This is a genomic window from Flavobacterium hungaricum (genome assembly GCF_015182285.1).
Lineage (GTDB): Bacteria > Bacteroidota > Bacteroidia > Flavobacteriales > Flavobacteriaceae > Flavobacterium > Flavobacterium hungaricum.
Map to the genome: position 1 here is coordinate 346,030 of NZ_PRDM01000001.1, position 115,343 is coordinate 461,372.

103 protein-coding genes and 1 pseudogene (2 of these 104 only partly in view) are annotated in these 115,343 nt (G+C 34.0%); 41 read left to right on the forward strand and 63 right to left on the reverse strand.

The features are described from left to right. Nucleotides 1–183 carry the 3' portion of a cytochrome c gene (locus C4F50_RS01400; RefSeq protein ID WP_193844648.1) on the forward strand. 123 nt of this gene lie to the left of the window's left edge, so the window shows 183 of its 306 coding nt (coding positions 124–306); its start codon lies beyond the left edge, outside the window; it ends in the stop codon at nucleotides 181–183. 116 nt (nucleotides 184–299) lie between these two features. Here C4F50_RS01400 and C4F50_RS01405 read toward each other — a convergent pair whose 3' ends face one another. The 3 genes from C4F50_RS01405 to C4F50_RS01415 all read right to left on the reverse strand — a co-directional run bounded on the left by C4F50_RS01405 (nucleotide 300) and on the right by C4F50_RS01415 (nucleotide 2,626). Beyond that, nucleotides 300–692, reverse strand: coding sequence for a GreA/GreB family elongation factor (locus tag C4F50_RS01405; protein WP_228011937.1), 393 nt, complete (start codon nucleotides 690–692; stop codon nucleotides 300–302). 355 nt (nucleotides 693–1,047) lie between these two features. Next, complete coding sequence (locus C4F50_RS01410) at nucleotides 1,048–1,605, reverse strand: thioredoxin family protein (RefSeq protein ID WP_193844649.1); 558 nt, start codon at nucleotides 1,603–1,605, stop codon at nucleotides 1,048–1,050. Nucleotides 1,606–1,732: 127 nt separating this feature from the next. Further along, complete coding sequence (locus tag C4F50_RS01415; protein ID WP_193844650.1) at nucleotides 1,733–2,626, reverse strand: alpha/beta fold hydrolase; 894 nt, start codon at nucleotides 2,624–2,626, stop codon at nucleotides 1,733–1,735. A 131-nt stretch (nucleotides 2,627–2,757) separates the two neighbouring features. Between C4F50_RS01415 and C4F50_RS01420 the strand changes: the two genes are divergently transcribed. Further along, entirely contained in the window at nucleotides 2,758–3,093 is a 336-nt protein-coding gene (locus C4F50_RS01420; protein WP_193844651.1) for a tRNA-binding protein, read from the forward strand. A 78-nt stretch (nucleotides 3,094–3,171) separates the two neighbouring features. Here the strand turns inward: C4F50_RS01420 and C4F50_RS01425 are convergent, their stop codons facing one another. From C4F50_RS01425 to C4F50_RS01440, 4 genes are all read right to left on the reverse strand, one after another. Next, nucleotides 3,172–3,717 carry an RBBP9/YdeN family alpha/beta hydrolase gene (locus C4F50_RS01425; protein ID WP_193844652.1) on the reverse strand — a complete coding sequence of 182 codons (546 nt, stop codon included), beginning with the start codon at nucleotides 3,715–3,717 and terminating at the stop codon, nucleotides 3,172–3,174. Between the two features lie 25 nt (nucleotides 3,718–3,742). Continuing rightward, entirely contained in the window at nucleotides 3,743–4,564 is an 822-nt protein-coding gene (locus C4F50_RS01430; RefSeq protein WP_193844653.1) for an alpha/beta hydrolase, read from the reverse strand. Between the two features lie 142 nt (nucleotides 4,565–4,706). After that, nucleotides 4,707–5,075, reverse strand: a complete 369-nt coding sequence (locus C4F50_RS01435; protein ID WP_193845821.1) for a PUR family DNA/RNA-binding protein — start codon at nucleotides 5,073–5,075, stop codon at nucleotides 4,707–4,709. Between the two features lie 68 nt (nucleotides 5,076–5,143). Continuing rightward, a complete protein-coding gene (locus C4F50_RS01440; protein ID WP_193844654.1) occupies nucleotides 5,144–6,922 on the reverse strand; it encodes an ABC transporter ATP-binding protein in 1,779 nt (592 codons plus the stop codon). 204 nt (nucleotides 6,923–7,126) lie between these two features. Here C4F50_RS01440 and C4F50_RS01445 point away from each other — a divergent pair, with 204 nt between their 5' ends. The 3 genes from C4F50_RS01445 (at nucleotide 7,127) to yajC (ending at nucleotide 10,128) form a co-directional block, all read left to right on the forward strand. Further along, on the forward strand, nucleotides 7,127–8,233 hold the full coding sequence (locus C4F50_RS01445) for a Glu/Leu/Phe/Val family dehydrogenase (protein WP_284438365.1): 1,107 nt from the start codon (nucleotides 7,127–7,129) through the stop codon (nucleotides 8,231–8,233). Nucleotides 8,234–8,833: 600 nt separating this feature from the next. Next, a complete protein-coding gene (gene nusB, locus C4F50_RS01450; protein WP_193845823.1) occupies nucleotides 8,834–9,745 on the forward strand; it encodes a transcription antitermination factor NusB in 912 nt (303 codons plus the stop codon). A gap of 107 nt (nucleotides 9,746–9,852) precedes the next feature. Continuing rightward, the gene (yajC, locus tag C4F50_RS01455; protein WP_193844655.1) at nucleotides 9,853–10,128 is read left to right on the forward strand and encodes a preprotein translocase subunit YajC; all 276 of its coding nucleotides are present in this window, start codon (nucleotides 9,853–9,855) and stop codon (nucleotides 10,126–10,128) included. A gap of 148 nt (nucleotides 10,129–10,276) precedes the next feature. On the opposite strand, the gene C4F50_RS01460 is transcribed toward yajC, so the two are convergent. The 6 genes from C4F50_RS01460 to C4F50_RS01485 form a co-directional block, all read right to left on the reverse strand. After that, nucleotides 10,277–10,864, reverse strand: coding sequence for a YdeI/OmpD-associated family protein (locus tag C4F50_RS01460; protein ID WP_193844656.1), 588 nt, complete (start codon nucleotides 10,862–10,864; stop codon nucleotides 10,277–10,279). A 1-nt stretch (nucleotide 10,865) separates the two neighbouring features. Then, entirely contained in the window at nucleotides 10,866–12,143 is a 1,278-nt protein-coding gene (pepT, locus tag C4F50_RS01465) for a peptidase T (RefSeq protein ID WP_193844657.1), read from the reverse strand. Between the two features lie 113 nt (nucleotides 12,144–12,256). After that, nucleotides 12,257–13,393, reverse strand: a complete 1,137-nt coding sequence (locus C4F50_RS01470; protein WP_193844658.1) for a formylglycine-generating enzyme family protein — start codon at nucleotides 13,391–13,393, stop codon at nucleotides 12,257–12,259. A gap of 107 nt (nucleotides 13,394–13,500) precedes the next feature. Then, on the reverse strand, nucleotides 13,501–14,439 hold the full coding sequence (locus tag C4F50_RS01475; protein WP_193844659.1) for a DUF6515 family protein: 939 nt from the start codon (nucleotides 14,437–14,439) through the stop codon (nucleotides 13,501–13,503). Nucleotides 14,440–14,534: 95 nt separating this feature from the next. Continuing rightward, complete coding sequence (locus C4F50_RS01480) at nucleotides 14,535–15,758, reverse strand: OprO/OprP family phosphate-selective porin (RefSeq protein ID WP_228011938.1); 1,224 nt, start codon at nucleotides 15,756–15,758, stop codon at nucleotides 14,535–14,537. 24 nt (nucleotides 15,759–15,782) lie between these two features. Then, nucleotides 15,783–16,355, reverse strand: coding sequence for a hypothetical protein (locus C4F50_RS01485; protein WP_193844660.1), 573 nt, complete (start codon nucleotides 16,353–16,355; stop codon nucleotides 15,783–15,785). Nucleotides 16,356–16,611: 256 nt separating this feature from the next. On the opposite strand from C4F50_RS01485, the gene C4F50_RS01490 reads away from it, so the two are divergent. Further along, nucleotides 16,612–17,649: a quinone-dependent dihydroorotate dehydrogenase gene (locus C4F50_RS01490; protein WP_193844661.1), complete on the forward strand. Its 1,038-nt coding sequence runs from the start codon at nucleotides 16,612–16,614 to the stop codon at nucleotides 17,647–17,649. A gap of 3 nt (nucleotides 17,650–17,652) precedes the next feature. Here the strand turns inward: C4F50_RS01490 and C4F50_RS01495 are convergent, their stop codons facing one another. Both C4F50_RS01495 and C4F50_RS01500 read right to left on the reverse strand, forming a co-directional pair. Continuing rightward, entirely contained in the window at nucleotides 17,653–18,369 is a 717-nt protein-coding gene (locus C4F50_RS01495) for a DUF3307 domain-containing protein (RefSeq protein WP_193844662.1), read from the reverse strand. Then, a complete protein-coding gene (locus C4F50_RS01500; RefSeq protein ID WP_193844663.1) occupies nucleotides 18,366–18,980 on the reverse strand; it encodes a hypothetical protein in 615 nt (204 codons plus the stop codon). Before C4F50_RS01500 ends, C4F50_RS01495 begins: the two co-directional genes overlap by 4 nt. A 246-nt stretch (nucleotides 18,981–19,226) precedes the next feature. On the opposite strand from C4F50_RS01500, the gene C4F50_RS01505 reads away from it, so the two are divergent. The 4 genes from C4F50_RS01505 (at nucleotide 19,227) to guaB (ending at nucleotide 24,102) form a co-directional block, all read left to right on the forward strand. Further along, on the forward strand, nucleotides 19,227–20,093 hold the full coding sequence (locus tag C4F50_RS01505) for a hydroxymethylglutaryl-CoA lyase (RefSeq protein ID WP_193844664.1): 867 nt from the start codon (nucleotides 19,227–19,229) through the stop codon (nucleotides 20,091–20,093). A 150-nt stretch (nucleotides 20,094–20,243) separates the two neighbouring features. Further along, nucleotides 20,244–20,792, forward strand: coding sequence for a hypothetical protein (locus C4F50_RS01510; protein ID WP_193844665.1), 549 nt, complete (start codon nucleotides 20,244–20,246; stop codon nucleotides 20,790–20,792). 68 nt (nucleotides 20,793–20,860) lie between these two features. Then, complete coding sequence (locus C4F50_RS01515; RefSeq protein WP_348536969.1) at nucleotides 20,861–22,192, forward strand: DUF5723 family protein; 1,332 nt, start codon at nucleotides 20,861–20,863, stop codon at nucleotides 22,190–22,192. A 437-nt stretch (nucleotides 22,193–22,629) separates the two neighbouring features. Continuing rightward, entirely contained in the window at nucleotides 22,630–24,102 is a 1,473-nt protein-coding gene (gene guaB, locus C4F50_RS01520) for an IMP dehydrogenase (RefSeq protein WP_193844667.1), read from the forward strand. Nucleotides 24,103–24,196: 94 nt separating this feature from the next. On the opposite strand, the gene C4F50_RS01525 is transcribed toward guaB, so the two are convergent. The 22 genes and pseudogenes from C4F50_RS01525 to C4F50_RS01630 form a co-directional block, all read right to left on the reverse strand. Beyond that, nucleotides 24,197–25,336 (reverse strand): FAD-dependent oxidoreductase, encoded by a 1,140-nt coding sequence (locus tag C4F50_RS01525; RefSeq protein WP_193844668.1) that lies wholly within the window; start codon nucleotides 25,334–25,336, stop codon nucleotides 24,197–24,199. A 144-nt stretch (nucleotides 25,337–25,480) separates the two neighbouring features. Next, nucleotides 25,481–26,071 carry a TetR/AcrR family transcriptional regulator gene (locus tag C4F50_RS01530; protein WP_193844669.1) on the reverse strand — a complete coding sequence of 197 codons (591 nt, stop codon included), beginning with the start codon at nucleotides 26,069–26,071 and terminating at the stop codon, nucleotides 25,481–25,483. 176 nt (nucleotides 26,072–26,247) lie between these two features. Then, nucleotides 26,248–27,144, reverse strand: a complete 897-nt coding sequence (locus tag C4F50_RS01535) for a L,D-transpeptidase (RefSeq protein ID WP_193844670.1) — start codon at nucleotides 27,142–27,144, stop codon at nucleotides 26,248–26,250. Nucleotides 27,145–27,215: 71 nt separating this feature from the next. Continuing rightward, entirely contained in the window at nucleotides 27,216–28,157 is a 942-nt protein-coding gene (locus tag C4F50_RS01540) for an alpha/beta hydrolase (protein WP_193844671.1), read from the reverse strand. A gap of 1 nt (nucleotide 28,158) precedes the next feature. After that, nucleotides 28,159–28,416, reverse strand: a complete 258-nt coding sequence (locus C4F50_RS01545; RefSeq protein ID WP_193844672.1) for a hypothetical protein — start codon at nucleotides 28,414–28,416, stop codon at nucleotides 28,159–28,161. Continuing rightward, entirely contained in the window at nucleotides 28,400–28,879 is a 480-nt protein-coding gene (locus tag C4F50_RS01550) for a DUF4348 domain-containing protein (protein ID WP_193844673.1), read from the reverse strand. Before C4F50_RS01550 ends, C4F50_RS01545 begins: the two co-directional genes overlap by 17 nt. Before the next feature lie 138 nt (nucleotides 28,880–29,017). Next, on the reverse strand, nucleotides 29,018–30,481 hold the full coding sequence (locus tag C4F50_RS01555; protein WP_193844674.1) for a tetratricopeptide repeat protein: 1,464 nt from the start codon (nucleotides 30,479–30,481) through the stop codon (nucleotides 29,018–29,020). An 85-nt stretch (nucleotides 30,482–30,566) separates the two neighbouring features. Further along, nucleotides 30,567–31,151: pseudogene (locus C4F50_RS01560) on the reverse strand (NUDIX domain-containing protein). A 49-nt stretch (nucleotides 31,152–31,200) separates the two neighbouring features. After that, on the reverse strand, nucleotides 31,201–32,472 hold the full coding sequence (locus C4F50_RS01565; RefSeq protein ID WP_193844675.1) for an adenylosuccinate synthase: 1,272 nt from the start codon (nucleotides 32,470–32,472) through the stop codon (nucleotides 31,201–31,203). A 93-nt stretch (nucleotides 32,473–32,565) separates the two neighbouring features. Continuing rightward, on the reverse strand, nucleotides 32,566–33,024 hold the full coding sequence (locus tag C4F50_RS01570) for a Fur family transcriptional regulator (protein ID WP_035684359.1): 459 nt from the start codon (nucleotides 33,022–33,024) through the stop codon (nucleotides 32,566–32,568). A gap of 88 nt (nucleotides 33,025–33,112) precedes the next feature. Next, nucleotides 33,113–35,335: a RelA/SpoT family protein gene (locus C4F50_RS01575; RefSeq protein WP_193844676.1), complete on the reverse strand. Its 2,223-nt coding sequence runs from the start codon at nucleotides 35,333–35,335 to the stop codon at nucleotides 33,113–33,115. An 89-nt stretch (nucleotides 35,336–35,424) separates the two neighbouring features. Beyond that, a complete protein-coding gene (locus C4F50_RS01580) occupies nucleotides 35,425–36,090 on the reverse strand; it encodes a hypothetical protein (protein ID WP_193844677.1) in 666 nt (221 codons plus the stop codon). A 22-nt stretch (nucleotides 36,091–36,112) separates the two neighbouring features. Continuing rightward, the gene (locus tag C4F50_RS01585; RefSeq protein ID WP_193844678.1) at nucleotides 36,113–36,904 is read right to left on the reverse strand and encodes a TrmH family RNA methyltransferase; all 792 of its coding nucleotides are present in this window, start codon (nucleotides 36,902–36,904) and stop codon (nucleotides 36,113–36,115) included. 157 nt (nucleotides 36,905–37,061) lie between these two features. Next, nucleotides 37,062–37,277, reverse strand: coding sequence for a hypothetical protein (locus tag C4F50_RS01590; protein ID WP_193844679.1), 216 nt, complete (start codon nucleotides 37,275–37,277; stop codon nucleotides 37,062–37,064). A 393-nt stretch (nucleotides 37,278–37,670) separates the two neighbouring features. After that, on the reverse strand, nucleotides 37,671–38,756 hold the full coding sequence (locus tag C4F50_RS01595; RefSeq protein ID WP_193844680.1) for an alkaline phosphatase family protein: 1,086 nt from the start codon (nucleotides 38,754–38,756) through the stop codon (nucleotides 37,671–37,673). Between the two features lie 139 nt (nucleotides 38,757–38,895). Next, nucleotides 38,896–39,525, reverse strand: a complete 630-nt coding sequence (locus C4F50_RS01600; RefSeq protein WP_193844681.1) for a hypothetical protein — start codon at nucleotides 39,523–39,525, stop codon at nucleotides 38,896–38,898. 56 nt (nucleotides 39,526–39,581) lie between these two features. Further along, a complete protein-coding gene (locus tag C4F50_RS01605; protein WP_193845825.1) occupies nucleotides 39,582–40,862 on the reverse strand; it encodes a DUF58 domain-containing protein in 1,281 nt (426 codons plus the stop codon). A gap of 70 nt (nucleotides 40,863–40,932) precedes the next feature. Beyond that, nucleotides 40,933–41,544, reverse strand: coding sequence for a hypothetical protein (locus C4F50_RS01610; protein ID WP_193844682.1), 612 nt, complete (start codon nucleotides 41,542–41,544; stop codon nucleotides 40,933–40,935). A gap of 11 nt (nucleotides 41,545–41,555) precedes the next feature. Continuing rightward, nucleotides 41,556–42,569: an AAA family ATPase gene (locus tag C4F50_RS01615; protein ID WP_193844683.1), complete on the reverse strand. Its 1,014-nt coding sequence runs from the start codon at nucleotides 42,567–42,569 to the stop codon at nucleotides 41,556–41,558. 38 nt (nucleotides 42,570–42,607) lie between these two features. Then, nucleotides 42,608–43,834 (reverse strand): DUF4350 domain-containing protein, encoded by a 1,227-nt coding sequence (locus C4F50_RS01620; protein WP_193844684.1) that lies wholly within the window; start codon nucleotides 43,832–43,834, stop codon nucleotides 42,608–42,610. Then, on the reverse strand, nucleotides 43,827–44,603 hold the full coding sequence (locus tag C4F50_RS01625; protein ID WP_193844685.1) for a DUF4129 domain-containing protein: 777 nt from the start codon (nucleotides 44,601–44,603) through the stop codon (nucleotides 43,827–43,829). Before C4F50_RS01625 ends, C4F50_RS01620 begins: the two co-directional genes overlap by 8 nt. Before the next feature lie 15 nt (nucleotides 44,604–44,618). Then, entirely contained in the window at nucleotides 44,619–45,596 is a 978-nt protein-coding gene (locus tag C4F50_RS01630) for a stage II sporulation protein M (protein ID WP_193844686.1), read from the reverse strand. A gap of 20 nt (nucleotides 45,597–45,616) precedes the next feature. On the opposite strand from C4F50_RS01630, the gene C4F50_RS01635 reads away from it, so the two are divergent. The 6 genes from C4F50_RS01635 (at nucleotide 45,617) to C4F50_RS01660 (ending at nucleotide 51,382) form a co-directional block, all read left to right on the forward strand. Further along, nucleotides 45,617–46,360, forward strand: coding sequence for an RDD family protein (locus C4F50_RS01635; protein ID WP_193844687.1), 744 nt, complete (start codon nucleotides 45,617–45,619; stop codon nucleotides 46,358–46,360). 116 nt (nucleotides 46,361–46,476) lie between these two features. Beyond that, a complete protein-coding gene (locus tag C4F50_RS01640; RefSeq protein ID WP_193844688.1) occupies nucleotides 46,477–47,319 on the forward strand; it encodes a hypothetical protein in 843 nt (280 codons plus the stop codon). 124 nt (nucleotides 47,320–47,443) lie between these two features. After that, nucleotides 47,444–48,046 (forward strand): trimeric intracellular cation channel family protein, encoded by a 603-nt coding sequence (locus tag C4F50_RS01645; protein ID WP_193844689.1) that lies wholly within the window; start codon nucleotides 47,444–47,446, stop codon nucleotides 48,044–48,046. 9 nt (nucleotides 48,047–48,055) lie between these two features. After that, nucleotides 48,056–49,003, forward strand: a complete 948-nt coding sequence (locus C4F50_RS01650; RefSeq protein WP_193844690.1) for a FemAB family protein — start codon at nucleotides 48,056–48,058, stop codon at nucleotides 49,001–49,003. After that, nucleotides 49,003–50,106 (forward strand): DegT/DnrJ/EryC1/StrS family aminotransferase, encoded by a 1,104-nt coding sequence (locus tag C4F50_RS01655; protein ID WP_193844691.1) that lies wholly within the window; start codon nucleotides 49,003–49,005, stop codon nucleotides 50,104–50,106. Before C4F50_RS01650 ends, C4F50_RS01655 begins: the two co-directional genes overlap by 1 nt. A gap of 1 nt (nucleotide 50,107) precedes the next feature. Next, nucleotides 50,108–51,382, forward strand: a complete 1,275-nt coding sequence (locus tag C4F50_RS01660) for an O-antigen translocase (protein WP_228011939.1) — start codon at nucleotides 50,108–50,110, stop codon at nucleotides 51,380–51,382. Between the two features lie 50 nt (nucleotides 51,383–51,432). Here C4F50_RS01660 and C4F50_RS01665 read toward each other — a convergent pair whose 3' ends face one another. Continuing rightward, on the reverse strand, nucleotides 51,433–52,329 hold the full coding sequence (locus C4F50_RS01665) for a glycosyltransferase (RefSeq protein WP_193844692.1): 897 nt from the start codon (nucleotides 52,327–52,329) through the stop codon (nucleotides 51,433–51,435). A gap of 53 nt (nucleotides 52,330–52,382) precedes the next feature. Between C4F50_RS01665 and C4F50_RS01670 the strand changes: the two genes are divergently transcribed. Genes C4F50_RS01670 through C4F50_RS01680 form a run of 3 tightly spaced genes read left to right on the forward strand, consistent with a single transcriptional unit; the run spans nucleotide 52,383 to nucleotide 54,978 of the window. Then, the gene (locus tag C4F50_RS01670; RefSeq protein ID WP_193844693.1) at nucleotides 52,383–53,495 is read left to right on the forward strand and encodes a glycosyltransferase; all 1,113 of its coding nucleotides are present in this window, start codon (nucleotides 52,383–52,385) and stop codon (nucleotides 53,493–53,495) included. After that, nucleotides 53,492–53,884, forward strand: a complete 393-nt coding sequence (locus C4F50_RS01675; protein WP_193844694.1) for a sugar 3,4-ketoisomerase — start codon at nucleotides 53,492–53,494, stop codon at nucleotides 53,882–53,884. The genes C4F50_RS01670 and C4F50_RS01675 overlap by 4 nt, the downstream gene beginning before the upstream one ends. Next, the gene (locus tag C4F50_RS01680) at nucleotides 53,881–54,978 is read left to right on the forward strand and encodes a glycosyltransferase family 4 protein (protein ID WP_193844695.1); all 1,098 of its coding nucleotides are present in this window, start codon (nucleotides 53,881–53,883) and stop codon (nucleotides 54,976–54,978) included. Before C4F50_RS01675 ends, C4F50_RS01680 begins: the two co-directional genes overlap by 4 nt. A gap of 401 nt (nucleotides 54,979–55,379) precedes the next feature. Here the strand turns inward: C4F50_RS01680 and C4F50_RS01685 are convergent, their stop codons facing one another. Further along, nucleotides 55,380–56,234: a glycosyltransferase family 2 protein gene (locus C4F50_RS01685; RefSeq protein WP_193844696.1), complete on the reverse strand. Its 855-nt coding sequence runs from the start codon at nucleotides 56,232–56,234 to the stop codon at nucleotides 55,380–55,382. Next, entirely contained in the window at nucleotides 56,234–56,917 is a 684-nt protein-coding gene (locus tag C4F50_RS01690; protein WP_193845827.1) for a cell division ATP-binding protein FtsE, read from the reverse strand. Before C4F50_RS01690 ends, C4F50_RS01685 begins: the two co-directional genes overlap by 1 nt. Nucleotides 56,918–57,321: 404 nt before the next feature. On the opposite strand from C4F50_RS01690, the gene C4F50_RS01695 reads away from it, so the two are divergent. From C4F50_RS01695 to C4F50_RS01740, 10 genes are all read left to right on the forward strand, one after another. Beyond that, entirely contained in the window at nucleotides 57,322–60,345 is a 3,024-nt protein-coding gene (locus tag C4F50_RS01695; protein WP_193844697.1) for a tetratricopeptide repeat protein, read from the forward strand. A 69-nt stretch (nucleotides 60,346–60,414) separates the two neighbouring features. Then, entirely contained in the window at nucleotides 60,415–61,278 is an 864-nt protein-coding gene (locus tag C4F50_RS01700; protein WP_193844698.1) for a PhzF family phenazine biosynthesis protein, read from the forward strand. A gap of 133 nt (nucleotides 61,279–61,411) precedes the next feature. After that, nucleotides 61,412–63,163, forward strand: coding sequence for a TonB-dependent receptor (locus tag C4F50_RS01705; protein WP_193844699.1), 1,752 nt, complete (start codon nucleotides 61,412–61,414; stop codon nucleotides 63,161–63,163). Nucleotides 63,164–63,339: 176 nt separating this feature from the next. Beyond that, a complete protein-coding gene (locus C4F50_RS01710; protein WP_193844700.1) occupies nucleotides 63,340–63,789 on the forward strand; it encodes a hypothetical protein in 450 nt (149 codons plus the stop codon). A gap of 542 nt (nucleotides 63,790–64,331) precedes the next feature. Next, nucleotides 64,332–66,008 carry an asparagine synthase B gene (gene asnB, locus C4F50_RS01715; RefSeq protein ID WP_193844701.1) on the forward strand — a complete coding sequence of 559 codons (1,677 nt, stop codon included), beginning with the start codon at nucleotides 64,332–64,334 and terminating at the stop codon, nucleotides 66,006–66,008. 305 nt (nucleotides 66,009–66,313) lie between these two features. Further along, on the forward strand, nucleotides 66,314–67,930 hold the full coding sequence (gene asnB, locus C4F50_RS01720; protein ID WP_193844702.1) for an asparagine synthase B: 1,617 nt from the start codon (nucleotides 66,314–66,316) through the stop codon (nucleotides 67,928–67,930). Nucleotides 67,931–68,285: 355 nt separating this feature from the next. After that, the gene (gene gyrB, locus C4F50_RS01725) at nucleotides 68,286–70,226 is read left to right on the forward strand and encodes a DNA topoisomerase (ATP-hydrolyzing) subunit B (RefSeq protein WP_193844703.1); all 1,941 of its coding nucleotides are present in this window, start codon (nucleotides 68,286–68,288) and stop codon (nucleotides 70,224–70,226) included. A 109-nt stretch (nucleotides 70,227–70,335) separates the two neighbouring features. After that, on the forward strand, nucleotides 70,336–71,271 hold the full coding sequence (mdh, locus tag C4F50_RS01730; protein WP_193844704.1) for a malate dehydrogenase: 936 nt from the start codon (nucleotides 70,336–70,338) through the stop codon (nucleotides 71,269–71,271). A gap of 225 nt (nucleotides 71,272–71,496) precedes the next feature. Continuing rightward, nucleotides 71,497–74,487 (forward strand): protein translocase subunit SecDF, encoded by a 2,991-nt coding sequence (gene secDF, locus C4F50_RS01735; protein WP_193844705.1) that lies wholly within the window; start codon nucleotides 71,497–71,499, stop codon nucleotides 74,485–74,487. Nucleotides 74,488–74,570: 83 nt separating this feature from the next. Next, the gene (locus C4F50_RS01740; RefSeq protein WP_193844706.1) at nucleotides 74,571–75,185 is read left to right on the forward strand and encodes an acyloxyacyl hydrolase; all 615 of its coding nucleotides are present in this window, start codon (nucleotides 74,571–74,573) and stop codon (nucleotides 75,183–75,185) included. 58 nt (nucleotides 75,186–75,243) lie between these two features. Here C4F50_RS01740 and lgt read toward each other — a convergent pair whose 3' ends face one another. From lgt to C4F50_RS01770, 6 genes are all read right to left on the reverse strand, one after another. Beyond that, nucleotides 75,244–76,176: a prolipoprotein diacylglyceryl transferase gene (gene lgt, locus C4F50_RS01745; RefSeq protein ID WP_193844707.1), complete on the reverse strand. Its 933-nt coding sequence runs from the start codon at nucleotides 76,174–76,176 to the stop codon at nucleotides 75,244–75,246. Between the two features lie 66 nt (nucleotides 76,177–76,242). Then, nucleotides 76,243–76,491, reverse strand: a complete 249-nt coding sequence (yidD, locus tag C4F50_RS01750) for a membrane protein insertion efficiency factor YidD (protein ID WP_193844708.1) — start codon at nucleotides 76,489–76,491, stop codon at nucleotides 76,243–76,245. Nucleotides 76,492–76,567: 76 nt separating this feature from the next. Further along, nucleotides 76,568–78,046, reverse strand: coding sequence for a cysteine--tRNA ligase (gene cysS, locus C4F50_RS01755; protein ID WP_193844709.1), 1,479 nt, complete (start codon nucleotides 78,044–78,046; stop codon nucleotides 76,568–76,570). Between the two features lie 193 nt (nucleotides 78,047–78,239). Then, entirely contained in the window at nucleotides 78,240–78,911 is a 672-nt protein-coding gene (folE, locus tag C4F50_RS01760) for a GTP cyclohydrolase I FolE (RefSeq protein WP_193844710.1), read from the reverse strand. 146 nt (nucleotides 78,912–79,057) lie between these two features. Continuing rightward, nucleotides 79,058–79,810, reverse strand: coding sequence for a hypothetical protein (locus tag C4F50_RS01765; protein WP_193844711.1), 753 nt, complete (start codon nucleotides 79,808–79,810; stop codon nucleotides 79,058–79,060). Between the two features lie 136 nt (nucleotides 79,811–79,946). Continuing rightward, on the reverse strand, nucleotides 79,947–81,143 hold the full coding sequence (locus C4F50_RS01770; RefSeq protein ID WP_193844712.1) for a pyridoxal phosphate-dependent aminotransferase: 1,197 nt from the start codon (nucleotides 81,141–81,143) through the stop codon (nucleotides 79,947–79,949). A gap of 123 nt (nucleotides 81,144–81,266) precedes the next feature. Here C4F50_RS01770 and C4F50_RS01775 point away from each other — a divergent pair, with 123 nt between their 5' ends. The 5 genes from C4F50_RS01775 (at nucleotide 81,267) to C4F50_RS01795 (ending at nucleotide 89,083) form a co-directional block, all read left to right on the forward strand. Next, nucleotides 81,267–82,592 carry a PDZ domain-containing protein gene (locus C4F50_RS01775; protein WP_193844713.1) on the forward strand — a complete coding sequence of 442 codons (1,326 nt, stop codon included), beginning with the start codon at nucleotides 81,267–81,269 and terminating at the stop codon, nucleotides 82,590–82,592. Nucleotides 82,593–82,751: 159 nt separating this feature from the next. Beyond that, the gene (locus C4F50_RS01780) at nucleotides 82,752–85,385 is read left to right on the forward strand and encodes a T9SS type B sorting domain-containing protein (protein ID WP_193844714.1); all 2,634 of its coding nucleotides are present in this window, start codon (nucleotides 82,752–82,754) and stop codon (nucleotides 85,383–85,385) included. 33 nt (nucleotides 85,386–85,418) lie between these two features. After that, on the forward strand, nucleotides 85,419–86,354 hold the full coding sequence (locus tag C4F50_RS01785) for a PorP/SprF family type IX secretion system membrane protein (RefSeq protein ID WP_193844715.1): 936 nt from the start codon (nucleotides 85,419–85,421) through the stop codon (nucleotides 86,352–86,354). A gap of 10 nt (nucleotides 86,355–86,364) precedes the next feature. Beyond that, nucleotides 86,365–88,494: an OmpA family protein gene (locus C4F50_RS01790; protein ID WP_228011940.1), complete on the forward strand. Its 2,130-nt coding sequence runs from the start codon at nucleotides 86,365–86,367 to the stop codon at nucleotides 88,492–88,494. Nucleotides 88,495–88,600: 106 nt separating this feature from the next. Then, nucleotides 88,601–89,083 carry a hypothetical protein gene (locus tag C4F50_RS01795; protein ID WP_193844717.1) on the forward strand — a complete coding sequence of 161 codons (483 nt, stop codon included), beginning with the start codon at nucleotides 88,601–88,603 and terminating at the stop codon, nucleotides 89,081–89,083. A 131-nt stretch (nucleotides 89,084–89,214) separates the two neighbouring features. On the opposite strand, the gene C4F50_RS01800 is transcribed toward C4F50_RS01795, so the two are convergent. Next, nucleotides 89,215–89,595 carry a DUF1573 domain-containing protein gene (locus C4F50_RS01800; protein ID WP_193844718.1) on the reverse strand — a complete coding sequence of 127 codons (381 nt, stop codon included), beginning with the start codon at nucleotides 89,593–89,595 and terminating at the stop codon, nucleotides 89,215–89,217. A gap of 277 nt (nucleotides 89,596–89,872) precedes the next feature. Here C4F50_RS01800 and C4F50_RS01805 point away from each other — a divergent pair, with 277 nt between their 5' ends. From C4F50_RS01805 to C4F50_RS01820, 4 genes are all read left to right on the forward strand, one after another. Beyond that, complete coding sequence (locus C4F50_RS01805) at nucleotides 89,873–92,509, forward strand: valine--tRNA ligase (protein WP_193844719.1); 2,637 nt, start codon at nucleotides 89,873–89,875, stop codon at nucleotides 92,507–92,509. A gap of 476 nt (nucleotides 92,510–92,985) precedes the next feature. Further along, complete coding sequence (locus C4F50_RS01810; protein ID WP_193844720.1) at nucleotides 92,986–93,354, forward strand: hypothetical protein; 369 nt, start codon at nucleotides 92,986–92,988, stop codon at nucleotides 93,352–93,354. A 341-nt stretch (nucleotides 93,355–93,695) separates the two neighbouring features. Continuing rightward, nucleotides 93,696–94,766 carry a hypothetical protein gene (locus C4F50_RS01815; protein WP_193844721.1) on the forward strand — a complete coding sequence of 357 codons (1,071 nt, stop codon included), beginning with the start codon at nucleotides 93,696–93,698 and terminating at the stop codon, nucleotides 94,764–94,766. Then, entirely contained in the window at nucleotides 94,726–96,996 is a 2,271-nt protein-coding gene (locus C4F50_RS01820; protein ID WP_193844722.1) for a hypothetical protein, read from the forward strand. Before C4F50_RS01815 ends, C4F50_RS01820 begins: the two co-directional genes overlap by 41 nt. Nucleotides 96,997–97,052: 56 nt before the next feature. Here the strand turns inward: C4F50_RS01820 and C4F50_RS01825 are convergent, their stop codons facing one another. From C4F50_RS01825 to C4F50_RS01835, 3 genes are all read right to left on the reverse strand, one after another. After that, on the reverse strand, nucleotides 97,053–98,363 hold the full coding sequence (locus C4F50_RS01825; RefSeq protein ID WP_193844723.1) for an APC family permease: 1,311 nt from the start codon (nucleotides 98,361–98,363) through the stop codon (nucleotides 97,053–97,055). A 149-nt stretch (nucleotides 98,364–98,512) separates the two neighbouring features. Continuing rightward, nucleotides 98,513–100,810 carry a TonB-dependent siderophore receptor gene (locus C4F50_RS01830; protein ID WP_193844724.1) on the reverse strand — a complete coding sequence of 766 codons (2,298 nt, stop codon included), beginning with the start codon at nucleotides 100,808–100,810 and terminating at the stop codon, nucleotides 98,513–98,515. Nucleotides 100,811–101,099: 289 nt separating this feature from the next. After that, nucleotides 101,100–101,822: a DUF4198 domain-containing protein gene (locus C4F50_RS01835; RefSeq protein WP_193844725.1), complete on the reverse strand. Its 723-nt coding sequence runs from the start codon at nucleotides 101,820–101,822 to the stop codon at nucleotides 101,100–101,102. Nucleotides 101,823–102,107: 285 nt separating this feature from the next. Between C4F50_RS01835 and C4F50_RS01840 the strand changes: the two genes are divergently transcribed. Then, nucleotides 102,108–103,268, forward strand: a complete 1,161-nt coding sequence (locus tag C4F50_RS01840) for an MFS transporter (protein ID WP_193844726.1) — start codon at nucleotides 102,108–102,110, stop codon at nucleotides 103,266–103,268. Between the two features lie 104 nt (nucleotides 103,269–103,372). Here the strand turns inward: C4F50_RS01840 and C4F50_RS01845 are convergent, their stop codons facing one another. The 9 genes from C4F50_RS01845 to C4F50_RS01885 form a co-directional block, all read right to left on the reverse strand. Next, nucleotides 103,373–103,924: a hypothetical protein gene (locus tag C4F50_RS01845; protein WP_193844727.1), complete on the reverse strand. Its 552-nt coding sequence runs from the start codon at nucleotides 103,922–103,924 to the stop codon at nucleotides 103,373–103,375. Nucleotides 103,925–104,168: 244 nt separating this feature from the next. Further along, complete coding sequence (locus C4F50_RS01850) at nucleotides 104,169–104,612, reverse strand: hypothetical protein (RefSeq protein ID WP_193844728.1); 444 nt, start codon at nucleotides 104,610–104,612, stop codon at nucleotides 104,169–104,171. 98 nt (nucleotides 104,613–104,710) lie between these two features. Continuing rightward, nucleotides 104,711–105,187 carry a DUF6265 family protein gene (locus C4F50_RS01855; protein ID WP_193844729.1) on the reverse strand — a complete coding sequence of 159 codons (477 nt, stop codon included), beginning with the start codon at nucleotides 105,185–105,187 and terminating at the stop codon, nucleotides 104,711–104,713. Between the two features lie 159 nt (nucleotides 105,188–105,346). Next, nucleotides 105,347–107,650: a type IA DNA topoisomerase gene (locus C4F50_RS01860; protein ID WP_193844730.1), complete on the reverse strand. Its 2,304-nt coding sequence runs from the start codon at nucleotides 107,648–107,650 to the stop codon at nucleotides 105,347–105,349. A gap of 111 nt (nucleotides 107,651–107,761) precedes the next feature. After that, nucleotides 107,762–108,142, reverse strand: a complete 381-nt coding sequence (locus C4F50_RS01865; protein ID WP_193844731.1) for a hypothetical protein — start codon at nucleotides 108,140–108,142, stop codon at nucleotides 107,762–107,764. A gap of 45 nt (nucleotides 108,143–108,187) precedes the next feature. Next, nucleotides 108,188–109,651, reverse strand: coding sequence for a hypothetical protein (locus C4F50_RS01870; RefSeq protein ID WP_193844732.1), 1,464 nt, complete (start codon nucleotides 109,649–109,651; stop codon nucleotides 108,188–108,190). 36 nt (nucleotides 109,652–109,687) lie between these two features. Continuing rightward, nucleotides 109,688–110,290 carry a hypothetical protein gene (locus tag C4F50_RS01875; protein WP_193844733.1) on the reverse strand — a complete coding sequence of 201 codons (603 nt, stop codon included), beginning with the start codon at nucleotides 110,288–110,290 and terminating at the stop codon, nucleotides 109,688–109,690. Between the two features lie 34 nt (nucleotides 110,291–110,324). Then, nucleotides 110,325–110,819 (reverse strand): SRPBCC family protein, encoded by a 495-nt coding sequence (locus C4F50_RS01880; RefSeq protein WP_193844734.1) that lies wholly within the window; start codon nucleotides 110,817–110,819, stop codon nucleotides 110,325–110,327. Nucleotides 110,820–110,851: 32 nt separating this feature from the next. After that, nucleotides 110,852–111,214, reverse strand: coding sequence for a hypothetical protein (locus tag C4F50_RS01885; protein ID WP_193844735.1), 363 nt, complete (start codon nucleotides 111,212–111,214; stop codon nucleotides 110,852–110,854). Nucleotides 111,215–111,674: 460 nt separating this feature from the next. Between C4F50_RS01885 and C4F50_RS01890 the strand changes: the two genes are divergently transcribed. Beyond that, nucleotides 111,675–112,052, forward strand: a complete 378-nt coding sequence (locus C4F50_RS01890; protein WP_193844736.1) for a GreA/GreB family elongation factor — start codon at nucleotides 111,675–111,677, stop codon at nucleotides 112,050–112,052. Between the two features lie 93 nt (nucleotides 112,053–112,145). On the opposite strand, the gene C4F50_RS01895 is transcribed toward C4F50_RS01890, so the two are convergent. The 3 genes from C4F50_RS01895 to C4F50_RS01905 form a co-directional block, all read right to left on the reverse strand. Next, nucleotides 112,146–112,646 (reverse strand): DUF3859 domain-containing protein, encoded by a 501-nt coding sequence (locus C4F50_RS01895; protein ID WP_193844737.1) that lies wholly within the window; start codon nucleotides 112,644–112,646, stop codon nucleotides 112,146–112,148. 147 nt (nucleotides 112,647–112,793) lie between these two features. Then, nucleotides 112,794–113,159, reverse strand: a complete 366-nt coding sequence (locus C4F50_RS01900) for a hypothetical protein (RefSeq protein ID WP_193844738.1) — start codon at nucleotides 113,157–113,159, stop codon at nucleotides 112,794–112,796. Between the two features lie 879 nt (nucleotides 113,160–114,038). After that, nucleotides 114,039–114,275 carry a helix-turn-helix domain-containing protein gene (locus C4F50_RS01905; protein ID WP_193844739.1) on the reverse strand — a complete coding sequence of 79 codons (237 nt, stop codon included), beginning with the start codon at nucleotides 114,273–114,275 and terminating at the stop codon, nucleotides 114,039–114,041. 113 nt (nucleotides 114,276–114,388) lie between these two features. Between C4F50_RS01905 and C4F50_RS01910 the strand changes: the two genes are divergently transcribed. Beyond that, nucleotides 114,389–114,718 carry a hypothetical protein gene (locus tag C4F50_RS01910; protein WP_193844740.1) on the forward strand — a complete coding sequence of 110 codons (330 nt, stop codon included), beginning with the start codon at nucleotides 114,389–114,391 and terminating at the stop codon, nucleotides 114,716–114,718. A gap of 376 nt (nucleotides 114,719–115,094) precedes the next feature. Here C4F50_RS01910 and C4F50_RS01915 read toward each other — a convergent pair whose 3' ends face one another. Beyond that, nucleotides 115,095–115,343: the 3' end of a hypothetical protein gene (locus tag C4F50_RS01915; RefSeq protein ID WP_193844741.1), read on the reverse strand. It continues 297 nt past the right edge of the window; the window shows 249 of its 546 coding nt (coding positions 298–546); its start codon lies beyond the right edge, outside the window — the gene reads right to left on this strand; the stop codon is at nucleotides 115,095–115,097.

Below are 115,343 nucleotides of genomic sequence, written 5' to 3' on the forward strand. Positions count from 1 at the left end.
CCAGAATTGGCAGAAGGCAAAAACTTGTACGAAAACAGTTGTGCAAAATGCCACAAATTGTATGAACCGGTAAAATTCTCAAAAGAAGAATGGGCTCCAATTTTGGTTAGAATGCAGAAAAAAGCAAAGTTGGATGATGTGAAAATGGCTTCGATTACCAATTATATTCACTCGCAGTTATAATTAAGCTGCGTTGCAGAAGAGTTTTAAACTATTCAGTATTATTAAATATTGGATAGTTTTTTTGTTCTAAAGAAGTACAAAAAAAACACCGTCACGAATGAGGTGTTTCAAAAAAATTAAGAGTTACTTACAGCAACAATTTTTAAAGTTTTAATTCCGGCAGGAAGTTCCCAGTCTACTTGGTCGTTTTCTTTAAAACCAATAATAGCAACACTAAGAGGAGCTAAGATAGAAATTTTAGATTGCTTAACATCTGCAGAAGAAGGAAGAACAATCTGAATTTTCATTTGTTTGTTTGCTTTTACATCTTCAATAGTAACTACAGAATTAATCCTGATAACCGATTCGTCAATACTATTTCCTTTGTTTATTACTGCGCGGTCTAATTCTTGCGAAAGCTGATTGGCTTCTTTTGCATTTGTATCGTTTTTACTTTGTAAAATGAGCTCTCTCAGTAATTTATAATCTGCTGAGGTGAATGTGGGTGTTGGTTTCATAATTGTTTCCATTTATAATGTTGTTAAAAAATTTATTTAAATGACTTAAAGATTTATTTATCTCCTAACAGAGATAAAAGGCATTGTAAAAATGAGTTTTTGGAAAAATAAAAATTACTTGAAAGAGAAATTTCTCTCAAATAGTAAATGAATTAAAAATTCTAATGAAAATCCTCCGCCGAAAGAAGAAAACTGAAATAGACGGAGGCCTAAAAAATAAAGGCCTTATTATGTGAAATAATTACAGCAGGAGCCGGGTTCCCTGAAAAAGAAAACGACTTTCTAGAAACTGTAAATGGTATTATATTTCCCATAAGGATTGTTAAATTGATCGGCAAAGATAAGCAACTTTTTGAATAGTAACAAATTACTGTCGCCATTTAATGCTGCAGCCCATACTTGGCTTTTGCAATTCTTTTAAACTTCTGTTGTAAATTAAGGCATCAATTGCGCCTCGTAAATCGCTTCCGCTCAATGGAATTCCGTTTCCAGGTCTGGAGTCATCTAATTGTCCGCGGTAAAATAATTTGTCTTGGCTGTCAAATAAATAAAAATCGGGAGTGCATGCTGCTTGATACGCTTTTGCAGTTTCTTGGCTTTCGTCGTATAAATACGGAAAATCAATTTTGTGTTCCAGAGCAAAGTCTGCCATTAATTCGGGGGAATCCTGCGGGTATTTTTCAACATCATTACTCGAAATAGCAATAACCCCAATTCCCTGAACACGATAATCGTTGGCAATCATCACAATTTCTCTGATAACGTGGTGTACAAACGGACAATGATTGCAGATAAACATCACCAGTGTACCGTGAGTTCCTTTTAAATCTTCAAACGATGAAGTGTCATTTGAATTGGTATCTTTCAAATAAAATTCAGGTGCGGTAGTTCCTAACGGAAGCATGTTTGAAGCTGTTTGTGCCATTTTCAGAATGAAATTAGATTTTCAAAAATAGAACTAATATTCTGTAAATAAAAGCGCACAAGTGTAAAAAAAAATCCAGAGAACCATCAGTTAATCAAAACGCAGTCCCCTGGATAATTGTTTATTTTTATGAATTTAAAAAATGAAGTAAATCATCATTTAATTTGTCTCTATCTGTGTAAAATAATCCGTGTGGTGCACCTTCATAAACAATGTACGTGTTATCTGCAATTGCTTCAGAAGCCTTTTTAGAAGTCAAATCAATCGGTACAATTTTGTCATCATTTCCGTGAATAATTAAAGTAGGCACTTTTATAGTATGAAGTTCATCTCTAAAATCGGTATAAGAAAAAGATTCGGCACATTTTAATGTTGCGTGCGGCGATGCAAAAGAGCAAAGCATTCTATAATATTCTAATAAGGGCGTACTGATAGGCTTGTTTATGATGTTAATACCAAAAAAGGTTTTGCCAAAGTTGTCTACAAACCCGATACGATCTTCTTTGATAGAAGCTGCGGTATTTTCACTTTTTTCTCTAGGATGACCGTCTGGATTGTCTTCTGTTTTTAAAAGAAACGGAATAATAGAAGAAATTAGTCCTGCTTTTGTAACACCTTTTCCGCCGTGTCGGCTGAAATAACGTACGACTTCACCGCCTCCCATTGAGAAACCGATTAAGGCGGCATCTTCTAATTGAAGCTGCGTTATAATTTCGCTCAAATCGTCTGTAAGCGTATCGTAATCGTATCCACTCCAAGGCTGAGAAGATTTTCCGAAACCTCTTCTGTCATAGGCAATAACTCTAAAATTGTTCTGAACTAGAAATTCAATTTGATATTCCCACATTTCGTTTGACAAAGGCCAGCCATGAATCAAAATTACAGGTTTTCCTTTTCCATAATCTTTAACGTAAAGTTTTACATTTTTGGCTGTTTCTATATATTTGTCAGTATTATGTTGTTTGATATCAAAATCAGAATCTCTAAGAGATACGCTGGTGTTTACTAAACTATTTTCCATTTTTATTTTTTTAATGTTAGTTTTACTTACAAGTCTTGTAAAATTAGAAGTAACGTCCAAAGAAAAGGTTATAGAATTAGTGGGGATCCTTACAAAATTAATAGGTGTGTAATATTTTAAATAAAATAATAATGGATTTAAGCTGGAACGAATTTGAAAGAACCGATATGCGTGTCGGTACAATTATAGAAGTGAATGATTTTCCTGAAGCCAGAAAACCTGCTTTTCAGCTTACAATTGATTTTGGAACGGAGATAGGGATTCGCAAATCATCGGCGCAAATTACCAAAAGATATCAAAAAGAAGATTTATTAAATCGTCAGATTGTAGCTGTTGTCAACTTTCCAAAAAAACAGATTGGAAAATTTATGAGTGAATGTCTGGTTCTTGGCGCTGTAGGAGAAGAGGGAGATGTGATATTGCTGGCTCCCGATTTTAAAATAGAAAACGGACTGCGTATCGGGTAGGTTTTAGTGTTAAGTATTTAGTTTTTTAGTGTCCAGACTGATTGTTAAAAATACTGAACACTAAAATACTCAATACTTTTATCTTGTCTTAGAAAGAAAATCACTTAGAATTTCCTGTCCTTCTTCCCAATACTTCAAATCAGAATCAGAGTTGATGTGACCTTGTTTTCCAACGTTTACAAAATCGCTTCCCCATTGTTGTGCAAAATATTTTTTTCTTTCAAATAGAGAATAAGGATCGTTTTCGCTGGCTACTACAACCGACGGAAAAGGTAATTTATAAAGAGGCATTGGAGAAAAATTTCTGATCGATTCTGGTGTATGTTCAGGTGAATCGACATCTGCGGGAGCCACTAAAAATGCACCAATAATGTTGGGATTATTGTATTTTTCTGCCCAGTGTAAAACCAGCGAAACTGCCAGACTGTGCGCTACTAGAACGGTTGGTTTGTCCAATTTTAAAATGTTCTCGTTTAATCTGGCAAGCCATTCTTCGCGAACGGGTTCGTCCCAATTGTCTTGTACAACTCGAATTGAATTTTTGAATTTCTGGTGCCAAAAAGTCTGCCAGTGTTTTTCTCCAGAATCTCCAAGTCCTGGTATAATTAAAAGTGGTGTCTCCATTGCCGTGGATTTTTTTAGTGACTTATTATTGTTTCTTTTCCTTTATAATTCGATTGACCTCATTTACCAAAAGCGGAAAAGCAGGTTCTGTCATTCCGTGGCCATAACCGTCCAATTCGTAAAGTTTTGTTTGTTTGTGCCCGGCCAATTTCATCATTCTGGCCATATAAGCATTCTCTTCATAACGTCCCAGCATTTCCAGTTCGCGGTCTCCGGTAATTAATAAAAGAGGCGGAGCATCTCCACGAACGTGATATAGTGGGGCAAAAGCATCAATTGTGGGCTGTTTTTCTGGAATTCCGTTTTCTCGTCTTATTTCAAAGTGAGTAATACACTGTCCGCTAAACGGAATAAGTCCCGCTATTTGATTAGCATCAATATTTTCTTTTGCAAGATATTTTTTATCCAGACCGATCATAGAGGCAAGATAACCTCCAGCAGAATGTCCAGAAACAAAGATCAGCGATTTGTCGCCGCCGTAATTGGTAATGTTATTAAAAACCCATGCAACAGCAGCGGCAGCATCGTCAATACTTTTTGCGGCTTTTGCTTTGGGAGACAATCTGTAGTTAACACCAATGATGGCAAAACCTTTGTTTTTTAATGCTTCGGGAATTTCTTTGCTTCCGCCTGTTAAGCCGCCGCCGTGAAACCAAACGATGGTAGCAAATCCGGTTTTGTTTTTGGGATAATAAATATCCAAAACACATCTTTCGTTTATGTAGCTGTCCGATTTGTTTACGGCTGTATTGTAATATGAAATGTTCGATTTAGTATCATAATCGGTTTTTTGGGCAGATAAAGAAATGCTGAGAAAGAGAACGAGTAAGAGAAGTAATTTTTTCATTTTAAAAATGTTTGAATTGCTGTTACTGAAGAAATCTAAAGTCTACAGTGTAAAATCTAAAATTAGAAAAATAAATATATAAAAAAAGTCCAAAATGCAGGACAAATTGGACTCGTACTTTATAGAAAGTTTGTTTTTTATATTAAATATCATCAAAATCAATATCGGTAAAGCTAGATCTTTGGATTTCAGATTTTTCAGAACCGTATTCTTTTTTAAAATCTTTTTGATGTCTCTCAGAAATTACTTCTTCGCCTTTGTGGTTTAAAACATAAGAAGTCATTTCTTCTAATATTTCGGCAAAAGCACCAAAATCTTCTTTGTATAAATAAATTTTGTGTTTTTTGAAATGGAATGAACCATCTTCTTCTGTAAATTTTTTGCTTTCAGTAATAGTGATATAATAATCATCAGCTTTAGTAGCTCTCACATCAAAGAAATAAGTTCTTCTTCCTGCTCGTAATACTTTAGAAAAAATCTCTTCTTTTTCTAACATGTCATTTTCTCTCATAATACGTTCTATCATTTTTGGAATTAATAGTAATCAAAAATCATAAAAAATTATCTATTACGCAACAATTAAAGTAATTCTTTTTCCGAAAGTTGTTTTAAATATAACGATGCATAATAGCCCTCCTGATTTATTAATTGATTATGAGAGCCTTGTTGAATAATTCTTCCATCTTCTAAAATAATGATTTTATCTGCGTTCTTTGCAGACGATACACGATGGCTTACAATGATGGTAGTTTTGTCTTTGCAGATTTCAAATAGATTATTCAAAATAGTTTCTTCGGTTTCTGTGTCAACCGCAGACAGACAATCATCAAAGAGTAAGATTGCCGGGTTTTTTATAATCGCTCTGGCAATCGAAACACGCTGTTTCTGACCGCCCGAAAGCGTGATTCCTCTTTCTCCTAAAATGGTATCATACTGTTTGTTAAAAGCAATGATATTATCATGCACAACAGCATTTTTAGCAGCTTCAAAAACTTCTTCGTCTGTTGCGTTTTGATTACCGAATTTGATGTTGTTTTTTATAGTATCCGAGAATAAGAAAGCATCCTGAGGTACAATTCCGATATTGTTACGAAGGTCATTAAGGTTCAACGTGCTGATTTCATTACCGTCAATTGTAATCTGTCCGTCTGTAACATCATAAAGCCTCGAGATCAAAGAAAGTATAGTGGATTTCCCCGAACCTGTTTTTCCTAAAATAGCCAGAGTTTCTCCCTTTTTAACCGTAAACGAAACATTTTTCAATGCTTCGATATTTGTATCCTGGTAAGTGAAATTTACGTTATCGAAAGCAATTTCTCCTGAAATTAGAGAGGGACTTTCGTTATTATTTTTGATTTCAGGTTCAATTTTTAAAAATTCATTTAAACGTTTTTGAGAAGCCTCTGCTTCCTGAACCATCGAGGATACCCATCCTAAAGAAGCAACCGGCCACGTCAGCATGTTTACATATAAAATAAATTCGGCGATTGTTCCTATATTCGGAATACGGCCATCAATGTACATGACGCCTCCAAAATAAATTACAACCAAATTACTGATACCAATAAGCGCAATCATCAAGGGACCAAATAAAGACTGTACTCTTGCCAGGCTTAAACTTTTACTTTTACTTTCATCCGCAAGAGCAACCATATTATTTTGATGCTGATTTTCTAATGAATAGGCTTTAATGACGCGGATTCCAGAAAAAATTTCCTGCGTAAAACTAGATACTTTAGATAAATACTGCTGAAAAGTGGTGCTTCTTTTGTTAATTTCAGAACTTAACTTAAAAATGCAGTACGATAATATCGGCAGCGGCAAAATTGTATACAACGTAAGAAGAGGCGAAACATTGTACATATATAGGATTACGATTGCAAAACGAATAAATGTATTAATGGTATACATAACAGCCGGCCCAACGTACATGCGGACTTTTGAAACGTCTTCGCTGATGCGGTTCATTAAATCTCCTGTTCGGTTTTGCTTGTAAAAATTTTGTGAAAGATTTTCATATTGTTTAAAGACTTCATTTTTTAAATCAAACTCAATATGACGCGACATTACGATCAAAGTCTGGCGCATTAAAAAAGTTAGAAATCCCGCAACAATTGTAGTTCCTATGATTAGTAGGACGTTATGAATTAAACCTTCTCGATATTCTCCAATAATTACCGCAGACTTTTGAGCAGCTGGTGTTAGTTTGTCAAAGTTTTCGATCGCATTTAAAGATTTGCTAATGAGCTTTGGGGTAAACAAAGAAAATATTTGTGCGATTATGGTGATTAAAATACCTAACGAAAAACTGTATTTATATTTAATGAAATATTTGTTTAAATAGCTTAATTCTTTCATTTTTTTAAGAAATCTTGTATTGAAAGTAATTGTGTTTTATTAAAAACTTTAAATTAAAATTAATATTAAACATAATTTAATCAAAACAAATCGATTGTTATATTGTTATTTTAAAGATAAAAAATTAGCACAAGTATATTTTTTAATTATGTTTGAGTAGTCTTTTTGACGAATTCATAATTTTAACAAATAAATAGTAGCGCTATGGATGCAACTTTCGCAACTGCAAAGGAACTTCAAAAAATGGATCCCGTTTTTGGTCAATTGTCTTTTGACAATCACGAACAAATTGTATTTTGTAATGACAAAGATACAGGTTTAAAAGCAATTATTGGTATTCATAATTCAGTTATGGGGCCAGCTTTGGGCGGCACTAGAATGTGGAATTACAATACTGAATGGGAAGCGTTAAACGATGTTTTGCGTCTTTCTAGAGGAATGACTTATAAATCTGCTATTACCGGATTGAATATCGGCGGCGGAAAAGCAGTAATTATTGGTGATGCTAAAACACAGAAAACACCAGAATTGATGCGTAAGTTTGGTGAATTTGTACATTCGCTGAGCGGAAGATATATCACAGCAGAAGATGTTGGAATGGAAACAAAAGACATGGACACTGTGAGAGATGTAACGCCTTATGTTACGGGAATCTCTGAAGAAAGAGGCGGTTCAGGAAACCCATCGCCTGTAACGGCTTACGGAGTTTATTTAGGAATGAAAGCTGCTGCAAAAAGTCAGTTTGGTTCTGATGTTTTAGACGGTAAAAAAGTTTTGGTACAAGGAATTGGACACGTAGGAGAAACTTTGGTTGAATATTTAACTAAAGAAGGAGCACAGGTTACGATTACAGATATCAATGAAGAAAAATTATATCAGGTTGCTTCAAAATACAATGCTGCAATTTATACAGGCGAAGATTTGTATACCGCAGACGTAGATATCTATGCACCTTGTGCTATGGGAGCAACAATTAATGACGATACAGTAAATAAAATTAACGCTAAAGTTATTGCCGGTGCAGCAAACAACCAATTGGCAGACGAGAACGTACACGGTGCAAGATTACAGGAAAGAGGAATTTTATACGCTCCTGATTTCTTGATAAACGCTGGTGGAATCATTAATGTTTATGCTGAATTGGAGCATTATGGTAAGGCTGAAATCATGAGTAAAACGGAAAATATCTATAACACTACTTTAGAAATTATAGATTTTGCAGCTAAAAATGGAATGACAACGCATAAAGCAGCGCTTACAATTGCTCAAAACCGTATCGATCAAAGAAGAATTGAGAACGCTAAAAAGTAATTTTTTTTAGTATTCAGTGTTTCAGTATTGGAGTGTTCAGTTAGAAGCTTTTTTAGTATTCAGTATTCAATATTGGAGTGTTCAGTTAGAAGCTTTTTTGGTATTTAGTGCTCAGTATTGGAGTGTTCATTTAGAAGCTTTTTTAGTATTCAGTGCTCAATATTGGAGTGTTCATTTAGAAGCTTTTTTTAGTATTCAGTGTTCAATATTGGAGTGTTCAGTTAGAAGCTTTTTTTTAGTATTCAGTATTCAATATTGGAGTGTTCAGTTAGAAGCTCAATACTTAGAATCCAAGATTTCAATAAATAGTAAAAAGTCTCAGTTTAGAAAGCTGAGACTTTTTTATTATACACACGAAGTATTTCCCAATATTAACTGCCTACTAAAACCACTGATCACTGCCCACTTAAAAAAAACTGCCCACTAAAAAACTGCGCCCTGATCACTAAACAACTATCCTCTTTTACATAAGTTTTTCTCAAAATAAACGTTTTTTTAATGTAGAAATTTTAAAATGCGCAACAAAATTTATACTTTTGCAGACTAATTTTAAAATGTTCTTACAAGGTGGTAAATAGAAGACATATACGCATTAAAGTAATGCAGTCCATTTATGCAATGCATCAAAGCGGTTCTGATAATCTGGAAAAAGAAGAAAAATTTCTTTTTTACAGCATAGATAATATTCAGGACTTATATCTTATAATGCTTTCTTCATTGATAGAAATTTGTAAAAAAGAATCTGTTTTTTTACACCTTTCAAGTAAAAAACATCTTGCTACTGCTGCAGAACGCAATCCGAATGAAAAGTTTGTAAAAAACAAAATTTTTCAACTTCTTGCCGAAAGCAATTCTCTTAGTATTGCTCTAGAAAACCGTAAAATCAATAATTGGTCATTAAACGATGATTATATTATTTTGCTTTTAAATGATGTTAAAGCAAGTGATATTTACAAAAAATACATGAACAATAATATCAATACTTTTGAAGAAGACAGACAATTTATAATTGATTTGTTTGAAAATGTTATTGTTCCTAATGAAAAACTATACGAATATTTAGAAGACGATAAATTGACTTGGGTTGATGATATTCCTGTTGTAAACACACACATCATTAAACAGTTGAAAGCAATCAAAACAGAAGATCCAGACGACTTTAGAGTTCCTAAATTGTATAAGGATGTTGAGGATAAAGATTTTGCTAAAGACTTATTCAGAAGAACAGTTCTTAATGAAACTGCTTTTGCAAAAGAATACGAGGACAAAACTCCAAACTGGGACAGCGATCGTATTGCAGAAATTGATACAATCATACTGAAAATGGCGATCTGCGAATTTGTAAAATTCCCTTCGATTCCTGTAAAAGTAACACTTAACGAATATTTAGAAATTGCTAAAGAGTATTCTACTCCAAAAAGCAGTATTTTTATCAACGGAATTTTAGATAATCTGGTGAAAGAACTTACAGCGAACAAAAAGATGATCAAAGTAGGCAGAGGATTGATGTAGGATTCTAAACTTCAAATTTCACCCTGATAGCTGTCCGGATTTAGTGAAGTTGAAGAGAAGCTAGCAAAAACATTAAAATAAATATAAAACAATAAAAAATAGAGATTATGTCAGAAATAATGAAATTCGCTCCTTACTTATTAATGTTCGTGGTATTGTATTTCTTTATGATTATGCCTGCACAAAAAAAGGCTAAAAGAGAAAAAGAATTCGCTCAAGCTTTAAAAGTAGGAGACAAGATAATTACAATTGGTGGAATTCACGGAAAAGTTTCTGAACTTTCAGAGACTTCTTTAGTGATCGAAACAATGTCAGGAAAATTAAAAATCGAAAGATCTGCTATATCTTTAGATAAAACTGCAGCTTTGAATAAAAAGGCTTAATTTTTTAAGTTCCAAAAAAATTAAATCCCAAATTCCAATTTAATAATTGGAGTTTGGGATTTTTTTTAAGTTTACTATAAATTAAGTCCAGTTTATTTATTAATTGGAATTTGGAATTTTCACCGAGATTTCGGGATTGAAACTTAATTCACCTGTATTTATCATTCAATCCCACATTTGCTAAAATCATTGGAACTACTTTTTCGATTCTCGTAAGTTTCGTTTTTTCCTGTTTCGCACTTTCAATATATTCCAAAAACTCATATTGTTTGTAAGGAGAAAACTTCTCAAAAGCCTCTTTTAAAGCTGGGTTTTTACTCATTTCATTTTCCAAAAGCTCAGAAATAATTGCTTCCTTTTTAGAGGGTTTAATGATTTTTCCCTGCTTTTCGTTTTCAATAGCTTCAGCGATATATTCTAGAACTTCTTTTTCATTTACTTGATCTTTAGAAGTAAAACGCCATTGCCGAAGCGATTTTGTTACGTCTTCCTGAGCGTTAATGAGTTTCTTTTTTTCGTCTTTTAGAAATACACCGTTAAAAAACCAAATGGTAAAATAGTCTTTAAAACCGCCAATCCCGATAACATTTTTTTTATTGTAAACGTAAACAGGACCGCCCCATTTTGTCGTTTCAATCAGCTCGGTTTTGTCAATAATAGACTTCAGAAAAAGCAATTCTTCTTCCCATTTTTCACTGTATTTCCAAATGCCTTTATTTTCTGAATTTGAATCCAATTTACCTTTTTGTTTTAGGTTTTTCAGTGCTGCTAAAAATTCCTGGAACAGCAGTAAGTTCTGCAATTTTTACAATAACTTCAGTAGCTTTTTGAATGCTTTCTGCTGGTACATATTCGTATTTTCCGTGGAAGTTGTGGCCGCCCGCAAAAATATTCGGACAAGGCAGTCCCATAAAGGATAATTGAGAACCGTCAGTTCCGCCGCGAATTGGTTTTATAATCGGTTTAATGTTGAGTTCTCGCATTGCTTTTTCGGCAATATCCACAATATGTTTTACAGGAAGCACCTTTTCTTTCATATTGTAATATTGATCTTTTACTTCGGCAGTTACAATATCTTCGCCAAATTTCTTCGCGAATTTTTTATTAAACTGTTTTGTAATTTTATGAATAAGCTCTTTTCGTTTTTCGAATTTCTTTTTATTATGATCACGGATAATCAATTCTAAAACTGTTTCTTCAATAGTTCCTTTAATGTGATGAACGTGAAAGAAACCTTCGTAACCTTTCGTTTCCTGAGGTGTTTCTCCTTTTGGAAGTTCGTTGATAAAATCGTTTGCCAAAAGCATAGAATTGATCATTTTTCCTTTTGCATAACCAGGGTGGACGCTTTTTCCTTTAAAAGTAATTTTAGCTCCGGCAGCATTAAAATTTTCATATTCTAATTCGCCAATCTGGCTTCCGTCCATAGTATAAGCCCATTGTGCCCCAAATTTTTCGACATCAAAATGATGCGCACCGCGGCCGATTTCTTCATCTGGAGTAAAACCAATTCTGATTTTCCCGTGTTTAATTTCAGGATGCTGGATCAGGTATTCCATTGCAGAAACAATTTCGGTAATTCCGGCTTTGTCATCGGCACCTAAAAGTGTTGTTCCGTCAGTTGTTATAATAGTCTGACCTTTATATTGTAATAAATCTTTAAAGTAATCCGGTGATAAGATGATGTTTTTCTCTGCATTCAAAACAATGTCTTTTCCGTCATAGTTTTCAACGATCTGAGGTTTTACATTTGCACCGCTAAAATCTGGAGAAGTATCAAAATGAGAAACAAAACCAATGGTCGGCACTTCGTGATCAACATTGCTCGGAAGCGTTGCCATAATGTATGCTTTATCATCGATCGTTACATCTTCTAAGCCAATTGTTTTTAGTTCTTCGACTAGTTTGTTGGCAAGATTCCATTGTTTTTCTGTACTTGGCGTAGTTTGTGAATTTGGATCCGATTCGGTATCAATTGTTATATAACTAATAAAGCGATCAATAATATGCTGCATTTTTTTGAATTTTTAGCAAATATAAAAAAATCTACTGTATGATAAACTTCCAGTGTATGATCAAAAAAAGGATTCTACTAATTGTAGAATCCCTCAGATATTTTTAGTCGGCTTTATTTACTTTTAACACATCTAAAACCTAAGTGATTGGCTGCAGATCGGATTTCACCTTTTCCTCTCGTTCCTACCATGTAGCGGGTGCAGTATTGGTCTGTACATAAAAATGAGCCGCCTCGATGTACCCGTTTAATTTGTGTGGGATCATTAGGATCATTGTAACCAGCTGGTCCCTGCGGATTTTTGATTGTTTTACCGCTTTCTGCTAATGATTTATAATAATCTACGCTGTACCAATCGTTTACCCATTCCCAGACATTTCCGGCCATATCGTATAATCCGTATGCGTTTGGAGTATATTGAGCAGTAGGAGCAATGCCTTTAAAGCCATCTTCTCCCGTATCGCCATCTTTTATGGGAAAATGACCTTGATAAATATTGGCCTGAAATTTTCCATTTGGTTTTAAATTATTCCCCCAAGCATATAAATTTCCTGTTTTACCGCCTCTTGCTGCAAATTCCCATTCGGCTTCAGTCGGAAGTCTTTTTCCTGCCCATTTTGCATAAGCCGCGGCATCTTCATAAACGACATGTACTACAGGATATTTCTCTTTTCCCTTAATAGAACTTTGAGGTCCATCAGGATGTTTCCAGTCGGCACCAGGTTCATAGCGCCACCATTGTAGAAAATTATTAAGATTAACCGCCGATGAGGTTGGGCTAAAAATTACCGAACCTGTAATTAAATCTTCTTCATTTGCAGTAGGAAATTCTTCTTTCGTGGGTTTTTGTTCAGCAACAGTTATATATCCTGTTGCTTTTACAAATTTTTCAAATTCTTCGTTAGTAACTTCTGTCTGATCCATATAATAACCGTCAACATAAACACGGTGAATAGGAGCCGCATCTTTTGTAACTCCTTTTATGCTGCATAAACTCTCATCTTCTACATTAGAACCCATCGAAAATTCACCGCCCGGAATCCAAACCATCCCTTTTGGAGCTTTTTCTGCCGGCTTAAATTTGTTTTCGACAGTAGGTTTAAAATCCGAACCGGACGACAGAGAAGGTTGTTCGGTACAATCCATTGCTGCAGTTTCTTTTTTAGGAGCATCTTTCTTTGTAAAACTGTAGGCAATTGAAATTATGAAGATGGTAAGCAGACCAAAAATCCATAAGGTTTTATTTTTCATGATGATAGTTTTTTTTTACTGGTAATGGTTGTCAATAGAACGGGTTAAAATTATAAAAAATAATTTTCAATTATACTTATTTTATAGAGTTAATAAAGTATTATTTGTTATTTATCTTCTTCTACTGAAACGACTTCGTATTTGTCTTTGCCGTCAACTTGTACAGGCTGGTAATACGTTTCTCCAAACTTGATGTATTTTACATCGCCAATGGTTACTTCTTCGCCGCCTTCAGGCAGACTTTCGACTATAGTTCCAGCAGTTGGAGCGACTACTTTATAAGTAGAGCCGTCTTTTTCATAATAAGTTCCTCCGTAATAATAATTATTGACGGTACCAGTATTGACGGTCTGGGCGCCGCTCGGAATATTATTGACAGTCCCGCCGACAGGGGCAGGAACAGCAGTGTAACCGCCGCTTGATGAGGTATACCAGACTCCTTGATCGTAATGATACTGCGTACTTTCAACACTTACAACAATTGCGGTAACGGCCAAAGTGGCTACAAAAAATCCCCACGGATGCCAAACAGGCCCCCAGTAATAAGGACGGTAAGGATGATAGTAATAGGGGTGAAAAGTGTTGTAACGGTAACCTCCATACACATAAGGCGGACGTACGTAAGGTCTGGGAGCAGGTCTTACATAGGTATTGCGATTGTTGCGTACATGGACGCTGTTGTTTACGTTAATGTTTACATTGTTTCGATTTCTATTAACCGTATTACCGCTTATATTGGTGTTTCTGTTTCCAGATCGGTTTGTATTGTTGTTCACACTAGTTCTATTGCCTGTAGAAGGGCGGGTGGCTTTATTGGTAGAGTTTGCAGGTCTGGTTACTTTATTTCCAGAATTAGCTGCAGGACGTCTGATACCGCCTCCATTAGCACCCGGCCTCGGTTGTACTGCGGGTCTGGTATGAGTTGCACCGCCGCCGCGATTACCGCCTCCGTGCCGCTGTGCAAAACTATCAATCGAAATAAAGAAAAATGTACCAATCAGGCACAGGAGTGCTGATTTACTTAATGATTTGGATATGTTTTTCATTTTCAGTGATTTATATTGAATAAAGTTATGGAAAAAAAAGCCTTCTTAGTTGAAATTGATTTGAAATTTTAAAGCTATGTTTTTGAAATATAGGCTTATAGCGAAATATCCCATTGAATTCTAAAACGCCAGCCTTGTTCTAGTGGCAGTGTTTTGTCCTCAAAACTAAAATAACTGAATTCAGAAGTGAGTTTGTTTTTATGTCCTTTAAAAAACCAGTTAAAAGCCAGAGTAGACTCGTCTTGTCTATTTTGCCTGATAGAATTGTCAGGTTTATAAGAAGCATGTCTTGCTGCCATTTCGAGTTTCTTGGGCCACCAGTCAAAAACATTGTGAAAGAAATAGCCTGCCTGAACGTAATATCCTTTCATAACCGTCATATCGTTATTATTGTATTTATCGATAATTTCTTTAGTATGCCATTCGCTCTGCCAGGAAAAGCCGCGATACATAAACGCCGTTTCCATGTTCCATTGATTGACTCTGTATTGACCGGGTAAACCATCTTCAAATCCGTCAAGCGAACCTCCTCCAGCTTGTGAAAACCGTGTATACGGACTTCGGTTTGTGATTGCAGAAAAGGCAATTATGGGCGTTGGTTTTTCGTGAAATTCAAGATCACAACCTTCAAAATCTAGAAATCTTCCTAAGAAATTCCATTGAGCTCTTCCAAAATACATCAAATTATTGTCATCGTTTGCAGTATTTCCTCTTCCTGTCCCGGTAAGTGCTGCAGCCCAATAATTAAAATCGGCGATTCCTTTTCCTTTTAAATGGCCGTAAACTTCAACACCCATCTGCCGATCGACGGTAAATGGCCTGTTGATTAAGGATCTTTCTGCCATTTGCTGCTCACCGCTGCTAATAAAGCGCTCTCGGGTAAACTCGGTTTTCCATTGTCCTACTTTAAAACTCATCCATTCCCATTTTTCAACCATAATCCTGAAATCTAATAAATTGGACTGACTCAATTCGTATTCCCAATAATAGTTGAGCCAGGGTTCAAAAGCATGACCTCCAATTTTTAATCGGGCTCTGTTTATTTTAAAAACAGTCTGCGTGTCCTGACTGTAATCATCATACGTTACGGGATCTGCATCATAAGGTGTCGAAAACCGAAACTGCAAACGGCTCTGCAGTTGAAATAGAAATTTATTGTCTTTGGTGCGAAGTTCGATTCCTTTGTTACCATATCGAACATTTATCAACTTCGTAGTGTCTTTTTCTGCCTGTGCAAAAACACCATTAGCGAAATAGAACCCTGCAAAAAGCAAAAGATAATCTGGTAAAAAGAATTTTTTCGATTTTCGGTTGAGCATATCTAAATGTGTTTGTTATTAGTTTTATTTACCTCCAAAGTTTTTGGCAATTCCGAGCCCAATTCCCCAGCTGTCATAAGCATTCCATTTAAAATCATAACTAAAAGTCCCAAAAACTTCCCAGCCCTTCGGAAGTTCATAACCATATTCTAACCCTGCGCGGGTTAGAAAAAAATCTTCTTCCTTTGCAAATTCGCCTCCAAAACCCAGCAAAATGCTCCAATGCTCATTTGGTTTGTAAATACCCATTAGGGCAGGAGCTATAGGATAACTTCTTTCTACGGTTTCTTTATCTTCTCCGTTGGCCAGATTTTTTTCGACCTTAAATTTTTCAATGATAAAATCGGTATGGAGCCCAATTGCCCAATTCGAATGAAATTGAAAAGTGTAATCGACTCCCCAAGCCGGAAGAGTTAATACTTCTCGGTTTCCTTCATCATCTCGTCCTTCAAAAACGTGAACATGATTGATTGAAATTCCTATTTGATGATGCGGAGTGAATTTTTTTTCTTCGCTTTCCTGAGCCTGAATACTGATTAAATAAAAAAGGGCGACCAAGCAGTTTATTTTTCTAAAACTATTATTAGTACAAAGCATTTTGATTCTGTATTAATGAATATTTTAAACCTTACTACTCAAAATTACTTAATAAAAAGTCCAAACAATTGACTGAGAGCATGTCAAGTTGTTTCATTTTATAATTTGCAACGTAAAAAGCAGGTTTTTACTTGAGTATGCATTTTATAAGATCGAAAAAAGGAGGTAAAAACTCTGAAATATGTTTTGTATAAAAAAGTACCTTTTTAAACTATAATATTTAAATTTGCACCCGGAAAACAACAACACAACTCTTATGTATAAATTGATAATTCGTCCGATACTTTTTTGGTTTGATCCAGAAGAAGTGCATTATTTTACGTTCTCTTTTGTAAAATTTATATCCAAAATTCCAGGGGTTTCGGCCATAATAAAATCAATTTATGAAGTAAAAGATGCTCGATTAGAAAGAGAAGTCTTTGGTGTTAAATTTAAGAATCCGGTTGGTTTAGCCGCGGGATTTGATAAAGATGCTAAACTATATAAAGAATTAAGCGATTTTGGTTTCGGGTTTATCGAAATCGGAACAGTAACGCCGGTTGGACAGGAAGGAAATCCTAAAAAACGTTTGTTCAGGTTAAAAGAAGATCAGGCGATTATTAATAGAATGGGATTTAATAACGGCGGGGTTCTAGAAGCGGTAGAGCGTTTAAAAAAGAACTCGAATGTTTTGATTGGAGGAAATATTGGTAAAAATAAAGTAACTCCAAATGAAGAAGCTGTTAACGATTACATTATTTGTTTTGATGCACTTTACGACCATGTAGATTATTTTGTGGTAAATGTAAGTTCTCCAAATACTCCAAACTTAAGAGCTCTGCAAGATAAAGAACCTTTGACTGCTTTGTTACAGACTCTACAGGACAGAAACATCGAAAAGCAGCAAACAAGTACTCAAAAAGCAAAACCGATTCTTTTAAAAATTGCTCCGGATCTTACAGACGAACAATTATTAGATATTATTGATATTGTAAAAACAACTCAAATTGCGGGTGTAATTGCCACCAATACCACGATCTCAAGAGACGGACTTCAGTCTTCAAACCAATCAGAAACGGGAGGTTTGTCTGGTAAACCATTAACAAAACGCTCAACAGAAGTAATTCGTTTTCTTGCTGAAAAAAGTAATAAAGCATTCCCAATTATTGGAGTAGGAGGAATTCATTCTGCCGACGATGCAATCGAAAAATTGAAAGCCGGAGCAAGTTTAGTACAGCTTTATACTGGTTTTATTTACGAAGGTCCAGCTTTGATAAAAGCGATTAACAAAAAGATTTTAAAAGAAAATATCTAGTTTTTACTGCATAAATTCAAGAAGTAAAGCCTGAACCAGTAATCCGGTAATGATCGCAGAGCCAAAGCTGATTAACGTTCCGATTAAGACATATTCGGTCAGTTTTCGGTCTTTGGCTTCTTTAAGGTCTCCAAACCTAAAAATTGATTTAGCGGCCAGCAGAAATCCGATTGCTTCAAAATGACCGGTTAAAATAAAGCCGAACACAAAAAGACGTTCTAAGATACCAATATAGTTTCCCGCGCTGGAAAGCGATTGATCCAGCGTGTTTTCGTTTTCTGGACTCCAGATTGAAATGATTGTTTTAGTGAAAATTGAAACAGGTTTTGTAAGCAGTAAAAGAGCGGTAATTAAAATCCAGAATTGACTTCCAAACCAAGATAAGGAGATCGGCTGCTTTTCATAAAGAAAAACGACGGCGATTAGTATAAAAAAATGTGCTGCCTGATCGACAACAAACCAAGTTCGTTTGGTGCTTTTTTTCTGAAAATTAAGTTTGATGAGATCGATGATTCCATGAGAAACTGCAATTAAAATGGCGTACGGAATAAAACGAATTTCGCCGGCCAATACAGCAGACAAAACACCGTGAAGTAAAATATGCAGATAAAGATAAATACTTTTATGTTTTTTAATCTCTTTATCGATTACCCAGGAATTGGGCTGCCAGATAAAGTCTCCTAATAAATGTGCTAAAAGCAGTTTTACAAATAAAATCATAAGGCTTTAAGTTGTTTTATTTCTGTTCTAAAATACCTGTCCAAATGCAGGACTAAATCAAAATGAGCCCTTTTTTGTCTTCGGCTCACTGCAGCCTGATTGATGCCTAATTTTTGTCCTAATTCTTCTTGTGATAATGCAGGGTTTTCTATCGCCTTGACCACAAATTCTGCCGATTGAACGAGCCAGCTGTCCATAAAAGTAAGCGCCAGCTGTATCATTAAATTCATTTTTTCATCAGTCAAAGCATTGCCTGTACGCATTGCTAAGGTGACTTTTTGTTTTTTTAAAGTTTCAAATAACTCGCCCGAATGTATGAAGGCAGTCCCGTAACTTTCGGATATTTTTTCTCCATTGTATGTTTTGTCTCCAAAACCAATACTCATTCTTGCATCCAATTTTAGAATTCTTAAATACGCTTTTATCAAAATTGCAATGCATAAGGCTTCTTCAGGGTTTTTGATTTCGATTTGAAATTCATCACCGCGGTAAACCTCCCAATCATTCGGACTTGTTCCAAAACGAGATAAGATTTTTTTTAAATCTTCTACCCAGTTTTTAGATTCTTGTTTTCTGGAATCTATTATATCACCTGTAATAACACTAGTCATATTCAAATATACTTAAAATTATATAAACTTTATATTACAAATATAAGTAATTTTTTATTTTATTACGTTTTTAGGTAATTAAATATAGTATTACGTAATTAAGTAATATTGCTATTGATAGACTAAAGCTGTTTTTAAGCGGTCAATTTTATCAGGTCTATTTTGTAATACAATAATTTTAAAGAAAATTATAACTTTTATTTCACTAAAAAAGAAACTAACTTAGCTTTTACAAAAGAATAAGCTTTGAATAAGGAAATCAAAATTATCGAATGCCCTAGAGATGCCATGCAAGGCATAAAGACCTTTATTCCGACAAAAAATAAAGCTGCTTACATACAAGCCTTATTAAGAGTCGGCTTTGATACGATTGATTTTGGAAGCTTTGTTTCTCCAAAGACGATTCCGCAGATGCAGGATACTTCAGAGGTTTTAGCGCAACTTGATCTTTCGCAGACCAGCAGTAAGCTTTTGGCCATTATAGCCAATACGCAGGGAGCGGCTCAGGCTTCTAATCATGAACCGATTCAATATTTAGGATTTCCGTTTTCGATTTCAGAAAATTTTCAGATGCGTAATACGCATAAAACCATTGCAGAGTCTTTGGTTACTTTAAATGAAATTCTTGAAATTGCAGCTCAGAAAAATAAAGAAGTGGTAACGTATCTTTCTATGGGATTTGGAAACCCGTATGGCGATCCTTGGAATGTAGAAATTGTAGGGGAGTGGACAGAGAAGCTGGCAGGAATGGGCGTGAAAATTTTGTCGCTTTCGGATACTGTCGGAACATCAACTCCAGAAGTTATTACCTATTTGTTCTCTGAATTAATTCCTAAATATCCTCAAATTGAGTTTGGTGCCCATCTGCATACCACTCCAGAAAGCTGGTTCGAAAAAATTGATGCGGCGGCAAAAGCAGGATGTACTCGTTTTGACGGTGCAATTCAGGGTTTTGGAGGTTGTCCGATGGCTACAGATAAGCTCACCGGAAATATGCCGACAGAAAAATTGATTTCGTATTTTACTGCAAATAAAAAACAAACGGGCTTGAATTCTTTAAGTTTTGAAAGCGCGTATAATGAAGCTTCTAAATTATTTGGTAAATTTCATTAAGGAAATTCAACTTTAAATTTCTCATAATTTTATAAAATAATAACATCCAGGCTGAAGTTTTAGCCAAGAAAATTCCCTATATTTACTATTCCCCAATAATAATAAGAGCTAAATACCAGTTTATAACTATTGTAACTTTATTATTTTGTGATGGACTTAATCTACAGCCGAATATTTAAAATTTTCTTTTTAGTATTTTTCCTTTCTTCCTGTTCAAGCGATTTAGACTTTGATCAAACAAAGAATTTAAAACTGGAACCCGCTTTTGTTGCCAATCTTGCTTACTTTGATGTCAAGGCAAATGATTTGATCGTTGATGATGAAATTCAGGTTCTGGCAGGTGTCGGCGGTTTTGATGTTTTTAAAGATAAATTCTTTAACGATCATCTTAGAAAAGCAGAGCTCGATTTTGAAATAGAGAATACAATCGCGAGAGCTTTTGCAGTGCGATTTTTACTGCTCAATGCTAATGATGAAGTTCTTCAAACTATTTCTTTTGCTGTTCCTGCTTATAACGGAACTTCTAATATTATAAAATATCCAACAGAAGTTTTTGAAAATCAGAGATTAGAGCTTTTAAAGCAGACGGTAAAAATAGGAACCGTCGTGGTTATGGGCTCTGGGCAGCCTCTGGACCAGAATAGTTCGGGCAGTTTAAAACTGCGATCAGGTGCAACAGCTTATATCGTAATCGAATGAGAACGGCTTATCTAGTATTGTTCGTCACTATTTTGCACTTTTCTTGTTTTGCCCAAAACAGAGAACTGTTGTATAATTTTACCGCTATTCCGCAATCTTCTCTTGTAAATCCCGGAGCAGATGTTTCGTATAAGTTTTATTTTGGATTTCCGGTATTGTCCGGAATTTCGGTTAATGCAGGCTCAAGCAGTTTTTCTGCTTATGATTTGTTTGCCGATAATGGAGTCGATTTTAATGATAAAGTGAGAAATGCCATTAATACATCCTCGAGGAATGATAAAGTAGTTGCCAATCAGCAGCTGGAATTGTTTTCGGGCGGATTTCGAATTGGCGGCAGGGAAAGCCGTTCGTATATTTCGTTCGGGCTCTATCAGGAATTTGACTTTTTTATGTATGTTCCCAAAGATATGGCTTTACTGGCTTTAGACGGTAACAAAAATTATATCGGAAGATCGTTTGATCTCAGCGATTTAAGTGTAAAAGCTGAGGTTCTTTCTGTTTTTCATGTGGGTTTTCATAAAAAAGTAAATGATAAATTTGTGTATGGAGGACGTGCTAAAATTTATTCAAGCGGTGCCAATGCCACTTCTACAAAAAACTCAGGATATATTTATACGGGGCAAAATGCGGGAACTCCCAATCTTTACACCCAGATTATTTCTTCTGATCTGGAGTTGAAAACTTCTGGAATTTCTACGTTTACAAAAGATGAATATGAGGGAAACATTGCAAAAGACATTTCGCACAACACTTTTTTTAACGGAAGTTTAGGGCTGGGTTTTGATGCAGGTTTTACGTATTACATAAAAGACAATCTGCAGTTAACAGCTAGTATTATTGACGTTGGGTTTATCAAACAGTCTAAAGATATTGAGACTTTGACCTATAAAGGAACTTATCAATACGAAGGTGTAAATCCGGATTTTATGAATTCTGATGATCCGGAAAATGTTTTTGACGAATTTGATAAAGCCATTCCGAGAGACACGCTTTATAATAAATACACCACTTGGAGACCAGTAAAGTTTTATTCGTCTATTCAATATTCATTTGGAGAAGCGCGTTCGGATGATGAATGCAATTGCCTCGGTAAAGTAGATAAATATTATAAGAATGCTGTAGGAGTACAGGTTTTTGCAATGACAACTCCAAGAGCACCGATCGGCGCTTTTACTGCTTTTTACAGAAGAAATATTTTTAGAAAACTTGATCTTAAAGCAACTTATACTTTTGATTCCTTTTCTAACAAAAACATCGGACTTGGACTTGCGGGAACTTTAGGAAAAGTTAATATGTATCTTTTAGTGAATAATATTTTGGAGTTCAAAGATGTCACAAAAGCCAATAGTGCTGCGTTTCAGTTTGGGATCAATTTTATTTTTCAAGATCCAAAAGATTAAAAAAATCATTTGAGAAGCAAATGATTTTTTTAACAGAAATCTAAAATCTAAAATCTAAAATCTAAAATCTAAAATCTAAAATCTAAAATCTAAAATCTAAAATCTAAAATCTAAAATCTAAAATCTAAAATCTAAAATCTAAAATCTAAAATCTAAAATCTAAAATTAAAGCATTAGAAACTTTGCTTTTTTTATGAGGACTTGTAGTGAAAAGCTGGAAATAGCTTCTTGAAATAATTTAGATTTTAAGTTTAATTGTCGTAATTGTGGATCATTATTATTTGCAATCTAACTCGGAATTTGAGATTTAAAATCTGGATTTAAACATTAAAGTTATAGTAAGAACTTTCCTGTAAATAAAATTTTATGACTTTGCAGGTATTCTAGTTTGCAATTTATTCACTATATTTGCACGCAATTCAACTAGAAATTGCAACATGATAGCACACAACTCCAAGATTATCGGCGAAGGTTTAACTTACGACGATGTATTATTAGTACCTAACTACTCGAATGTGCTTCCCCGCGAAGTGAGTATCAAATCAAAATTCTCAAGAAACATTACATTAAACGTTCCGATTGTATCTGCAGCTATGGATACAGTGACAGAAAGTGCAATGGCTATTGCTATGGCGCAGGAAGGCGGAATTGGTGTTTTGCATAAAAATATGACTATCGAACAGCAAGCTGGAAAAGTTCGAAAAGTAAAACGTGCTGAGGCAGGAATGATCATTGATCCTGTTACTTTACCAATGAATTCTACCATTGCAGACGCTAAAAATGCAATGAAAGAGTTTGGAATCGGCGGTATTCCTATCGTTGACGAAAATAAAATCTTAAAAGGAATTGTTACCAATCGCGACTTACGTTTCGAGAAAAATGGAGCAAGACCGATCGCTGAGGTTATGACAAGCCAAAACTTAGTAACTGTATCTGAAGGTACTTCTTTGGAACAGGCTGAGGTTGTTTTACAAGGTCATAAAATCGAAAAACTACCGGTTGTAAACGAGAAAAACGAATTAGTAGGTTTAATTACGTTTAGAGATATTACTAAGTTAACTCAAAAACCAATTGCTAATAAAGATTCTTTTGGACGTTTGAGAGTTGCTGCTGCAATTGGAGTTACTGGAGACGCTGTTCAAAGAGCAGAAGCTTTGGTTGCTGCAGGTGTAGATGCAATCATTATCGATACAGCGCACGGACATACAGAAGGTGTGGTGAATGTGTTGAAAGAAGTAAAATCTAAATTTCCTCAAATTGATGTTGTTGTTGGAAATATCGCAACTCCAGAAGCTGCTAAATATTTGGTAGAAAATGGTGCAGACGGTGTAAAAGTAGGAATTGGACCTGGTTCTATTTGTACGACACGTATTGTTGCTGGTGTTGGTTTTCCTCAATTCTCTGCAGTGCTTGAAGTTGCTGCAGCTATCAAAGGAACTGGAGTTCCGGTAATTGCAGATGGAGGAATTCGCTATACGGGAGATATTCCTAAAGCAATTGCTGCAGGTGCAGATTGTGTCATGTTAGGTTCATTATTAGCAGGAACAAAAGAATCTCCAGGGGAAACTATTATTTTTGAAGGAAGAAAATTCAAATCGTACCGCGGAATGGGTTCTGTTGAAGCGATGCAGACGGGATCTAAAGATCGTTATTTTCAAGATGTTGAAGACGATGTTAAGAAATTAGTTCCAGAAGGAATTGTAGGACGTGTTCCTTACAAAGGAGAATTGAACGAAAGTATGCTTCAATTCATCGGAGGTCTTCGTGCCGGAATGGGATACTGTGGTTCTAAAGATATTCCGACTTTACAAGAATCGGGACGTTTTGTGAGAATCACGTCAAGTGGTATCACCGAAAGTCACCCGCATAACGTAACCATTACCAAAGAAGCTCCAAATTATTCTAGATAATTTTAGTTTTTTATATAAAACAGAAGGCGTAAGATTTAGTTCTTACGCCTTTTTTTAGTTTTTAGTAATTTGAACTTTTCTTATGGGTACTTTATTAATATCTGCTTTCCAAAATATCTGCTGCCACAATATTAGAATGCAATAAATCTTCCATTTTTTTTGTCATGCGCTGTGCTTCTAGAGCGTAACCAAACATCTTTTTCTCGTAATCTGCAATTGCTTCATCGATTGTTTCGAATCTTCCGTCAGTTAAGTTTTTAGTTAAATGATAAGCATCAAATAATCCCATATTAACGCCTTCGCCCGCAAAGGGAGGCATTAGATGTGCGGCGTCGCCAACTAGAGTGATGTTAGAATGTTCTTTCCAAGGTTCTTCTAAAGAGAACAATCTTAAAGGAAGTCCAGAAAAATCAGTTGATGCGTTAAAGAATTTTTTATAGTCATCGCTCCAGTTTTCAAAAGTTTTATTTAGAAATGAAATAACAGATTCGTTATTTGAAAAATCAATTTCGTTGTTAAGAATCCAGTTTTCATCGGCTTTAAAAGAAACTCCAAAATGCACTGATCCGTCTCGCATTGTATGCGTATAAAACATTTTGTGTTCCCCCATTGCCATTACGTTTCCGTTTCCAAATTTGGGTTTAAATTCAGGATAATCTTGATCTGGATTTACAATTTCTCCCTGAATAATATAAGTTCCAGAAAGCTGTGGTTCCTGATCGCTGACAAATTTCCGAGCATTTGATCTGCCGCCATTGGCAACAATTACAAAATCGGCTGTTGCTTTTGTACCGTTTTTGAATTCTAAAAAATAGTGATTTTCAGTTTTTTCAATATTGATTAATTGACTGTCCCAAACTACCGTATTTTCTTGAAGATTCTTCAGCATGATTTTTCTTAAATCATTACGGTCGATTTCTGGGCGAGAAAAAGCATTGGTTTCGTCAGGCGTTTCATCAGAAGTAATATTTCCGTTCATATCAGCCATTTTCTCTCCGGTTGGTCGTGCGTATTTTTTAAATTCCTCCATTAAACCTGCTTTCTGAATCGCAAATTGTCCAGAATCAGAATGAATGTCCAAAGTTCCGCCAGATGTTCGCGCTTGTGCATTTGCATCTCTTTCGTAGACAGTTACAGCTGCACCACTGATCTGTAAAATTCGTGCAGTTGTTAACCCGACAGGACCGCCGCCAATAATGGCAATTTTTTTATTTTCTATAATTGAAGTTTTCATTTTTGAAATTGATATTAAGATTTGAAATTAATAGTGACATTGACATTAACATTAACATTGAAATTAACATTGAAATTAACATGGACATTGGAATGACATTGATATTAACATTGAGATTGACATTGAAATTGATATTGACATTGTTTAAGGTGTCAAAGCTTTTAGTACCAGCTGGAATGCTTCGTCTTTGATTTTTTCTGTAAACTCAAAAGGTTTTCCAGACATCGATTTTCCTTCTCTGTGCAATTCTAAAAGAGAGTAGAGAGAACCGTAGGCAATACTCCAAAATACTTCAAATGATACCGAAACCACTTCTTTTTTTTCAATTGCAGTGAGCATAAACTGTGACATCGTTTTTTTAAAATCGCCGGTTATTTCCTGTATGATGGCATCTCCATAAGTAGATTGTTTTAAAATTTCGAAACAGACAGCCTGTTGGGTAAAGTTTAAGGTAAAATGTATTCTGTTTTCCCATTGTTTTCTTAGACCGTCTTTGAATGACATATCTGCTGAAAAACCGTCCAGCATTTTGAGAAAGAATTTTTGACCGATATCAATACCTATTTTTCGAATCAGATCTTCTTTGTCGGAATAATAAATGTATAAAGTAGCTACAGATATGCCGCATTCTTTTGCCAGACGGTTCATCCCGAAACCCTCAATACCTTGTGAAACAATCATTTCAATTGCTTTTTGTTTTACAATTTCTTCTTTGTTGGTATCTCTAGTTCTCATAAATAGGAGTTTTACAATGCAAAAGTATAAATAATAAATGAACGATCGCTTATTTATGAATTAAATTTATAGTTGCATATAGATATTTAACATTCTAAGATCTATTTAAATAAAAAAAGCCCTCAGATTGTAGTATCTGCGAGCTTTTTAAAAACGTAAAGAAAAAATTTTAAGATCTAAATTTCTGAAGGCTGATTAGAGTCTCTTAAATTTTGATTTTCTAATATTTGTTTTAAAAATGATTTTGTCTGAGTTTCGATTTCATTTTCGGAAATATTTAAAGATTTTGGATCGGAGACCAATTGTAACCAAGGTTTTGCTCCGTCAAAATCGTAGCTTCCAAAAACTACAACGGGTGTACCTTTTACTTTTACATTTTCTTTGTCTTTCAAAATCCATTCGTCGGCAAATTTGTAAAGGTATTTAGCATCTTTTTCTAATAATCTTAGACAGGAATGAGAAGCTGGATAACCAGGTAATTCATATTGATGAAAACCAACTCCAAGTTTGTTTTCGATATTGAAGTTCCATTTAAGCTCCCATTCGTCATTAAAAGTACTGGTTGTTTTTTCTGCTTTCCAATTGGTAAAAAATAAACCGGTTGGTGTCGGATCTTTTTTTCTTCCCATATTTGTTGGGCCTGTACGAACTAATTCGCCGTTTTCGTAAGCAGCAAAAGTCTGGGTAGGATAGGAGAAAATAATAATTTTAGAGACTTCTTCTAAAGCTGCAACATGCAATGGAAAGGGAAGGTAATATACCAAATCACCGCTAAAGTCATTCGGAATTAATATAGAGTCCAGTTTTTTAAGATTTGCTTTATCAGCTCTGTTTATGGCTGTAACAATAGCAATTTTACTGCTGTCTGCTTCGTTGGTTTTCAGCCATTCTTTTGCTTTCGTAAATTGATACGATATTGACGATTCTGGTTCTTTATGCTCAATTGTTTTTTTAGGTTTTTCCTTTTCAGCGGTGTTATCTGTTAAGTGTATAGTGTCGCTTTTTTTGCAGGAAACCAATAAAATTAAGACCAATATAAATAAGGCGTTTGCTGTATAATATAACTTTTTCATAGGTGGTATTTTTATGAAGATAAAGTTATGATTATGATAGCTCAAAAAGGTTACATAATTTTTTGGATTGTTTATTTGATTTTCATTAAAAAATGTGAAATGTTTTCACTCCATTCAATTTTATTACGAATCAAATAGTTTTCGTGCCCTGTATTTTTATAAACTTTCAAGTCTTTTGATCCTTTCAGGTTTGTAAATATATCATCAATTTCTTGTCGGCTTACACTTTTGTCTTTTTCTCCATATAATAATAAAGCAGGGCACTCTATATGTTTTGCATATTCTGCGGGGTTATGTTCAAAACCCCAGAATCCATTTTGAATGCCGCCCCAAAACACAAGCAATCCTGCCATTGGAAATGTGGGAGCATTCATTTTTTTAAATCTGGCGCAGACTGTTTTATACATTGATCCAAACGGACATTCTATAATGATTCCTTTTGGTTTGATTTGGTAATCTTTTATTGATTTCATTATAGCTGCAGCTCCCATTGAAGAGCCAAATAGATAAATGTTTGTTTCTCCAATTGAAGCAATATAATCAAAACAGCTTTTTACTTCCTTTGCTTCTTTGAAACCAATTGTTGTTTGGTTTCCGTCAGAATTACCGCTTCCCATAAAATCAACCAGCATTGTGCTGTATCCTAATTTTTGAAATTCATCAGAACGTTCTATTAAAGATGATTTTTCAGAACCATATCCATGAAATAAAATGACAGTTCCCTTTGGTTTTGCATTTCGAATATGCCAGCATTCTATTTCTTTGTTGCTTTTTAGTTTTAGGGTTGTATAAGATTGGGAGGGGAATTTAGAATTCTTAGGTTTAGGATTGTTGACTCCTAAGAATAATGTTTTTACTTTTCCGAAAGTCGATAATTTTTCGGGACTTTGCGTTTTTTCAGATTTATTTTCTTTAAAATGAGTGAACTTATAAGCGTGGAAAAAAGCAACTATATTCATTATCAAAAACAGTAATAATAGGACTTTTAAAAATCGATAACTTTTTGATTTCATTTTATTTCTTTTCAATTAATTCTAAAGTACATTCAAAATGTGTGTTTTTGTTTGGCATAAAATCTTCAAAAGTCTGCTTGACTTCATGATTTCGAATTATTCCTATTCCCAAAATCTCATTCGGTTTTTTAGGAACCACCTGCTCTGAATTTACCATAGAAAATTGTGTTTTAAATAAATACCCCGCCGAAGCAATTCTCGGACTGATCAATAAATAAAACTGTCCTTTAAAAGTGTTTTTATCAGTTTGACAGATCATTCAGCGTTTTTAAAAACCATCTGCCGTTTATTTTTTCAAAAATGATATCGGTGTAAATTCCATTGTCAACTCCTCTTATTTCTACAATCATCAAATTATTTTTCAAGACGTTCTTTTGAGTGTAAGCATCTAATTGTCTCGTTGCGGCATCTTCTGGATAAGTAAAATCCATTTTTTTATATTCAGATTTTGAAATAATTTTTTCTTCTGTACTTTCAAAATTTGTTTCTGTTGTTTTTAAAGGAAATTTTACACGGCTTACTTGAAAAATAGAATCCCGGCTGAATTCTTTTAAGAACGTTTCAAAGTCTTCATTAGCAATTTTGGTTTCTTGTTTCTCCTCGTTTACGATTTCCTGTTTTTTATTCTCCTGTTTTGATGTAGTAGTTTTTACGCTTTCATTTTTACAATTTATAAATAGAAAAGAAAGAAATAAAAATAGAATTTGGGCTTTTAGTTTCATAGTGTTAAGACGTTTTTGAAAATATGTTTTTGTTATTTCTTTTCAATTAATTTTAGTGTATGAAAAAACTCTAGTAATTCATAAAATGGCACAACAAGCAAAAGAAATACTCTAATTTGCTGCTTTTTTACATAGAATTTATTTGATTTTTTCCTGCAGTAAATAAAACTCCTGATCTGTATAATGTAAATCGGAAGCGATTTTTTTTAATTTGTCTTTATTTACTTTTCCTAAAGGCATGTAGTAAACATATTGACCAAATCCAGCCATTTCGCCTAAAGGATTGTTAGAGTTATCTTGTACCTGAAGTAATAAAGGTTTTACAGTCGTCAGAATTTCTTTGATACCTCTTTCTTCATTAAATAAAATCATTTTCTCTGGAACATTTGGTGGGATCAAAGTCATGGGCATTGTGGCAATATACGGAAGGTATTCTTTCATTAAAATCCACGAATTTTCATCTTTGACGCTTGCCATAACATCAGCCAAATTGGTGATGGTACAGGTTGAAACATTTGTTTGAAAAAGTTTGTTTACTTTTTCAATACCTGGTTTTCCAATCGTTTTTAAAGTTGCTGCTGCCTTTTCTTCAACTCCGTTTCCATGATTAGCATGTAGTTTTAAAATCATCAAACATACATCAACAGTATATTGAGTATTATTTTGACCAATGATTTCTTTAAGTTTTTTTAACTTCTTGTCAGGTTTATTTTCATTAGTTCCAAAAAACTTTAACAACTCGAAGTTTTCTTTGTTGTATTCAAAGTTAGTGTCTTCTGGTACATTTTTGTAAAAGATACTTTTTGCATTGAACTCCTCGGCTTTTATTTTATCGTTTCTCAGTTCATAAATTTCAGCAAGTTTATCGTAGATTTCACCTTCTTTTGGGTTTTCAGATACGAGTGTATTGAATTCTTTTTCGGCTTTGTCAAGATCTTTAAGTGCAATATAATTGTCTCCAATATTGTACAAAGCGGTATTCTTGTATTCGGGATCATTCAACAGCATTTTGAATGTATCATTAGATTTATTGTAATCGTTTAAAAGCTGTTGAATTTTGGCTGCATAGTAAATTTCTTCGACGCGGTTGTACATCTTAATAAGATACTCTAAATCAGCAAGAGCAGATTTGAAGTTTTCTTCTTTAAATTGATCTTCGTCATAATTTGAATTACCAGAATTGTAAACAGAATTTCCGTCAATATTTTTTTGTTGAGTTCCCAGCTGCGCCATTTCAAGGCTCATTTCAGATTTTCGTTTGATCAGTTCAGGAACGCTTCCAAATTTTTTAATTCCATCTTCGATGATCTGGATGCCTTCAAACCATTGTCCATTTCTAAACAAAGCAAATCCATAGGTTTCAAATGTGCCGAAACAATTATTGTTAGTATCAAAGATTTTTTTAGAAATAGCAACTGCGCTTGTACTGTTGTTTTCGCTGATTTTTAGTAAAGCGCTTTCGAGCTGTTTATTGGTGGTTTCATCACAAACAATAAAATTATCAGATTTTAATTTTTCGTATTCAAAAACATTTCGCTGCAGTTTTTGAGAGAAAATTACAAAAGGTAAAAGTAGAAATAGAAGGAGTTGGCTGGGTTTCATTTTTGAATTTTGGGTTGTTTTTAAACTGAATTTTATAGTAAGTAAAATTATCATAAAATTCAGTTTAAAAATACTCAAAAAAACTTTAAATCAGATTTTTTATTTTAGCATGCTGCAGTAACATAATAGTTTTGGCATCAGTAATTTCGCCAGATTCTATCATCATGTAGGCTTCCTCAAAAGTAAATTCTAAAACTTCAATGTTTTCTTGTTCGGCATCTAGTCCGCCTCCTTCACTTACTTTCATAGTTTCGTCATACTCGCCGACAAACAAATATAAAATCTCTGTTACAGACCCGGGAGACATGTAGGTTTCAATCACTTTTTGTACTTTGCTTATACGATAACCTGTTTCTTCTTCGGTCTCCCGAATAATAGCTTGTTCGGCATTGTCTTTATCCAAAAGCCCCGCACAAACCTCAATCATCATTCCAGTTTTGTTTCCGTTTAAATAAGTTGGCAGGCGAAATTGTCTTGTCAGAATCACTGTTTTCTTTGCAGTATTATACAATAATATACCCGCTCCATTGCCGCGATCGTAGACTTAACGCTTATGGGATTCTGACGGTTGATTTTCTTTTTTATAATTAAAAGTTACTCTGTTTAATACGTACCAATTATCAGATAATAATTTGGTTTCAGTTATTTCAATTTCCGGATTTTTTCTCATACTATTTGGATCAAAAAAAACGCTCTGATTATCAGAGCGTTTCAATGTATTATTTTGTTATTGTTTGTTTTCTATCTGGACCAACCGATACGATTTTGATTGGCACTTCGATTTCTTTTTCAATAAACTCAATATATTCTTTTAGCTCGATTGGCAATTCGTCAAATGTTGTTAAACCTGTAAGGTCAGCTTTCCATCCTTTAAATTCTTTGTAAACAGGAGTAACATTTTCTGGCTCGATGTTGTAAGGAAAATGAGAAATGTTTTGTCCTTTATAGTTGTATTCTGTACAAACTTTTAAAGTTTCAAAACCAGAAAGTACATCACCTTTCATCATCATTAATTGTGTAACTCCGTTAACCTGAACAGCATATTTTAAAGCTACAAGGTCTAACCAGCCACAACGTCTTTGTCTTCCTGTAACAGAACCAAATTCGTTTCCTACTTTTGCCATTGTAGCACCTACTTCGTCAAAAAGTTCAGTTGGGAAAGGCCCGCTTCCGACACGTGTAACGTAAGCTTTAAAAATTCCATAAACTTCCTTGATTTTGTTAGGAGCAATTCCTAAACCTGTACAAGCTCCTGCAGCAGTAGTATTTGATGAAGTTACAAACGGATAAGTTCCGAAATCAACATCTAATAATGAACCTTGAGCTCCTTCGCAAAGAATAGATTTTCCTGCTTTTTGAGCTTGGTGAATGTATTCTTCACTATCAATAAAATCTAATTTCTTTAATTCTTCAATAGCTTCAAAAAACTCTTTTTCAAGTTCTGCCAAGTTGTATTGGATAGCTACATCATGAAAAGCAATCATTGCCTCATGTTTGTCTGCCAAAGCTCTGTAGCGGTCTTTAAAATCTTCTAACTCAATATCTCCCACACGTAAACCGTTTCTACCAGTTTTGTCCATATAAGTTGGACCAATTCCTTTAAGTGTAGAACCAATTTTTGCCTTTCCTTTAGAAGCTTCAGAAGCAGCGTCTAATAAACGGTGTGTTGGTAAAATTAAATGCGCTTTTCTAGAAATGATTAATTTACTTTTGATATCAAGGTTGAATTTCTCTAAACCTTCGATTTCTTTTTGAAAAACTACTGGGTCAATTACTACACCATTTCCGATGATATTTATAGAGTTTTTATGGAAAATTCCAGAAGGAATGGTTCTTAGCACATGTTTAATTCCGTCAAATTCTAATGTATGTCCTGCATTTGGTCCTCCTTGAAAACGTGCAATAATATCATAATTTGAGGTAAGAACGTCAACAATTTTTCCTTTACCTTCATCTCCCCATTGTAATCCTAGTAATAAATCTACGGTCATTCTGTTTTAATTTGCGTTGGGACAAACTCCGCCATCCCACTGATTAATGTAGTTAATTTTTCTTTTTTTTATTTTGAATAATTCCTTTCCGGATTATTGATTTTGTTTTTTGTTTCCGTAGAAATAAAGTGAATGATTTGTGATTTCGATATCAAATATTTCCTCGATTGTCTTTTTGATGGTCTGAATTCTTGGGTCACAAAATTCGATTACTTCTCCAGAATCTGTCATGATAATGTGATCATGCTGTTTGTCAAAGTATGATTTTTCGTAGTAAGCCTGATTTTGCCCAAATTGATGTTTTCTAACCAAAGCGCAGTCTAGCAATAACTCGATCGTGTTGTACAAAGTAGCTCTACTCACACGATAGTTCTTGTTTTTCATTTTGATATAAAGATTTTCGATATCAAAATGCTCTTCGCTGTCGTAAATTTCCTGAAGTATAGCATAACGCTCAGGAGTTTTGCGATGCCCTTTTTGTTCAAGATACATTGTAAATACATTTTTTACAATTTCTTGATTTCTAGTGTTGTCAGTTGAAATGAGTGTCATATCCGGCAAAGATAATTTATTATTTTTAATCAATAAAAGTTTCGGGTTTAAAGTTTAGTTATAAATCCCTTATAGATAGGTTAAAAAGTTAAGTTCTATATTCTCTGGTCACTTTATCAACTCCGTCAATTTTTTTAATAGCATTGATCATTTTCTTCAAAATGGTATTGTTTTTTACAATAACAGCAATTTGGCCATGAAAAATTCCAGCATCTGTACTCAAAGAAATACTTTGAATATTGACACTCATATTGTTCGAAATTACCCTTGTTAATTGGTTGGTAAGTCCTAAAACATCCATTCCGGTAATATTGATAATCGCTTTGAATTCTTCTTGAGAAGAGTCAATCCATTTGGCGCTCATAATGCGGTAGGCATAGTTAGACTGCATTCCAATAGCATTCGGACAGTCTTTTTTGTGCACTTTTATTCCTTCATTAATCGTTACAAAACCAAAAACATCATCACCCGGAATTGGGTTACAGCATTGCGAAAGTTTGTAGTCGAGCTTATCATGTTCGGTTCCAAAAACCAGCATGTCATAATTACTGCTGATGATCGGTTTATGGATGTCTTCCGCTGCAGTAGTATCTTTATTTCGTTTAATTTTATTTTTAAAGAAATTGATAAACGTATTGCTTTTCTGCGCCGCGTAATCTTTTAACTGCTGATTTTCAATCGCTCCGATTCCAACCCTGTAAAATAAATCTAAACTCGTTTTTAGTTTAAAGAAGTTTACTAACTCATTTGTAACCTGCTCGTTAAATGTTATTTTTAAGTGTTTTAACTTTCGAACAAGCAATTCTTTTCCTTCTTCGGCAATTTTTTTAGTATTCTCGTTAAGAACATTTTTAATTTTATTTTTTGCTCTAGAAGTCGTAACGTATTCCAGCCAGTTTATGGTAGGTTTTTGGTTTACAGAAGTAATCACTTCAACCTGATCGCCGCTTTTTAATTCGTGATTAAGCGGCACTAATCTGCCGTTTACACGAGTACCGCGGGTTTTGATTCCGATTTCAGAGTGAATACTGAATGCAAAATCAAGAGAAGTAGCCCCTTTTGGCAGTGATTTGATTTCACCTTTTGGCGTAAAAACAAAGATTTCTTTTGAATATAAATTCATTTTAAAATCTTCCACAAAATCAACCGCATTGGTCTCCTGATTTTCTAATGCTTCTCTAAGCAGATTCAGCCAAGTATCCAGCCCGCTTTCTTCTGTTGCACCGTTTTTATATTTGTAATGCGCTGCATATCCTTTTTCGGCGATTTCATCCATACGTTCGCTTCGAACCTGTACTTCAACCCAGCGTCCTTTTGGTCCCATAACCGTGATGTGGAGCGCTTCGTATCCGGTGGATTTTGGAGAAGAAATCCAGTCGCGCAGACGGCTCGGACTTGGTCTGTAATGATCTGTAACAATCGAATAAATTTTCCAAGCCACAAATTTTTCTTCGTGAGCATCCGATTTATAGACAATTCTAAGTGCAAATTTGTCGTAAACTTCATCAAAAGTCACGTTTTGAGCGCGCATTTTTCTGCGGATAGAATAAATCGATTTTGGACGGCCTTTAATGATATAATCGATGCCTTCGTTGTCCAATGATTTTTTCAGAACATCCGAAATATCTTTGATATAAGCGTCTTGTTCTTCTTTAGTCTCGCGAATTTTGCTGACAATATCATTGTAAACTGCAGGTTCCGTATATTTTAATCCTAAATCCTCTAGTTTGGTTTTTATGTTGTAAAGTCCCAAACGGTGGGCGAGAGGAGCATAAATGTATAATGTCTCTGAGGCGATTTTGGTTTGTTTGTATTCTGCCATCGAGTCCATCGTTTGCATATTGTGAAGACGATCGGCTAGTTTGATCAAAATAACGCGGACATCATCATTCAGAGTCAGAATCATTTTTCTGAAATTCTCAGCCTGCATAGAAGCATTTAAATCTTTTTGAACTAAAGATATTTTGGTCAAACCTTCAACCAGCTGCGCTACTTTCGGGTTAAATAAACGCTCAATGTCTTCTACCGTAATCGGAGTGTCTTCTACAACATCATGCAATAAAGCTGCGGCAATAGAAGTGGCACCCAGACCAATTTCTGAAGCTACAATTTTTGCAACTGCGATAGGATGAAAGATGTACGCTTCACCCGATTTGCGTCTCTGTTCTTTATGAGCATCAACGGCAACATCAAAAGCTTTTCGAATTAATTTTTTGTCTGTCGGGCTTAAAGTTTGATAACTTATTCGTAGTAATTCCTTGTATTCCTGCGCAATAGCTTTGTTTTCTTTTTCAATATCTATTTCTGTCATAACGGCATAGTTCAAGTACTAAATATAGGAATTTGTTACAACATACGCAAGGCTTTGCCATCGCTGATTTTAGATTGCAGATTTTAGATTTATTGCTTTATATCTGAAAGGATTTTTTTGATGTCTTTTAACCCTGTTTCAGTTGAATAATCAATTGTAATAAAGAGATTATAGCATCCATAATTTTTAAGGCCAATGATTCTTGAAGCAGTTTTTCCTTGACGATTAATTGAAATTTTAATACATTTTAATTTTTCTTTTGTACCAAAATCAAGCTCTGTTTTTTGAGGTGTGTATTTTTGATAGCCATTGTCATTTATCAATTGTTCCAGATCTTTATCTTCATTTTGATTTGATGAATTGACAATGCAAAAGCCTAAAGATTTTTTTTCTCCTTCATTATTGAATAGTGTTTGAGGATCAATTGAGCTGATAAAAAAAACTGGAAATATGGCAAGTGGCTCGTGACTATTTTTCCTGTCTAATACATTTTTTAAAGTAATATTACTTTTTTGAATTAGATTGGAAGGCATTTCAGTTTTTATAGGAACTGTAATTTGAGAATTAGATTCCTGATATGTCGTAATGTACCAATTTAGAGGCAATGCCATTTTAATTTTCAATTCTTCATTAACATATATCCAATTGTTTTTTAATCTTCCAATGTTTATAGTTTGATCCGGAGCACAATCTATATGTTTATTACAGCTTAAATTGAATAAAAGAATGATGAATAAAAAATGGCAGTTTTTCATATGTGCAATTAATTTTTAAGATTTAGTTAAATCCACGCTGACGTTTAGCTTCAAAAATTAAAATTGCTGCGGCAACAGAAACGTTCATGCTGTCAATTTCGCCCTGCATTGGGATAATGATATTCTGCGTAGCGGCATCGCGCCATTCCTGTGTTAAACCTGTTGCTTCTGTGCCAACCACCAAAGCGGTTGGTGTTGTAAAGTTTTGAGTATGATAAGAAGTTGAATTCTGTAAAGTTGCGCAGTAAAAATCAATTTTGTTTTCTTTTAAAAACGCAATGATTTCGGCAGTAGTTCCTGTTGCAATTTGTCTTGTAAAGATGCATCCCACGCTGGAACGCACAATATTCGGATTGTATAAATCACTTTTTGGATTTGCAATCAAAACCGCGTCAAGATTGGCCGCATCGGCAGTTCTTAAAATAGCACCGATGTTTCCTGGTTTTTCGGGAGCTTCGGCAACCAGAATTAATGGATTTTTAGATAATTTTAAATCCGATAATTTAAGGGATTTGGTTTTAGCTACAGCTAAAATTCCTTCGGTAGTATCACGATAAGCTAGTTTTTGATACACTTCTTTGTTGATTTCAATCAATTGAAAGGGAGTTGAAATCAGTTTGCTGATTTCGATTTCTGAAACTAATTCGGGTAAAAATAAAACGGTCTCGATTTGGTAACCGCCTTTTATAGCTAATGAAATTTCGCGTAAGCCTTCAATCAAAAATGTTCCAGTTTGTTTTCGGGCTTTGGCTTTTTCCTGAAGTAAAACCAAAGATTTTATAAACGGGTTTTGAACAGAAGTGATTTGTTTCATTTTTTTAAGCGGCTAAGTTTCTAAGGCGCTAAGGTACTGAGATTTTTTTTAAAGTTAAAAAGAGACAGAGAAACAAAGGTTCAAAGTTTTATTCGCCAGGACCCAAACGATAGCGAATAGGCGAAGCAATTCACGAATTGTATATTGATTAAATCGATTATTTGTGATTGTCCTTCCTTTTATAATTAATCAAAGTAATTGCTGTTACTAAAATAAAAGTCACAATAAAAATGACTAATATGATTATAAAACGAGAATATAAAATGTCTAATCCGTTACCTTGATGAACTACAGGTTTAGAAGAAAGAGGAGGATAAATTGTTGTTCCAGGCAAAATCACCATCATTTTTATTACTTGAGTACAAAATGACATTATAATAATCATTAAAAGATTTGCAAAAAGGAATATACAATTGATTAAGTTGCTTTTAAATTTATTGAAAATAATCCTTAGAAAGTAAATAAAATAGAAAACAACTCCAATTATTAGAATTAAAATGTTAGTTGAGGCAATTACAAAATAAGCATCATGAATGTTGATATCGATAGTAGAATCAACTGAATCTAAATCGAGGATTATTTGAGGATTCCAAATGCTATAACTTATTAGTAATAATATGATTATCCATATAATTTCTTTATGTAATTTTTTCATTTATAACAAAGTGAAGATCTGCCACAAATTCACGAATTTTATTGATAATAAACTAAAAAATTCACGAATTATTTAAATTGAAATTCGTGAATTCGCGGCGAAATAACCGCACTATTTTTCAAAAACCTCTTTAACTTCATCTGCAACAGGATGATCGGTTACGAAATTATAGCCTAAAATTTTTGCAATTGTTTGTGCAAATTGTTTTTGATAGATTTGAGAGTTTGTTTTTATTTCGCCTTTTGGAGCAATTTCTGGCCCTATGGCTGCAAACCATATTTCCGAAGCTCCGGGAACATCAGCGCCGTGATCTGTCCATTGTGTTTTGGTTTTATCGCCTCGTCCGTGGTCTGTCGTAATAAAAATGGTTGTTTTGTTTTTATACTGCGGGTCGTTTTGCACAAAATTCCAGATTTCCTGAATCCATTTATCAACTTGATTGGCTGCATCAAGATACGATCTGTAATGTCCGTGATGCGCCCATTCATCAGTTTCTCCGTACGAAATATAAAGCACTTTTGGCTTTTTGGTTTTTAACTCATCCAATGCTTGATAGTGTGTAAAAACATCCAGACATTCGTCATTATGAAAAGGTTTAAACGAATTGTCGCGCATTTCGTTCAGTAATTTTTGTGTGTCGGTTGGTTTATTCCCGCCGACTTTATCAAAAGCAGAAACGACTGGAAAACCACTTCTTTCTTCATTTAAAATGCGATCAAAAGCATCCCACGCGCCAAAAGCTGCCACTTTTCCTTTTATTTTTGGCTGTTTATTCAAAAACTCCAAAACATTGACATTCGGATTGGGTTTGTAACTGTTTGAATTTACCGCAAGATCAACATTACCAGTCATGATTTCGCTGTAACCAGGATAACTAAACCAATACGGATTGGCAACATCAACTTTATTTCCTAGTTCGCGATTGCCGTAAATCTGCCCTTTTGAAGCAATTTCGGTCCAGAAAAAAGGCATGATTTTTTCGCGTGATTTTTTTAAATCAACATCAAAGAATTTTTTATAAATGTAAGCACTGTCACCTTGATTGAATTTTTTGTCATTAGCAATAGCCTGATCTACTCCTTTAAAAACTTCCTGCCATCTAAAACCGTCTGTGGTAATGATAATGATGTTTTCTGTTTTTTGAGCTTGAGTACAAAGGTTTGCTAAAATGAAGAATGCTAAAAATATCTTTTTCATTTTTAATCGGTTTGAAGTGATTTGTTTGATGAATATTTATTTTCAAAACTAATTCAAAATCAGTATTACATCAACGAAATATTCAATTCATGATTTTAAAATAACCATAAATTAACAAAGCGATTTTATTAAAAAAGAATTAATCTTGAATTACCAGATATATCATAAAAAACTCGGTTAGTTTGTATTTTTTATACCATTCATTAATATCGATGTATCCCTTTGATATTTCGCAATATCCCAATTCACCTGCATTTTCATCATCGTTTGGCGGTGTAATTAATGCAATTTGAGTTTCTTTACCAATTTCTAGGTTAATTTTATCGATTTTAGTAACCGTTCGCATTAAAAAAGTATTTGCATTTTCTTCAGAATACTTTTGATCCACATTAAAACTGCTTTTATTCATAAAATTAGGAAACATAAATCCAATTCGTTCCTTATTGAATGTTTGCTGTGCGATAATAGAAAATTTAAATTCTTTTCCAATTTTTGGCAGTTCTTCTTTTTTGGTATCGTGTACAACTTTTTCAATTTGAGGTTTACCATTTCGATATTTTCGAATGATGAGTTTGAAATTTTTTCCAGCAATTTTTTGGTTGTCACTAATGCTGACGTCTATTTTCTCTATTCCTTGAAAACTCTCTATAAAAAACTCTCGTGATCCAAGTTCAGGAAAATCATATTTCGTGGTAACTTCAATTTTGTTTTCTTGTCCGTAAGCAGAAACAAGTAAAAGAGAAAAGATAAGCGGTAATAATTTTTTCATAGCGTTATTATTTATTAAAGAATCATTTTACAATTTTACAAGCTGCATTTTATTGTTTACAGAATCCCTCTTGACTTAATCTCTAAGTATTTATTAATAGCATCTAAAGTCAGATTTTCAGGTTGTGTCAAAACCGTATGAATTCCGTATTTTTTCAGTTCATTAGCAATAAGACGTTTTTCGAACATAAATTTTTCAGCAATTACTTTATCATAAATTTCCTGAATCGTTTCGGTTTTTTTATCAATGATCGAATTAAGTTCTGTATTCTGAAAGAAAACCACCACCAATAAATGACTTTTTGCAATTCCTTTTAAATAAGGGAGCTGGCGGTTGAGTCCGTCCATGGTTTCAAAATTGGTGTACAAAATAATCAAGCTTCTCTGATTGATATTCTTTTTGATATCTACATACAAGCGACTGTAATCACTTTCAAAAAAATCTGTTTTTACATTGTATAAAGTTTCTAGTATTTTCTGCATCTGCGAAGCTCTTTTTTCTGCAAAAACTCTATTTTCAACTTTTTTAGAGAAAGTAAAAAGTCCGGCTTTATCTTGTTTTTTTAGAATAACATTTGACAAAACCAAAGTCGAATTAATAGCATAATCCAATAGACTCAGACCGTCAAAAGGCATTTGCATCACACGGCCTTTATCAATTGCCATATAAACCGATTGTGATTTCTCGTCTTGAAACTGGTTGACCATCAAAGCGTTTTTCTTTGCGGTCGCTTTCCAATTTAAAGTTCGAAGATCGTCTCCTTGTACATATTCTTTAATTTGCTCAAACTCCATTGTGTGGCCAATTCTGCGGATTCTTTTGATTCCGTATTGAAATAAATTATTCGAGAATGCCAGTAAATCATATTTTCTCAATTGAATATAAGAAGGATAGGTCGGAACCATCTTATTTTCTTCAAATTGAAAACGTCTGGAAATGAGTCGTAAAGGAGAGGAAACATAGAGATTTAAAGCTCCAAAATGATATTCTCCACGTTCAGTCGGGCGCAGATCGTACCCAAATTCTTTTTGAGCGGCTGCTTTTATGGTTTTTAAAATTTTAAAATCTCGAACCTGAAATTGAAACGGGATTTCATCAATTACTTTTACCAAAATAGCAAACGTATAGTGATTTTTGATGATAATCGTAATTGGGTTCAAATCACCGTTCGAAAGTTTTTCTGGTGTTACTCTTTCGCCTTCAATTCCTGTTTTGTTGATGTATAAAAGCAATACGTCTATTATTGTAAATGTGCCCAATACAAGTATCAGATACCAAACAGCATGATATAAATTTGGGAAAATAAAAGCGCAGGTGAACAGTCCGATAATGGCCATCAGCACATAGAAAAAGAAGTTATTGAGGTAAAGGCTTTTTATGAATTTCACGTTTTCTTAGTTTTATGTTTTACTGATAAATTTTAGTGAATTCATCAAAATTAAAGCCTTCTAGAGAAGCAATTTTCCAAACGCCGTTTTCTTTTACGACAGTGGTTTTGTATTTAAAATCTCCCTTCCAAGACCATGTCCAATAGAAAGACGCTTTATTATTGTCAATTTTCAAATTATTTACAGCTATTGTTTTCCAGTATTCATCGGGATAATCCTGACAATTGCACCACGGATTTGCATCATTTCCAAAAGGAGGAAGTTCGCCCACAAACCATTCTATCTTTTTATTTTTAAGATTAGAGTCAATTTTTAAAGCAATTTTGTTGTAATTGTCCAGAAACTGCTGCGAAAAGAAATTGGTCTTTTTTAAATCTTCTAATCTTTTTTTATGTACAGTCAGGTTTAAGCCAATGTATTTATCTTTCTTTTTATTTTCAACAGGATCAAAATCGTTGTTATTATTTTTAGATTCAATCCATTGATAGGCTTTTCTAATCAAACTTTCAATTTCCTGTTTGTCAGTTTTAAAATAAAATTTTTCATTTTTTACAATAGCATTAGCTGCAGGTGAAAAACTAACCAGCAGCAACGAAGAAAAGGCAAATACAAAAAGCTTAAAATGGTTCATTTGCTTAAAAATTATCTTGGAATTTCGACAGTTTCTATAATTTGTTTGATGATTTCGGTGCTGGTAATTCCTTCCATTTCACGTTCTGGAGTTACAATTACACGGTGTTGCAATACCGGAACTGCAGCATCTTTAATGTCTTCAGGCGTTACAAAATCACGTCCGCGGATAGCAGCAAAACCTTTTGAAGCATTCAAAATTGCGATAGAAGCACGAGGCGAAGCACCTAAATATAAAAAGGCATTTTCTCTGGTGTTAATTACAATTCTGGCAATATATTCTAACAAATTCTGCTCTACTCTGATTTGTTTTACCAAGGCTTGGTAGTGTTTGATTTCCTGCGCAGAAAGTATCGTTTTTATGGCTTCTAATTTTCCGTGATCCTGCAATAAATGCTCTCTTTGAATGATTAGAATTTCTTCGTTTAATTTTGGATAATCGATCGTGATTTTGAATAGAAAACGATCTAATTGCGCTTCTGGAAGTCTGTAAGTTCCTTCTTGTTCGATCGGATTTTGAGTTGCAATTACCAAAAACGGCGCTTCTAATTGATAAGCCGATCCGTCTATTGTAATCTGGCGTTCTTCCATAACTTCAAAAAGAGCAGCCTGCGTTTTGGCCGGCGCACGGTTAATCTCATCAATCAAAATCAAATTAGAAAAAATCGGACCTTTTTTAAATTCAAATTCCGAATTTTTTAAATTGAAAACAGAGGTTCCCAAAATATCAGATGGCATTAAATCGGGTGTAAACTGAATTCGGCTGAAACCAATATTTAAGGTTTTAGATAATAATTTTGCTGTAATTGTTTTAGCAACTCCCGGAACACCTTCAAGAAGCACATGTCCGTTTGATAAAATAGCAACCAAAAGCTGATCTACCATTTTATGCTGCCCTACAATAACCGTTTCTATTTCTCTTTTAATGCTGCTAACATGATCCAGAAGCGGCCCCAAATTGATTCTGGTTTCAAAATTCACATTTTCATTTGTAGTCTCGTTTGCTGTTGTATTGATGTCGTCCATGATTTGGTCTGTTTTTCTTTATAAATGTAGGTTAACTTCTAGTTTAAAATTTTCTCTATTGCCTGATTGATTCGAATTAAATCTTCTTCAAGACTTCCGTGGTAACTTTTTCGGTGTTCGTTAATCAAAGAAACAAGATTTTCAATATCGGTGATATTTTTACCTGTTTTGTGCTGCAACTTTTTTATAAAATTATCATCTAATTTGTGCGTCTCAATCAGATATTCGTTTCTGATTTTTTCGAGAAAATAAATGATTTTTTTATCTATAATATTGGTGTGATCTCCTTCCTGATAATATAGATTTCCAATTGTTTTGGTAAAATCAACCGTCAAATTTGGAAGCGGTTTTATAATTGGCACTATACGTTGTTTGCGTTTAGCATTAAACAAAACAAAAATAAAAATTCCGATCAGTGCTAAATACAAAGCCCATTTTAGCGCGGGCTGACTGAGAATGTATCGTAAAGGTGAGCCGGAAATGTTTGCACTGTCTTCGGTTTTTGTATAAAAGAAAACATCTTTTTTCGGCATATAACTCATCACATTTTCGGCGTATTCAAAATTATTTGCTTTAAGCAGGTTATAATTGGTAAAAGCTACAGGTTGTGTATGCAGATAGAAATAACCTTTTTGAAATGGAATCTTAATAAAATTAATATTCTTCTTATTGTTTGAACTTTCCTGATATCCTAAAACAGTAGTTTTTAAAGTGTCAATTTTAGAGAAAAAACTATTTGCACCGGTATTAAAATGATATTTCTGGCTGCTCACTTTTTTATTAGCCATCCAGAAAGAAACTTCTTTTGTTGGAAGAAAATCTGTTTTTAATTCAATTTTTAAGGAATCAGCAAGCAGTTTTGGAAACACTTGCATGCTTAAAAAAGCGTTGTTTCCTTCTGAAACAAAATAGAAAAGTTCTTTTACGGACTGATCATCAATCTGATTATCTTCAGAAATGTTTAAGAAAGTCCCTTTAATAGTATACGTGTCTACTTCTAGACTATCTTCAGAATACTCCTGATAGCTGTTCAGTTTTGAATCTAAAAACTCATAAGGAGTCTGTGTCGAAATTCTTTCGATATTTTGATTCTTAAATAATCCTTTAGCTTCCTGGTCAAAAACATATAAACCAAACGGAATTTTATCATCTACTGAATAAGTTGGTCTCCAGTCAATTGGTTTTGGATTTCCTTTGTCTAATACTACAATCAAAATGAAGATGAAAACCAAAACAGCAATGTATATTTTTATAGTTTTATTCATTGCCAAAGGTTTTTAATGCATTTTTAAATCTGTTTTGAGTTTTAAGAAACGTAGTTTCATCAATTTCAAATTCACCGTACCAGATGTAATTGTAGAGATAAGATAAATACGTAAATTCTTCTTTGTGTGCAGGGCGTTGGAGCTCGTACAAATAATCAGAATTTGTTTTTTCGATATCCCACTCAATGTAATGGTTTTTTGCCATGACTTTTAACAGCCAAAGATAGTAATAGCGCACAGCGATACGTTTTTCGCCAGAAGCAATACTTTCTTTTATTAGTTTTTCGAAATCTAAAAGGTGAATGTTTTTTTCTGCGTCAGTGTAGAAAATAGTTTTCTTAGTACTGTCTTTACCAAAAATCCATTTTCCTTCTTTATTGATTAGTGCTTTCGCAATAAAATAAATCACGATTACAATTACAGCTACCGCTATAACTCGGATCAAAATACCTACAAAATCTAAGGCTGCTTCTGATGTTTTGAAATGAAATAAATTTCTGAAAATATTGGCCAGCCAATTTAAAAAATGATCCCACCAGGTTTTTTTAGGTTCTTTATGTTCGTAAACAAAATCAGAACCTTTGTAGTTATTTTTAAAGTCTTTCTCAAAATGTTTTGCGTTTACTGGATCAGCATCAATTTTGATGTCTTTTTCAGTATATTTTATACTTTCTATTTTTGGAGGATCCTGTACAATAATAGTAGTGTCTTGAGCACTAATAAAACTGCAGTGTAAAATAAAATATAAAAAAAATAAAAATTTATTCATTTAATAGGCTGTAATTTAATTTGATTGGGCGCTTAACTGTAATTTTTTATGAACAATAAAGGGATAAACCAAATAATAAAAAGAAATGATTCCTAGTGTAATTAAGATAATACCGCTGCTTAACCAATTGGGCATATCGATAGAATAACGTGTTATAAAACCCTCTAAAAACCCGGCAGAAATCGTAAAAGGAAAAGTACTCAGAAATATTTTAAAACTATTTTTAAAACCAATTTTAAAAGAATTTATGCGCGAAAAAGTTTTAGGAAACAATATCGACGCACCCAGAATAAAACCAGCAGTAGTTTCGATTACAATCGCAAAAACTTCCATAGAGCCATGAATCCAGATACCACGGACACTTTTCCAGAAAACACCCTGCTCATAAAAAAAGTATTGAAAAGCTCCCAGCATAATACAGTTTTGCATCGAAATATACAAAGTACCCAAACCGGCAAGAATTCCATACAAATAACACTTGGCTCCAACAAAAAGATTGTTCATCGTGATTCCGACAAAACTGCCCCAGTTAGAACCAGAACCATACACGGCCATTGGATTTCCTTTTTTGATGTTTTCTAAAGTCATATTTACATAACCGTCGGACAAAATCAATCGGACGAAACCTTGATCGTATCGTGCCGAAATAACGCCTACAAAAACCGTTACAAAAAACAGCACAAAAGAATAGATCAAATATCTTCTGTATTGATACATTAAAAGCGGTACTTCGATTTGAAAAAAATACAAAAGCATATTTTTTTCTGTACGTTTGGTTTTGTAAATCTTCTGATAAATCTGCGAAGCCAAATGATTTAAGTATACAACTGTTTTACTTTTAGGATAATACGTCTGTGCATACGCAAGGTCATTCATCATTTGAATGTACAAATTAGCTAATTCATCAGGATTTTTCTTAGCTTTACCAAAAATAGCTAGCTCAAATTCCAGCCATTTTTCTTTATTTTGTTTTATAAAAGCAATTTCTCTCATTGTCTGCTAAAATATAAAATATGTCAGAATTATCTATTAATACAACACAAAATGTTAAAATAAATTTCATAGCAGCTTCTGCGGGCGAAAGACTAGGGGCATACTTTATAGATTTGTTCGTTAAAATCTGCTATGTAGTAACTATTTTACTGCTGTTTTTTTCTGTTTTTAACTTAGAAAAATGGTTTAATACTTTAGATGATTGGTCTGTGGGAGCGATTTTTTTGATCTTCTTTTTTCCGATCATGATTTATTCCATAACCTTAGAAAGTATTTTTGAAGGCCAGTCGATCGGAAAGAAAATAGTCAAAATAAAAGTAGTTAAAATTGACGGCTACCAAGCTGGTTTTGGCGATTACCTAATTCGCTGGTTTTTTAGAATGATCGATTTTAGTTCTTTTTATGGTTTAGTTGGATTTATTACCATTATCACAAGCAAAAAATCACAACGTTTAGGCGATATGGCTGCAGGAACGGCAGTTATTACATTGAAGAATAAAATTAACATCAGTCATACCATTCTAGAAGAAATAGGAAATGCCTATGTGCCGACTTATCCCTTAGTAATCAAACTTTCTGATAATGATGTGCGTATTATAAAAGAAAATTTTCAAAGGGCTGAAGCAAAAAACGACCATGAGGTTTTATATAAATTAGTCGCTAAAATTGAAAGCGTAACCGGAATAAAAAATCAATCTGGCAACAACAGTGATTTTCTTCGCGTTATTTTAAAAGATTATAATTTTTATACACAAAATATGTAATCAATTTTGCTTTTTTAGAAGCTGGAATTGTTTTTGAAGTTTAAGTAATTTTTGTATATTTAACTGATTTAGTGTTGAATATGTTTAAAAGGTAACCAAGATAAAACTTCAGGATCATGAAAATTAAAAAAGCTGTCATCGTTGTATTACTCGTATTTACTGCCTTTGCTGGTTTCGCTCAAGGCGGAAAAAAATTAGACAAAATTATAAAAAGAGATTATCAGATTATTGAAGGAACTATTTCTAAGATGTCTGATAAAACCGTTGAATATTCACTTCCTGGAGAAACCATACAAATATCGCTCGATGTTTCACAGATTGCCAGAATCGAATTTGCGAGCGGAAGATCGCAGACATTTGATGTTTCGCAAAATAATACCCCAACAGCTTCAAATCAAAGTATTACTGCAGTCGAAGTAAAAGCCAATACCATTGCTGTTTTGCCGATTCCTTATGTCAATTCACAGAATTTAGAAAGTTCTGATGAAATGTCCAGACTGGCACAAAACGATATGTATAATAGACTTCTGGACAAATCCGCTAATATTGCGCCCTTAACCGTACAAGACTTAAGAATCACCAACAGTTTACTTAGTAAAGCGGGAATTACTTCGCAAAACATTGACCAGACACCAATTGAAGATTTAGAAAAAATATTAGGAGTCGACAATATTGTGGCTGCTAAAATTTCGTTTACAGTTTCAGAAAGTTCTACAGCCACAACTTACAGCAGCGGCACTAAAACAGATGATAAAAATAAAAAGGTAAAAACCAATGATGTTTCTACGACAACGGCCAATTCACAGTTGTACTATTACTACACGGTTTACTTTGATATGTATCGAAATACAACCAAAATTTACTCTCAAACCAGAAAACCTTTTCTGAATCTGAAAGACAGCTGGATGGACTCGGTTACTTATTTATTAAAAAGAAGTCCGATTTATGTGAAGAAGTAATTTAGACTTAGTTTTTTAATTTTAGTAGTAAGTACTAAGAGCGAAGTTTTTTGTTTTTGGACATTGGTATTGAATTTCTTTACAACTTTGTAACTTTGTCCCTTTGCATTGTAACTTAAAAAAAATGTTTCACTTACTAGATATTATTGGGACAATGGCGTTTGCTATGTCCGGCGCATTAACGGCAATGCATAAAAAACTAGATCCGTTTGGTGTTTTTATTATTGCTTTTGTAACAGCAGTAGGAGGCGGAACCTTACGTGATGTACTTATCGGAAGAACCCCGGTTGGCTGGATGCGTGATATACAATACGTTTATGTGATTATTATCGGTTTCTTTTTAGCCATTCTTTTTAGAAAAAGATTTGATAAACTTAGAACTTCATTATTTTTATTTGATACGATCGGACTTGGAGTATTTACTTTAATTGGACTGGAAAGAGGTCTTTTAACTGGGCTTCATCCTGCCATTTGTATCGCGTTGGGAACTATGACTGCTTGTTTTGGCGGTGTAATTCGGGATATTTTATGCAACGAAATTCCGAATGTCTTTAGAGAAGAAATTTACGCTACGATCTGTATTTTGGGCGGCATTGTGTTTTTTGGACTCCGAAAACTTAATCTAAACGATGATGTTTTATATCTTGTAACTTCGCTGGTCATTATCGTAGTACGATTACTGGCCGTAAGATACAAATGGCATTTAAAAGCATTTGACCACAAATAACGCTGTGAAGTGAAACACTATACCGTAAAAAAATACCGTGAAAATGATTATGCATTATGGAATGACTTTATTGCTCAGGCCAAAAATGGCGCATTTTTATTTCACAGAGATTTTATGGAATACCATCAGGATCGATTTGAAGATTTCTCGCTGCTGATTTTTGAAAATGAAAAACTTAAAGCGATTCTTCCAGCAAATAAAACTGCAGATGCGGTTTATTCTCATCAAGGTTTAACCTACGGCGGACTTGTCTTTCTTGAAAAATTGAAAGCAGCAAAAATCGAAATAATTTTAGATGAGATTTTAAATTTTCTGAAAACAAACAATATAAAAAACTTTTATTACAGACCCATTCCAGGATTTTATTTAGCGAAAGGGAATCAGGAAGTCGATTTTTTTCTGTTCAAAAGAAATGCTGTTTTAGAGCGAAAAGAAATGAATCTGGCGCTCAATTTACAGTTGCCGCTTTGTGTTTCCAAAAGTAAAATGAAGCATTTCAGACGCATTGAAAATCTGGATCTGGATATTGTCGAAGAAACAGATTTTACGCCTTTTTGGGACGAAGTTTTATCGCCGAGGTTATCAGAGAAATTTAATATAAACCCAGTTCATTCCAAACAAGAAATTACTTTACTGCAAAATAGATTTCCAAAAAATATCAGGCAGTTTTCTGTTTATCAAGAAGATAAAATTATTGCCGGAGTCACTATTTTTGAAAGCAATGGTGTCGTAAAATCACAATACGGCGCCACTTCAAAAAAAGGGGAAGAAGTGCGTGCGTTAGACTTTTTGTTTATTCATTTAATTTTAAAATTTAAAAGAGAAGGAAAACACTTTTTTGATATGGGAGTGGTAACAGAAAAAAACGAAAAAGGATATAATCCAGGACTTTTACAACAAAAAGAAGAACTGGGCTGCAGTGTGTATAATCAGGATTTTTACAAACTTACTTTATAATGATTTCTTTTCTAGACCTAAAAAAAATAAACGAACCCTATGAAAATGCTTTTCAGCAAAAACTGAAATCAGTTTTAGAAAACGGCTGGTATATTTTAGGAAAAGAAGTTGAAATTTTTGAAAAAGCCTTTGCCCAATACTGCCAAACCAAATATTGTATCGGAGTGGGCAATGGTTTGGATGCATTGACCCTTATTTTTAAAGCGTACATACAGCTTGGAAAATTACAGAAAGGCGACGAAGTTATTGTTCCTGCCAATACTTTTATAGCAAGTATTTTTGCGATTGTTCAGGCCGATTTAATTCCGGTTTTGGTTGAGCCAAAATTAGAAACCTACAACATCAATCCCGATTTAATCAAGGAGAAAATAACTTCCAAGACAAAAGCCATTTTAGCCGTTCATCTCTACGGACAATTAGCCGAAATGGATCAAATAAATGAAATTGCTTTGCAGCATAATTTAATTGTTGTAGAAGATGCAGCGCAGTCGCATGGAGCAAAAAATAATAAATTTGAAAATCTAAATTCAGCAGCTGCCTATAGCTTTTATCCTGGAAAAAACCTAGGCTGTTTAGGAGACGGCGGTGCGGTTGTGACTAATGATCAAGAACTTTCTAAAGTGATTCATTCACTTCGAAACTATGGTTCTGAGAAAAAATATTACAACGAATTTCAAGGCGTAAATTCCAGATTAGACGAACTTCAGGCAGGTTTTTTAAATTTAAAACTGCCAAATCTGGATACCGATAATGAGAAACGCAGAACCATTGCAAAACGTTATTTAGACGAAATTAAAAACAATAAAATTGTGCTGCCTTTTTGGGATTACAGCAATAATCATGTCTTTCATTTATTTGTTATCAGAACAGAAAATAGAGAAGCGCTGCAACAGTATTTAGCGCAGCATAATATCCAAACTGTAATTCATTATCCAATTCCGCCCCACAAACAAAAAGCTTTTGATTCTGAATTCTCAGGATGGAATAATACATCATTTCCAATAACAGAAAAGATTCACAATGAGGTTTTAAGCCTGCCTATAAGCCCTGTTTTAACGAATGATGAAGTTGGTTTTATTATTGAAATTTTAAATCAATACTAGTTTGAATTTATACCAAAAAATAGTGCAGACTACTTTGTTTAAAATTACTTCTTTAAACAGTCTAAGCGTTGTTTTAAAAATCGCTATTGGTTTAATTTCCTCCAAAATCGCTGCCGTTTTTATAGGACCTGCTGGTATGGCGTTAATGGGAAATCTGCGTAATTTTTTAAATTCTTTAGAAAATATCTCTACTCTGGGATTTCAAAACGGAATTGTAAAATATACTGCAGAAAATAAAAAAAAAGAGCAGGAACTTCAGAAAATTATTGCCTCGGTTTTTATAATCTTGATCCTAGTCGCCCTTATAATGAGCGTTGTTTTATATGGGTTCGCATCATTTTGGGACAATAAAATTTTTAATACCCAAACCGATTATGCGATAGTTTTCAAAATTTTGGCTTTGGCATTTCCCTGGTACGCCGTTTCTGTTTTTTTACTGGCAATCCTTAATGGACTTAGTAAATTTAAAAAGGTAATCTGGGTAAATATTATAGGTAATATTGCAGCTTTATTAGTGATCGCATTCTTAATTGTTCAGTTTAAAACAATGGGCGCTTTAGTCGCGGCGGCTGTTTCTCCTTCTTTATTGTTTTTTATCACTTTTTATTTTATACAGCAGGAAATACCGTTTTTGCAAGCTGTTCGGTTGAAGTTTTTTGATTTTCAGATTATTAAAAAGCTGCTTCCTTATTCTGTTATGGCTTTGTTTTCGTCGGTATTAGGGCCTGTAATTTTTCTTTTAATCCGAAACAAAGTGATCAGTGTTATAGGAATCGATCAAGCAGGCTTTTGGGAAACCATGTTAAGAATATCTTCCTCTTACATGCTTTTTGTAACCACTTTGCTCACCGTTTATTTTTTGCCAAAACTTGCGTCAGCACAAAATAATGAACAGACAAAAGCGATTTTTTGGCAGTATTATAAATTCATTCTGCCTGTTTTCTGCGCAGGCGTTGTTATGATTTATTTTGCCCGATTTATAATTATCCAAATTTTATTTACCAAAGCATTTTTGCCAGTGTCAGGGCTTTTTTTCTGGCAGCTTTTGGGAGATGTTTTCAAGGTCTGTTCTCTGATTTTAGGCTATCAATTTTTTGCAAAAAAAATGACAAAAGCATTTATTGTCACAGAGGTTTTATCACTTTTATTTCTATATTTTTTAAGCATTTATCTCATTGATTTTTTCGGTATTCAAGGTGTTGTAATAGCGCAGACGATTGATAATTTGGTTTACCTGATTGTGCTGGGGCTTTATTTTAGGAAAAGTTTGTTTTAGTCTTAACTAAATAAATGATTTAACCACTTCAAAAATTTATCCTCCAAACTTCAAAAATTTATCCTCCAAAATAACTTTAGCTTTAGCATTATATTTTTTAAAAGTAAACCGTACTGCTTAATTTTGAAAGTATGGATAATCTCGTAATGAACCCTTTTTTGAAGCGCTTTATCTTCTTCTTTTGATTTATTTAGCTGGAGCGTATTTTGCAGCACTATATAAGTGGATCGGTTTATTGCTTTTAAACGTTTGTGTTTTTTGTTGTAAAAAGCAGTAGTTAAAGAATTTGAAATGATCCTCCTCTTGATTAAAACTTCGTCAATATAATCAAACTCATATTGTCGAGAAGCACGAATCCAAAAATCCAGATCTTCATAAGCAAGTCTTTCATCGTAACCGTTTAAAGCATCAAAAACAGATCTTTTGGTCATGGCAGAAATAGAACAAATACTATTTCCTCCAGAAAGAACATTAAGGTAAATGTCTCCGGTTTGTCGTTTTTCGATGGTTTTTTTAGTAGAATCTACAGGGAAATAATAGGAATCAAATTCACCGTTTTCGGTAATTTGAATAGCATTTCCGTAAACAACTCCAAGGTTTTTGTATTTACTTTCTCTAAAAGCCTGTAATTGCAGCGAAACACAATTTGGCATTAAAACATCGTCTGCTGCAAGATCGATTATAAAAGCACCCTTGGCTGCGGACAATCCCTTATTAAAATTTTTAGTGTTTCCTATATTTTTAACACTGATAAAGAATTGAGCATCAGGATGGTCGATACACCATTTTGAAATAATTTCCTGCGATTGATCGGTGCTGCAATCGTCAATAATAATTAATTCTATAAAAGGATAATCCTGATTAAGAACAGAATTTAAACTCTCTATAACATATTTTTCATGGTTATAGCATAAGCAGATAACGGTTACCAGTGAATTTTCCTGCATGTTGTTTTAAAGAGTTATATATTTGATACGAAAATAAGAAATCGCAAAAGATAATGTCTCAGAAAAAATATAAAATTGCCTTAGTTGGTTATCGTTTAAGCGGCGGCGGAAATGATAAAGTGATGGCAAATCTGTCTATTTTTTTTGAAAAAAACGGGATTGAAATTCATAACATCATCGTGTTAAACGAAGTTTCTTATCCTTATGCCGGAAAACTGTTTAATTTAGGACTGCTTAAAGATCAAAAAAACGGATTGATTAATAAATACAGAAGGTTACGAGCTTTAAATAATTATTTGAAAAAGAATAATTTCGATTTTATTATTGATTTCAGATTTAGAACAAAAACGCTTCAGGAGTTTATCATTTCTAGATTTATTTATAAAGCTAAAACTATTTTTACGGTTCACAGCTTTTGGATCAATCATTATATGCCGGATAATTCTTGGCTGGCACGACTTCTTTATAATCATTGTTACGCCAATATTGCATTGGGAAACGATATGAAGAATTTGATTGAGAAAAAACATAAACTGAAAAATGTTGTAGTGATTCCAAATTCGGTTTATTTGGAGGAAATTCTAGAAAAACAAGACGAAAATTGTAATTTAGATTTTGAATTTGTTTTAGCGGCGGGGCAGTATGAAAATGCGATCAAACAATTCGATCAATTAATTTTGAGCTATGCAGCTTCTAATCTTTCCAAGCACAAAAAGCATTTGGTTATTTTAGGAAATGGTGATAAATCTAAATTAGAAGCTGTAATTAAATATGCTAATTTAGAAGACTATGTACATCTTTTAGGATATCAGGATAATCCATTTAAATTTATGGCAAAAGCTCAGTTTTTAATTTTAAGCAGTAAAATTGAAGGCTTTTCGAATGTTATATTAGAATCCCTGACTTGTAAAACTCCTGTAATTTCTTTTGATTGTGATTTTGGTCCCAGAGATAGGATTGTCAATTTTAAAAATGGTATTTTAGTCGAAAATCAGAATTGGGAAAAACTAACAGAAGCAATGAATCTTTTGGATTCAGATTCTGAGTTGTACCAGCATTGCAAACAAAATGCATTTGATAGTATACAGCCATTTTTGTTGGATAAAGTCGGCAGTCAATGGCTCGATTTATTAAAAATTAATACTCAAAAAAACGAATCAGAATGAATACAGCACTTATCGATATTCCTGTTATAGAGAATGTTTTGGGCAATATTGCAGTGTTAGAAAACAATGTTGTGCCATTTGACATCAAAAGAGTATATTATTTGTTTGATATTCCGTCTTCATCTGTTCGAGGCGGGCATTCGCACAAAAAACTCAGACAGATCTTAATTGCTATTTCTGGAAGTTTTGATGTAATTCTAAAAGATGGAAAATCAGAAAAAAAAGTCTTTTTAAACAAGCCCGACAAAGGACTGCTTATCAAAAATAATGTTTGGAGAGAATTAGAAAATTTTTCTTCTGGTGCAGTTTGTCTGGTTCTGGCTTCGGATGTTTTTGATGAATCGGATTATATTAGGGATTTTGAGGTTTTTGTGAATTCTAAAAAATGAAACTGCTTTATATTGTTCCAAAAATAAAAAATGCGGGCGGCGTCGCAAGAGTCATCGCAGTAAAAGCCAATTATTTTACACAGAATTTTGGTTACGAAGTACATATTTTATCTCAGAATGAAGAATCGAAACCAGCATTCTATGATTTCGATTCTAGGATTTCTTTTCATAATATGACTTTAGAGGGAACTATTTTTCATTTTTTTTCTTCTTTCAAAAAAAGTATCAATCAGGCAATTCGAGAAATTAATCCAGATATTATTTTGGTCGCCGATAACGGATTAAAAGCTTTTTTAGTTCCGTTTATTACCAATACAAAAAAGCCAATTGTGTTTGAATGCCATGGTTCTAAATTTGTAGAAGAGCGTGAAGTTAAAACGAATATGTTTTCAAAAATAATCCGCGGAACTAAATACCGGTTCAAAGACTTTTCAGCTCGAAGATTTACCCGAGTTGTTGCCTTGTCTAATAAAAACTTGTCAGAGTGGAAAATAAGCAACGGAATTGTAATCCCGAATCCAAATTGGATTGGTAAAGCGGGTAAAGCAGCTTATAAAAACACAAAAGTAATCGCAATTGCCCGAAATTCTTACGAAAAAGGATTGGATCGTTTGCTTGTAATCTGGGAAAAAATACACCCAAAACATCCAGAATGGATTTTAAATATTTATACGGATGACACCGAGTCTTTAACTGAAATGATAAAAGATTCAAAGATTTTGTTTAGTATAAATATTCACAATTTTGTATCCAATATCGAAGAAAAATATTTAGAATCCTCTCTTTATGCAATGACTTCCAGAACAGAAGGTTTTGGTATGGTTTTATTAGAAGCCATGAGTTTAGGAATTCCATGTTTGGCATTTGATTGTCCAGTTGGGCCGAGAACCCTAATAAAAGATAATGAAAATGGATATTTAATTCCAGATGGAAATTTTGATTTATATGTTGAAAAGCTTTCTTATTTGATGAATAATGAAGAAGAACGCATTAGATTGGGGCTTGCTGGAAATGAAACGGCAAAACTATTTTCGATAGAAAAAATCATGAAAGATTGGAAAATGTTTTTTGATGAATTGATAGAGAAAAATTAAGCTGAAAAAACATGTCCCAGCGGGACAATTCATCGCTAGAAAAAATCCATCTGGATCATCCAGTTTATAGGTTACGAAAACATGTCTCAGCGGGACAATTCATCGGTAGAAAAAATTCCATGTGGATGATCCCAATTATAAGCTGCAAAAACATGTCCCATCGGGACAATTCGTCGGTAGAAAAAATTCCATGTGGATGATCCAGTTTACAGGCTGCAAAAACATGTCCCAGCGGGACAATTCATCGGTATAAAAAATTCCATGTGGATGATCCAGTTTACAGGCTGCAAAAACATGTCCCATCGGGACAATTCATCGGTAGAAAAAATTCCATGTGGATGATCCGTTTATAGGCTGCAAAAGCATGTCCCAGCGGGACAATTCATCGGTAGAAAAAATGATTAATGCAAAAAACAAAAATAGCCCAGTTTATAAAGATCAAAAAACAGTAAAGAAGGTTTTTCTGAAAGAAGATTCTGTTTTAATTTATTTTTGGTTTTCTGAAAAAGAAACGAGACAAAACCAGTCATTTTAAGTGCTTTTAAAAATTCAAAGGCTTTGATGATTTTGCTGTCGTTTTTAGAAATTTTATTTTCATTGTAAAGAAATAAAAGATTTTCTAAGGCAGTTTCCGTTTTACTTAAAAAAAGAGTTGAAGTTTCTAAATTCAAATGAAAAGCTGGGTTTTCAATTTTAGAAATTTCAATTTTGTTTTGTTTTAAAACCGAAAAGAAAACCAAATCTTCGTATCCGTATTTTGTAATAGATTCGTCAAACGGAAAGTTTAAAAAGATCTCTTTTTTAATCAATAAATTAGAGGTTAAAATTGAGATTGTTTCTCTTTTCTGCCCGTAAATCCACCGTAAAAGCTGTTCTTTTTTGGGTTTTTGATCTTGATACAGAATACCGCCAAAACAAACGTTAACTAGATTTTCGTTAATCTTTTTAATGTAATTTGAAATGAAATTTTCATGCGCCGGAAAAGTGTCGCAATCAATAATCAAAAGCCAGTCGTATTTTGATTTTTTGGCCAGTGAATTGATGTTTTTCCCTCGGCCTAAATTTATTTCATTTATATAAAAGAAACAGTTAGAAAAGGAGTTAATTTCTTGATTTAGTATGTTTTGTGTTGAATTTGATGCGTCATCCTGACAAAGAATTTCATAGCTGATTCCATTATAATTACAGGCTGCTGCTAATTCACTTACAAGAGAAAAAACATTATAATTATAAACCGGAATTAAGATAGAAAGCATTACACACTTCTTTGAACCACTTCGAAGATTCTTTCGTCTTCACATTTTAGTGTTTTAGAAGGGAATTTCATTAATAAAGCATAATCGTGAGTTGCCATAATAATGGTTTTTCCTGCAGCGTTAATTGCTTTTAGCACCTCTAAAACTTCAGAACTTGTCTGCGGATCAAGATTTCCGGTAGGTTCATCGGCTAGAATAAATTCAGGATCATTAAGAAGCGCTCTAGCGATTGCCACTCTTTGCTGTTCACCTCCAGAAAGCTGGTGCGGCATTTTGTTCACAAAGTCTTTCATGCCGACTTTATCCAAAACTTCATCGATTTTATGCTCCATTGCATCTTTTTCGTGCCATCCTGTTGCTCTTAAAACAAAAAGCATATTGTCTTTTACAGAGCGGTCTGGAAGCAATTTGAAGTCTTGAAACACAATTCCGATTTTACGTCTCAAAAACGGAATATCATTTTCTTTTATCCCCGCCAAATCAAATTCAACGATATGTCCTTCTCCTTCAATCAGCGGTAAATCAGCATATAAGGTTTTTAAGAAACTGCTTTTTCCAGAGCCGGTTTTTCCGATGATGTAGATGAATTCACCGTGGTTAACATCTAAATTAATATGAGAGATAATTTTTCTTCCTTCTTGATATATAGTGACTTCTTTGAGAGATAGTACGGTTTGTGACATAATAAAATTGATTTGAATGGTAAAAGTACTAAGATAACGATTGGATTCAAAATAAATTTTAATCATTTCTTATGCAAAAATTTTAAAATTAAACCATATACGCAATATAAGTTCGTTTAATAAATGCGGGAGATGTATTTCTAACATGAAAAGTTTAAAAAATAATCGATATGCGCAATTCAAATTTGTTCGATTAAATTGGTAAAAAGTTTCCTAAACTTAGATTAACTTATAGTGCTTTTGTAGTTTTAATTTATTTGTTAATACACTTTGAGAACCAATATTTTGAGATTGATATGTTAAAAAAAAATCGTCAGTTTAAATTTTTAGAGATAATAAAAGCTTTAAACGTTTCGTTATAAACCGTATAAAAATGATACATTTGAATACTAAATATTATTAAAATGCGTAAACTTTCCTGGTTCTTTTTATTCCAAATAATTCTTATTTCGACCACGGTTTCGGCACAAAAAACGGCTATTTATACTTACGATTTAAAGGATTTTGACAAAGCACTGGCTTTATATAATGACAAACAATATGCTTCGGCACAGCTTATTTTTGAGCACGTAAAAAACATAAAAAATCCTGCAATTACAGAAGAAGTGCAATCAGATTGTGCTTTTTATATTGCTAATTGTGCTATTAGAACCAACAAAGCAAATGCTGACGCTTTGGTAGAAAAGTTTGTAGAGGATTATCCGACAAGCACCAAACAAAATCAGGCTTATATAGAAGCAGCACAATATTTCTTTGAGCAAGGAAATTATCCAAAAGCATTGATGTGGTTTGACAAAGTTGACGAAGCTTATATGAGTAAATCTGAGGCTGATAAGTTCAACTTCATGAAAGGATATAGTTATTTTAACGCTAAAAAGAAAAAAGAAGCTACCAACTATTTTAATAAAGTGGTTAACTCTAAAGAATATGGTTCTCAGGCTAAATATTACTTAGGTTTTATGGCTTATGAGGGCGATGATTACAAAGAAGCAACCAAATATTTTGACGAAGTTTCGGGCGAGGAAAAATACAAAGAAAAGCTTTCGTATTATCAGGCTGATATGAATTTTAAATTAGGGAATTTTCAAAAAGCAATTGATTTAGGACAGCAGGCAATGGGTAAATCAAATGAAATTGAGAAATCGGAACTAAATAAAATTATTGGTGAAAGTTATTTTAACTTAAAACAATATGGAAAAGCGATTCCGTTTTTAGAGCAATATGCTGGAAAAAAAGGAAAATGGAATAATACTGATTTTTATCAATTAGGATATGCGTATTATGAGCAGAAAGAATACGAAAAAGCCATTTCTCAATTTAATAAAATCATCGAAGGAAAAGATTTCGTAGCACAAAATGCCTATTATCATTTAGGTCTTAGTTATTTGAATACAGGCAAAAAGCAAGAAGCATTAAACGCTTTCAAAAATGCTTCTGAAATGGATTTTAATGCACAGATTCAGGAAGATGCAGCATTAAATTATGCTAAATTGAGTTATGAAATCGGAAACGCCTATCAAACTGTACCTGGAATTTTACTAGATTTTCTAAAAAAATACCCAAACAATTCAAGCAAAGCAGAAGTAGAAAAATTATTGGTAGATTCTTATATTTCGACTAAAAACTACAAAGAAGCTTTGGTGCTTTTAGAGAAAAACAGAACTCCAGAGAATAAAGCAGCGTATCAAAAAGTACTTTTTTACAGAGGTTTAGAATTGTATAATGAAGCAAGTTATCAGGAAGCTGGTAAAATGTTTAAAAGTGCAATAAGCGAACAAAAAACTCCTGAGTTTACTGCACGCGCCACTTTTTGGAAAGCAGAAACAGAATATCTTAATGATGATATGCAGAATGCTTTGTTGTCTTATAAGCAATTTGCAGGAATGGCAGCGGCTAAAACTACAGATGAATATAAAAACATCAATTATAATATTGGTTACACGTATTTTAAACTGAAAGAATACGATCAGGCAGCAAATTCATTTCAAGCTCAAATTGACAATTCACCTTCTGATAAAGTTCGTTTAAACGATTCGTACCTGCGTTTGGGAGACTGTCGTTTTGTGACTTCAAAATACAGCGCAGCCAATGAGGCTTATGCAAAAGCGATTGCGGCGAAAGGTGTTGATGCTGATTATGCGCAATTTCAGAAAGCACTTTCGTACGGATTTATGTCGAACAACTCAAAGAAAGTTGATGAGCTGAATAATTTCCTTCTGATGTACAAAAAATCGTCGTATCGTGATGATGCTTTGTTTGAATTGGGAAATACTTACGTTGCAGAAAAGAAAAATGATCAGGCAATAAAAGCCTACGATCAATTGATTTCTGAATTTGGAAACGGAACATTTACTTCAAAAGCAATTTTAAAACAAGGTTTAATTTATTACAATTCTGATCGTGATGCACAAGCTTTAACGAAGTTCAAAAAAGTAGCAGCAGAATTCCCAAAGACTCCAGAAGCACTAGAGGCTGTTGCAACAGCTCGATTGATTTATGTTGATTCTGGAAAAGTAGACGAATATGCAACTTGGGTTCGTACACTGGATTTTGTGGCTGTTACCGATGCAGAATTGGATAATGATACTTATGATGCCGCTTTTAAACAATACAGCCAAAACAACAGTAAAACTGCTATTACTGGTTTTGCAGGTTACATCAGCAAATTCCCGAACGGACTGCATGCTTTGGAAGCTAACTTTTATTTAGCACAATTAACCTACGCTGAGGGTTCTGAAACTAAATCTATTACCAATTACCAATATGTAATCGATCAGCCAAGAAATGAATTTACAGAGCAGGCTTTAAACAGATTGGCTCAGATTTATTTAAAAACAAAAGACTGCGATAAAGCGATTCCGGTTTTGGTACGTTTAGAAAGTCAAGCAGATTATCCTCAGAATAAAACATTTGCACAGGCCAATTTGATGAAATGTTATTATGACAAAAAAGATTATGATAAATCGGTAGTTGCGGCAGATAAAGTTTTAGAAAACCCAAAATCAGATGCTGGCGTAAAAGCCGATGCGCAGATTATTGTGGCGCGTGCTGCCATGCAGACCGGAAACGAAGATAAAGCAAAAGCAGCGTATGCAAAATTATCAACAACTTCTAAAGGAGAATTAGCTGCAGAAGCATTTTATTATGATGCTTATTTTAAAAACAAAGAAGGGAAATTTGAGGCATCAAATACCGCTGTTCAGAAATTAGCTAAAAACTATTCGGCTTATAAATATTATGGAGCAAAAGGGTTGGTTTTAATGGCGAAAAACTTTTACGGATTAAAAGACAGCTATCAGGCAACCTATATTCTGGATAATGTGATTAACAATTTTACAGACTTTCCAGATGTAGTGGAAGAGGCTAAAAAAGAATTGAACGCAATTAAAATGGAAGAATCAAAAACGAATTCGTCGATTAATAAATAAGTTAGAAGTTAGAAGTGAAACGTTAAATGTCTTTACATTTTACATCTCACATAACACATTTTACAAGTTATGAGTTTACCCTTTTATATAGTTGATGTTTTTGCTGATAAAAAATATGCTGGAAATCAGCTGGCAGTTTTTATGGATGCCGAAAATTTAAGTACAGCAGCAATGCAGCAGATTGCCCGTGAAATCAATTTTGCAGAAAGCACATTTGTAACCAAATTAGATAAAGAAAATAATAAAGCCGAAATAAGAATTTTTACACCAGCTCAAGAAATGCAGTTTGCGGGTCATCCTATAATAGGAACTTCTTGGGTTTTGATGAATAAAATATTCGAGACTGTTCCAGAAAAAATAGTCTTGGAAGTGCCGATTGGATCAATTCAAATTGAAAAATCAGAAGATTTAATTTGGCTAAAGGCAGTGCAGCCAAAGTTTTGGGATGTTTTTGCAAAAGAAGATTTTCCGTCTTTCAGCAACCTGACAATTGACGATTTTGATAATCAATATTTGATTCAGGAAGTTACAACAGGAAGTGCTTTTGTAATTGTACCGCTAAACAGCAAACGAGCATTAGAAAATTTAGTTTTAGATAAAGATAAAACCGATAAATGGCTCAAACAGCATTGCAAAACCGATCACAGAGGCTTGTATTTTTACAGCTTTGAAGATTCTAAACTCGCAAGTAGAATGTTATGTATTGAACATAACCAATTAGTTGAGGATGCAGCGACAGGAAGTGCAAGTACTTGTCTGCAGGCTTATCTTTTAAAATATCATTCGCCAGAAATCGAAACGATCAATTATCAGGGAGATTTTATTAATAGACCGTCACAAATTTATTTTAAAGGAAAATTAACCGGAGATCAATTTGATATTAAAATTGGCGGGAAAGCGCAGTTTGTCGCTAAAGGAGAGTGGGAAGCTTAGCGAAGAATAAAGAATAAAGACTAAAGAAGATAGATTTTTTAAAATCAAGAATAAATAACAGTATATAGAGGAATTAGAAAAGAAGGAGGTCTGTTCTTTCTTCTGTATTCTTTTCTCTCAAAAAGAAAGAAATATGAAATTAAACTGCCGACATAAAATCATCATTTTGTTAGTATTATTTACTGCTCAGTTTTCGATTGCGCAGAAGAAAAATGAAAGTATCGGAACAGAAACTGTAAATGTTGTGAAGCCTTATTCGCCGACTATTTCAGATGCTTTTAAAGTAAAAGAAATTCCTTCGCTTGACGATAGCGGCAACCAGCCCAAAGAAACAATTAAATACAGTATTTTGTCAGTTCCGGTGGCTTCTACTTTTACACCTTCTAAAGGAAAAGCTGAAGGGGTGGAAAAAGCAAAAAAAGAACGTTTGTTTAATAATTATGCTACATTGGGAGTTGGAAATTACAGTACTTTAAATGCAGAATTATTTGTAAATCAGGATTTAGGGAATAATGATTATGTGGCAGGAATGTTTCGTCATCATTCTTCGCAGGGCGGTATAAAAGATGTAGAGCTAAATGACGAATTCTACGATACTGCTTTGAATATTGGTTATGGACAAAATAACCGCGATATGTCTTGGAATGTTGATTTAGGGTATCAAAACCAGGTTTACAACTGGTATGGACTTCCGTCAGATTTTGGGGCGACAATTCCAGATCAGCGTTTTGATTTGGTAAACAGTATCAATCCAGATCATTCTTACAATACCATTTGGCTTGGAGGAAATGCAGAATTTACAGAAAGTATATTTAGTAATCTTGCCGCTAAGTTTACCCATTTTTCAGACAGCTATTCTTCATCAGAAAATAGATTTTATGTAAAGCCGACTTTTACAGTTGATGTAATGGATCAGGCGATCAAAACAAATGTAATTGTAGATCATGTAAGCGGTTCATTTAAAAATAATTATTTTCAGGATAATACAGAAGCTTTGAAATACAGCTTTACGAATGTCGGAATCGAGCCTAGCTTTGTAATTAATGAAAATGACTGGACTTTAGAATTGGGTGCAGGATTGTTTTACAGTGCAGATTCTGAGAATAGCGGCAATAAGTTTTATTTCTACCCAAAAGTAAATGCTTCGTATAAATTAGTGGGCGATTTAATGATTTTTTATGCCGGTGTAAATGGTAGTCTGAATCAAAATTCTTATGCAGATTTTGTAACCGAAAATCCGTTTTTGTCTCCAACTTTAAACATGCGTCCGTCGAGCACGCAATACAATGTTTTTGCAGGTTTAAAAGGGAAATTGGCAAACAATGTAAGTTATAATCTGACTGGTTCTTACTTGAATGAAAAAGACAAAGCTTTGTTTAAAGCAAATGATTATACAGAAGTAGTTACGAATGAAGATTATGCATTCGGAAATTCTTTTGGCGTAGTGTATGAAGATATTCGAACTTTACGTTTTTACGCTGAATTGAAAGCAGATTTTTCTCAGAATGTAACTTTCGGAATCAACGGAACTTTTAATAGTTATAACACCGATAATGTTGTAGAAGCCTGGAATTTGCCTACTATGAAATTGAGTTCTACTTTAGATGTTAACTTTACAAAACAATGGTTTGCTGGTCTTAATATTTTTTATGTTGGCGAAAGAAAAGATATGCAGTCTAACTTAGATTTGGGAACAGATCCCGTTATTACAACGCTTAAAAGCTATTTTGATGCGAATGCACATTTAGGATATAAATTCAGCGACCGTTTGACGTTTTTCTTGAAAGCAAATAATATTGGAAATCAAGCTTACGAAAAATGGTTGAATTACCCAGTTCAAGGATTCCAGATTCTTGGCGGGGCAAATTATAAATTTGATTTTTAAAACATAGCCACAAAGACACCAAGGCACAAAAATTATATATAATATAAAAAGTGCCTTTTTTTTCAGCCATGAACTCATGAATTTTTTGGAGTAGATTCGTGAATTCGTGGCTGTTTTTTTTAATAAAGGAAAAACCTTTGCATCTTTGTACCTTAGAACCTCAGTACCTCAAAAAAATGACTTTTAAAGAAAAAATATATTCCCATTATACGCAAATGGTTCAGGATCGAATGGATGTTTTTAAAGACATGATTTCGAACTTGACCGAAGATTCTAAAAACGATGCCAAAGGTTCTGCCGGCGACAAACACGAAACGGCTTTGTCGATGATGCACCTTGAGCAGGAAAAATTGACAAATAAACTCAAAGAAGCTATTGCTCAAATTGCGATTTTAGAAAAAATAGATCCTTCAAAAACTACAGAAAATATAAGTTTAGGAAGTTTGGTAAAAGCAAACGGAATTTATTTGTATGTAAGTGTGGCGCTTCCTAAAATTACAATTGATGGTATAAATGTTATTGCGCTTTCTCCGCAATCGCCTTTAGGAAATCATTTAATGGGCAATAAAGCTGGTTTTGAGTTTGAGATTAATAAAACGCATTATACTATTGAAAGTGTTGAATAACCCAAAGTTTGTCACTGAAAGGAGAGTCTGAATTTTTATTTTATAAGAAAGCTCCAGAGGAGCTGTATATTTATAGGATAATTTATTTCCATCCACAAAAGCTCCAGCGGAGCGATATATTTTAAACAATATATGTTTCGCTCCCATGGAGCTTGAAATCACGGCATAGATAATTTTCTATAAATATTATGCTCCAATGGAGCATTTTTTTATTGAATCAAATGGCAGGAAGATATTAAACATAAAATAATTTCAGAACAGTTTTTTCTACTCTGCTTGTGAATCTTTTATGAATATTTAAATATCATAAAATTTAATTCAAAGATTTCTTTAAAACATTAGTTTTTACATATGTTTTATCTTCAAAATTGAAATTTTCAAGTTTAGAGCTTTTTTAAACGCTTAAATTTTACATTTTATATGTAAAAACAAAATTATGGTTATAAATTGTAACTGAATTTGTGTTTTGTGTTTTGTAATTGTAACTGTTATTACATCTTTGCCTTATCAAAATTAAAATTCACAATTAAAAATATAAAATTATGTGCGGAATCGTATGCGCCTTTGACCTAAAACAAAAAGCTGAAGCTTTAAGACCTCAAGTATTAGAAATGTCTAAAATTATTCGTCACCGCGGACCAGACTGGAGCGGTATTTACAGTAATGATAAAGCAATTCTTTCTCACGAGCGTTTGGCTATTGTAGATCCAGCTTCGGGAAAACAACCTTTGTTTACAGAAGATAAAAAATTGGTTTTGGCTGCAAACGGTGAGATTTACAACCACAGAGATCTTCGCAAACAATTTGAAGGGAGATATAACTTTCAAACCGAAAGCGACTGTGAAGTTATCTTGGCTTTATACAAAGAAAAAGGAGAAACTTTTGTTGACGAATTAAACGGAATCTTCGGTTTCGCAATTTACGATGTTGATAAAGATGAGTATTTTGTGGCTCGTGATCATATGGGAATTATTCCATTATATATTGGATGGGATCAACACGGAACTTTTTATGTAGCTTCTGAGTTAAAAGCTTTAGAAGGATATTGTACCAAAATTGAGTTATTCCCTCCAGGACACTATTTATCAAGTAAAGACGGCGAATTTGTACAATGGTACAAAAGAGACTGGGTTGATTATGATGCTGTAAAAGACAACGAAACGAGTATTCCAGAAATCAAAAAAGCGTTAGAAGCGGCAGTTCACAGACAATTAATGAGTGACGTTCCTTATGGAGTTTTACTTTCTGGAGGTTTAGACTCTTCTATTACTTCGGCTGTAGCGAAGAAATTCGCACAAAAACGTATTGAATCAGATGATACTACAGATGCTTGGTACCCACAATTGCACTCTTTCTCTGTAGGTTTGGAAGGTTCTCCAGATTTAGCCGCAGCAAGAAAAGTAGCAGATCATATCGGAACGATTCACCACGAAATTAAATTTACAATTCAAGAAGGTTTAGATGCCGTTCGCGATGTAATTTATAACCTAGAGACTTACGATGTAACTACAGTTAGAGCTTCAACCCCAATGTGGTTGATGGCAAGGGTTATCAAATCTATGGGAATCAAAATGGTTCTTTCTGGAGAAGGTGCAGATGAGTTGTTTGGAGGATATTTATACTTCCACAAAGCGCCAAATGCAAGAGAATTCCACGAAGAAAACGTTCGTAAATTGAGCAAACTGCATATGTACGATTGTTTGCGTGCGAACAAAAGTTTAGCAGCTTGGGGAATTGAAGGTCGTGTCCCTTTCTTAGACAAAGAATTTATGGATGTTGCAATGCGCATCAACCCGCAGGATAAAATGATCAACAAAGAACATCCGATGGAAAAATGGGTGGTTCGTAAAGCCTTTGAAGATATGCTTCCAGAAAGTGTAGCTTGGAGACAAAAAGAACAATTCTCTGATGGAGTAGGATACAGTTGGATTGATACTTTGAAAGAAGTAGTGGCCAGAGAAGTTTCAGACGAGCAATTAGCAAACGCAAGATTCAAATTCCCATTGCAGACACCAACTTCAAAAGAAGAGTATTACTATCGTTCGATTTTCTCAGAACATTTCCCAAGTGATGCAGCAGCTTTATGCGTACCACAGGAAGCAAGTGTAGCTTGTAGTACAAAAATTGCGCTGGAGTGGGACGAAGCATTCAAAAACATGAACGATCCTTCTGGTAGAGCAGTAGCAAGTGTTCACGACGATGCTTATGTAAAAGCTTAACAGTTTAATTTTAGAATTAGTATATATTGCGAAAAAACGTTCTCTATCTAGAGGGCGTTTTCTTGTCTTAGATTGTTAAATTTTTAAGTTTAAGAGTTTTGTTAAATGACAAGTGACAATTATTTAACTTTCTTTTAATATATTTGACGTCCCCAGAAAAAACATTAAGTGTACTTATATTTTAAGATTTAAGTAAAAGCAGGTATTAGTTAATGCATTATTTTGCTTTGTAAGGAAAATTTTAATGATTTTTTAATGTTCATTTTAATTGTTTAATGAACGGAATTAATAAAAAATAGAATAATATGTCTGGATTATTAGCTGTTATCGGAAAAGGAAAAGATCCGAAGCTTGTAAAAGAATTGTCTGAAAGAATGTCGCATCGTGGTCCTGATGAAAGTGATTTTCGTATAATGGAAAACGGTGGTGTACTTTGTCACGAAAGTTTATCTATAATTGATCTTAATTTGGGTAAACAACCAATACAAGGAACTAACAATGCTTGGATGATTCACGACGGCGAGATTTACAATTATCAGGAGCTTAAAGATACTATTTTAAAAGATCATAATTTTAGAACCGAATCCGATTCAGAAGTAATTGTACATCTGTACGAAGAATTTGGATATGATTTTTGTAATAAATTAGACGGAGATTTTGCTTTTGTGGTTGTTGATGGTGATAAATATATCGCCGGACGTGACCCAATTGGTGTAAAACCTTTGTATTATGGACTGGATGAAAGAGGTAGGATTTATTTTTCGTCTGAAATGAAATCTATTGCAGATCAATGTAAATCATTTTCAACTTTTCCTCCAGGGCATTATTATACTGCTAAAACTGGTTTTGTAAAATATTACCATCCAGAATATGAGGACCATAAAAATGCAACTCAAGCTTTAGATTTGCCATTAATCCGTCAAAGCCTAATTAATGCGACTTCTAAACGTTTATTAGGAAATGTACCGCTGGGAGTTGTATTGTCAGGAGGGCTTGATACTTCTTTGATATCTTCAATAACTTCTAGATTATTAAAAGAGAAAGGTCAAAAATTACATTCGTTTTCGATCGGATTAGATGCAGATGCACCGGATAATACCGCAGCTAGAAAAGCCGCTGCATTTTTAGGGACAGAACATCACGAAATCCATTTTTCTGTTGAAGAAGGCGTTCAGATTTTAGAAAAAGTAATTTATCATATCGAAACTTATGATATTATTTCTGTAAGATCTGGTGTTCCAATGTATTTATTATCAAAAGCCATTGCAGATGCTGGAATAAAAGTAATTCTTTCAGGCGAAGGTGCTGATGAGATTTTTGGAGGACATTTGTATTTTAGAAATGCACCTTCTGAAGAAGAATTTCAAGACGAATCTATAGAAAGAGTTCAGAAATTATTTACCGCAGATTTACTGCGTGCAGACAAAACCACAATGGCACACGGATTAGAAGTGCGTTTCCCGTTTTTAGATACCGATTTTCTGGATACTACCATTCGAATCAAAACGGAAGAGAAACAGCCCAAAACGTATGACGGAGTTGAAAAATATATTTTAAGAAAAGCTTTTGATACAACAGAAGATCCTTATTTGCCTCAAGAAGTTTTATGGCGTCAAAAAGAGCAGTTTTCTGATGGAGTGGGGTATAAGTGGGTTGATGAATTAATTGAGTATTGTGCTGCTCAGGTAACAGACGAGCAATTGGCTGGTGCTGCTGCAGAGTTTCCTTATCTTTCTCCGACCACAAAAGAAGCGTATTTGTACCGATCTATTTTTCATAAATTCTACCCGCAGATCAGTGCGGCACAAACCGTACGTAAATGGATTCCAAAATGGCAGGAAAACCTAGATCCAAGCGGAAGAGCGAATGCGGCTCACTTAAAAGGAAATTTTGAAAGTGTAAAAGCCGTTGTAACTGCTTAAAAGAAAAACAATAATAAAATACCAGATTCCAATTTTTAGGAATAATATAAAACCCGAAACAGTTTCTGTTTCGGGTTTTTGCATTACAGTTGTTTTGTGCTGTTTTCTCGGTTTTAGAATTTAGTCCCGATGCCGAAAGTCTTGATACGGGACAAAAATTGGAGTGTATTTTTGTTTTTCTCAGTTTTGGAATTTAGAATTTAAGAAAATTAGAATTTAAAATTCATTTTTAAAGGTTTTTAAGATAATTCTGTTGATAACTTGCTTGCTTTAACGCTTATTTTAGTGGTTATATAGCCTTCATTTTTATATCTTTGCTTGTTAGACGATAAATACATTTATTAGAATAAATTATATGAGCGAAGAAATCAAGAAGAACAATTATTCAGCAGATAGTATTCAGGCATTAGAAGGGATGGAGCACGTAAGAATGCGCCCATCGATGTATATTGGAGATGTAGGGGTTCGAGGACTGCATCATTTGGTTTACGAGGTTGTTGATAACTCTATTGATGAGGCGATGGGAGGACATTGTGACACGATTAGTGTTGCAATTAACGAAGACGGTTCGGTAACAGTTGAAGATAACGGACGTGGTATCCCAGTTGATTTACATAAAAAAGAAGGTGTTTCTGCACTTGAGGTTGTAATGACAAAGATTGGTGCCGGAGGTAAATTCGATAAAGATTCATATAAAGTTTCTGGAGGTCTTCACGGAGTTGGGGTTTCTGTAGTAAACGCTCTTTCGGTACATATGAAATCTACCGTATTTAGAGAAGGTAAAATCTATGAGCAGGAATACGAAAGAGGAAAATCTTTATATCCCGTTAAACAAATCGGAGAAACAGATAAAAGAGGTACGCGTCAAACATTCTTTCCAGACGATACTATTTTTACTCAGACTACAGAGTTTTCATACGACACACTTTCAGCTCGTATGCGTGAACTTTCTTTCTTGAATAAAGGAATTACAATCACATTTACAGATAAAAGAGAAGTTGATGAAAAAGGAGAATTCAGAAGTGAAGTTTTTCATTCAACAGAAGGTCTTAAAGAATATATTCGCTACTTAGACGGTAACCGTGAGCCAATTGTTTCTCATGTTATCAGTATGGATCATGATAAAGGCGAAATTCCGGTAGAAGTTGCCTTGATTTATAATACAAGTTATACAGAGAATATTTTTTCTTATGTAAACAATATTAATACTCATGAAGGAGGAACGCACTTGCAGGGTTTTAGAAGTGGTCTTACAAGAACACTTAAGAAATACGCAGATGCTTCTGGTTTATTAGATAAATTAAAATTTGAAATTGCTGGGGACGATTTCCGTGAAGGATTAACCGCTATTATTTCGGTAAAAGTTGCTGAACCGCAGTTTGAAGGTCAGACCAAAACGAAACTTGGGAACAGAGAAGTAGTTTCTCCAGTTTCTCAGGCTGTTGGCGAGATGTTAGAGAATTATTTGGAAGAAAATCCAAATGATGCAAAACTGATTATTCAGAAAGTTATTTTGGCTGCACAAGCCCGTCACGCTGCTAAAAAAGCACGTGAAATGGTACAGCGTAAAACGGTTATGGGCGGCGGCGGACTTCCGGGGAAACTTTCAGATTGTTCTGAGCAGGACCCTGCAAGATGCGAAGTTTACTTAGTCGAGGGAGATTCGGCTGGTGGAACAGCAAAACAAGGTCGTGATCGTAATTTTCAGGCAATTTTACCATTACGTGGTAAGATTCTGAATGTTGAAAAAGCGATGCATCATAAAGTATTCGAAAACGAAGAGATTCGTAACATTTTTACTGCTTTAGGAGTTACAGTTGGAACAGCAGAAGACAGTAAAGCTTTAAATATAGAAAAACTAAGATATCATAAGGTAATCATCATGTGTGATGCCGATGTCGATGGTAGTCACATCTCTACCTTAATTTTAACGTTCTTCTTCCGTTTTATGAAAGAACTTATCGAAGAAGGCCACGTTTATATTGCAGCGCCTCCTTTGTATTTGGTTAAAAAAGGAAACAAAAAAGAATACGCTTGGAATGATGTGCAGCGTGATCAAGCCAATGAAAGAATGGGTGGAAGTGCAGCGATTCAGCGTTATAAAGGTCTTGGAGAGATGAACGCGGAGCAATTGTGGGAAACGACAATGGACCCGAATTTCAGAACGCTTCGTCAAGTAACAATTGACAGTTTAGCTGAAGCCGACAGAGTTTTTTCTATGCTGATGGGTGATGAAGTACCGCCGCGTAGAGAATTTATCGAGAAAAATGCGGTTTATGCAAATATTGACGCATAAAATAAAAAATTAATAATTTCAATTCGTTTAATTGTTTAAATTTACTAGACAATTAAACGAATTGTCTTTTTATAGAATAGACAAAATTAATAACCATAAAGTAAAAAATATGAAAGTTACCATTGTAGGAGCAGGAAATGTTGGAGCTACCTGTGCAGATGTTATTTCTTATAGAGGAATTGCAAGCGAAGTAGTGTTGCTGGATATTAAAGAAGGTTTTGCCGAAGGTAAAGCGTTGGATATTATGCAATGTGCCACAAACACAGGTTTTAATACCAAAGTTTCGGGTGTTACCAACGATTATTCAAAAACTGCAGGAAGTGATGTAGTGGTGATTACATCAGGAATTCCAAGAAAACCTGGAATGACAAGAGAAGAATTAATAGGTATAAATGCAGGAATTGTAAAAACAGTTGCAGAGAATGTATTGAAATATTCTCCAGATACTATAATTGTCGTAGTTTCCAATCCGATGGATACGATGACTTACTTGGCTTTAAAATCTACAGGTCTTCCAAAAAATAGAATTATCGGTATGGGAGGTGCATTAGACAGTTCTCGTTTCAGAACTTATCTTTCTCTTGCGTTAGATAAACCAGCAAATGATATTTCGGCAATGGTGATTGGAGGCCACGGCGATACGACTATGATTCCGCTTACACGTTTAGCTTCTTATAACGGAATTCCTGTAACGCAATTCTTGTCAGAAGAAGTATTGCAGAAAGTAGCAGCCGATACAATGGTAGGAGGTGCTACGCTTACAGGTCTTTTGGGTACATCGGCTTGGTATGCGCCTGGAGCATCTGTAGCCTATTTGGTTGACAGTATTTTGAACGACCAAAAGAAAATGATTGCCTGCTCTGTTTTTGTAGAAGGAGAGTATGGACAAAATGATATTTGTATTGGAGTGCCTTGTATAATTGGTAAAAACGGCGTTGAAGAAATTCTTGCTATTGATTTAAACGATCAGGAAAAGGCGTTATTTACTAAAAGTGCAGATGCAGTTCGCAGCATGAATGATGCTTTGAAATCGATTTTAGTGTAATAAAAACGGAAAAAAAAGAAAAAGGCTGCACTTTTGCAGTCTTTTTTTTGACATTAATTAATAAATTAATTGGTTAGTATTTTCGTTAATTATATATTTGCTCGGTTTAAAAAAAAATTGGTAATTCGTGATCTCGTATTTTTGTTTTAAAAAATCATGTCAGGACTTATTTTATGGGACTTTAAAACAAAATCAAAAATAAAACATAATTAATTTTTAGTAATAATGCAGAATAAAGGACTTATTAAATTTTTCGCAATTCTATTTGCATTGGTAAGTATTTACCAACTATCATTCACTTTTGTGGCAAATGGTGTCAAAAGTGAAGCCAAAGCTTTTGCAGGAGATAATCCTGATAAGGAGCTGAAATATTTAGATTCTATTGGTAAAGAAAAAGTATTAAATCTTGGTTTTACTGATTTCACTTATAATGAAGTGAAAAACAAACAGCTTAATAAAGGTCTTGACTTAGAAGGAGGAATCAACGTAATTCTTCAAATTTCTGTAAAAGATGTATTAAAAGGTTTGGCTAATAATTCTAAAAATCCAGTTTTTAATAAATCATTAGCTGATGCAACTGCAAATTTAGAAGGAAACAAGACCTATTTAAATAAGTTTTTTGAAGCTTTTGAAGCAAATTCAAAAGGTTCTGTAAGATTAGCATCACCAGATATTTTTGCAAACAGAAGTCTTCAAGGAGAAGGTGGAGTTGATTTTCAAATGTCTGATGCTCAAGTTCAAAAAGTAATTAAAAGAAAAGTTGATGAGTCTATCGAAAGTGCTTACAAAGTATTGAGAGAGCGTATCGACAAATTTGGTGTTACACAGCCAAACATCCAAAAATTAGGAGAAACAGGAAGAATCTTAGTAGAACTTCCAGGTGCTAAGGATGTTGATAGAATTAAAAAATTATTAGGTGGAAAAGCTCAATTAGAGTTTTGGGAAACATATAAAGTTGAAGAAATTGGAAGCTTCTTAGTTCAGGCTAACGAATCTTTAAAGAAAACTGAAGTTAAAAAAGTTGAAACTAAAGCTGTTGCAAAAGATTCTTTGAATGCTTTGTTAACAGATGCTAAAGACTCAACTGATGTTAAAAAAGGAAACAATCCTTTATTTGATAAAATGATTACTCAAGGAGGCGGACCAGTTTTAGGTTATTTCGCTCCTAAAGATACTGCTGCGATCAATGCTTATTTCAGAAGACCTGAAATTAGAATTTTATTAGCTGCAGACCAGCATTATGCAAAATTTGTTTGGAGTAAGCCGACAACTTTAAAAGATCCTACAGCTAAAAATCCTGCAAACGCAAAAGAAATTGAAGTAGTTGAATTATACGCTTTAAAAGGAAAAAGAGACAATATTCCAGCAATGAGCGGTGGTGTTGTTACTGATGCAAAAGATACTTTTGACCAAATGGGTAAACCTGCAGTTTCTATGCAGATGAACGCTCAGGGAGCTAAAACTTGGGAAGAGTTAACGGGAAGAGCTTTTGCTCAAAAAGGTTATATTGCTATTGTTTTAGATAATATTGTTTATTCTGCTCCAGGTGTAACAAGTGGTCCTATTGCTGGAGGAAGATCTGAAATTACAGGTTCTTTTGATGTTGCTGAAACTAAAGATTTAGCTAACGTTTTAAATGCAGGTAAATTACCAGCTTCTGCAGATATTATTCAATCAACGGTTGTTGGTCCATCTTTAGGACAAGCTGCTATTGATGCAGGTACAATTTCTTCTGTATTAGGTTTCTTATTAGTATGTGCTTGGATGGTATTCTATTATGGTAAAGCAGGTTGGTATGCTAACCTTGCATTATTATTGAACTTACTATTCTTATTCGGAATTATGGCAAGTTTTGGTTTTGTATTAACATTACCAGGTATTGCAGGTATCGTATTAACATTGGGTACTGCGGTAGATGCGAACATCATTATCTTTGAAAGAGCAAAAGAAGAATTGCGTGAAGGAAAATCATTGTCTGAGGCTGTTGTTGCTTCTTACGGATGGCACGGTGCAATGCGTTCTATTATTGATGCTAACGTTACACACGTTTTAACTGGTGCGATCTTATTTATCTTCGGTACAGGACCAATCAAAGGTTTTGCATTAACATTGTTAATTGGTATCGTAACGTCATTATTTACATCGATCTTTATTGCTAGAATTTTCATCGACAGAAATATCGCTGGAAAAGCAGATTTAACTTTCTGTACAAGCATTACTAAAAACTGGTTTACAAACTTCCACTTTGACTTTATTAAAGTAAAGAAATTCACTTATATTTTCTCTTCTATCGTTACTGTAGTAAGTTTAACATCAATTTTCTTTATTAACGGATTAGACGAAGGTGTTGATTTTGTTGGAGGAAGAACATTCCAAGTGAAATTTGAAAAACCAATTGACGCAACTGTTGTTTCTGATGAATTATCAGCTGCTTTTGGAACTCCGGTTGAAGCTAAAATTTTAGGTGATGACGATCAGTTGAAAATCACAACTAAATATAAAATTAAAGAAGACGGAATTGCAATTGACGAAGAAGTAAATCAAAAATTATACAAAGCTTTACAAAAGTATTTCCCAAATACAACTTACGATAAATTTATCAATTCATTTAATGGTAAAACAGTTGGAGTTGTACAACAGGCAAAAGTTGGTGCTTCTATCTCTGAAGATATTAAAACAAACTCTTACTGGGCAGTTTTAGGTGCAATGGCAGTTATTTTCTTATACTTAATGGTTTCTTTCCGTAAATGGCAGTATTCATTAGGTGCGATTGCAGCAGTAGCACACGACGTTATATTTGTATTAGGTATCTACTCTTTATGTTATAAATTCATGCCATTCCACATGGAGATGGATCAGCACTTTATTGCTGCGATTCTTACTGTAATTGGTTACTCTATGAACGATACTGTAATTGTATTTGACAGGGTAAGAGAATTTATTATTGGAAACCGTAAAGGTAGTTTCGAAGATATCGTAAACGCTTCTATTAATACTACATTATCTAGAACATTGAATACTTCATTAATGATGATTATCGTATTACTAACGATGTTTATCTTCGGTGGGGAATCTATCAGAGGATTTATCTTCGCGATGTTAATCGGTATTATTGTAGGTACATACTCTTCATTATTTATTGCAACACCAGTATTGGTTGATACAATTTCAAGTGAAGAAAAACACACAATTGAAGACAAGCACAATAAAGCTTAATTCTTAAGTTTTTAAATATCAAAAAGATCCAGTGAAAGCTGGATCTTTTTTTTATGTTTGTAAGTAAGATTCAAAACTTATTTATGACAAAAAAACAGCTGTTTTGTATGATCCTTCTTTTCGGATTTGTTTCCTCCAAAGCACAGCAAAATAGTGGAAAATACAGCGTGGGTTTTGCCTATGGATTGGGAAGTGAATTCAATAATAAAGATTATACTTTTGAAAATCATTTTTATAAACTGCAAGTGTATTATTTACTCAAAGAAGCCAAACACTTTCAATTTCAAATTTTAATACAGCCGGAAATTAATTTTGCCAAACACCAATTGCTTAATTTATATTTTGTAAAGCCAGAAGCCGCCGACTTTGAACATAAAAGAGCGGCGTATACACAGCTAAAAGACATTCGGGAGTATGTCATGAATATTGGTTTTGTAGTTCGTAAACCAATTGGAAAAACATTTTCGTGTTATTTTTTAGGAAGCATCGGTCCGATGATTACTGATACCGAAACCGAAAGGATGTCAAAGGGTTTTGCATTTGCAGATGTTTTGGCTTTAGGTTTTTCAGCAGACATTCAATCCTTCCAGTTTGATATTCGCCCAAGTCTAAGGCACGTTTCAAATGCGGGTCTAGGGAATAGTAACGCGGGTTATAATACAAAAAATATTGAATTTGGTATATCGTATCGGCTTTAAACAAAAACGCCCAATATCGTAAATATTGGGCGTTTGTTTTTTATGATACTGTTTTTATTTATGATGCAGCTAAAGGATTTCGCTGCGCTCTGATGATAAAGAAAAGTCCGATGATGATGAACGGGATGCTTAACCATTGTCCGGTTGAGAACAAACCTAGTTCTTGCTCGATACCGCCTTGGCTTTCTTTTACAAATTCGACAATAAAACGAACTACAAATAAAAGAACTAAAAACAGTCCAAATAAAAGCCCGGATTTAAGTCTTGCATTTGTTCTCCAATAAAGGAAAAATAGAATAGCAAATACAAAAATATAACAGAATGCTTCGTACAATTGTGTTGGGTGTTTGGCAGGAACCTGTGCTAGTAAATCTGCAAACTTCGGATTGGATGCTATAGCGTTGTAAGCTTCTTTTGGATCAGCAATCTGGGTAGCGTTAACGGCTTCTGCTTTGCTGAATTTATCATGTAAAAAACGGATTCCAAATGCAGATGTAGTTTCGTGTCCGATAATTTCAGAATTAAAGAAGTTTCCTAGACGAACAAATATTGCACCGCTAGCAACAGGAATTACGACGCGGTCTAAAATCCATAAAAGAGGTTTTTTAAGGATCTTTTTGCTGTAATAATACATGGCAACAATAATGGCGATCGCTGCGCCGTGGCTTGCCAGACCTTGGAAACCTGTGAATTGAAATTCAGGCTCAAATTTGAACGGAAGGAAAATTTCTAGTAAATGATTTCTAAAATACTCCCAATCATAAAATAAAACATGTCCTAAACGCGCACCAATTAAAGTTGCTAAAACGGTCCAAACAAATAAAGAATCCAGTTTTTCGATGGGTTCATTTTCTCTTTCAAAGATTTTTTTCATCAAGAACCAGCCCAATCCAAAAGCAATTACGAACATTAAGCTGTAATAACGAACCATAAAAAAACCTAAATTGATTCCTTCTGAAGGATTCCAAACAAAATTTAAGGCGTGTGTCATGTATAAATATGTTTTTGTATATGTTGTAAAAATTAATATAAAATAAAAAGCTTGTCGTTGTATAAGTTAATGTTTGTGTGAACATTTCTTTTCGGGAACGGGATCATATCCTGTTCTTCCCCACGGATGACAGCTTAAAATACGTTTTATTCCTAAATAGCCGCCATAAAACAATCCATGAATCTGCAAAGCCTGAATCATATAAGTCGAGCATGTCGGCTCAAATCTGCAAGATGCCGGTGTAAACGGAGAAATTGCGGTCTGATAAAAACGCACCAAAAGTACAAACGGATATATTAGAATTTTAGATAACATTTTTATCAATAATTACTGTATAGTTTTTTGTACTTACATTAGTTGAACTTAAGAACGCTTTGTTACATTAAATGTGTTAAATGCTAAAAGAAGTTCCTTCTTTTCCGTCCTTTAATTGAATTCCTAAAGCAATCAATTGATCACGGATTTGATCAGACAGTGCAAAGTTTTTATCTGCACGAGCCTGATTTCTCATGGCAATCAACATGTTAACAGCTCCTTCTAATTTGTCAGTATTAACGTCTGTTGCTTTTTCGTCCTTTAATCCTAAGACATCAAAAACAAAAGCATTAACAGCGTTTTTAAATGATGCTAAATCAGATTCAGAAATAGTTTCTTTTCCTTCTTTTAATAAATTAATATAACGAACAGCTTCAAATAACTGCGCAATCAAAATTGGGGTATTGAAGTCGTCGTTCATAGCATCATAACAAAGCTGTTTCCATGAAGCAAAATCAAGCGAACTTGCATTTCCAGCATTGATACTCGGTAAAGAGTCAACAGCTTCCATCAATCTTTTGTATCCTTTTTCGGCAGCAACAATGGCATCATCAGAAAAATCTAAAATACTTCTGTAATGTGCCTGAAGCATAAAGAAACGCGTCACTGAAGCAGAAAACGGTTTGCTTAAGATATTGTTGTCTCCGCTGAGAATTTCGCCTGGAAGAATGTTGTTTCCAGTCGATTTTGCCATTTTTTTACCGTTTAGGGTCAGCATGTTGGCATGCATCCAGTAATTTACCGGAGATTGCCCTGTACAAGCTTCGTTTTGTGCAATTTCGCATTCGTGGTGCGGGAATTTCAAATCCATTCCGCCTCCGTGAATGTCAAAATGATTACCAAGATATTTAGTACTCATTGCTGTACATTCTAAATGCCATCCTGGGAATCCGTCACTCCAAGGTGAAGGCCATCTCATAATATGTTCTGGTTCTGCTCTTTTCCAAAGTGCAAAATCCTGAGGGTTTCTTTTGTCAGACTGACCATCCAAATCACGGGTATTGGCGAGCATATCTTCAATGTTTCTGCCACTTAAAACTCCATAATTGTTGGTTTCGTTATATTTTACCACATCAAAATAAACAGAACCGTTGGCTTCATAACCAATTCCCGTGTCTATTATTTTTTTGATAATTTCAATCTGCTCAATAATATGCCCAGTTGCTGTTGGCTCAATACTTGGAGGCAGGAAGTTGAATGACTTCAAGATATCGTGAAAATCTACCGTATAGCGCTGTACGACTTCCATTGGTTCCAGCTGCTCCAAACGTGCTTTTTTGGCAATTTTGTCTTCGCCTTCATCAACATCATCTACAATGTGCCCTACATCGGTAATATTACGAACATAACGCACTTTATAATCCAAATGCAGAAAATACCTGAAAATCACATCAAAAGACATAAAAGTTCTCACATTTCCTAAGTGAACATTGCTGTAAACCGTAGGTCCGCAAACATACATTCCAACATTTCCTTCATGGATTGGTTTGAAATCTTCTTTTTCACCCGAAAGTGAATTGTATATTTTTAGAGGCTGACTGCTGTATAGTGGCATATTTTTTTTACTGTTTATTGTTTGTGGTTTATTGTTATAGTTTTTGGTTTGTTGTGCGGTATTCAATTTTATTTTTGACCACTCAACCGTTTCATTTAATTTTAGATGTTGTTCTTAGTTGATTAAATTTTTAGCAAAAGCTTTAAAAAAAAATATAATCAGAACACTAAACTATTAACTAAAAACACTAAACTTAAAATTGAGTATCTAATTTGATATAATCTAAGAATTCTCTTTTGGTTTGAGGATCTTTGAATTTTCCGCCGAATTCAGAAGTTACCGTACTGCTTTCGATGTCTTTAATTCCGCGAGAGTTTACACAAAGGTGTTTAGCGTCTATAACGCAGGCAACATCTTCTGTTCCTAAAGCTTTTTGTAATTCCTGAACAATCTGCATAGTCAAACGCTCTTGAACCTGAGGTCTTTTGGCATAATATTCAACAATACGATTCATTTTAGATAAACCAATAACTCTTCCGCTTGAGATATAAGCCACGTGAGCGCGACCGATAATAGGCAGTAAGTGATGCTCGCAGGTAGAATAAACAGTAATGTTTTTTTCTACAAGCATTTCGCCATATTTATAATTATTGTCGAAAGTAGAAGCTTTTGGCTGTTTTGCAGGGTTAAGACCGCCAAAAATCTCTTTTACAAACATTTTTGCAACACGGTTAGGAGTGCCTTTTATGCTGTCATCTGTCAAATCCATTCCAAGAGTTTGGAGGATGTTTTCGACATCTTTTTTAATTTTTTCTATTTTTTCATCATCAGTCAGCTCAAAAGCATCTTCTCTCAAAGGGTTTTTGGCATTACTGCTGAAATGATTATCTCCTATTTCGTCTAAAAAATCTTCGTTATTTATCATTAAAAACTACTATTATAATGGGTGTTTCTTTTTAAGGCGGTAAAGATAATTAATAAAAATCAAACCTTTTCTATCGTTTTTACTATTTAATCGATCCTTTTTAGATATAGTTTAAAATACCGTTTTTTGATTTCAATTTTATTTCTTTATTGGTTAAAAAATAAGGAGTAGGTCTGTATAAAATCAATTGAGAAATCTGCAAAAGCTAATTTTGGCGCATCTGTATTTGCTCCAGAAGAGAATTTTTTTATAAACTGGTATTTTGTTATCTCACTTTCTGGCTTTGTAAAACCGTAATTATAAGCAGTGGCATAAAATCTAATTTTGTCGTGTTGGTTTTTAAAATCAATATTTTGATATTTATGTTCTGCAGCAAACCAAAATACCTTTAAATACCGCAATTGCCACTGAAAATTTCCTAAACGGCTTATTCTTTCTTTTCGTGCTTCTTTTATGTTTTTGTTTGTTATAATAATCCACTCATAGGCTTTTAAGCTTTCGGCGACGGCCACATAATTTTCTAATTCCTCTACAAATGAAGGTTTCATTTGAAAATAACCTGTTGAAAAATCGGATGCCTCTTTTCCTTTGTTGACATATAAAATTTTGTTAGAAGAAGTTTCTAAATAATCAGAATAAGAGTCGTAGCGCAGTATTTCGGGAAAAGCAATAGAAAGAATTGGTGCCCTTTCGGTTTTAAAGAGTTCTAAGTCTATAACTTTTTTTTTCTTTTTTAATAATGAAAAAGCACGCTTTATCTCTTTTCGATAATACTCTATTCCCTCATTTTTAGGCTTAAAAGTACATTCGGTTTTGATATTATTTACCTCATTACTATTTTTATTAATAGCAGCTGTTGAAAGAAGAAAGAGAAACGATATTACGATTAACTTTTTCATGTTAAAAGTCCTTAAGTCTCATGCTAAATTACTAATAACTAAAAAGATATCAATATTGTTTTAAGAAAAACAGCGAATAAAAAAAATCTGTTTCAACAAGAAGTTAAAACAGATTTTAGAATAATTTGGTTAGTTTTTATCTTTTATTATAAACTAAAAGTGCTTCTTTTAAAATATTTACGGCACTTATCAAATCTTTTTTGTTTAAAACGTAAGCAATACGTACCTGATTGAGTCCCATTCCAGGAGTAGAATAAAATCCCTTTGCCGGAGCAATCATAACCGTTTCTCCGTTTAGGTTATAGCTTTCTAAAAGCCATTGTGCAAAATCGTCAGAGTTGGTAATGGGCAATTCTGCAATACAGTAAAAGGCACCCTTTGGTTTGGTTACAATAACACCTTCGATTTTGTTTAATTCTGCAATCAAAGTATCGCGGCGTTCTTTATATTCTCCGATTACTTCGTCAAAATAACTTTGCGGGGTATCAATTGCGGCTTCACAAGCAATCTGCTCAATTGTCGGCGGGCTTAAACGTGCCTGTGCAAACTTCATCACAGTGGCCAAAACGTCTTTGTTCTTGGTAACCAGACACCCAATGCGTGCACCACACATACTGTAACGTTTGGAAACAGAATCGACCATAATGACATTTTGCTGTACATCATCAAGATTCATTACAGAAAAATGTACATCATCTCCATCGTATAAAAATTCACGATATACTTCATCAGCGATTAAGTATAAATCGTGTTTTTTAATTAAAGAAGCCAGTTGTTTAATTTCGGCTTCAGAATATAAATAACCAGTTGGATTTCCAGGATTGCAAATCAAAATGGCTTTTGTTTTTGAGGTGATCAGTTTTTCAACTTCGTCAATACTTGGTAAGGCAAAAGCAGTTTCTATAGTGGAAACTAGAGGAACTACAGTAGCACTTGTTGAAGAAGCAAACGCATGGTAATTAGCATAAAAAGGTTCTGGAATAATGATTTCATCTCCAGGATCTGTAATTGTGGCCAGTGCAAAAAGTAAGGCTTCAGAGCCACCAGTTGTTACGATGATGTCTTCTGAGTTAACATTTACATTTTGGCGCTGGTAAAAATGAGCTAATTTTTTTCTATAGCTTTCATATCCGGCAGACGGACTGTATTCTATAATACTCAAATCAATATTTTTTACCGCCTCGATGGCCACTTCCGGTGTCTTGATATCCGGTTGACCAATGTTTAAGTGATACACTTTGTGTCCCTTTTGCTTTGCTAAATCTGCGAAAGGTGCCAGCTTGCGTATCGGTGATTCAGGCATGTTTCTGCCTTTGAGTGAAATTGTTGGCATGAGTATAAATTATTGAGGTGCAAATTTGCATTTTTTTTTCGAATTTAACGTAAACAATATCAGTACTTATAAAAATCTAACAATTATCGATATATTTACTAATTTTATAATAAAATATTGTCAATGAAAAAACATATAGTATCGTTTTTTGGGTTATTCTTACCTTTTTTGCTTTTTTCACAAGGGGATTTTGTGATGGAAAAGAAGCATTCTAAAGTGGTAATCCCATTTAAAATGATCAATAACCTTATTTTTATTCCGATAAAAGTCAACGGTGTCGAATTGAATTTTCTCTTAGATTCGGGCGTCGAAGAAACGATTTTGTTTAGTATGGAAGAAAAACAGGAAGTGACTTTTAATAATGTCGAAAAAATACGTCTGCGAGGTTTGGGAAGTGAAGAAGAGGTAGAAGGCCTTAAGTCTACCAACAATATTTTGGCAACTCACGGATTAAAATCGACAGGACATTTGGTTTATATCATTTTAGATCAAAATTTCAATTTGTCTTCGCATATCGGAATTCCAGTCAATGGGATTGTCGGTCATAAGTTTTTTCGAAATAATCTGGTAGAAATCAATTATCAAAAGAAAAGAATCACCGTGCATGCCGATACCGAATCCTTTAGAAAAAAATTAAACAAAAAATTTAAAGCAGTACCGATTACTATAGAAAGATCAAAACCTTATATTACAACCACTGCAACGGTTGATTCTGTGGCGCTTCCTGCAAAACTGCTTATTGATATTGGCAACAGCGATGCTTTTTGGATTTTTGAAAATGATAAAATCAAACTTCCAAAAAAGAATTTTCCCGATTTTCTAGGTAAAGGTTTTAGTGGTGATATTGAGGGACATCGTGCCAAGATTACCAAATTTTCTATTGACGAGTTTGATTTTAAAAAACCAATAGTCGCTTTTCCAGATTCTAGTTCTATTCGAAATGTAAAGATGGTTCCAGGACGTTTAGGATCGGTTGGGGGAGAAGTCTTAAAACGTTTTACAGTTGTTTTGGATTATGCAGGAAAAAATATGTATCTGCGCAAAAACAGCCATTATGGCGAACCTTTTACTTATAATAAAAGTGGAATCACGATACAGCATAATGGGTTACAATGGGTACAGGAAACAGTTAAGATGGAAACCGTTCAAGTCGGCAATTCGTTGAGCGATGTGAGTTACAACGAAAAAAACGACAACAATTTTAAATACAAATTTGCATTAAAACCAGTTTACGAAATTGTAAACATTCGGAAAAGTTCTGCCGCCGAAAAATGTGGTTTAAGACGTGGAGATATCATCGTGAGCATCAATAGAGAACGCCCCTACAGGTACTCCCTGCAGCAAATTAATCAAATGCTGAAATCAGAAGAAGATGTTTGGATCACTTTAGAAGTAGAACGCAATAGTTTGATCTTAAAGTTCAGATTTAAGTTACAAGATGAATTGTAATTGTTTGTGAGCTAATATTTTCATTTTTATAGATAATACTGGTATTATCGAGTTTTGTCCTTCTCAAATTAATTTTTTTGTGAAAAATTAACTGTTAAATTTTGTTTTTTCGTGTAGGTCGTCAGATATTTTATTAAGTTTATGTTAAAAACTTAATCTATGAAGAAAAACTACAATAAAATCTTACAATACTATTCGTTTTTTGTTTTTTTCTTAACTTTTTCATTTACCGTTCATTCGCAATGTGCTGGTGACGATGCTGTTTTTACAGTTTGCGATATTCCAAATCCAAGCAGTCAGGCAGTTAATTTATTTTCTCTGCTGGGAGGCTCACCTGTTTCTGGGGGTGTATGGGAAGATGTCGATGGTTCAGGCGGTTTAAACAGCGCTACAGGTATTTTAAACGCACAATTAATTAGAGAAAGTAATGTTTATCGTTACAATTATACCGTTACAGGCGTTGGAGGATGTACCGATACTACTTCGACAGTGACTGTTACCATTGGCGGTTATTCTGGAGTTACTTCACCAAACGTCTCTGTTTGCAGTGATGTAGTTTATTATAATCTTTTTCAGCCTTTTAACGGAAATTATGTCAGTCCTCAGTCTAACGGTGTCTGGCATAATGATACTACCAATCAATATCTTTCAGGATCAACAGTTTATGTAGAAAATCTAGAAGGCATTTATCAGTTTACGTACACCATGCCTGCAATCGGCACTTGTCCTGCAATGTCTTCTACAGCCGTTGTAAGGATTTTTAGGGCTCCAGAATCAGGAAATCCTGCCCATCTAGATTTATGTGCAACCGACGGTTTAACGGCTTATACTAATTTAGATCTTTTCAGCAGAATCTCAAACTATGATTTGGGCGGTGTTTGGAGAGACAATACCGGAACAGGAGAGCTTACTTTTACAGGCGATCACAACATTAACCTAGAAAAAATTTACAATACCTATGGAGAAGGAACTTATCATTTTACTTATGAAGTTCCTTCTAACAATCCAATTTGTACCATTGCCCGTACAACAGTACGCATACGATTAGAAAGAAAGCTTGATTTTACAGGAGCAATACTGGAGGTTAATTCGGATATCTGCGAATCAGAAATTACAACGGCCAATTATTCTGCGACGATAAAAAGAGGACCGGACCCAATCCCAAACGGTCTGTATTATGTTACTTTTAGCGTTAGCGGTCCTCGTGCAGCTACTGAAACGGTTGTGGCAAATTTTACAAACGGGACTTTGTTATTTCCTATAAAACCAGAATATTTTCAGACAGTCGGAAGATTTAGAGTCAATATTTTAAATATTGTGGCAGTTACAAGTGTTCGGGCATGTCAAAATACGATTAGCAATTTGACAGACGAGCTAATTATTTACCCGCTTCCAGATCTTACAGGAGCGGTAATGACGCCTGCCACCGTCTGCCAGAATCAAGATGCCTTGGTGCAGATAACCAATGCCGTAAAATTAGCCGACGGCGATTACGATATTATATATAATATTTCTGGAGCCAATACGGCAACAGCTCAGGTGTCCCGTTTAACAGTAACTGGCGGTATTGCCAACTTTACAATTCCAGAAATACTAAATTCCAGAAGCGGTACTTCGACCATAACCATTACTGCGATTACACACGTTATTTCGCAGTGTGTTAATAGTGCCAACCTTAAAGGCGAGATTCTGGTAAATCCATTGCCCAATATTAATTCCTTAAGAATTCAGGCTCCAAATGTTTGTTTTGGAGAAGAGATCAGAGCCACTGTTTCTGGACTTAATAATTTAACAGAAGTAACACTATCGTATGAGTTGTCTGGCGCAAACACTTCTACAGTTCAAACAGTAGTTTTGACAAATACTAACGGAAATGCCGCTTTTGTAATTCCGTCCACTTTACTTCCCAATACAGGCACGTCTACTATAGTGGTTACCAATCTCAAAAATAATCTGACCAATTGTGACGTAGATGTCACCAATGTTTCCGATCCTTTTATACTAAATCCGATTCCGCCGGCGCCTCTTGCTGCAAATCAGGCATTTTGCAAGTCAGATGATCCGACCGTTGCAGATTTAGAACCCAAAGGCGCACAATACAAATGGTATATTTCTGAAACTGCAGCGACTCCTTTAGCAAACGATTACGTTTTAAAGTCAGAGAATTATTACCTAAAAGAAACCTCTCCTGCAGGCTGTGTTTCGCCGGCATCCATGATTTCGGTTACTATAAATGACACTCCCGCACCGACTTTAAAAGACGATGGACAAAACTTCTGTGGTTTAGACAATCCAACAATTCTAAATTTATCAAATAACACCAACTCGCCCGCAACAGTAGTTTGGTACGATGCTCCAAACGGTGGAAACCTCATTTCCTCGGGCACGCTTTTAATTGATAAAAAGACGTATTATGGATTTGATTTTTCGAATGCTTCAGGTTGTTTTTCGGATCAAAATCTTGAGGTAACCGTAACACTTAAAGACTGTAATGCGCCAGAATATCCGTTTTTTATTCCCGACGGATTTTCTCCTAACGGCGACGGCGTAAACGATGTCTTTATAATTCCAGATATTGATTTTTTATATCCTGACTATACTATTGAAATTTTTAACAGATATGGAAACGGAATGTATAAGGGAGGAAAAGATAAACCCGGCTGGGATGGAATAAATTATGAATCTAAAGGAATTAGCAGCGGAATAGCTCCAAATGGCGTCTATTTCTATATTATCCAGTTTAATAAAGACAATAAACCTCCTAAACAGGGACGTCTTTATTTGAACCGATAATTTCTTTTTCATCTCATCAAACCTAATTTTCAAATGAAAAAAATAATACTTTTTATCCTTTTTCTTTTTTATATATTTCCTGCGTCGGCACAGCAAGATCCAGAATACACGCATTATATGTACAATATGAGTATCGTGAATCCTGCTTATGCTACGGGTACTCCAGCCATGATGAATTTTGGAGGCATGTACCGAACACAGTGGGTGGGTGCAGTCGGTGCTCCAAAAACCTTTTCATTTTTTGGACACAGCGCCATTTCAGAAAAAGTAGAAGTCGGTCTCTCATTGCAGTCTGATGATATAGGTGACGGAGCAAAAAAAGAAACCAATTTTAATGCAGATTTTGCTTATGTCTTAAAACTCGGAGGTCAAAACCGTCTTTCGCTGGGTTTAAAAGCTGGTTTTTCTACCATGCAGACTAATTTTAATGGTTTTGTACTGCAGAGTGGTTCTGCCGCAACCGATATGGCTTTTGCACAAGATATTAATGCAACAAAACCCAATATTGGAGTTGGAGCTTATTATTTTAGAGATAATTTATATGTCGGGTTATCAGCTCCCAATCTCTTGAAATCTAAATTTATAGAAGAAAAATCAGGAGTAAATGCTTTTGGTGAAGAAGCCATTCATACTTTTTTGACTGCGGGATATATTTTTCAGGTAAGTGATATGTGGAAAGTAAAACCTGCTTTTATGTCCAAGTTTGTAAAAGGAGCTCCTATCACACTCGATGTTACAGCAAATGTTTTGTACAATGATAAATTTGAGTTTGGAGCCGCTTACAGAGTTGGAGATGCCCTAAGTTTTTTGGCGAATATGAATGTGACGCCTACGCTTAGAGTAGGATATGCCTACGATTACACGCTGACAAATCTCGGACAGTTTAACTCTGGCACGCACGAAATTATGCTGCTTTTTGATTTGGACTTATTAGGAAAAGGTTTTGATAAATCTCCAAGATTCTTTTAAAATGAAAAATATGAAAAAACTACTCGTTATTATATTCGTATTTTTAATACAACTGATATACGCTCAAAATCAGGATTTGGCGAGAGCCAAACGCTTTTTTGATAAAACGTATTACAGCGAAGCCATTATCTTGTACGAAAGACTGGCAGAAGAAAAACCGTCTCAGGAAGTCATCAAAAACTTGGCTGATTCGTATTATTATACCAACAACTTGGTAAAAGCACAGCGCTATTACCGTTTATTGATCAAAAATTATAATAACGGATTAGACAAGGAATATTATTTTAGATATGCCCAGACTCTAAAAGCGACGAACAGCCCAGATGATGCCAATGCCGCTTTGACAGAATATTATACGCTGTCTGCTAGTAGTGACGCTGTTTTAAATTTTGAAAAAGAATTGAAAACTTTAGAAAACGTAACCGCAATTGGGAAACGTTTTGAGATTAAAAACTTAGCCTTAAACACACCAAACTCCGAATTCGGCGCTGTCAAATACAAAGAAAATTTAGTTTTTGCCGCTGTAAAACTCAAACCGGGATTATTTGATAAAAAGTTTAAATGGGACAATGAAACGTATTTAAATTTAGTTACGCTTCCGCTAAAGAACATTAATTCTCCAGATTCTATCGTACATTATTTTGCAAAGGAACTCAAAACCGGAATGCACGAATCGAATGCTGTTTTTACAAAAGACGGTAAAACCATTTATTTTACCCGTAACAATTCTAAAAACGGAAGAAAGAAAAAGAACGACCAGAAAATTTCGAATCTTCAAATTTTTAAAGCCGAATTAATAGACGGAAAATGGAAGAATATTGCTGCACTTCCGTTCAACAGTCCTAATTATTCTGTAGAACACCCTGCGTTGAGCCCGGACGAAAAAGTATTGTATTTTGCTTCTGATATGCCCGGCGGTTATGGTTCGTTTGATCTTTATTCGGTAAACGTTAATAAAGGAGCTTTTGATACTCCCAAAAATCTGGGGTCAAAAATTAATACCTCAAAAAGAGAACAATTTCCATTTGCCGCTGCAGCTAATAAACTTTATTTTTCGTCAGACGGTCATTTAGGATACGGATCATTAGATGTTTTTGTATCTGAAATTAATGGAAATGAATACAGCGATCCTGTTAATATCGGGTTTCCGTTAAATTCAAATTTAGATGATTTTGCTTTTAATATCGATGCTTCTACCAAAGAAGGTTTTTTTGCTTCTAATAGAGAAGGAGGAAAGGGCAGCGACGATATTTATCAATTTAGAGAAATTAAAGACCTGATTGTTGAAGATTGTAAACAGCTGATTGCAGGAATTATCACGGATGCTGTGACTAAACTGGCATTAGAGAATGCAACCGTTATATTGCAGGATTCGGATAAAAATACGCTTTATACCGTAACAACAGAAGCCGATGGAAAATTTAGTTTTAGAGTTCCCTGCGAAGCATCTTATAAAGTTTCAGCCTTTAAAGAAAATTACACAAACGAATCGAAATCATTTACGTTAGATAAAACTCGAGACAAGATAAACGATGGTTCTCTTGCATTAAAATCGCTGGAAGCAATTAAATTAGAAGAAAAAGAAATTGCCGAAAAGAAAAGAAAACAAGAATTAATTTTAGAAGAAGAAAACAAGAAAAAAGAAGCCTTAGCTGTTATCGAATTAAAACAAAAAGAAAAACAAGCCAAAGAAGCTGAAATCGCTGCCGCCGAAGTTAAAAAGAAAGAAAAGGTTAAGGAGATTCTGGAGAAAGAAAAAGATGTTGTAAGGGATAAAGATCGTTTAATCATCAAAACCGATCCGATTTATTTTGATTATAACATGTGGTACATCCGTAAAGAATCTAAAGTGGTTTTAGGAAGAGTAGTCGATTTGTTGAAGAAATATCCAGAAATGGAAATCGAAATAGGATCGCATACCGATTCTCGAGGAAACGACAAATTCAACGAAGACTTATCGCAGAAAAGAGCCAATTCGACACGTGAGTTTATCATTCAATCGGGTATAAATGCCAAAAGAGTTACGGCAAAAGGATATGGGGAATATGTCCCGATCATTAAATGCAAAACCGATGATTCCTGCTCAGAAGAAGAACACGAATTGAACAGAAGATCGGAGTTTGTGATTAAGAATTTGTAGCAGTAAATTGTCTATTTTTAGTCTGTATTTTTTGATGAAAAGCCTTTCTTTTAGAATCTTTTTATTTAATTTTATGACATCACAAAATGATTAAAAATACCAAATTATGAGAAATTTAGCCTTATCATGCCTGCTTTTGACCTGCATTGGTTTTCAAAGCTGTAAAAATGAAGAAAAACAAAAAGAAGCTGAAGCAGCAAAAGCAGAAGCCGAAACTGTAGTAGGAACGCAGTGCTACAAAGCAATTTATGAAAAGGATACGCTTGATTTGAAAGTGAACACACTCAAAAACGGCAAATTAAACGGCGATTTGACTATGAAAGTTGCCCCTTCTACAGTAAGAACAGGAGAGATAGCAGGAGAATTTCATGGTGATACTTTGTTTGTAGATTATACTTTTACGACTAATACAGATAAAGGCAAAACATTCAAAAACCCAATGGCTCTGCTTAAAAAAGACAAACAGCTTATTTTGGGTAACGGAACCATGCAGACTACAATGGGAGTTACTTATTTGGTAAAAGACAAACCAATTGACTTTGAAAAAGTAAAATATAAGTTTGATGAAACAGCGTGCACTGAGAAGTAAAATTTGACATCAAAATAATCGCCCAATTATGTCATTTAGATCCAGAAGCCTCGGGAGAGAAATGACAAGATTATACAATAAAAAAGCCGTTCCAAAAGAAACGGCTTTACTATTTTTTAGAATTTATTTTTTTATAAAACTTCTCCTTTAATTTTAAGGGCAACCCTTCCGTCGGGATAATTGACAGCATTGGTTTCTACAGTAATTGTTTTACGAATTGGTCCTGAAGCCATGTTGTATTTTACATCGATTTTTCCTTTTTTGCCAGGCATAACGGCAGCGGCAGGTTTGGTTACCACAATAGAACTTACGGTAGATTCTGCACCAATAATTAACAGCGGTGCGTCTCCTGTATTTGTAAACTCAAACGTACGTAGGCCATTATCAGTTTTAGAAATTTTTCCATAATCGATTGTATTGTCTGGGGCGGCAAATTCAATCTTTGGGCCATTTTGAGCATAACTTATTGCACTAAACAATAAGACAGCAATAAAAGAGGCTGCATTTTTCATCTGAAATTGATTTTAAGTTGTAAGTAAATATACATTCTTTTAATTAACACACAAATTTTTAATTCGCTTTTTATAGTGTACTTAATTATTTACTTTTGCTGTCAGTTATAATTACAAAAATTGAACCAAAGTTTCGTTTATTTGTTTAACTGATTAAATGCTTAAAGGATTGGGAGTGAATTTAGATTTCATCAAAACCTTTCTGCAGCTTAACGATTAAACGAATTAATGATAAAACGAAATCAAGAAAAAATAAACGATTAAACAACCTATATAAATGACAATTCCAGCACAATTTGACGCTAAAACAAGTGAGAATAAATGGTATGAGTATTGGATGAAAAACAACTATTTTCATTCAGAACCTGATCATAGAACACCGTACACTATTGTAATCCCGCCGCCAAACGTCACTGGAGTCCTTCATATGGGGCATATGTTGAATAACACGATTCAAGACGTTTTAATTCGTAGAGCACGTCTTAAAGGGTTCAACGCCTGCTGGGTACCGGGAACAGACCACGCTTCTATTGCTACAGAAGCAAAAGTAGTTGCAAAACTAAAAGCAGAAGGAATCAATAAAAACGATTTAACACGCGAAGAATTTTTAGCACACGCCTGGGAATGGACGCATAAATATGGCGGAACAATACTGGAACAGCTTAAAAAATTAGGTGCTTCATGCGATTGGGAACGTACCAAATTTACGATGGATCCTGACATGTCGGCAGCTGTAATTAAATCGTTTGTAGATTTATACAACAAAGGATTAATCTACAGAGGATACCGTATGGTAAACTGGGATCCAGAAGCCAAAACTACGTTGTCCGACGAAGAAGTTATTTACGAAGAACAACAAGGAAAATTATTTTTCCTGAAATATAAAATCGAAGGTTCAGAAGATTTCTTGACCATTGCTACCACACGTCCTGAGACTATCTTTGGTGATACTGCCATCTGTATCAATCCGAATGATGAGCGTTTTACGCATTTAAAAGGTAAAAAAGCAATCGTTCCTATTTGCGGCAGAGTGATTCCGATTATTGAAGACGAATATGTAGATGTAGAATTCGGAACAGGATGTTTAAAAGTGACTCCTGCGCACGACATGAACGATAAAACGTTAGGAGAAAAACACAATCTGGAAATCGTTGATATCTTTAATGAAGATGCAACACTAAACAGCTTCGGATTGCATTATCAAGGAAAAGACCGTTTTGTGGTTCGTACCGAAATTGCAAAAGAATTAGAAGAAAGCGGCGCTTTGGCGAAGACCGAAATCCATTTAAATAAAGTGGGAACTTCTGAAAGAACCAAAGCGGTAATCGAACCAAGATTATCAGACCAATGGTTCTTGAAAATGGAAGAATTGGTAAAACCAGCTATAAAATCTGTTCTGCAAACAGGAGACATAAAATTGCACCCAAAACGTTTTGAAAATACGTATGCGCATTGGTTAAACAATATCCGCGATTGGAATATTTCCCGTCAGTTATGGTGGGGACACAGAATTCCTGCGTTTTATTATGGAGACGGAAAAGAAGATTTTGTTGTAGCTGAAAACATCGAAGATGCGTTAAAATTAGCACAAGAAAGAACTTCTAACAATTCACTTACAGCATCTGACTTAAGACAAGACGTTGATGCATTAGATACATGGTTTTCTGCGTGGTTATGGCCAATGTCCGTTTTTGATGGAGTAGTTAATCCGGAAAACGAAGATTTTAAATACTATTATCCAACAAACGATCTGGTTACAGGTCCGGATATTTTGTTTTTCTGGGTTGCTAGAATGATTATTGCAGGTTATGAATATACAGGAGAAAAACCATTTAAAAATGTATATCTAACAGGTTTAGTGCGTGATAAACAACGTCGCAAAATGTCTAAATCATTAGGAAATTCTCCTGATCCTTTAGATTTGATCGAAAAATTCGGAGCCGACGGTGTTCGTGTAGGTTTGCTTTTAAGTGCTTCTGCAGGAAACGATATTATGTTTGATGAAGAATTATGCCTTCAGGGAAAATCATTTACAAACAAAATTTGGAACGCTCTTAGATTGATAAAAGGATGGGAAGTTTCTGAAACAATTGCACAGCCAGAATCGTCAAAAACAGCGATTGAATGGTATGAGGCTAAATTTCAACAGTCATTAGCGGATATTGAAGATAATTTTGAGAAATACAGAATTTCAGATTCATTAATGGCCATTTATAAATTGGTTTGGGATGATTTCTGTTCTTTATTCCTTGAAATGATCAAACCAGCATACCAACAGCCGATTGATAAACAGACATTTGATAAAGCAATTGAAATTCTAGAAAGCAACTTGAAACTGCTTCATCCGTTTATGCCGTTCCTAACAGAAGAAATCTGGCATTTAATTGCTGAAAGAACAAAAGAAGAAGCTTTAATTGTTTCGACTTGGCCAGAATTAAAACCATTTGATGCTAAATTAATTGCCGATTTTGAAAATGCAGTTGAGGTAATTTCAGGAATCAGAACGATTCGTAAGGAAAAAAATATTGCTATGAAAGACAGTATCGAATTCAGAGCGATTAATACAGAGAATTTTTCGACTTATTTTGATTCGGTAATCACCAAATTGGGTAATCTTTCAACTTTCGAATATGTTGCAGATAAAGTAGACGGAGCCTTATCTTTCCGTGTAAAATCAAATGAATATTTTATTCCGATTTCAGGAGGAAATATTGATGTTGAAGCTGAGATTAAAAAACTAACAGAAGAATTAAACTATACAAAAGGATTCTTAAAATCTGTAGAAGCGAAACTTTCTAACGAGAAATTCGTAAACGGTGCGCCAGAAAAAGTTTTAAATATCGAAAAACAAAAACAAGCCGATGCTTTAGCAAAAATTGCTACAATTGAGCAGAGTCTGGCTGGATTGAAATAAGAATCGAGCTTAATTGATACATTCTAATTCAACCCGACAGTTTTTAAAACTGTCGGGTTTGTTTTTTTTGTAAAAATGCAATATTCAAACGTTCCTACGGAACGTAATTTGCTCTGCCTATTTTTTTTACGAATGAATTTTTTTTACCAATGAAATGTTTCTACCGATTAGGATGTTCCTATGGAACATCCTAATCGGTTGTTTTTTATCGAGTGAAGTTCGTGCGGAACATTGGTTTTTCTAATTGTCCGCAGGAAGATTTCATCGGTATATTTTTAATAAAATATTTTTGTTTTAAATGTTTTTTGTATTTCAAAATGATATAATTTTAATACGGTTTTACGCAACATAATCTCTGTCATTTTAATGAAAAATATCTTCCTTTCGGCTTTTTTTTCTGCCTCTTTTTATCATGCTCTCATAAAATTGAAAATGTAGAAAAAGCATTTTATTACTGGAAGAATGATTCTTGGAATTTGGCTGACACCGAGGCTGCTGCAATAAAAACTTTGGGTGTAAAAAAACTGTATATCAAGTTTTTTGAAGTAGATAACGATGAGTTTTACGAATGTAATCTTGCAAAGAAATACTACGGTTTAGCTTTTAAAAATGCCAAAACAACCAAATTTAAAGCTTTGTGCCTGCGAATGATGGGGAAATGTGAGAAGAATAAATTGAGGCATCAATATCCCGACGATTACAATAATAAAATTAAAAATTATGATGATTTTATTTGGAAGAAAAACAAATATTATCAGGATTTAAAATCAAAATACAGCGATAACTACGAAGATTTGATTTCTGACTGCAATGCTTTTGAAGAATATTTTAAAGCAAGAAGATAAGAATCCTTAACAGTTTTGCTTTTTATAAAAATATAATAATCAAACGTTTCTCTGGAAATCAGATCGTTTCGGTTTTTACCAACCAGATGTTCCTGCCGAACATTGGCATCAGGAATGTCTATTAGGTAATCTCAAATGTTGCTAGCACTCATTAAGTTTGTTACCAACGAGATGTTCCTCTGGAACATTTATGTTTTGTTAATTGTTACGTAGGAACATCTTATTGGTACCGTAGTGAAGACGCAATCTTAATATCGTCCCATAGGGACGATTGAATTGTTTATCCTTTTTTAATAATATAATTTTAAAACGCTTTACATCTTAAATTTAATTGTCTTATAATGAAAAAAATCATTTTTCTAGTTTGTGTTTTTTCTCTTTTTTATGGATGTTCTAAAAAAGAAAATCGAGTTATAAATGTGGAACCAGCATTTTATTACTGGAAAAAGAGTTCCTCTTTTGATCCCGAAACGGTGAAAGCATTAAATAAATTAGAAACAAAAAAAATCTACTATAAACTATTTGAAGTTGATTATAATGAATCGATGGGGAATTTTCCGTATCAAAAAAACAGTCCGTCAATATATACTTTTCGAGATTTAGATTCGGTTACGATTGTGCCGACCGTTTTTATCAAAAATGAAATCTTTCAGTACAATGACGAAAAATCGCTCGATAAATTAGCCGATAATATTACTTTTTTGGTTGAGAAATATCACTTTGAAAATGACTATTACAACAATAATGAAGATGAGAAAAAAGTAGTTTTCAATTATACCGAAATTCAAATTGACTGCGATTGGACAAAGTCAACAAAAGATAAATATTTTTATCTGCTAAAGAAAATCAAAGAATTGTCAAAAAAAGAAATCAGTTGTACGCTGCGTCTTTATCCGTATAAATATCCTGAAATTATGGGAGTTCCGCCAGTCGACAAAGCAATGCTGATGTGTTATAATTTGATTAAACCATTATCAAAAAAAGAGAAAAATTCTATTTTAGACATTGATGAACTAAAGTCATATTTGAATAAAAAAAGAAGTTATCCTGTACATTTAGATGTTGCACTGCCTGTTTTTTATTGGACGCTTTGGTATCATAATAATCGTTTTGCCGGACTTGTAAACTTTAATTCTGCCAATATAAGTCATATTGCAAAAGAGATTAAACCTATGTGGTATGAAATGACAGAAGATTACTCCAATGAAGATGAAACGTATTTAAAAAAGGGAGATCAGCTTAAATTCGAAGAAATAAGTGCAAAAACAATCAAAGAAGCTATTTCAATTATTAAACAAAATGTAGAATTAGATCAAAACACTACAATTTCATTATTCCATTTAGACAACAGCACATTTAAAAAATACAATTATGAAGAAGTTTCTAGTTTTTACAGCTCTTTTAGTAAGTAGTTTTAGCAGAACTCTGGCATGTGGCTATTCTCCATACGGTGAAGATATACGATATTCGATTTGTAAACCAGAATACTTTAAATATGCTGCGTATAAAGCGTTTTATTATAATGCCGATCTATGGGGATATGATTACGGAAGAGATCCAAATAGTTACAAATTGACAGATGCAAATATCTTGGATTGGTACAATTATGCAAACAAAAAAGTTTCCATTGAAGATATAGAAGATTTTAATTTTAATTTGTCTTACACAGATGTTCATTCCAACAGCGACAATGAATTTATTAAATATTTGTATGCCAATAATAAAACGGAAGCGATTAATTATCTCAAAATTGCAAAAGGCTGTGAACTGACCAATGAATCGGATGACGCTTGGGAAAGAAATGAAAATGAAAACAATGAGAGAAGAAGTAAATTATTAGCCAAAATAGTCAAGATTACAAACGACGAAAAGAATCTATATTTTAAAAGAAAATATGCATTTTTAACCATACGGCTTGCGTATTATTCTGGTGATAAAAATTTGATTATAAATATTTTTGAATCTAATTTTAAAGACAAGAAAAAAGATTATCTCTATTATTGGAGCTTGTTTTTCTATACGTTTACCAAAACCAATCCAGCTTATATGACAGATATTGCTGATTTGATGGCAAACTGTTCAGAAAAGAGATTTGCCAGTTACTATTTTTTCAAAAGTGATTTTAAAATAGACGATGCTTTAAAACAAGCCAAAACCAAAGAAGACATTGCAAATGTTTATGCATTTGTTTCCATGCAGAAAAAAGATAAAAACTTAGAGTATCTTAAAGAGATTTATAAAAACAATCCTAAGTCTGAAATACTTGGATTTCTGCTTTTACGAGAACTTAACAAAATAGAAGATTGGGTTTATACGCCCTATTATTCTAATTATTTACCATCAACCCAATACTATCCGGACTGGAGTAATGATAAAGATAAAATTACGACCGAGAGCTTGAGAAATAATTCTGAACATGACAGACTGTATGCGCAGGAAGTTTTAGATTTTATAAATTCAGTGTCAATCAATAATGTTCATGATGTTTTAGTTTGGGAAGCATCCAAAATCAATCTGCAGTTTATTACCAGAAATTATACGGATTGTTTAAAGAATATTGTTTCGTTTGAAAAAAAACACCAATCTGAAAAGGTTATTGATGAATTGAAGAAAATTAAAGCATTGTGCATAACAGCGAATCAAGAAAATGGAAAAGCAGTTATTAAACCACACATTCAATCTATTATTTTAAAATACAAAGACGATGAACGTTTTATTTTTGCATTAGGAAGAGAATTAGAATTTAAAGGAAATATTGTAGATGGATTGGCCTTGATGTCTTTAATTGAGGGAACAACAAATGAAAATTATAATTCTGATGACGTAGAGTGGCGCGGCAATCGAATTAAAACGTCTGGAAATCTGGCAGAATTTTATCGCTATTTTGATTATTTAGACTTTGTTTATACTGCTAGAGATTTACAAAAAATAGTGAATAGCATAGAGAATACGAATGTGTCTGAATTTCAAAAAGCTATTTATGCGAAATTGTATAAAGACAAAGATTACTTAAAAGATCTGTTGGGGACAAAGTATATTAGAGAAAATCAATTAAGCAATGCATTAAAAACCTTTAAGACTTTAGACAAAAAATATTGGGACGATAATTATAATGCGTGGGAAAGAGGACCATACGACGAAGGCTATGTTTTTGATCAAAATCCATTTTATGATTTTAAACACACAAAATCCTTTATACCACATAAAGAAAAGTATTTGGTTACCAAACTTTCTGTAACAGAGCATTTGATTAAATACATCAATTTGGCCAATAATGTTGCAACAAAGGACAAAGCTTATTATTACTTTTTAATAGCAAACTGTTATTACAACATGTCAGATTATGGAAACTCCTGGATGATGCGGCGTTATTCTAGTTCTACGTGGTATGGCGATAATAACGGAAAAGAATCTTATATCGATGAAATTGAATATAGAAGTAAATTAAAAGCTGCAGCCAATTACAAGCTGGCGTATCAAAATGCTAAAACAGTTAAATTTAAAGCATTATGTTTACGGATGATGGATTTTGCAGAAAAAGAAGAATACACTAATTCAGCAAGAGTTAAAAAAGAATTCCCAGAATTTGCTTCGGAATTATCCGGCTGTGAAAATTTAGAAAATTACTTCAAACAGAGATGATAAAAGCAATCCCAATACTAAATCAAGTATTGGGATTTATTTTTAGCGTGATATTTTTATTCCTTTTTTAAAACCAGAAAAAACAGATATGAAATTACCGTAATCACTACAATAATAATAAAGCTTTTAGGATCGCTGTATATAAATCCTAATAATAGAGCAATAGAAGCTATAATAGCAATGATGGTTGCCCACGGATACCAGAAAGAGCGATAAGGACGGTCTAAATTGGGTTCTTTAGTTCTTAATTTTAAAAGAGAAGCATAGGCGAGTCCCCAGACAATAATAGAGAGAAAAGCGGCGAATGAAAATAATACTTCAAACGAACCGATACAAATTAAAAACAAACTGAAAAAAGAGGAAACCAAAAGTGCTGTAATCGGCGTACCGCCTTTGTTTACATTGGTTCCTTGTTTAACAAAAAATCCGTCGCGGCTTAATCCGTATAAAATTCTTGGCGGAATCATCATAAAAGCATTCAAAATACTGATTAAAGAGAAAATAGAAATCACCGTTACAATCAGTGCTCCGTTTTCTCCAAATAGAATTTTGGCAACGTCAGCGGCAGCAAGATTAGATTTTGATAAAGTTTCGATCGGCAGTACATGAAAGAAAGCCATATTGACCAAAACATAAATGGTTACAACCAGAATAACCCCACTGTATAAGGATTTCGGAATATTTTTGCTTGGATTTTCATTTTCTTCAGCAAAAAAACAAACACTGTTCCAGCCGTTATACGTTCCGATAATTAATTGCAGGGATTTAAAAAATCCAAAGATTAATCCGATTTGAAAGAATGTAGTATCGGTTTTAATTTTTGGCACTTCAACACCAGAATATAGAAAACAGGCAACAACTAAAGCCACAAAACAAATTACTTTTAAAAAACTGGTGATCTGCTGAATCGTGCTTCCGTTTTTGACACCGCTTAAATGAATGAGTACAAAAGCAGCTAATAAGGAAATTGCCATTACGGTAGAAAAATTGGCCAGCGAAGGAAATAAAATAATGAGGTATTCGCTGATCACAATACAGTAAAAAGCGGGCGGAATGGCATTGGTAATATAATCGAACCATCCGGCAAGAAAACCAGCATATTCACCAAAAGCCCTTTTGATGTAATTATAAGAGCCTCCAGCTTTTGGCAGCATGGTAGCCAATTCTGCATAGGAGTTTGCCCCAAGAAGAACATACAAACCTCCAAAAAGCCAAGAAGCAATAATAAGCCAGTAATTATTAAGCATTTCGGCAATTGTACCAGGGGTGCGCAGGATTCCGACTCCGATGGTGCCGCCAATCAGTACGGCAATATTAAAACTCAGGCCTAATGTTTTCTTTAATTGGTTTTGCTTGGATGCTGTCATTGTTGAAGATTTGGAAACAGAATAAAATTTCTGGTAAAAGTAACATTTATTAAAGTATTTTTTAAGGAAATAAAAAACCTCATTTAAAGCTAAATGAGGTTTTGAGGATTCATTGATAGAATCGGCAATTTAAAAACTAATTCAATATTTTAGAACTTATAACGCAGGCTTGTCAGTACTTGACGAGGTGAGATTGGGTTAACGCTGTAATTTTCGTGAACGGTATAATTTAATTCATTTGTAATGTTTGATAGTTTGCAAAGAATAGAGAATTTTCTCCACTCGTAACCCGCAGAAACGTCTATGGTAGTATATCCGTCAAGCGGAATATCGCGGTCTCGAATAGTTACATTGTAAGTAGGAGGCGTAGTTGCCGGTGTGACAGGTGTCCATAGATAATCATCATTCCAGCCTCCTAAACGATCTCCAATATAGTTTCCAATAGCTCCAACTGTAACCCCTTTAAAAAATCCTTCAGGAACTTTATAGAAAAAACTAAGATTTGCAGTATTTTGCGGGGTTCTTGCCACACGATCTCCCTCGACAAAACTGCCGCTTGTTCCAGAAGTTTTAGTGTAGCGCATATCATTATAGCTGTATCCAGCATTAATACTTAAACCTTCAAGTGGTGTTGCCGTAACATCAATTTCGACACCTTTACTTTTGGTTTCGCCGCCAAGAATTTTGATACTTGTATCAACGTTTGGTGTTCCGTCTGCTTTAAACTGTGCTGTTTGTGCAAGATTGCTGTTTGTAATTTGATACACGGTTACGTTTGTGCTTAACAATCCTTTAAAGAAATCGGTTTTAATACCCGCTTCATATTGATCAATAATAGAAGGTTCAATAGGTTTCAAATCAACAGTTGTACCGGTGTTTGGGGTAAAAGAGCTTGAGTAACTTCCGAACAAAGAGATTTCTTTTGTAGGCTGGTATACTAAACCAGCTTTTGGAGAAAATGCATTATCCAAACGTTTTGGAGCCACAGTCGGTACAGCATTTTCTGGAGCAAGGGTTTGTTTGCCGCTTGTAAGTGTTTCTTTGTAAGTCGTTACTTCGGCTTCCTGCCAAGACCAGCGAATACCTGCAAGAACTTTAAATTTTTCGGTAATAGAAATTAAATCCTGAAAATAAACCCCAAAACGGTTCGTTTCTGTTTTTGCAATTTGGGTTGCTCTCGCATTCGGAATATCATTTCGCTGTGTCGAAGGATCAAAATCAAACAGATTTATAGTATCGTAAAGACTCGGATCGTATTTGCCATTTACCATTACCGCCTTTTCGTTAAAAGCATAGGTGTAAGCCGTTGCAAACGAGTTTTCCCAATCTGCTCCGGTAAAGATCTGGTGTTTTATAGATCCTGTGTTAAAATTGCCTTGTAAACTCAATTGGTCTCCCAAGATTTGTTCTAAGTTTTTGGCCTGCGTTAATCCTCGGTTCCAATACCCAGGAGTCGGATATATTTTAGTATCATCTAAGCCGGATAATTGCGCTGTAGATTTTTGAGTTCTATTGTAAGTTTGGAAAGAACTATTAAAATTAAGTTTCCAATTTTTATTAAAATCATGATTTAATAGTACCGATGCGCTCGAAGATTTTGTGTTGCCATTTGACCAAAGTGAACCGTAAAAAGCATTGCGGGGTAAATCCAGAATTTGTTTTCCGATAATGCCCGTTCCAAAATCTGGAGTCCAATCTGCGGTTAAATAATCTCCCTGTACTGTAATTTGTGTTTTAGGATTAACCACAAAAAGCAAAGACGGATTTACATACAGTCGTTCGTTTTTTACAACATCTCTAAAGCTTTCAGAGTTTTCGTAAGAACCATTAATTCTAAAAGCGACTGATTTACTTAAACCGCCGTAAAAATCAAAAGCAGGTTTGTAATACGCGTAACTGCCTATCTGCATAGAGATTTCGCCGCCGCTTTTAAACTGAGGTGTTTTGGTTACCAAATTTAAGATCCCGCCGGGAGCGACATTTCCAAACAATAAAGCAGCACCGCCTTTAAGAAATTCAACTTTATCTAAACCAGAAACATCAGGAATAGAACCTGCATTATAGCGAAAACCGTTTTTAAACATATTATTGGCAGACATATCATACCCTCTAGAAAAGAAAGATTCCTGTGCACCGCCGCGCGCAGAGCCAACGTAAACACCATTCGCATTTTTTAAAACTTCACTTAATCGTATGGCTTGCTGTTGTTCGATCACTTCTGATCCAATTATTTGAATACTCTGCGGATTATCCATTGGTTTTAATCCCGAACGAACAGCAGTTACTGGTTTTGGTTCTTTGTTTTTAGTAACCACTACTTCGTTTAAAATTTCGCTTTTTTTATTCTTAACAGTATCAGTAACGGCAGCAGTTTCTGTACTAGAATAACTCTGACTGTAAGACGAAAAGCTTAATAATCCTAGTGCAAATAGTAAATTATATTTCATGTTGTTTATTTAGATTCAATAAAAATAACTGACCGCAAATATACAATCGCACTAGTTTTGACAAAATTTATAGCCGTGTTTTCTTGCTTAAACTTTGCTTATTATTTTCTTAAGATTTGCTTAAGAGTTTGTTTTTTTAGATTGTTTTTGATTATTTGTAAAACGAATCAAATAGACAGTTTTTCAAAGTTTTAAACTCATAATACTGTAGTAAAAAAAGAAGGCCTTACTAATTGGTAAGGCCTTCAGAATCGAAAATTAAAATTCTAAAAAAAGATTTTTAGGAAAATTATTTTACCACAATTTGGTAAGTCGCCATTTTCCAGATTTCGTCGTATTTTTTTCCGTTATGTTCTCCAGAAGCTTTGTCTGTGTGAGCATATTCCACCATGTAATTTCCAGACCATATCGGAGTAAAAGAAAACTCTCCTTTATCATTTGTCCATAATTCTTTTTCCCAGCCGTTTGGAGCAATTACTTTGATTTTTGCTTCTTTAGCAATAGCACCGTCGTAAGAAGCTACTCCAGTTACTTTTGCATCTTTTTTGGCAGTATCTGCATTCTCAGAGAAAACCGCAATTTTGTTTGAATTTGCAGCGATCGTATTTCCTGCATTTTTGTTTCCAACCACAACAGTTGCACTAGAATTATAATCTAATTTCATTGTGCCGTAAACATCGCCAACCGTGTGCTGCATTACAATAGTGTAAACACCATCTTCTGTTGGGGTAAAAAATGCCTGATATTTATTGTCTAAAGCTTTTGTAGAAAGTTTAGTTTCTTTTTTGGAAGGACTAACAACAATTAAGCTGAAATTTTTTAAATCAGAAAACCATTTGTCTGCTTTTGTAATGTCATTATCAGAGAATTCTCCAAAGTAAATAGAAATTTCCTGTGCTTTTCCTTTTATTCCAGTTGCCTTAGTTTCGATCCAAAGTGCGTGTGCAAATATTGGAGCAGAAACCAGCATTAAAAAGAAAAAAGCTATGATTTTAAAAGTATTTGTTTTCATAAGTTCAAGTTTGAATTATTAGAATGATATTTTTTACAAACATAACGGTTATTTAGAACAATTAAAAATAAAAATCTAAAAATATCTGTTTTAAAACCTAACAGTTAGATTTACTGCATAAATAGCGATTTGGCTCAGTCATGTGTTAAAATCCCAATAGAAAAGAGCTTGGGCAATCCTTTTTATCTTAAAATGTTAAAAGCACATTTGCAGTATGCTTCTTTTGAGGATTTAGATAAGTTAAAGTTTTAAATGTTTTACTTTTGCAGTCTGAAAAAGTACTTCATGATTTTACCATTCTTCAAAAAGATTCAAAATACTCCGAGAGGATATCGTATTGCAAATACCGTTTTTTTCTTTCTTTCCGGATTTGGATATTCTTCGTGGGTTTCTCGAATCCCGCACATACAAGCACAATTGCATTTGTCTGAAGCCGAATTTGGAGCTGTTTTATTTGCATTTCCGATTGGTTTAATGCTGACAATGCCCTTTACAGGAAAATTATTAAACAAATACAGCAGTCGTTACATTATGCTTTTAGGAGCAATTATGTTCAACATAGTATTGTCTCTGCCTGGTTTGGTTGCGTTTGTCTGGCAGCTGGTTATTGTACTTCTGATTTTTGGAGCTTCTCGTAATATTTTCAATTTATCGATAAATGCACAGTCGCTCGAAGTACAGAAATTGTATCCAAAATCAATTATTACCCGTTTTCATGCGGTTTGGAGTATCGCTGTTTTTTCTGGTGCAGGTTTAGGCTATGTAATGGTAACACAGAAAATTGCGCCTTCTCATCATTTATTGGGCGTAAGTGTTTTTATGCTGGCGCTGACGGCTTGTTTTTACCCTATGAGTATTCATAACGAACCCGTTCCGGTTAAAAAGAAATTTTTCTCGATGCCGGAAAAAAATCTGGTAAAGTTTGCCTTGATCTGTTTCGTTTCTATGGCGTGCGAAAATACGATGTACGATTGGAGCGGAATTTACTTCGAAAATATCTTAAAGGCTTCCCCAAAAATGACGAGTGCTGCGTTTGTATTTTTCGCATCAGCAGTAACATTAGGGCGTATATTTGGAGATTATGGGGTAATGAAATTTGGAACAAAGAAAATCCTCATGTACAGCGGTATATTAATTACAATAGGTTTCGGAATCTGTTTTGTCCTTCCGTACGCGTATCCAACTATTTTTGGTTATGTTTTAATCGGATTTGGGGTTTCCTGCGTTGTTCCGTTAGTATTTAGTATTGCTGGAAGATCATCTAAATTAAGCAGCGGTTCAGCCTTAACATCGATATCTACAATTGGTTATCTAGGATTTTTATTGGTACCGCCAATGGTTGGTTTTATCTCCGAATATTTAAGTATGAAATGGGCCTTTTTAGTTATGGCTATTTTGGGCGTACTTATGATTTTTATGGTGAATAAAATCGGGGAGAATGAATGATTTTTTAGCTTTTAAGATGCTGAGGTTCTAAGATTCTAAGGATTTTTGTTTTTAGCCGTGAAGACACTAAGGCACAAAGTTTTTAAAAATTCCTTAGGAATGTATTATTTTGTAGCAACCTTTTTATTATTTCTGAAAGACTTTACTAAAAGAACGATGAGGACAACTAAAAGGCTGACAATGCTCAATATCGAAATAGCATAATAGATCAAAATTGATTTTAAAAAATCATTATCAGCATTTTGATTTTGAATTAAGATATTCGTTTTATTTTTAGTTGAATTGAAAATCTCAACATCATACAAGCCATTTTTTGAAATTTTAAGTTGACGTAAAAGCTGATATTTTTTCCCATCTAAAGTAACAGAAGTGGATGTTCTGATAAACCAAGTTTTTTTTTCAGGAGAAATTGAAATTTTTAAAGTTTGAAGCTTGCTGTTTTCTAATACATCAATGTCAAAATGATGCCTTTTAATTTCTTCTTTTTGCGCATCGTATAAATTGTAATTCCCTTTTTCAAGTTTTATTTTTGAATTATACAATTGAATAAAACTTTGTTTATACTGAAGAGTTGTAAAATAAAATAAAGAGGCACTAATAATAAAAATGAAAATAGGGACTATAATTGCAATTATATTTTTTTTTCTTTTTGACATATTAGTGTACAAATTGTTCTAATGTTTGTTTTAAATGATATAAAATTCTGTAGGGATGATTATTTTGCAGCTATGGATTTTAATCCTTGTAGTATTGATGGCATTTTATTTTCAATATTTTAAATTAAGTCGATCGATCCTCCTGATCTCTATAGCTGCAGGTTTTAGGTAACCGAATTAAAATCCGACCCTCCAATATTATCGACCCACTGTTTTTTTAGATAGTAAACCAAAATTTTTTTATTTATTTGATAACTGTAACCTCTGTATAATGCTTAAAAATATAGCTGAAAATTATTAAAATTGGTAAACTCATCCAAGCTGTAAGCACAAGTTCTAATCCATTTTGGCCATCAGAGCCATGACATAAAGTATTAGATGTTGTAAAAAAAATACTTAGAGCAGTTTGTATGCAGAAATATTCGAAGAAATTAAAAAAGAACAAATAGGCATTTAATTTTTCATTTCCCATTTCTTCTTTTCCCTTTAGATATCTGAAAAACATAATAGGCAGTACAATCATTCCAATCCATGATAATACCCAAAATGTCTTCCAGGCAATAGTACATTCTATTCCTATATTTTGCAATCCAATTTGGCTTAAAACTAATAAAATTGCTGTAATTGCGGGAAGAATAAAACCCGCAATACAGAAAATCATTGTAGATTTGATGTAATTGTATTCCATTTGAGTTTAAAAAAAACGTAGTAATTTAAAAAAACGTAATGACTCCATTTTTTGAGAATAAAAAAAACTTAGTGTCTTAGCGCCTTAGCGGCAAAAAACTATTTCTTCGTCATCACAAACTTCTCCGAACTCGGTTTTCCATTCAATTTTCCAGAAATTTCAGCGGTCAAAGTATTATTTGCGCCTTTTGTATAAGTGATTTTTTGAGGATAATCGTGCTTAGCATTTTCGAAAACCAGTTGTTTATCTGATGCTGAAGTCGAAGGGAAGAAAACAGGTTTGTCTTCATTTTGCCCTTTTACAGTTGCTTTATAGATTAGTGTTTCGCCTAACTGCGCCAAAATAATAGTTTCAAAATGCAGGGTGTCTTTTCCTTTAATGAAGTAGGAAGAAGCACTGAAAGTACTGTCGTTTAACTTTTGCCAGTTTTCGGTCAAAACACCTTCTGTCGAAGTATTTTGCCAATTCCCGATCAACCAGTCCGCGATTTTGATTTTGTCTTTCTCAACAGTTTCTTTTTTCTGGCAGGAAACAAAAGCTATGATAAGTGCAATAAGAGTAATTTTCTGAAACATATTTTTGAGTTTTTGGTTTTGTATTGAGCTACTAATGTAGGGAAAAAAAGTGTTCGCCACGAATTCGCGAATTTTTTTGATCAACTGTATCATTAATTTGCTGTTGATTTTACGAATTAATTCGAAAAATATAATTCGTGATTTCGTGGCTAAAAAAAATTAAATGCCAGAACTCAAAATCTCATAAACCAATTCTTTAGTCGGTTTTTGATCGCCTAATTTTGCTCGAACATCATCAAAGGTAACTTTAAAGTCACAACCCGATTTGTACGCTGCGCAGCCGTATGCTGTTTTGCCTTTTAGAATGGTTCCTTTTTTACATTTCGGACAAACTAAAGCATCAGAGGCTGCTTCGTTCGCTTTTTTAGAGGCTGTTTTTTTGGGTTCTAATTTTAGTTTGTAGTTTTCCTCAAAACGAATTAAACCTTCAACGGTTCCCGATTCGGTTTTAAAACCTTTTATGTTTACTGTAGATCCTTTTTGAACCAATCTCAGGTATTGACTTTCGGTGATTTTTTTATCACAAAAAACAAATGGCAGTACAAAATCACAGCCCGATTTATATCCAGAACACCCAAAAGCCGATTTTCCCTTAATAAGATTTCCTTTTTGACATTTCGGACAAGTTTCAGCTTCAATTCCGGCAGCTTTCTTTTTTTCTGCTTTTGGCATTGGTTTCGGAATGTTTGCTGCATGCGAAATATTAGCATGTTTGGTTTCCATTCGCACTTCATAGACCAAGGCTTCTACCATACGTTTCATGTTTCTGATGAACGCAGCAGCAGTAAAAGTACCTTTTTCAATATCTTTCAACTGTTTTTCCCAAGTTCCCGTAAGTTCGGCCGATTTTACCAACTCGTTCTGAATCGTATCAATCAATTGAATTCCGGTTGGAGTAGGAAGGACTTGTTTTTTGTTACGGACAATGTACTGACGTTTAAAAAGCGTTTCGATAATATTCGCACGCGTAGACGGACGCCCGATTCCGTTTTCTTTCATCAATTCACGTAAATCTTCGTCGTCTACTTGTTTACCGGCGGTTTCCATGGCGCGCAGTAAAGTTGCTTCTGTAAACTGATTGGGCGGTTTGGTTTCTTTTTGAAGAAACGAAGGTTCATGCGGTCCTTTTTCGCCTACAACAAAACTTGGCAGTAAGTCTGGTTCTTTTTCTTTAGCGTTAGGATCTTCAAAGACAACTCTAAATCCTTTTTTTAAGATTTCTTTTCCCGTTGTTCTAAATGTCACATCGGCAGCTTTTCCTATAACCGTTGTGTTGGCAACCAAACAATCGTCATAAAAGACAGCTATAAAACGTCTTGTAATAATATCGTAAACCTGCTGTTGATTATAAGCCAAATTATTCTGAACACCAGTCGGAATTATAGCGTGGTGATCGGTCACTTTTTTGTCGTTGAATACCTTTGGCGACTTCTTTATTTTTTTGCCTAAAAGTGGCTGCGTTAATTCGGCATAATTGGTCAAATTTTGCAGAATCCCTGGTACTTTTGGGTAAATATCTCCAGGAAGAAAAGTAGTATCTACTCTGGGATACGTAATTACTTTTTGCTCGTACAAAGTTTGCGCAATCTTAAGCGTTTCTTCTGCCGAAAACCCGAATTTCTGATTGCAATATACTTGTAAGCCTGTTAAATCGAAAAGTTTTGGAGCGTATTCGTTTCCGTTTTTTTTGTCGACAGAAACAATTTCGAATTCACTTTCTTTGACTTTTTCTGCCAGAATTTCTCCGTCTTCTTTTTTTAGAAAACGACCTTCTTCGTAGCTGAAAAGTGTTTCTCTGTATAAAGTCTGCAGCTCCCAATACGGCTGCGGTTTAAAATTTTCGATTTCTCTAAAACGGTCTACCACCATTGCCAAAGTCGGCGTCTGCACGCGGCCGATAGACAAAACCTGCTTGTAGCCGCCGTGTTTTACGGTATACAAACGCGTTGCATTCATCCCCAATAACCAATCACCAATTGCTCTTGAGAATCCGGCGTAGAATAAATTATCGTAGTTTTCAGAAGGTTTTAAGTTTTCAAATCCCTCTTTTATGGCTTCTGTGGTCAGGGAAGAAATCCATAAGCGTTTGATTTCTCCTTTGTAATGCGCTTCGTTCATGACCCAGCGTTGAATCAATTCTCCTTCCTGTCCGGCATCCCCGCAGTTTATAACCAATTCGGCTTTGTCAAACAGACTTTTGATGATTTTAAATTGTTTCTGGATTCCCGAATTCTGAACGACTTTGGTTTCAAATTTTTCAGGAAGCATCGGCAGATTGTTCAAATCCCAGCTTTTCCAGTGCGGTTTGTAATCGTTGGGTTCTTTTAAGGTGCACAAATGCCCAAAAGTATAGGTCACAGCGTAACCATTGCCTTCGTAATAACCATCGTGCTTGGTATTGGCACCTAAAACAGATGCAATTTCTCGTGCGACACTGGGTTTCTCGGCAATACAGACCTTCATTTTCTCTTTCTTGATTAGTAAGCGAAATTAGGGATTTTTTACAAAAATTGCTAAGGTTCTAAGGCGCTAAGATTCTAAGTTTTTTTGAAATATTGTGTTTGCCGCGCAGCTTTAGAGGATTAAACTTATTTTGTTCTTATTTATATAATCTTCTTGCCAGACGATTGTGTTATTGTTATGAAAGATCGGACATAAGATTTGGACTTTTTTTACTTTATCATCTACTATGTACCAATCCGGACTTTCTATAATATCAAGAAATTGTTCCTGTTGTTTGCACATTTCAAAGTAAGTTTCGTCTTCTCCTACTTCGTCCCAATAAGTACTCGATTTTATAGAAAGCCTTATAAGTGCTGCCAGTGAGCTGTTTTCTGAAGCTTCCTCCGAAAAATCGAAATGGTATACGATATCGCCGGCACTTCTCATGTCCCAATTTGTTTCTTTAAGTGACCCGATATGAATATCTTTAAAGTAGAGTTCGTAATTTTTCATTTTAATATTGCTTTTTGATAGTTGAAAACGTTTTAGGGTTCAAGACTATTTTACGACTTTTACGTTTAGGTTCAGGTCTTTTATCGTTATTTTTTCTCCTTTGTTTATAATCGTAATTCCGTCCGAAAGTAAATCAGGATTTAGGACTTTCATTTCATTGGTAAAGGCATTTTCGATAATTCGGTCATTAAAAAGAGCATATTCTACACCGTTTATTTCTTTGGAATGTAATCCTGTAACAAAACCTATGTAAAATATTGCTTTTCCGTCTGTAAGGTAATTTGAATTTTTAATTTCGCGTAGATTTTTCAGATCCAATTTGGAGGTTTCTACAGGTGTTTGTTCAAAATAGAGTACATTTTTGTATTGAATAAATCTTTCGGCTGTAAAAATTTTGAGATATTTTACGTCAAAAGCCTCAGTAGTTTTGGTTTCCGGATGATAGAATAGTGTTTTCCCTATTTTGGTTTTCGTTTTGTTATCCAAAATAAAATTTTCATTGTTGATCACCGCAACCAGTCCTGGAAAATTGTTGGGATCGTTTTTATTAAAAACAACCGAGTTTTTTTCTTTTAAAAAATGCAGCAAAGGCGAATAAATCTGTTGCAGCTTCACACCCGAAAACAAATCAGGATACCATGTCCCGTAATACCCTTTTTCATTTTTGTCCTCATAACCATAATTCAGATCTGTATAGATGGATTTTCCATCGGTAATAAAGGATTGTTTATCGCTAAAGTTGATCTCGATTATTTTTTTCGCGTCTAAGTCCAACTTTTTTACTCTGCTGCCTTGCATTGCAAAAACTTCATTAGCAAACGAAATGTATTTTTTGGAAACAACAGGAACAACATTTTGTGCCGCTGCCAGCTTTTCAGATTTATCTACTGTATCATAACTGCCTTTCTGATTTTTTTTATAGTGAACACCAAAAATATACAAGCCGTTCTTGTCAGCATAATAATTTCCTCTTAAGTGTTTTATAGAGTTTTCGTCGATATTTATTGTTACAGGACTTAGTTTATAAGCTTCAATATCAATAAAAAACAGCGCTCCATCTTTTGCTTTATAAATAAAATCATTTACAGGTGTATAGTCTCCAATGTAGATGTTAGTGGGTTTTATGCGTTGAGAAGTATAGTAAATATTTTTGTCGTCTCTAGACATAGACCAAAATTCGTCACTGTAGATTGCCTTTAGGTTATCCAGATTATAAGAAAACGGAAAATATTCTTTAAACATAACAGTAGTGCCTACCAGCAAAGTTGTTTTGTCGTAATTTATTCCTGGGTCTTTCTCGTACTTATAGCCGTCCCAATTTACACCTCCAGTCATCTTATAAGCGCGGACTTCTTTTAGTTTAGGAACAAGCATATATTGTCCGATTATGAAACTTTCTACTGTATCTTTCGGATTGGTTCTTAAAATATCTTCTGGTTTTTCGTGCCCTTTGCAAGAACTAAAAATCAATAATAGCAAAAGATGCGACAGGAGTTTATTGAATTTCATTTGATATTAAGTTGGTATGTGATGCTCTATAAAACTCTAATTTCTGGCTTTAACAGTAGTGTATTGGTCAAAACTAGTATAATAACGAGTCTTTTCAAGCAGACCATCATCATAAAATTCGATTTTTGTAGTTTCTCCCGTTTTCTTATCAATAAATCGTATTTTTTCCAGCTTTTTTTTCTTATCGTAAGATTCTGTTTTTAGATTCCGTCCGTCTTCCATATAATGTATCGTAGTCAAAACGCCATCGTCATTGTACGAGTAATTTTTGGTATTGTAAAAATTCCCGTTATTGGTCGTAATTCCTTCATAAGTATAGCTAGAAGTATATTTACCTTCCATAAACAGCTTTCCTTGATCGTCGTAAATAAAATAATACGCATTGTCTTTCGGACTGATTAATTCGTAGCGGGTCTGTAATTCTGGCTTGCTGCAGGGACGGGCTGCCATAAATTCTTCTTTCCTAAAAACACTAGTATCATTTTGCGAAACCCAAAGCGTATCGATTTCAGATTTGTTTGTTTTTAATCTTATTTTCGAAACAATCTTTTTTTGCTTATCGGCATTATTTTCTTTTCTACTAAAGTTGCAGCTTAATATGCTGACAATTAGAATTAAGCAGCTGTATATTATTTTCATTAAATAGACATTTTTAGCCAATTTGCAGATTGGTTTAATTATTAATCATTGGGTTTAAATTGGTGTCTTTATTTCTTAAGTCCAATCCTCCTTCATAAACCGATTTCAGATTGGTTAAATAAAAATGCCAGCCGTTTGAACAGCCCAGCCTGATGTATTGTTTAGAGTAATCATCGGTCGGAATATTATGATGTCGAAGCTCTACAATCGTGTAATCATTTGTTTCGGTCAATTGTATGTCTACGAGACAATTTCCTTCAAAAGTAAACTGTAAGTGGTCTTTTCCGTTGGCCGCAACGATTTTTCCCTTCATCGCATCATTGTACAAATACCAAAACCATTCGTAACTATTGCCGGCAGTAACATTTTGATCTTTACTTATTTCTTTTTCATCTGAATCAAAAAAAGAAACTTTTTCTAGAAACCATTTTTCTAATTCATTGGCTTTAGTCCAAGCATTGTAAATATCGCTGAGCTTGGCTTTGACTGCTATTTTTTTGGTAAAAGATGTCCAATCGAAGTTTTGCATGGTTTAGAAAATTTATTGTACAAATACTGCATTTAGATTTTTGTTAAGTTTTTTGAACCATAACCACAACTTGGGCAATACATCGCGGTTGGAGTTCTAAAAGGTTTTTGACAATTGGGACAATCTTGCCCAAACTGACTTCTTTGATGGTGCAATATCGCTAACGGATTAGATTCGTATTCTCCAGTTATAATTCTATGCATTTCAAGCAGATATCTATATTTTTCGAATGTTTCAATTTGATCCAGCCAAACATAATTTTGAATGTTTCTTTTTTCTAATTCTTTTTCAATTGCTTTTTTTCCGTCAATTAGTGCTTCTTGACATAATTTGAATTCATTATCATCAAGCATTTTGACATTTATATTACAACGCCAGCAAAATTTTTCTTCCATTCAAGTTTTTGTTTTCCAAAATCTTCCATTAGTTTGGTTATAACAAATATAAATTATTTACTGTAAGATTTTGTATTCAAAAATCACTTAACAGAATTCCAAAGTCTTAATAGAATCTTAAACATCTAGTTTATGTAAGAAAAAGTCGTAAATTGCACGCCGACAATAATTGTGATCATGGTAACTGCAAATTTTTATTTAATAAATAGTTCTCTAATGTGCTTAATGAGCGCATTGTTGTATTTGCATGATGACACTTTCTTAAAAAGTTCCAAAGACTTTATTACTTGTGCCCTGTCATAACTCTAGACAGGGAATTTTTCTGTATTTAAAAAGTTCAAATTATTAATCTTCCATTTTCATTCAGGATATGATATCGCTGAATCAGATAGAACTGCGCAATATTCGGTGAAGAGTTGTGTGTCATAGGGTTTGTAAAAAGGAAGGCAACAAGAAAGTTATGTCACAAAATATTATTTTAACAACAGGAACATACGATTTAATTAAAGATCACGTAAGAAGAAAAAAAGTAACCCCGCAGGAAGAAGAACTCTTACTAAACCAATTGAAACATGCCACTCAGGTATTGCGAAAAAACCTTCCAGAAGATATCGTTTGTATCAACAGAAGAGTTACTTACAAAGACCACGCGAGTAATGTAGAGAAAACCATTCTTTTGGTGGGTCCAGATAAAGTAAAAACAAGCAAAAACAAGATTTCCGTACTTTCTGATGAAGGTATTGCCATGATAGGCTACAAAGTGGGCGATGTTGTAGAATGGCCTGCAAAAAAAGGAACTCTAAAACTCGAAATTTTAAAAGTAGAAGCAGAGGCTTAATTATTATATTTGATTTTTAATGAAAAAAACATCCTAAAAAGAGTCTTCTTTGCGGGATGTTTTTTTATCGATGCAATAGAAAAATTAGAATAATTAATATAAAACAAAGGTTTTGCTATAAACACGTTTATTTTCTATAAAGATATTCATTACCCAATTGCCTTTCATTAATTCATAAGGTTCGTCTAAACTGTAAGATGAAGCCGATACAATATTAGTAGGTCTTTTTGTTGTGTATTTAATGTTTTTAAATTTTTCACCTTTATTATTTACCATTTTTTCAGGATAGATCCATTCAATATCAATGTTAATGTCAGCGGTATCTTTTGCCGTTACAATATATACGACTCCAAAATTTGCTTTTTTGACTGCCTTAATCGAATCTGTTTTTTTGATGATACTAAAATCTTCCAGCCATTGATGCGTTCCCGTTGGAGAATTGCTGAGCTCGTCGTCTTTTCCTCCTTGAACTTTTGCTTGTCCATAATCAAGTTCTTTAAATTCTAAGTTTCCATAAACTTTAGATTTAATATTGGTCTGCGAAAAAACTGCTTGTAAAATAAAAAATGAAAGTACTGTGTAAATGATTTTCATATTATAAAATTAATTGGTTATCGTTAATGGTTTTTAAAATGATTATCTGTAAACAAAAAAATTGAGATCTAAATACTTAGACCCCAATTTTGGTTTGAACATGGTTATACTACTCTATATGGAGTTGGTTGGTTTTTTATTTTTGAGTTAAATGTTATAAGTATCATTTAACCATTGTCTTACAGTAGGATATTCAATCCCCAAATCTTTTAAGAATTCATTTAGAGCATTAATTTCTCTATTTACAAGTAAGTCACCATAATCACTTCTTACTTCGGCAATTACATCAATTCCTTCAATTCCGAATCCGTCTAGTTTTTCTTCTATAGCGAATAATTGATTTTGAATTTTTGAAATCTTTTGATCGTTGCGAGGCATCATTTGATAACTCTTGTAATCTTCTACAATTAGTTTGAAAATAGTTTGGTATAAATTTTCAATATTTCCATACTTATTTGTAATTTTTTCTCTGATATCGCTAGGATAATTTTCTATAAATTTAAGTCCAGTCATAATTATTTTCAATTTGATTTCGGGGTAAATTTAATAGCTTTAAACAAAGAATCCTTACGGGAAACCGTAAGGATCAAATTTCTTATCTGTTAATATCGAAGTGTGCCAATAAAAGGTTATCTAAAACATTTTTTTAGGCGAACATTCCATTAAAATATAATTTAATACAACCATCCAAATCTGTTCCATCGGAACATTTGGTAGGTAGAAAAAAAAATGTTTACCGCGGTTTTACATTCCGTAGGGACGTTTTATTTTATTTATTCATTATTTGATAATGTTCAAACGTTCCTACCGAACGAATTGCAAACGGGATATCGCGAATGTTGCCAACCAAATGTTTCCTGCCAACCAAATGCTTCTACCGATGAAATGTTTCTCCGAAACAAATGTATAATCTGCATAAAAAATGTTCCATCGGAACATTTCATCGGTAGAAAAAAAAAATGTGTACCGCGGTTTTACATTTCGTAGAGACGTTTGATTTTAACGATTAATTATTGCTAATGTTCAAACGTTCCTATGGAACGAATTGCAAACGGGATATCGCGAATGATGCCGACCAAATGTTTCCTACCAACCAAATGTTTCTCCGAAACAAATGTATAATCTGTATAAAAAATGTTCCATCGGAACATTTCATCGGTATAAAAAAAATGTGTACCGCGGTTTTACATTTCGTAGGGACGTTTGATTTTAACGATTAATTATTGATAATGTTCAAACGTTCCTACGAAACAAATGTATAATCTGCATAAAAAATGTTCCATTGGAACATTTGGTCGGTAGAAAAAAAATGTTTACCGTGATTTTACGTTCCGTAGGAACGTTTGATTTAACGATTGCAGAGATACATGTGAAGATTATGCATCGCAGATTTTACAAATCTTTTATCAATTCGCTTGGATGAATTTTTAAAGCTTGTGCAATTTTAAACAATGTGCTGATTTTCATTTCCTGCGAACCTTTAATATATTTTCTTAAACTCTCCACATCCATTTCAGCATCATGAGCTACCTCTCTTCGTTTGAGTTTATTGTCATTAATCAGATCTTTTATCTTGATTCCCAATTCTTTTACGACTTCTGGAATTTCACTTTTTCTTTCTCTTTTCATAGAAATGAAAGTACAAGTAATCGATTGTTTTTAAGTGAATGTAAAAAAGGGGGTGTATGTCACTGATTTTTTTATATATTTGCTTTTATTGTAAATTAAATCGTATAAAAAAAATGAAGATAGAAAATGTAGAACAAGCCGAAACAATATTAGAATTAGTAAAATCAAACTATTTTGCGAAACTAAAACCAGAAAACAAAAAAGATCATTCTTTTACGATTCCGCTAAAAGTATCCGGTTATAACGAATTAAATCTAATGGTTTCAGATTTGCTGAAAGCCAGTATCGTTTTGCTTAATCCAGAAGCAAGTAGTTTGTCGATTATTACAGAATACAAAAATATTAACGTAATGACTTTACTCGAAATCGCTTTACAATTACTCCCAGAAGAAGAAATGGAATTGCTGGATGATTTGCATAAAATACATTTGAAAATGGAGTAGGTTCTCTGAGCGTTCGGTTCAGGCAGAAAGAGGTGAGAATGGATATTAGGGGAAGTAGAATTTTTCTTTTTTAATATAGAGGAAATGCGCAAAAGTGGTTTAGTGCTTTTGCGCATTTTTTTATTTCCACATTAAAATAAAATCAAGTAAATTTTCTACAATTATTTTTAGCCAATTTTTCTTTTTTGGTTTTGTTTCGTTCATTTTTCAGAATTTTTATATTGGATGTGAATCAGCTTGTGTTTAAACAACAAAGATTTGAATTAATTTACCAATAAATATAAAAGTCAGAGACTTTTTAGGCGTTTACAATTTCTAAGAAATTATGGGTCTGCGCGAATTCGGAGACATTCGCGCAGCGGGGAGGGACGTATTGTTAATCGCGCTTTATATTATTAAATGTTGGTACGATTTCGGCAAATTTTATGATTCTGTAACCTTTTCCGTCGTAAAATGACAGTGAGTTTACAAAATAAATGGCACCATCTTTATTTTTAAAATATGTTTTGAGTTTTAAACCTTTCATATTGTCAACTTCCACGACCGAGTGTTTAAATTCAGAAAATGTTATAGAACTCCAGTCAATATAATAAGTTTTGCCAGTTTTTTTAATATCATTAAAATC

Excerpts from the sequence above, each read along its gene's own strand:
- C4F50_RS01430 (WP_193844653.1), bottom strand. The coding sequence starts at position 4,564 with ATGAAAAAATTACTTCTCTTACTCGTTCTCTTTCTCAGCATTTCTTTA.
- C4F50_RS01670 (WP_193844693.1), top strand. The coding sequence starts at position 52,383 with ATGTCTCAGAAAAAATATAAAATTGCCTTAGTTGGTTATCGTTTAAGC.
- asnB (WP_193844702.1), top strand. The coding sequence starts at position 66,314 with ATGTCTGGATTATTAGCTGTTATCGGAAAAGGAAAAGATCCGAAGCTT.
- yidD (WP_193844708.1), bottom strand. The coding sequence starts at position 76,491 with ATGTTATCTAAAATTCTAATATATCCGTTTGTACTTTTGGTGCGTTTT.
- mdh (WP_193844704.1), top strand. The coding sequence starts at position 70,336 with ATGAAAGTTACCATTGTAGGAGCAGGAAATGTTGGAGCTACCTGTGCA.
- C4F50_RS01900 (WP_193844738.1), bottom strand. The coding sequence starts at position 113,159 with ATGACTGGACTTAAATTTATAGAAAATTATCCTAGCGATATCAGAGAA.
- C4F50_RS01740 (WP_193844706.1), top strand. The coding sequence starts at position 74,571 with ATGACAAAAAAACAGCTGTTTTGTATGATCCTTCTTTTCGGATTTGTT.
- C4F50_RS01785 (WP_193844715.1), top strand. The coding sequence starts at position 85,419 with ATGAAAAAAATAATACTTTTTATCCTTTTTCTTTTTTATATATTTCCT.
- C4F50_RS01850 (WP_193844728.1), bottom strand. The coding sequence starts at position 104,612 with ATGGAATACAATTACATCAAATCTACAATGATTTTCTGTATTGCGGGT.
- C4F50_RS01780 (WP_193844714.1), top strand. The coding sequence starts at position 82,752 with ATGAAGAAAAACTACAATAAAATCTTACAATACTATTCGTTTTTTGTT.
- C4F50_RS01875 (WP_193844733.1), bottom strand. The coding sequence starts at position 110,290 with ATGAAAATAATATACAGCTGCTTAATTCTAATTGTCAGCATATTAAGC.
- C4F50_RS01685 (WP_193844696.1), bottom strand. The coding sequence starts at position 56,234 with ATGCTTTCTATCTTAATTCCGGTTTATAATTATAATGTTTTTTCTCTT.
- C4F50_RS01410 (WP_193844649.1), bottom strand. The coding sequence starts at position 1,605 with ATGGCACAAACAGCTTCAAACATGCTTCCGTTAGGAACTACCGCACCT.
- C4F50_RS01555 (WP_193844674.1), bottom strand. The coding sequence starts at position 30,481 with ATGAAACCCAGCCAACTCCTTCTATTTCTACTTTTACCTTTTGTAATT.
- C4F50_RS01420 (WP_193844651.1), top strand. The coding sequence starts at position 2,758 with ATGGATTTAAGCTGGAACGAATTTGAAAGAACCGATATGCGTGTCGGT.
- C4F50_RS01440 (WP_193844654.1), bottom strand. The coding sequence starts at position 6,922 with ATGAAAGAATTAAGCTATTTAAACAAATATTTCATTAAATATAAATAC.
- C4F50_RS01470 (WP_193844658.1), bottom strand. The coding sequence starts at position 13,393 with ATGAAAAATAAAACCTTATGGATTTTTGGTCTGCTTACCATCTTCATA.
- gyrB (WP_193844703.1), top strand. The coding sequence starts at position 68,286 with ATGAGCGAAGAAATCAAGAAGAACAATTATTCAGCAGATAGTATTCAG.
- C4F50_RS01485 (WP_193844660.1), bottom strand. The coding sequence starts at position 16,355 with ATGCTTTGTACTAATAATAGTTTTAGAAAAATAAACTGCTTGGTCGCC.
- C4F50_RS01545 (WP_193844672.1), bottom strand. The coding sequence starts at position 28,416 with ATGATCTGTCAAACTGATAAAAACACTTTTAAAGGACAGTTTTATTTA.
- C4F50_RS01680 (WP_193844695.1), top strand. The coding sequence starts at position 53,881 with ATGAAACTGCTTTATATTGTTCCAAAAATAAAAAATGCGGGCGGCGTC.
- C4F50_RS01825 (WP_193844723.1), bottom strand. The coding sequence starts at position 98,363 with ATGACAGCATCCAAGCAAAACCAATTAAAGAAAACATTAGGCCTGAGT.
- C4F50_RS01640 (WP_193844688.1), top strand. The coding sequence starts at position 46,477 with ATGAAAATTAAAAAAGCTGTCATCGTTGTATTACTCGTATTTACTGCC.
- C4F50_RS01655 (WP_193844691.1), top strand. The coding sequence starts at position 49,003 with ATGATTTCTTTTCTAGACCTAAAAAAAATAAACGAACCCTATGAAAAT.
- C4F50_RS01435 (WP_193845821.1), bottom strand. The coding sequence starts at position 5,075 with ATGAGAGAAAATGACATGTTAGAAAAAGAAGAGATTTTTTCTAAAGTA.
- cysS (WP_193844709.1), bottom strand. The coding sequence starts at position 78,046 with ATGCCACTATACAGCAGTCAGCCTCTAAAAATATACAATTCACTTTCG.
- C4F50_RS01635 (WP_193844687.1), top strand. The coding sequence starts at position 45,617 with ATGTCAGAATTATCTATTAATACAACACAAAATGTTAAAATAAATTTC.
- C4F50_RS01880 (WP_193844734.1), bottom strand. The coding sequence starts at position 110,819 with ATGCAAAACTTCGATTGGACATCTTTTACCAAAAAAATAGCAGTCAAA.
- C4F50_RS01870 (WP_193844732.1), bottom strand. The coding sequence starts at position 109,651 with ATGAAATTCAATAAACTCCTGTCGCATCTTTTGCTATTATTGATTTTT.
- C4F50_RS01815 (WP_193844721.1), top strand. The coding sequence starts at position 93,696 with ATGAAAAAAATCATTTTTCTAGTTTGTGTTTTTTCTCTTTTTTATGGA.
- C4F50_RS01840 (WP_193844726.1), top strand. The coding sequence starts at position 102,108 with ATGATTTTACCATTCTTCAAAAAGATTCAAAATACTCCGAGAGGATAT.
- C4F50_RS01860 (WP_193844730.1), bottom strand. The coding sequence starts at position 107,650 with ATGAAGGTCTGTATTGCCGAGAAACCCAGTGTCGCACGAGAAATTGCA.
- C4F50_RS01805 (WP_193844719.1), top strand. The coding sequence starts at position 89,873 with ATGACAATTCCAGCACAATTTGACGCTAAAACAAGTGAGAATAAATGG.
- C4F50_RS01695 (WP_193844697.1), top strand. The coding sequence starts at position 57,322 with ATGCGTAAACTTTCCTGGTTCTTTTTATTCCAAATAATTCTTATTTCG.
- C4F50_RS01700 (WP_193844698.1), top strand. The coding sequence starts at position 60,415 with ATGAGTTTACCCTTTTATATAGTTGATGTTTTTGCTGATAAAAAATAT.
- C4F50_RS01535 (WP_193844670.1), bottom strand. The coding sequence starts at position 27,144 with ATGAAAAAGTTATATTATACAGCAAACGCCTTATTTATATTGGTCTTA.
- C4F50_RS01830 (WP_193844724.1), bottom strand. The coding sequence starts at position 100,810 with ATGAAATATAATTTACTATTTGCACTAGGATTATTAAGCTTTTCGTCT.
- yajC (WP_193844655.1), top strand. The coding sequence starts at position 9,853 with ATGTCAGAAATAATGAAATTCGCTCCTTACTTATTAATGTTCGTGGTA.
- C4F50_RS01865 (WP_193844731.1), bottom strand. The coding sequence starts at position 108,142 with ATGAAAAATTACGAACTCTACTTTAAAGATATTCATATCGGGTCACTT.
- C4F50_RS01890 (WP_193844736.1), top strand. The coding sequence starts at position 111,675 with ATGTCACAAAATATTATTTTAACAACAGGAACATACGATTTAATTAAA.
- C4F50_RS01565 (WP_193844675.1), bottom strand. The coding sequence starts at position 32,472 with ATGACCGTAGATTTATTACTAGGATTACAATGGGGAGATGAAGGTAAA.
- C4F50_RS01570 (WP_035684359.1), bottom strand. The coding sequence starts at position 33,024 with ATGACACTCATTTCAACTGACAACACTAGAAATCAAGAAATTGTAAAA.
- C4F50_RS01835 (WP_193844725.1), bottom strand. The coding sequence starts at position 101,822 with ATGAAAACAAATACTTTTAAAATCATAGCTTTTTTCTTTTTAATGCTG.
- C4F50_RS01775 (WP_193844713.1), top strand. The coding sequence starts at position 81,267 with ATGAAAAAACATATAGTATCGTTTTTTGGGTTATTCTTACCTTTTTTG.
- secDF (WP_193844705.1), top strand. The coding sequence starts at position 71,497 with ATGCAGAATAAAGGACTTATTAAATTTTTCGCAATTCTATTTGCATTG.
- C4F50_RS01690 (WP_193845827.1), bottom strand. The coding sequence starts at position 56,917 with ATGTCACAAACCGTACTATCTCTCAAAGAAGTCACTATATATCAAGAA.
- C4F50_RS01550 (WP_193844673.1), bottom strand. The coding sequence starts at position 28,879 with ATGAAACTAAAAGCCCAAATTCTATTTTTATTTCTTTCTTTTCTATTT.
- C4F50_RS01820 (WP_193844722.1), top strand. The coding sequence starts at position 94,726 with ATGAAGAAGTTTCTAGTTTTTACAGCTCTTTTAGTAAGTAGTTTTAGC.
- C4F50_RS01905 (WP_193844739.1), bottom strand. The coding sequence starts at position 114,275 with ATGAAAAGAGAAAGAAAAAGTGAAATTCCAGAAGTCGTAAAAGAATTG.
- C4F50_RS01795 (WP_193844717.1), top strand. The coding sequence starts at position 88,601 with ATGAGAAATTTAGCCTTATCATGCCTGCTTTTGACCTGCATTGGTTTT.
- C4F50_RS01415 (WP_193844650.1), bottom strand. The coding sequence starts at position 2,626 with ATGGAAAATAGTTTAGTAAACACCAGCGTATCTCTTAGAGATTCTGAT.
- C4F50_RS01480 (WP_228011938.1), bottom strand. The coding sequence starts at position 15,758 with ATGCTCAACCGAAAATCGAAAAAATTCTTTTTACCAGATTATCTTTTG.
- C4F50_RS01475 (WP_193844659.1), bottom strand. The coding sequence starts at position 14,439 with ATGAAAAACATATCCAAATCATTAAGTAAATCAGCACTCCTGTGCCTG.
- C4F50_RS01525 (WP_193844668.1), bottom strand. The coding sequence starts at position 25,336 with ATGAAAACTTCAATTATAGAAAATAAAAAAATTGCCATTATTGGCGGC.
- C4F50_RS01530 (WP_193844669.1), bottom strand. The coding sequence starts at position 26,071 with ATGAGAACTAGAGATACCAACAAAGAAGAAATTGTAAAACAAAAAGCA.
- C4F50_RS01665 (WP_193844692.1), bottom strand. The coding sequence starts at position 52,329 with ATGCAGGAAAATTCACTGGTAACCGTTATCTGCTTATGCTATAACCAT.
- C4F50_RS01910 (WP_193844740.1), top strand. The coding sequence starts at position 114,389 with ATGAAGATAGAAAATGTAGAACAAGCCGAAACAATATTAGAATTAGTA.
- C4F50_RS01615 (WP_193844683.1), bottom strand. The coding sequence starts at position 42,569 with ATGGACGACATCAATACAACAGCAAACGAGACTACAAATGAAAATGTG.
- C4F50_RS01500 (WP_193844663.1), bottom strand. The coding sequence starts at position 18,980 with ATGACTAGTGTTATTACAGGTGATATAATAGATTCCAGAAAACAAGAA.
- C4F50_RS01590 (WP_193844679.1), bottom strand. The coding sequence starts at position 37,277 with ATGTCATTTTGTACTCAAGTAATAAAAATGATGGTGATTTTGCCTGGA.
- C4F50_RS01845 (WP_193844727.1), bottom strand. The coding sequence starts at position 103,924 with ATGTCAAAAAGAAAAAAAAATATAATTGCAATTATAGTCCCTATTTTC.
- C4F50_RS01445 (WP_284438365.1), top strand. The coding sequence starts at position 7,127 with ATGGATGCAACTTTCGCAACTGCAAAGGAACTTCAAAAAATGGATCCC.
- C4F50_RS01625 (WP_193844685.1), bottom strand. The coding sequence starts at position 44,603 with ATGAATAAATTTTTATTTTTTTTATATTTTATTTTACACTGCAGTTTT.
- C4F50_RS01600 (WP_193844681.1), bottom strand. The coding sequence starts at position 39,525 with ATGAAAAAATTATTACCGCTTATCTTTTCTCTTTTACTTGTTTCTGCT.
- C4F50_RS01800 (WP_193844718.1), bottom strand. The coding sequence starts at position 89,595 with ATGAAAAATGCAGCCTCTTTTATTGCTGTCTTATTGTTTAGTGCAATA.
- C4F50_RS01630 (WP_193844686.1), bottom strand. The coding sequence starts at position 45,596 with ATGAGAGAAATTGCTTTTATAAAACAAAATAAAGAAAAATGGCTGGAA.
- C4F50_RS01580 (WP_193844677.1), bottom strand. The coding sequence starts at position 36,090 with ATGAAAAACTGCCATTTTTTATTCATCATTCTTTTATTCAATTTAAGC.
- C4F50_RS01605 (WP_193845825.1), bottom strand. The coding sequence starts at position 40,862 with ATGGCCATTATCGGACTGTTCACCTGCGCTTTTATTTTCCCAAATTTA.
- lgt (WP_193844707.1), bottom strand. The coding sequence starts at position 76,176 with ATGACACACGCCTTAAATTTTGTTTGGAATCCTTCAGAAGGAATCAAT.
- C4F50_RS01790 (WP_228011940.1), top strand. The coding sequence starts at position 86,365 with ATGAAAAAACTACTCGTTATTATATTCGTATTTTTAATACAACTGATA.
- C4F50_RS01645 (WP_193844689.1), top strand. The coding sequence starts at position 47,444 with ATGTTTCACTTACTAGATATTATTGGGACAATGGCGTTTGCTATGTCC.
- C4F50_RS01610 (WP_193844682.1), bottom strand. The coding sequence starts at position 41,544 with ATGAACCATTTTAAGCTTTTTGTATTTGCCTTTTCTTCGTTGCTGCTG.
- asnB (WP_193844701.1), top strand. The coding sequence starts at position 64,332 with ATGTGCGGAATCGTATGCGCCTTTGACCTAAAACAAAAAGCTGAAGCT.
- C4F50_RS01595 (WP_193844680.1), bottom strand. The coding sequence starts at position 38,756 with ATGAAAAAGATATTTTTAGCATTCTTCATTTTAGCAAACCTTTGTACT.
- folE (WP_193844710.1), bottom strand. The coding sequence starts at position 78,911 with ATGATAAATAACGAAGATTTTTTAGACGAAATAGGAGATAATCATTTC.
- C4F50_RS01490 (WP_193844661.1), top strand. The coding sequence starts at position 16,612 with ATGTATAAATTGATAATTCGTCCGATACTTTTTTGGTTTGATCCAGAA.
- C4F50_RS01425 (WP_193844652.1), bottom strand. The coding sequence starts at position 3,717 with ATGGAGACACCACTTTTAATTATACCAGGACTTGGAGATTCTGGAGAA.
- C4F50_RS01405 (WP_228011937.1), bottom strand. The coding sequence starts at position 692 with ATGGAAACAATTATGAAACCAACACCCACATTCACCTCAGCAGATTAT.
- C4F50_RS01585 (WP_193844678.1), bottom strand. The coding sequence starts at position 36,904 with ATGAAACAAATCACTTCTGTTCAAAACCCGTTTATAAAATCTTTGGTT.
- C4F50_RS01895 (WP_193844737.1), bottom strand. The coding sequence starts at position 112,646 with ATGAAAATCATTTACACAGTACTTTCATTTTTTATTTTACAAGCAGTT.
- C4F50_RS01705 (WP_193844699.1), top strand. The coding sequence starts at position 61,412 with ATGAAATTAAACTGCCGACATAAAATCATCATTTTGTTAGTATTATTT.
- C4F50_RS01620 (WP_193844684.1), bottom strand. The coding sequence starts at position 43,834 with ATGAATAAAACTATAAAAATATACATTGCTGTTTTGGTTTTCATCTTC.
- pepT (WP_193844657.1), bottom strand. The coding sequence starts at position 12,143 with ATGCAGCATATTATTGATCGCTTTATTAGTTATATAACAATTGATACC.
- C4F50_RS01765 (WP_193844711.1), bottom strand. The coding sequence starts at position 79,810 with ATGAAAAAGTTAATCGTAATATCGTTTCTCTTTCTTCTTTCAACAGCT.
- C4F50_RS01575 (WP_193844676.1), bottom strand. The coding sequence starts at position 35,335 with ATGACAGAAATAGATATTGAAAAAGAAAACAAAGCTATTGCGCAGGAA.
- nusB (WP_193845823.1), top strand. The coding sequence starts at position 8,834 with ATGCAGTCCATTTATGCAATGCATCAAAGCGGTTCTGATAATCTGGAA.
- C4F50_RS01710 (WP_193844700.1), top strand. The coding sequence starts at position 63,340 with ATGACTTTTAAAGAAAAAATATATTCCCATTATACGCAAATGGTTCAG.
- C4F50_RS01510 (WP_193844665.1), top strand. The coding sequence starts at position 20,244 with ATGGACTTAATCTACAGCCGAATATTTAAAATTTTCTTTTTAGTATTT.
- C4F50_RS01675 (WP_193844694.1), top strand. The coding sequence starts at position 53,492 with ATGAATACAGCACTTATCGATATTCCTGTTATAGAGAATGTTTTGGGC.
- C4F50_RS01855 (WP_193844729.1), bottom strand. The coding sequence starts at position 105,187 with ATGTTTCAGAAAATTACTCTTATTGCACTTATCATAGCTTTTGTTTCC.
- C4F50_RS01770 (WP_193844712.1), bottom strand. The coding sequence starts at position 81,143 with ATGCCAACAATTTCACTCAAAGGCAGAAACATGCCTGAATCACCGATA.
- C4F50_RS01540 (WP_193844671.1), bottom strand. The coding sequence starts at position 28,157 with ATGAAATCAAAAAGTTATCGATTTTTAAAAGTCCTATTATTACTGTTT.
- guaB (WP_193844667.1), top strand. The coding sequence starts at position 22,630 with ATGATAGCACACAACTCCAAGATTATCGGCGAAGGTTTAACTTACGAC.
- C4F50_RS01495 (WP_193844662.1), bottom strand. The coding sequence starts at position 18,369 with ATGATTTTATTTGTAAAACTGCTTTTAGCACATTTATTAGGAGACTTT.
- C4F50_RS01885 (WP_193844735.1), bottom strand. The coding sequence starts at position 111,214 with ATGGAAGAAAAATTTTGCTGGCGTTGTAATATAAATGTCAAAATGCTT.